91 protein-coding genes (1 of these 91 cut by a window edge) are annotated in these 92,508 nt (G+C 35.3%); 33 read left to right on the top strand and 58 right to left on the bottom strand.

From position 1 onward, the window contains the following. Positions 1–542: 542 nt before the first annotated feature. The 4 genes from C237_RS0102110 to C237_RS0102095 all read right to left on the bottom strand — a co-directional run bounded on the left by C237_RS0102110 (position 543) and on the right by C237_RS0102095 (position 7,529). The gene (locus C237_RS0102110; protein WP_018674837.1) at positions 543–2,513 is read right to left on the bottom strand and encodes a heavy metal translocating P-type ATPase; all 1,971 of its coding nucleotides are present in this window, start codon (positions 2,511–2,513) and stop codon (positions 543–545) included. 45 nt (positions 2,514–2,558) lie between these two features. Beyond that, positions 2,559–3,803 carry a copper resistance protein NlpE gene (locus C237_RS13805; protein WP_018674836.1) on the bottom strand — a complete coding sequence of 415 codons (1,245 nt, stop codon included), beginning with the start codon at positions 3,801–3,803 and terminating at the stop codon, positions 2,559–2,561. Between the two features lie 57 nt (positions 3,804–3,860). Beyond that, positions 3,861–5,195, bottom strand: a complete 1,335-nt coding sequence (locus tag C237_RS0102100) for a dihydroorotase (RefSeq protein ID WP_018674835.1) — start codon at positions 5,193–5,195, stop codon at positions 3,861–3,863. Positions 5,196–5,306: 111 nt separating this feature from the next. Further along, positions 5,307–7,529, bottom strand: coding sequence for an outer membrane beta-barrel family protein (locus tag C237_RS0102095; protein WP_018674834.1), 2,223 nt, complete (start codon positions 7,527–7,529; stop codon positions 5,307–5,309). 391 nt (positions 7,530–7,920) lie between these two features. Here C237_RS0102095 and C237_RS0102090 point away from each other — a divergent pair, with 391 nt between their 5' ends. The 5 genes from C237_RS0102090 to C237_RS0102070 all read left to right on the top strand — a co-directional run bounded on the left by C237_RS0102090 (position 7,921) and on the right by C237_RS0102070 (position 11,900). Continuing rightward, positions 7,921–8,415: an RNA polymerase sigma factor gene (locus C237_RS0102090; protein ID WP_018674833.1), complete on the top strand. Its 495-nt coding sequence runs from the start codon at positions 7,921–7,923 to the stop codon at positions 8,413–8,415. 6 nt (positions 8,416–8,421) lie between these two features. After that, positions 8,422–9,057 (top strand): hypothetical protein, encoded by a 636-nt coding sequence (locus C237_RS0102085; protein ID WP_018674832.1) that lies wholly within the window; start codon positions 8,422–8,424, stop codon positions 9,055–9,057. Positions 9,058–9,090: 33 nt separating this feature from the next. Beyond that, positions 9,091–9,924 (top strand): GLPGLI family protein, encoded by an 834-nt coding sequence (locus C237_RS0102080; RefSeq protein ID WP_018674831.1) that lies wholly within the window; start codon positions 9,091–9,093, stop codon positions 9,922–9,924. Positions 9,925–10,001: 77 nt separating this feature from the next. Further along, the gene (gene eno, locus C237_RS0102075) at positions 10,002–11,294 is read left to right on the top strand and encodes a phosphopyruvate hydratase (RefSeq protein WP_018674830.1); all 1,293 of its coding nucleotides are present in this window, start codon (positions 10,002–10,004) and stop codon (positions 11,292–11,294) included. Between the two features lie 393 nt (positions 11,295–11,687). Beyond that, positions 11,688–11,900 carry a hypothetical protein gene (locus tag C237_RS0102070; RefSeq protein ID WP_018674829.1) on the top strand — a complete coding sequence of 71 codons (213 nt, stop codon included), beginning with the start codon at positions 11,688–11,690 and terminating at the stop codon, positions 11,898–11,900. Between the two features lie 42 nt (positions 11,901–11,942). On the opposite strand, the gene C237_RS0102065 is transcribed toward C237_RS0102070, so the two are convergent. Then, complete coding sequence (locus tag C237_RS0102065) at positions 11,943–13,505, bottom strand: hypothetical protein (RefSeq protein WP_018674828.1); 1,563 nt, start codon at positions 13,503–13,505, stop codon at positions 11,943–11,945. Positions 13,506–14,065: 560 nt separating this feature from the next. On the opposite strand from C237_RS0102065, the gene C237_RS0102060 reads away from it, so the two are divergent. Together C237_RS0102060 and C237_RS0102055 are read left to right on the top strand one after the other, a co-directional pair. Then, entirely contained in the window at positions 14,066–15,352 is a 1,287-nt protein-coding gene (locus tag C237_RS0102060; RefSeq protein WP_018674827.1) for a citrate synthase, read from the top strand. A 75-nt stretch (positions 15,353–15,427) separates the two neighbouring features. Beyond that, complete coding sequence (locus tag C237_RS0102055) at positions 15,428–16,342, top strand: dimethylarginine dimethylaminohydrolase family protein (RefSeq protein ID WP_026315438.1); 915 nt, start codon at positions 15,428–15,430, stop codon at positions 16,340–16,342. A 69-nt stretch (positions 16,343–16,411) separates the two neighbouring features. On the opposite strand, the gene C237_RS0102050 is transcribed toward C237_RS0102055, so the two are convergent. The 6 genes from C237_RS0102050 to C237_RS0102020 form a co-directional block, all read right to left on the bottom strand. Further along, positions 16,412–16,930 (bottom strand): hypothetical protein, encoded by a 519-nt coding sequence (locus C237_RS0102050; RefSeq protein WP_018674825.1) that lies wholly within the window; start codon positions 16,928–16,930, stop codon positions 16,412–16,414. A 107-nt stretch (positions 16,931–17,037) separates the two neighbouring features. After that, positions 17,038–17,556, bottom strand: coding sequence for a hypothetical protein (locus tag C237_RS0102045; protein ID WP_018674824.1), 519 nt, complete (start codon positions 17,554–17,556; stop codon positions 17,038–17,040). A gap of 675 nt (positions 17,557–18,231) precedes the next feature. Then, complete coding sequence (locus C237_RS0102030; protein ID WP_018674821.1) at positions 18,232–18,576, bottom strand: hypothetical protein; 345 nt, start codon at positions 18,574–18,576, stop codon at positions 18,232–18,234. Beyond that, complete coding sequence (locus tag C237_RS0102025; protein WP_018674820.1) at positions 18,564–20,444, bottom strand: hypothetical protein; 1,881 nt, start codon at positions 20,442–20,444, stop codon at positions 18,564–18,566. The genes C237_RS0102030 and C237_RS0102025 overlap by 13 nt, the downstream gene beginning before the upstream one ends. A 2-nt stretch (positions 20,445–20,446) precedes the next feature. Continuing rightward, a complete protein-coding gene (locus tag C237_RS14440) occupies positions 20,447–20,653 on the bottom strand; it encodes a hypothetical protein (protein WP_156809696.1) in 207 nt (68 codons plus the stop codon). 117 nt (positions 20,654–20,770) lie between these two features. After that, on the bottom strand, positions 20,771–21,271 hold the full coding sequence (locus C237_RS0102020; protein WP_018674819.1) for a hypothetical protein: 501 nt from the start codon (positions 21,269–21,271) through the stop codon (positions 20,771–20,773). Positions 21,272–21,416: 145 nt separating this feature from the next. Between C237_RS0102020 and mnmA the strand changes: the two genes are divergently transcribed. Together mnmA and hflX are read left to right on the top strand one after the other, a co-directional pair. Beyond that, complete coding sequence (gene mnmA / locus C237_RS0102015; RefSeq protein ID WP_018674818.1) at positions 21,417–22,604, top strand: tRNA 2-thiouridine(34) synthase MnmA; 1,188 nt, start codon at positions 21,417–21,419, stop codon at positions 22,602–22,604. 471 nt (positions 22,605–23,075) lie between these two features. Beyond that, on the top strand, positions 23,076–24,290 hold the full coding sequence (gene hflX / locus C237_RS0102010; RefSeq protein ID WP_018674817.1) for a GTPase HflX: 1,215 nt from the start codon (positions 23,076–23,078) through the stop codon (positions 24,288–24,290). A gap of 368 nt (positions 24,291–24,658) precedes the next feature. On the opposite strand, the gene C237_RS0102005 is transcribed toward hflX, so the two are convergent. Further along, positions 24,659–25,426 (bottom strand): rhomboid family intramembrane serine protease, encoded by a 768-nt coding sequence (locus C237_RS0102005; RefSeq protein ID WP_018674816.1) that lies wholly within the window; start codon positions 25,424–25,426, stop codon positions 24,659–24,661. Positions 25,427–25,546: 120 nt separating this feature from the next. Between C237_RS0102005 and C237_RS0102000 the strand changes: the two genes are divergently transcribed. From C237_RS0102000 to rnpA, 4 genes are read left to right on the top strand one after another with little or no spacing between them, the layout of a single operon-like run. After that, positions 25,547–26,674: a DUF3078 domain-containing protein gene (locus C237_RS0102000; RefSeq protein WP_018674815.1), complete on the top strand. Its 1,128-nt coding sequence runs from the start codon at positions 25,547–25,549 to the stop codon at positions 26,672–26,674. 2 nt (positions 26,675–26,676) lie between these two features. After that, positions 26,677–27,300: a TatD family hydrolase gene (locus tag C237_RS0101995; RefSeq protein WP_018674814.1), complete on the top strand. Its 624-nt coding sequence runs from the start codon at positions 26,677–26,679 to the stop codon at positions 27,298–27,300. A gap of 2 nt (positions 27,301–27,302) precedes the next feature. Further along, a complete protein-coding gene (locus C237_RS0101990) occupies positions 27,303–28,025 on the top strand; it encodes a tRNA threonylcarbamoyladenosine dehydratase (RefSeq protein ID WP_018674813.1) in 723 nt (240 codons plus the stop codon). Next, on the top strand, positions 28,022–28,372 hold the full coding sequence (gene rnpA, locus C237_RS0101985) for a ribonuclease P protein component (protein WP_018674812.1): 351 nt from the start codon (positions 28,022–28,024) through the stop codon (positions 28,370–28,372). The genes C237_RS0101990 and rnpA overlap by 4 nt, the downstream gene beginning before the upstream one ends. Here rnpA and C237_RS0101980 read toward each other — a convergent pair. From C237_RS0101980 to C237_RS0101940, 9 genes are all read right to left on the bottom strand, one after another. Beyond that, on the bottom strand, positions 28,369–29,871 hold the full coding sequence (locus C237_RS0101980; RefSeq protein ID WP_018674811.1) for a hypothetical protein: 1,503 nt from the start codon (positions 29,869–29,871) through the stop codon (positions 28,369–28,371). The two genes, rnpA and C237_RS0101980, sit on opposite strands and share 4 nt — an antisense overlap. 3 nt (positions 29,872–29,874) lie before the next feature. Continuing rightward, complete coding sequence (lptE, locus tag C237_RS0101975) at positions 29,875–30,399, bottom strand: LPS assembly lipoprotein LptE (protein WP_018674810.1); 525 nt, start codon at positions 30,397–30,399, stop codon at positions 29,875–29,877. Positions 30,400–30,433: 34 nt separating this feature from the next. Then, positions 30,434–31,093 (bottom strand): hypothetical protein, encoded by a 660-nt coding sequence (locus C237_RS0101970; protein WP_018674809.1) that lies wholly within the window; start codon positions 31,091–31,093, stop codon positions 30,434–30,436. Between the two features lie 35 nt (positions 31,094–31,128). Further along, complete coding sequence (locus C237_RS0101965) at positions 31,129–32,400, bottom strand: sigma-54 interaction domain-containing protein (RefSeq protein ID WP_018674808.1); 1,272 nt, start codon at positions 32,398–32,400, stop codon at positions 31,129–31,131. Between the two features lies 1 nt (position 32,401). Continuing rightward, on the bottom strand, positions 32,402–33,208 hold the full coding sequence (locus tag C237_RS0101960; RefSeq protein ID WP_018674807.1) for a KilA-N domain-containing protein: 807 nt from the start codon (positions 33,206–33,208) through the stop codon (positions 32,402–32,404). Between the two features lie 20 nt (positions 33,209–33,228). After that, complete coding sequence (miaB, locus tag C237_RS0101955) at positions 33,229–34,671, bottom strand: tRNA (N6-isopentenyl adenosine(37)-C2)-methylthiotransferase MiaB (protein WP_026315437.1); 1,443 nt, start codon at positions 34,669–34,671, stop codon at positions 33,229–33,231. Between the two features lie 174 nt (positions 34,672–34,845). Next, on the bottom strand, positions 34,846–36,117 hold the full coding sequence (gene serS / locus C237_RS0101950) for a serine--tRNA ligase (protein ID WP_018674805.1): 1,272 nt from the start codon (positions 36,115–36,117) through the stop codon (positions 34,846–34,848). 39 nt (positions 36,118–36,156) lie between these two features. Then, a complete protein-coding gene (locus C237_RS0101945; protein WP_018674804.1) occupies positions 36,157–36,660 on the bottom strand; it encodes a hypothetical protein in 504 nt (167 codons plus the stop codon). Between the two features lie 74 nt (positions 36,661–36,734). Continuing rightward, positions 36,735–37,925 carry an oligosaccharide flippase family protein gene (locus tag C237_RS0101940; protein WP_156809694.1) on the bottom strand — a complete coding sequence of 397 codons (1,191 nt, stop codon included), beginning with the start codon at positions 37,923–37,925 and terminating at the stop codon, positions 36,735–36,737. A 111-nt stretch (positions 37,926–38,036) separates the two neighbouring features. Here C237_RS0101940 and C237_RS0101935 point away from each other — a divergent pair, with 111 nt between their 5' ends. Beyond that, positions 38,037–38,546: a hypothetical protein gene (locus tag C237_RS0101935; protein WP_026315436.1), complete on the top strand. Its 510-nt coding sequence runs from the start codon at positions 38,037–38,039 to the stop codon at positions 38,544–38,546. Beyond that, positions 38,515–39,405, top strand: a complete 891-nt coding sequence (locus C237_RS13575) for a hypothetical protein (RefSeq protein WP_018674800.1) — start codon at positions 38,515–38,517, stop codon at positions 39,403–39,405. Before C237_RS0101935 ends, C237_RS13575 begins: the two co-directional genes overlap by 32 nt. Here C237_RS13575 and C237_RS0101925 read toward each other — a convergent pair. The 6 genes from C237_RS0101925 to uvrC all read right to left on the bottom strand — a co-directional run bounded on the left by C237_RS0101925 (position 39,367) and on the right by uvrC (position 47,125). Then, the gene (locus C237_RS0101925; protein WP_018674799.1) at positions 39,367–39,861 is read right to left on the bottom strand and encodes a hypothetical protein; all 495 of its coding nucleotides are present in this window, start codon (positions 39,859–39,861) and stop codon (positions 39,367–39,369) included. The genes C237_RS13575 and C237_RS0101925 overlap by 39 nt on opposite strands. Before the next feature lie 16 nt (positions 39,862–39,877). After that, positions 39,878–40,663 (bottom strand): (Fe-S)-binding protein, encoded by a 786-nt coding sequence (locus tag C237_RS0101920; protein WP_026315435.1) that lies wholly within the window; start codon positions 40,661–40,663, stop codon positions 39,878–39,880. A gap of 56 nt (positions 40,664–40,719) precedes the next feature. Beyond that, positions 40,720–42,057: a 4Fe-4S dicluster domain-containing protein gene (locus C237_RS0101915; protein WP_026315434.1), complete on the bottom strand. Its 1,338-nt coding sequence runs from the start codon at positions 42,055–42,057 to the stop codon at positions 40,720–40,722. A gap of 6 nt (positions 42,058–42,063) precedes the next feature. Next, on the bottom strand, positions 42,064–43,002 hold the full coding sequence (locus C237_RS0101910; RefSeq protein WP_018674796.1) for an MlaD family protein: 939 nt from the start codon (positions 43,000–43,002) through the stop codon (positions 42,064–42,066). Between the two features lie 102 nt (positions 43,003–43,104). Further along, positions 43,105–45,228: a peptidylprolyl isomerase gene (locus C237_RS0101905; protein ID WP_018674795.1), complete on the bottom strand. Its 2,124-nt coding sequence runs from the start codon at positions 45,226–45,228 to the stop codon at positions 43,105–43,107. A 100-nt stretch (positions 45,229–45,328) separates the two neighbouring features. Beyond that, entirely contained in the window at positions 45,329–47,125 is a 1,797-nt protein-coding gene (gene uvrC / locus C237_RS0101900; protein WP_018674794.1) for an excinuclease ABC subunit UvrC, read from the bottom strand. A gap of 118 nt (positions 47,126–47,243) precedes the next feature. Between uvrC and C237_RS0101895 the strand changes: the two genes are divergently transcribed. From C237_RS0101895 to C237_RS0101865, 7 genes are all read left to right on the top strand, one after another. Beyond that, positions 47,244–48,761, top strand: coding sequence for a GH3 auxin-responsive promoter family protein (locus C237_RS0101895; RefSeq protein ID WP_018674793.1), 1,518 nt, complete (start codon positions 47,244–47,246; stop codon positions 48,759–48,761). Positions 48,762–48,979: 218 nt separating this feature from the next. Next, positions 48,980–49,471 (top strand): hypothetical protein, encoded by a 492-nt coding sequence (locus C237_RS0101890; RefSeq protein ID WP_018674792.1) that lies wholly within the window; start codon positions 48,980–48,982, stop codon positions 49,469–49,471. 361 nt (positions 49,472–49,832) lie between these two features. Next, on the top strand, positions 49,833–51,140 hold the full coding sequence (locus tag C237_RS0101885) for a hypothetical protein (RefSeq protein ID WP_018674791.1): 1,308 nt from the start codon (positions 49,833–49,835) through the stop codon (positions 51,138–51,140). Between the two features lie 18 nt (positions 51,141–51,158). Beyond that, positions 51,159–51,725 (top strand): DUF6705 family protein, encoded by a 567-nt coding sequence (locus C237_RS0101880; protein WP_018674790.1) that lies wholly within the window; start codon positions 51,159–51,161, stop codon positions 51,723–51,725. A gap of 42 nt (positions 51,726–51,767) precedes the next feature. Then, positions 51,768–52,202, top strand: a complete 435-nt coding sequence (locus C237_RS0101875) for a hypothetical protein (protein ID WP_156809693.1) — start codon at positions 51,768–51,770, stop codon at positions 52,200–52,202. A 47-nt stretch (positions 52,203–52,249) separates the two neighbouring features. After that, complete coding sequence (locus C237_RS0101870; RefSeq protein WP_018674788.1) at positions 52,250–52,687, top strand: hypothetical protein; 438 nt, start codon at positions 52,250–52,252, stop codon at positions 52,685–52,687. 47 nt (positions 52,688–52,734) lie between these two features. Continuing rightward, positions 52,735–53,169, top strand: coding sequence for a hypothetical protein (locus C237_RS0101865; RefSeq protein WP_018674787.1), 435 nt, complete (start codon positions 52,735–52,737; stop codon positions 53,167–53,169). A 55-nt stretch (positions 53,170–53,224) separates the two neighbouring features. Here the strand turns inward: C237_RS0101865 and hemE are convergent, their stop codons facing one another. From hemE to hemA, 4 genes are read right to left on the bottom strand one after another with little or no spacing between them, the layout of a single operon-like run. After that, positions 53,225–54,250, bottom strand: coding sequence for a uroporphyrinogen decarboxylase (gene hemE / locus C237_RS0101860; protein ID WP_018674786.1), 1,026 nt, complete (start codon positions 54,248–54,250; stop codon positions 53,225–53,227). A gap of 20 nt (positions 54,251–54,270) precedes the next feature. After that, positions 54,271–54,945 (bottom strand): uroporphyrinogen-III synthase, encoded by a 675-nt coding sequence (locus C237_RS0101855; protein ID WP_018674785.1) that lies wholly within the window; start codon positions 54,943–54,945, stop codon positions 54,271–54,273. Then, a complete protein-coding gene (gene hemC, locus C237_RS0101850; RefSeq protein ID WP_018674784.1) occupies positions 54,945–55,859 on the bottom strand; it encodes a hydroxymethylbilane synthase in 915 nt (304 codons plus the stop codon). The genes C237_RS0101855 and hemC overlap by 1 nt, the downstream gene beginning before the upstream one ends. Beyond that, positions 55,843–57,117, bottom strand: a complete 1,275-nt coding sequence (gene hemA / locus C237_RS0101845; RefSeq protein WP_018674783.1) for a glutamyl-tRNA reductase — start codon at positions 57,115–57,117, stop codon at positions 55,843–55,845. The genes hemC and hemA overlap by 17 nt, the downstream gene beginning before the upstream one ends. A gap of 212 nt (positions 57,118–57,329) precedes the next feature. Here hemA and C237_RS0101840 point away from each other — a divergent pair, with 212 nt between their 5' ends. From C237_RS0101840 to C237_RS0101825, 4 genes are all read left to right on the top strand, one after another. Continuing rightward, positions 57,330–58,223: a GLPGLI family protein gene (locus C237_RS0101840; protein WP_018674782.1), complete on the top strand. Its 894-nt coding sequence runs from the start codon at positions 57,330–57,332 to the stop codon at positions 58,221–58,223. A 76-nt stretch (positions 58,224–58,299) separates the two neighbouring features. Beyond that, positions 58,300–58,944, top strand: coding sequence for a 50S ribosomal protein L21 (gene rplU, locus C237_RS0101835; protein ID WP_018674781.1), 645 nt, complete (start codon positions 58,300–58,302; stop codon positions 58,942–58,944). Between the two features lie 31 nt (positions 58,945–58,975). Next, entirely contained in the window at positions 58,976–59,233 is a 258-nt protein-coding gene (gene rpmA, locus C237_RS0101830; protein WP_018674780.1) for a 50S ribosomal protein L27, read from the top strand. Positions 59,234–59,331: 98 nt separating this feature from the next. Further along, positions 59,332–60,195: a GLPGLI family protein gene (locus C237_RS0101825; RefSeq protein WP_018674779.1), complete on the top strand. Its 864-nt coding sequence runs from the start codon at positions 59,332–59,334 to the stop codon at positions 60,193–60,195. Positions 60,196–60,254: 59 nt separating this feature from the next. Here C237_RS0101825 and C237_RS12650 read toward each other — a convergent pair whose 3' ends face one another. The 4 genes from C237_RS12650 to pepT form a co-directional block, all read right to left on the bottom strand. Beyond that, positions 60,255–61,094, bottom strand: a complete 840-nt coding sequence (locus C237_RS12650; RefSeq protein ID WP_026315433.1) for a GLPGLI family protein — start codon at positions 61,092–61,094, stop codon at positions 60,255–60,257. After that, complete coding sequence (locus tag C237_RS13800) at positions 61,078–61,827, bottom strand: GLPGLI family protein (RefSeq protein ID WP_018674777.1); 750 nt, start codon at positions 61,825–61,827, stop codon at positions 61,078–61,080. Before C237_RS13800 ends, C237_RS12650 begins: the two co-directional genes overlap by 17 nt. A 75-nt stretch (positions 61,828–61,902) precedes the next feature. Next, the gene (locus tag C237_RS0101810) at positions 61,903–62,157 is read right to left on the bottom strand and encodes a hypothetical protein (RefSeq protein ID WP_018674776.1); all 255 of its coding nucleotides are present in this window, start codon (positions 62,155–62,157) and stop codon (positions 61,903–61,905) included. A gap of 131 nt (positions 62,158–62,288) precedes the next feature. Continuing rightward, a complete protein-coding gene (pepT, locus tag C237_RS0101805; RefSeq protein WP_018674775.1) occupies positions 62,289–63,548 on the bottom strand; it encodes a peptidase T in 1,260 nt (419 codons plus the stop codon). Between the two features lie 129 nt (positions 63,549–63,677). On the opposite strand from pepT, the gene C237_RS0101800 reads away from it, so the two are divergent. Then, a complete protein-coding gene (locus C237_RS0101800; RefSeq protein ID WP_018674774.1) occupies positions 63,678–64,526 on the top strand; it encodes a hydroxymethylglutaryl-CoA lyase in 849 nt (282 codons plus the stop codon). Between the two features lie 2 nt (positions 64,527–64,528). Here C237_RS0101800 and C237_RS0101795 read toward each other — a convergent pair whose 3' ends face one another. The 4 genes from C237_RS0101795 to rpiB all read right to left on the bottom strand — a co-directional run bounded on the left by C237_RS0101795 (position 64,529) and on the right by rpiB (position 67,514). After that, entirely contained in the window at positions 64,529–64,855 is a 327-nt protein-coding gene (locus C237_RS0101795; protein ID WP_018674773.1) for an SUF system Fe-S cluster assembly protein, read from the bottom strand. Positions 64,856–64,942: 87 nt separating this feature from the next. Then, positions 64,943–65,641, bottom strand: a complete 699-nt coding sequence (locus tag C237_RS0101790; RefSeq protein ID WP_018674772.1) for a 3'-5' exonuclease — start codon at positions 65,639–65,641, stop codon at positions 64,943–64,945. A 14-nt stretch (positions 65,642–65,655) separates the two neighbouring features. Continuing rightward, positions 65,656–67,059, bottom strand: coding sequence for a nucleoside recognition domain-containing protein (locus C237_RS0101785; protein WP_018674771.1), 1,404 nt, complete (start codon positions 67,057–67,059; stop codon positions 65,656–65,658). Between the two features lie 23 nt (positions 67,060–67,082). Then, positions 67,083–67,514 (bottom strand): ribose 5-phosphate isomerase B, encoded by a 432-nt coding sequence (rpiB, locus tag C237_RS0101780; RefSeq protein WP_018674770.1) that lies wholly within the window; start codon positions 67,512–67,514, stop codon positions 67,083–67,085. Positions 67,515–67,682: 168 nt separating this feature from the next. Between rpiB and lepA the strand changes: the two genes are divergently transcribed. The 3 genes from lepA (at position 67,683) to lon (ending at position 72,383) form a co-directional block, all read left to right on the top strand. Further along, complete coding sequence (lepA, locus tag C237_RS0101775; protein ID WP_018674769.1) at positions 67,683–69,479, top strand: translation elongation factor 4; 1,797 nt, start codon at positions 67,683–67,685, stop codon at positions 69,477–69,479. 44 nt (positions 69,480–69,523) lie between these two features. Continuing rightward, positions 69,524–69,853 carry a hypothetical protein gene (locus C237_RS0101770; protein WP_018674768.1) on the top strand — a complete coding sequence of 110 codons (330 nt, stop codon included), beginning with the start codon at positions 69,524–69,526 and terminating at the stop codon, positions 69,851–69,853. 142 nt (positions 69,854–69,995) lie between these two features. Next, positions 69,996–72,383 (top strand): endopeptidase La, encoded by a 2,388-nt coding sequence (gene lon, locus C237_RS0101765; RefSeq protein ID WP_018674767.1) that lies wholly within the window; start codon positions 69,996–69,998, stop codon positions 72,381–72,383. A 73-nt stretch (positions 72,384–72,456) separates the two neighbouring features. Here the strand turns inward: lon and C237_RS0101760 are convergent, their stop codons facing one another. Together C237_RS0101760 and C237_RS0101755 are read right to left on the bottom strand one after the other, a co-directional pair. Beyond that, the gene (locus C237_RS0101760) at positions 72,457–73,332 is read right to left on the bottom strand and encodes a mechanosensitive ion channel family protein (protein ID WP_018674766.1); all 876 of its coding nucleotides are present in this window, start codon (positions 73,330–73,332) and stop codon (positions 72,457–72,459) included. Between the two features lie 14 nt (positions 73,333–73,346). Then, positions 73,347–75,470, bottom strand: a complete 2,124-nt coding sequence (locus tag C237_RS0101755; RefSeq protein WP_026315432.1) for a carboxy terminal-processing peptidase — start codon at positions 75,468–75,470, stop codon at positions 73,347–73,349. A gap of 113 nt (positions 75,471–75,583) precedes the next feature. Between C237_RS0101755 and surE the strand changes: the two genes are divergently transcribed. After that, positions 75,584–76,354, top strand: coding sequence for a 5'/3'-nucleotidase SurE (gene surE / locus C237_RS0101750; protein ID WP_018674764.1), 771 nt, complete (start codon positions 75,584–75,586; stop codon positions 76,352–76,354). Positions 76,355–76,415: 61 nt separating this feature from the next. On the opposite strand, the gene fabG is transcribed toward surE, so the two are convergent. After that, complete coding sequence (fabG, locus tag C237_RS0101745) at positions 76,416–77,159, bottom strand: 3-oxoacyl-[acyl-carrier-protein] reductase (RefSeq protein ID WP_018674763.1); 744 nt, start codon at positions 77,157–77,159, stop codon at positions 76,416–76,418. Positions 77,160–77,231: 72 nt separating this feature from the next. After that, a complete protein-coding gene (locus C237_RS0101740; protein ID WP_018674762.1) occupies positions 77,232–77,636 on the bottom strand; it encodes a helix-turn-helix domain-containing protein in 405 nt (134 codons plus the stop codon). A gap of 83 nt (positions 77,637–77,719) precedes the next feature. Here C237_RS0101740 and C237_RS0101735 point away from each other — a divergent pair, with 83 nt between their 5' ends. Together C237_RS0101735 and C237_RS0101730 are read left to right on the top strand one after the other, a co-directional pair. Continuing rightward, positions 77,720–78,181 (top strand): hypothetical protein, encoded by a 462-nt coding sequence (locus tag C237_RS0101735; protein WP_018674761.1) that lies wholly within the window; start codon positions 77,720–77,722, stop codon positions 78,179–78,181. 53 nt (positions 78,182–78,234) lie between these two features. Then, positions 78,235–78,669 (top strand): hypothetical protein, encoded by a 435-nt coding sequence (locus C237_RS0101730; protein WP_018674760.1) that lies wholly within the window; start codon positions 78,235–78,237, stop codon positions 78,667–78,669. Between the two features lie 355 nt (positions 78,670–79,024). On the opposite strand, the gene rsmI is transcribed toward C237_RS0101730, so the two are convergent. The 15 genes from rsmI to C237_RS14880 all read right to left on the bottom strand — a co-directional run. After that, positions 79,025–79,696, bottom strand: coding sequence for a 16S rRNA (cytidine(1402)-2'-O)-methyltransferase (rsmI, locus tag C237_RS0101725; protein ID WP_018674759.1), 672 nt, complete (start codon positions 79,694–79,696; stop codon positions 79,025–79,027). Between the two features lie 91 nt (positions 79,697–79,787). Beyond that, entirely contained in the window at positions 79,788–81,392 is a 1,605-nt protein-coding gene (locus C237_RS0101720; RefSeq protein ID WP_018674758.1) for a SulP family inorganic anion transporter, read from the bottom strand. A gap of 153 nt (positions 81,393–81,545) precedes the next feature. Continuing rightward, complete coding sequence (locus tag C237_RS0101715) at positions 81,546–81,848, bottom strand: hypothetical protein (RefSeq protein WP_245539689.1); 303 nt, start codon at positions 81,846–81,848, stop codon at positions 81,546–81,548. Between the two features lie 7 nt (positions 81,849–81,855). Continuing rightward, positions 81,856–82,530, bottom strand: coding sequence for a carbonic anhydrase (locus tag C237_RS0101710; RefSeq protein WP_018674756.1), 675 nt, complete (start codon positions 82,528–82,530; stop codon positions 81,856–81,858). A 123-nt stretch (positions 82,531–82,653) separates the two neighbouring features. Beyond that, on the bottom strand, positions 82,654–83,205 hold the full coding sequence (locus C237_RS0101705) for a serine O-acetyltransferase (RefSeq protein ID WP_018674755.1): 552 nt from the start codon (positions 83,203–83,205) through the stop codon (positions 82,654–82,656). Between the two features lie 10 nt (positions 83,206–83,215). After that, on the bottom strand, positions 83,216–84,331 hold the full coding sequence (locus C237_RS0101700) for a glycosyltransferase (RefSeq protein ID WP_051081501.1): 1,116 nt from the start codon (positions 84,329–84,331) through the stop codon (positions 83,216–83,218). A gap of 28 nt (positions 84,332–84,359) precedes the next feature. Continuing rightward, the gene (locus C237_RS0101695; protein ID WP_018674753.1) at positions 84,360–85,295 is read right to left on the bottom strand and encodes a hypothetical protein; all 936 of its coding nucleotides are present in this window, start codon (positions 85,293–85,295) and stop codon (positions 84,360–84,362) included. Between the two features lie 5 nt (positions 85,296–85,300). Next, positions 85,301–86,746 carry an MBOAT family O-acyltransferase gene (locus tag C237_RS0101690; RefSeq protein WP_018674752.1) on the bottom strand — a complete coding sequence of 482 codons (1,446 nt, stop codon included), beginning with the start codon at positions 86,744–86,746 and terminating at the stop codon, positions 85,301–85,303. A gap of 2 nt (positions 86,747–86,748) precedes the next feature. Then, positions 86,749–87,669, bottom strand: a complete 921-nt coding sequence (locus C237_RS0101685; RefSeq protein ID WP_018674751.1) for a glycosyltransferase family A protein — start codon at positions 87,667–87,669, stop codon at positions 86,749–86,751. Positions 87,670–87,674: 5 nt separating this feature from the next. After that, a complete protein-coding gene (locus C237_RS0101680; RefSeq protein ID WP_026315428.1) occupies positions 87,675–88,832 on the bottom strand; it encodes a glycosyltransferase in 1,158 nt (385 codons plus the stop codon). Beyond that, complete coding sequence (locus C237_RS0101675) at positions 88,822–89,838, bottom strand: glycosyltransferase (RefSeq protein ID WP_026315427.1); 1,017 nt, start codon at positions 89,836–89,838, stop codon at positions 88,822–88,824. Before C237_RS0101675 ends, C237_RS0101680 begins: the two co-directional genes overlap by 11 nt. Continuing rightward, entirely contained in the window at positions 89,823–90,713 is an 891-nt protein-coding gene (locus tag C237_RS13795) for a glycosyltransferase family 2 protein (protein WP_018674748.1), read from the bottom strand. The genes C237_RS0101675 and C237_RS13795 overlap by 16 nt, the downstream gene beginning before the upstream one ends. 43 nt (positions 90,714–90,756) lie before the next feature. Beyond that, a complete protein-coding gene (locus tag C237_RS13570) occupies positions 90,757–91,353 on the bottom strand; it encodes an acetyltransferase (RefSeq protein WP_051081500.1) in 597 nt (198 codons plus the stop codon). Beyond that, a complete protein-coding gene (locus C237_RS0101660; protein WP_018674747.1) occupies positions 91,347–92,420 on the bottom strand; it encodes a DegT/DnrJ/EryC1/StrS family aminotransferase in 1,074 nt (357 codons plus the stop codon). The genes C237_RS13570 and C237_RS0101660 overlap by 7 nt, the downstream gene beginning before the upstream one ends. After that, positions 92,404–92,508 carry the 3' portion of a hypothetical protein gene (locus C237_RS14880; protein ID WP_245539688.1) on the bottom strand. It continues 60 nt past the right edge of the window, so 105 of the gene's 165 nt are visible here — the last part of the coding sequence; the start codon falls outside the window, past its right edge — the gene reads right to left on this strand; its stop codon occupies positions 92,404–92,406. The genes C237_RS0101660 and C237_RS14880 overlap by 17 nt, the downstream gene beginning before the upstream one ends.

Raw genomic sequence — 92,508 nt, 5'->3', positions numbered from 1 at the left:
TTTAGCCTGCGGCATATAGCCGTCAAAAAACTAAGTTCTAAGCTCTCACCTCTAATCTCTTTTTTCGAAAAAAAGTTGTATAATACGCGCGTTACGCGGGATTTAACTTGTGTGTGTGTGTGTGTGTGTGTGTGTGTGTGTGTGTGTTACACTTTTTTCTGAAACTACCAAATTATTGGGGTAGTTTTTTTGAGAAATTTTTAATATGCTGGTTTCTTGTAACATAATGGCAACAAAGGTACAATAATTTTTTTATTGTGCAAGAAAATTTAGAAATTAGAGGCTAGAAATTAGATTTTAGAAGAATTATAAATGAAGAATTATAGATTATAGATGAGGGTTAAGTTAGAAGTTTTGAGTTTTGAATATGGAATGAATTATAGATTATGAATTTTAAATTATAAATGGAATGGTTGAGAACTGAGTTAAAAGTTTTGAATTTTGAATGTTTATATTTTATACATAGTTACATTGATACACTAAAATACTTTTTACATCTGTACATTATACATCGATACATCATTACATTGATACATTCACCCCTAAAACCTCATCTTCTGAATTCTTACCGCATTCAAAATCGCCAATAATGCCACACCTACATCGGCAAATACGGCTTCCCACATCGTAGCATAGCCCATAGCCCCCAAAGTAAGGACAATTCCTTTTGCCAAAAATGCAAAGGCAATATTTTGGAATACCACGCGTTTGGTTTGTTGACTAATCTTAATCACCATCGGAATTTTGCTCGGTTGATCGTCTTGAATCACCACATCGGCACTCTCAATAGCGGCATCACTTCCCAAACCACCCATCGCCATACCTACATCGCTTATGGCAATCACTGGGGCATCATTGATGCCATCTCCTACAAAAGCCACCGAACCATCGATTGCTTTGATTTCTTTTACTTGATTTACTTTATCCTCTGGCAACAAACCTCCAAAGGCGGTCGCAACCCCCAATTGTTCTGCAACTTTCTGCACAATCGTTTCTTTATCTCCACTTAACATAACAGGACGAACGCCCATCTGTTTCAATTTTTCTATCGTTATCCTTGCATCGGATTTGATATGGTCGGCAATGGTAATATACCCTGCAAACACTTGATCATAAGCAATGGCTATCACCGTTTGTACAATCGCATCAGTATCAACCGTATGTTGAATACCAAAGCGTTCCATCAACTTAAAATTTCCAACCAATAACGGTTTACCATCAACAGTGGCTTTGAGTCCGTGTCCTGAAATTTCTTCTACATCTGTCAATTCGATGGTGGGGTCTATTTCCCCCACATATGCTGCAATGGCACTGGCAATCGGGTGGGTACTTTTATGCTCCAACGCATTGACCATGGCTAATAATCGTTTGCGCTCAATGGCTGTTGTGCTGAGTTGCACTTCTTCAACCTTAAAAACACCCTCCGTCATCGTTCCAGTTTTATCCATCACCACATTTTTGATGTTTGCCAACGCATCTAAATATTGTCCGCCTTTTATCAAAATACCATTTCTACTCGCCGCACCAATTCCACCAAAATACCCCAACGGAATCGAAATTACCAACGCACATGGACAAGAAATCACCAAGAAAATCAATGCACGATAGAGCCAATCTCTAAATTCGTATGTAGGCACAAAAAAGTACGGCAACAAACAAATCGCTAATGCCAACACCACCACGGCAGGAGTATAAATCTTTGCAAATTTTCTGATAAATAATTCGGTGGGTGCCTTTTGTGTCGAGGCATTTTGTACCAACTCTAAAATCTTGCTCAATTTACTATCCTCGTACAATGCGGTCACTTTCACTTGAGCCACCGTTTGTAAATTAATCATTCCTGCCAAAACAGTTTCGCCCTTTTGCTTGGTATCGGGTTTGCTTTCTCCTGTAAGTGCTGCGGTATTAAAACTACTACTTTCTGAGAGTAAAATACCATCTAATCCCAACTTTTCCCCTGGTTTTAATTGGACAATATCACCTATTTTTGCCTCGGCGGCTTTGATGATTTTAGTCGTATTCCCCTCTACAATCGTGACTTCATCTGGTCGCTGATCTAGCAAGTTTTTGATATTAGCCTTGGCATTTCTCACCGCCAGTCCTTGGAATGCTTCCCCAACAGAATAAAAGAGCATCACGGCTACACCTTCGGGATATTCCCCAATCGCAAAAGCCCCAACGGTAGCAATGGCCATCAACAAAAATTCAGAAAAAATCTCTTTATTCAGCATGCTTTCATACGCCTCTTTGAGCACCGGAAAACCTACGGGAATATAGGCAACCAAATACCAAATGGTACGCACCCAACCCTCAAACCAAGAGGGTTGCCAAAAGTGATCCAATCCTAAGCCTACCAAAAGTAGGAACAAAGAAATAATGGCTGGACGGAATAACTTAAAATAACCACTTGGTGTAGTCTCCACCGTACTGCACCCATGGTCGTGACCACAACAACCCACTTCTTGTGCTTCGTGATGATGATCGTGCTCGTGTGTATGATGTGAATGTGACATGCTTTGTTTTATGGGCAAAGTTAATTATTTTTTTGATTTTCCTCATTATAGATTCCACCAAAGAATAAATTCATCTATTGGGGCGTTGTTGGGGATTTTATTAGGGTCGATTGTTTTTGTATGTTCATTCCACCAACCTTTCATCAGGTGTTTTTTATGAATGCTAAAATCAGCACCAAGTTCTTTTACAGAAATCACGATGTGTTCTTCCGTTGGCACTATACTCGAAATCGCATAGGCTTTTTGGATATCACCAAAAGTAGATTGTGTACTAATTCCTTTTACCGTTTTAAATATTGGGCTTACTACTTTTACTCGATTGATTTTTTGGTTGGTATCTCCTTTTTCTTTTGGTGTAACCATAAACAAAGGTTGACCATATTGGTTCAAAATAGTATAGTCATCATAAGTATCATCAGCAAACTCACCTTGACCTTCGGTTTTCTCAATTTGTGCAAAGGGAATCGTTTGTAATACTTCGGCAATAGTTGTATTCGCATTAAAAATACTGAATTGATTCGCCGCAATAGTGGTTTTTAAATAATTTCCAGCCAAAGACCCACCACCTGAACAATAATACATCAATTGAAAACGATTCTCAAAGTTTTTTGTAAATACCTCTACCCCCAGTTGGTCGTGGGTTGGAGCAATTGCCATAGGAATAGTTTTACCTCCACTTTTCATATCCACAAATAAAGTATCACTTTTTATAGTGCCATAATCTGAAAATCGGCATGCTTCTTTTCCATTTACCTCAGATGCAGTGAAACTCACTAAATAACCCTTAACTTCTTTTTTTATAGAAAGTTTTTGCCAATAAGCCCCTTTTTCTTTAGATGAATTAATAGCGTACTCTCCTTCATAATTAAATTTAGAAGTGTCCACTTTGTTGAGGATATAAAACGGTGCCAACTCCCCCTCTACTGGCTTTTTATCTTGATTCAACCATTTTAAATGTTTGTCAGTTACTGAAAAATAAAGGGTTTCATTGGGTAGTTTGAGTGTTAAAATATCACCCTCAATCTGATAAGTTCCCATAATCGTAGATGTACCATCCAAATGATCAATATAACTCGTCTTATAAATGGCTTTGTTATGGTCGACAAGTGTTAGACTGGTTTCTATTCCTGCACAATCGGCACAGGGCAAAGTGCCTTTATAAACACCTTGAAATTTGTTTTCTGATATCTCTTGGCTGGAATCTACTTTAGTTCCAACAGTTGTTTCATTTTTCTTGCATCCTGCAAATAATGTCAACGCTACGATAGGTATAACTATTTTTTTTAACATTTTGATTTGTATTTATCCATGCAATAGCATTAACTATGCCAGAAAAATTAGCATTTTTTACCTCTCAAACCTTAATCGTTCGGCATGTTTTTCCTCTGAAAATCGACCTTTATGATACGCCAAATGTCCATTAACAAAAGTATGGGTAATTTTAGAATGGAAAGTGGTGCCTTCTAATGGACTCCAACCACATTGATAGAGAATATTGTCTTTGGCTACGGTTTCCTGCTGTTCCATATCCACCAACACCAAGTCTGCCTTGTAACCTTCTTTTATAAATCCTCTTTTTTCGATTTGAAATAAAATGGCAGGGTTATGGCACATTTTTTCTACCATTTTTTCAATAGAAAGTTTACTTTGTTTTACCATTTCCAACATCGCAGGTAAGGCATGTTGTACTAGCGGTGCTCCCGACGGACATTTTAGATAAGGATGTTGCTTTTCCTCCCAAGTATGTGGTGCGTGGTCGGTAGCGATCACATCGATTCGGTCATCCAGTAATGCTTTCCAAAGTCCTTCTCGGTCGGCAGGGGTTTTTACCGCAGGATTCCATTTGATTAAACTACCTTTGGTATCATAATCTTCATTACTGAACCATAAATGATGTACACAAACCTCCGCGGTAATTTTTTTATCTTTTAATGGTAGGCTGTTATCAAACAGTTCGGTTTCTTTAGCCGTAGAAACATGGTAAATATGTAACCTCGCGCCCGTTTTTTTGGCTAATTCTATGGCTTTGGAACTGGATTTATAACACGCCGCTTCGTTCCTTATTAAATGATGAAATTTTACAGGAATATCCTCGCCGTATTTCGCTTGATAAGTTGCTGTGTTTTCTCGGATGGTAGCTTCGTCTTCGCAATGGACGCAGATGGGCATTTTAACTTGAGAAAAAATATGTTCCAAAGTATCAGGGTCGTCCACCAACATATTTCCTGTAGAAGAACCTAAAAATAATTTAATCGCGGCTACATTTTTAGGATTGGTTTTTAGAATTTCTTCTAAGTTATCATTAGTGCCACCCATAGAAAAGGAATAGTTGGCAAAGGAAGTTTGAGCCGCTATTTGGTATTTTTCTTCCAACAGCTCTTGGGTTACAGCATTGGGAGCGGTATTGGGTTGCTCTATAAAACTGGTGATGCCCCCCGCTATTGCCGCCCGACTTTCCGATGCAATCGTGGCTTTATGCGTTAAGCCTGGCTCTCTAAAATGCACTTGGTCGTCTATCACACCGGGTAAAAGATACTGCCCCGCAGCATCTATAATCTGTTCGGCTTCGCTCTCGTCTATATGAGTTCCGATTTGCTGAATGGTATCTCCTATGATAAGGACATCTCCTTTAATGATTTGATTTTTGTTGACGATTTGTGCATTTTTAATGAGTGTTTTCATAGAAATTTTAGCGTTTGTTTGAGCAGTAAAGTTATTTATATTTTGACAGCCTACCAAAAAAATAGAGGTTAAAAAACTTAACCCCTATCGTGATGATCCATTAATTGGATATTATTTTCCCATACGGCTTTGGATATCGCTATTAGCACTTTCCACTTGCTGAACTTTTTTCAGTTTTTTGTTTCCGAAATTATAGGTTACCGAAACATTAAATGTTCTATTATAGTTTCTTTGGAATATATTGTTATAGTAGCCATTATCCTGAGTATTAAAAATATTAATATCCCCCGTAGTATTAAATACATCTCCTACATTAAACTTAAAAGTCCAATCGTTCCAGTTCTTTTTAAGTCCTAAATCCAGCTTTTGCATATTTGAAAGCTCTCCTAGCTCTAGTTTTTGCTTAGAAAGCCAGAAATAATCCACATCTAACCACCATGTTCTATTTTTATCCAATGCTATTTGGTTATTTGTCTGTATTCCCACAAAATTTGTTTTAAAATCCACATGATAAGCAGGGAATTGCTCTTGGGTTAATGGGTCTCTATCTACCATACCCGAGAACTGATTCCAAATAGACATTGCTGTAAGACTATTAATCCAGTACCCTTTAAAGAATGCTTTTTGCATTCCTAAACTTATAGAAAACTGTTGCTTATCACCATAATTGGTACGGATATAGCGGATTTGGGTAATATTCCCTACCGTTTTTTGTAGAGGAATTTGTACAGAAGCATCTTTTATTTTTAAATAATCCAAGTTTACAAAATAAGCATTCTTTAGCATATACATCAATTGCTGTTGGTAGATGGTAGAAGCTTTCATAAAAGGATTATTTTGTACAAAATTATGCTCAGTAGTATAATTTCTTACAGGATTCAGCTCCCAAAATGATGGGCGTTTCACACGGCTAGTGAAGGAATATCTTAGCATATTATTTTGATTAATCTGATAAGATAAATTCGCAAATGGTAAAAGGTTGTTATAATCTTTTTTAAAGTGATAATAAGGGTCGTCCTTTCCTTCAATATCTCCTTTGGTAGCCGTCATTTCGTAGCGAAGTCCTAATTTTGCTGAAACTTTATCGCCAAAAGTACGCTCGTAGTTGGCATATACTGCCCCTATATTTTCCTTATAAATAAAATGATTGCTTAAATCTTTATTTTCAGTAAAAACCAAATTGGCATCCCCAAACTTAGACGAAGTATCGTTATCCGTTTCCGTAGTGTTATAATTTCCACCGAAAGCCATTGTAGAGCCATCTTTTAACTTCCAAATATAATCCGCCATCGCAGAAATATTTTCTATATCCTGCGGCGTATTCTGATAAATTGCACCATAGAGAATTTCCTTTTTTTGCGTTCCAACTAAATTATATAAATAATTTGTTTTTTCGTCAACACGATTATATTTCATATAGGCAGCGTTCAGCTTCAACATACTGCCTTGTTCATCGGTTTTCCAATCGTAGTTAAGCCCAGCCGAATAGTTTTTAGAAGTATCTTCCCCAAGTGTTTTGTTGAGTTTAGTCTCCACCAATTGACCATTTACAAAATTTTTCACCAAAGACTCATCGGTTTCATTTTTTCCAACCGACCAATAAGTATTAAAGTTTAAATTCAAATGGCTGTTATCATTCAGTTCGTAGTCTAATATAAGGTTAAGATTGGGATTATGGTTGGGGGAAGTATGTTTAGAGTGGGTCATCGTTTCATTTTTACCATCCCCGTTGATTAATGTAAACTCTGAATAATAATTAGCATCCCCATACCCCACATTGGCATTCACTCCTAAACGATCTTTACGATAATTAAGGTTTAAGTTCGCTGATTGACTATTATAATAGGCTTGCTCATTATCCATTTTTAGCGTTCCATTAAAGCCATCGGTTCTTTTCTTTTTAAGCACTATATTAATGATGCCCACATCGCCTTCTACTTGATATTCACTTCCTGGTGATGAAATCACTTCCACTTTGGCTAAGTTTTCAGATGGTGTAGATTTTAACAATTGAAGTAAAGCTTCTGCATTCATATTGGATTTTCTACCATTGATGTAAATCACCGCAGAGGATTTCCCCATAATTTTAAATTCTTTGCCATCCGTAGTATTAACCGTAGGTGTTTTTTTAAGGACTTCAAACGCCGTATTTCCTTTTGCCACTGGCGAAACCGATACATTATATACCATACGATCTGCTTTCTGCTGGATGTATTTTTTGCTGATGGTAACCGCTTCAATCTTATTAGTTTTAGTACTGTCAGACGATTTTTGTTCTTGTGCCAAAGTTAATCCAAAGGCTAATGTTCCGATTAAAATGCTAATTTTTTTCATAGGGTTAATGTTTTTTAAATAAAAAAGAGCCGAAAGCCATTAGGTTATTAGCTTTGTATAATAGTTTTTTGTTCTTTTGAATATTTAGCATTCGACACTTTTTACATAGTTATTAATTTTTAATACTAAAAGTAATTGTCTATGGTTATTAATTTCTGATGCAAAGATATATAAATATTTTACTATTTTGCAATACAAAGTAATGATTATTTTTAATAAATATAGATAATTAACTGATTATCAATGTTAAAAATTTTAACATAAAATTTAACCTTTACCATAAAGACGACAAATTTTAAAAATGGTTGCCTGAGATAGAAAAAAAATTTTAGCCATTCAAGTTTAATTTCCCAATTTTGTAACGAATCCAAATTCCAACAACTAATAGGATATGAATACTCGGTTAGAAAAAGAATTCGTACAACGCCTACAAGACCACCAAAGATTGGTGCATAAGGTGTGTAGAATCTATACCGACCATCCAGAAGATCACGAGGATTTGTTTCAAGATATTGTGATGCAGCTATGGCGCGCCTATCCTAGCTTTCGTGCGGAATCTAAGTTTTCTACATGGGCGTATCGCGTCGCCTTGAATACAGCGATGACACTCCACAGAAAACGCCACTGCCAGCCGCAAGTAGACCAAGAAAAGGAACTCCACCATTTATTGATAAAGGCAGAACAAAGCGATGCCGAAAACGAAAAAGTGGAAGCCTTATACAAAGCCATTCATCTGCTTTCGGATGTAGAAAAGGCTTTGGTAATGCTCTATCTGGAAGACAAATCCTACCGAGAAATGGGCGAAATCCTTGGAATTTCCGAAGGCAACGCCCGTATAAAAATGATGAGAACACGAGAAAAATTAAAATCGCTCATTAAAACTTAACCCACTATGGACGAATTAGATTTATTAAAAAAGAATTGGAACCAACCACAATCTTATAAAAAATATACCGATAATGAACTCTTTAAAATGCTAAAGGGCAAATCCATTTCTATCGCGAAATGGGTACTAATTATTGGGATTATAGAAATTACTGTGACTACCCTGCTTGGTTATGGGTTAAATTATATTACAGAAGATAACTCTAATGAAAGTAATTTATCAAGGTTTGATACCTTTTTCAATGTTTTAGATTATATCTCTAATATAATTCCTTTGGCATTTCTGGCGTTGTTACTTTACCTTAACTTTAAAATCCGAAATGAAGAACAATCCAAAAAACTTATGGAGCGAATTTTACTCACACGTAAAGTGATAGAGTGGTATATTAACCTGTTTTTAATAAAAATTACACTCATTTTTATTTTAGCAATAGGATTTATAGGAAATGATATTTTTTATAACCAACCGAAACTGGATGAAGATATCATGCTTTTTATGATTATGAGTGCAGTATTTTTTATTGGGATTCTTTGGGCAATCTTTTTCTTTATTTTTAAATATATTTACCAAAAACTCATTTATGGTAAAATGCTTAAACAACTAAAAACGAATTATCAAGAGTTAAGCGAGATGGATTATTAAAAATTTTGTACTTTTACCTGCAAAAGATTTATTATGAAACACTTCATTCATTTAGCCCTATGTCTTATATCAAGTTTAGTTTTTTCGCAAACCCATCGCTTTATTTATGAGTTTCAGCATAAGGTAGACTCTACTTCGGATGATAAAGAAACCGAAATGATGACTTTAGATATCAATCCTAAAGAAATTAAATTCTACTCTTACGAATATGCAAAAAATGATTCCATCAATAAAGTGAGAAATTACACCTCCTACAGTTGGGACGAACGCCTTCCTGCGATAAAACGCAAGATCAATTCTGATGAACATATCAATTATGTAATGCTAAACGATTACTTCGCTTATAAAAGCCAAGACAAAATGAATTGGCACTTATCCGATGAAACTAAAACCGAAAACGGGTATCTGCTTCAAAAAGCCACTACCCAATTTGGTGGTAGACATTGGACGGCTTGGTTTGCTAAGGATATTAACCTCATCGAGGGACCTTATAAATTCAGAGGTTTGCCAGGCTTAATTTTTGAAGTCTATGATGATAAAGACAATTTTTCTTTTAAACTTTTAAAAAGTTGGAAACTTCCTCAAACTTATGATACTTCCGATTTTCTAGAACACTTTGCTGGTAAAAAACCTATCGTAACTTCATTAAAAATGATTCAAAAAAAGCAATTAGAATTTTACGAAAATCCATTAAGGGAAATGCGAGAACAATTTAATCCTAATATGAATGGTGAATTACGAGTTATGGGCGTTAAAATTATTAAAAAAGAACAGTTTGACGAACTGACGAAAAAAGCGCAGGAGTATATGCGAAAAGAGTACAACCCTATTGAAATCAGTAATGCCGTGCGATATCCTCAACCCTAAAAATCCTGTTTAAAAATCATTTAATTTTTAACGGATAAATCATTAACTTTGTGGAATAAAATAAAAAAATTACAATAATGAGTTACATTTCTTACATTGAAGCAAGACAAATTTTAGACTCTCGCGGTAACCCAACCGTAGAGGTAGATGTATTTACTGAAAGTGGGGCTATGGGTAGAGCCGCAGTGCCTTCTGGTGCATCCACTGGGGAGCACGAAGCCGTAGAACTAAGAGACGGCGGTAGCGACTACCTCGGCAAAGGGGTATTAAAAGCCGTAGAAAATGTAAGAGACATCATCGCACCCGAATTGATTGGACTTCCTGTGTTTGAACAAAACTTCATCGACCAAATCATGATTGATTTAGACGGAACGCCCAACAAAGGTAAATTAGGTGCTAATGCTATTCTTGGCGTATCTTTGGCGGTAGCTAAGGCAGCAGCTAAAGAGCTCAGACTTCCGCTTTATAAATATGTAGGCGGCGTGAATGCCAACACTTTACCCGTGCCGATGATGAATGTCATCAATGGAGGTTCCCATTCCGATGCTCCTATCGCATTCCAAGAGTTTATGATTATGCCTGTAAAAGCAGATTCATTCTCTCATGCATTGAGAAAAGGAACAGAGATTTTCCATAATCTTAAATCCATTTTGAAAGGTCGCGGACTTTCTACTGCCGTAGGGGACGAAGGTGGTTTTGCTCCTACTTTCAAAGGGACTGAAGATGCTTTAGACACATTGCTACAGGCTATAGAAAAAGCGGGATACAAGCCTGGTGATGATGTAATGCTTGCCTTAGACTGTGCTTCTTCCGAATTTTATGTAGATGGCACTTACGATTATAGAAAATTTGAAGGAGACAAAGGCGCTCACCGCAGTAGAGAGGAACAAGTTTCTTATTTGGCAGAGCTTACAGAAAAATATCCTATCATCTCTATAGAAGATGGTATGCACGAAGACGACTGGGAAGGTTGGAAAATGCTGACCGACAAAATAGGCGACAGAGTACAATTGGTAGGGGATGATTTATTTGTAACCAATGTAGAGCGCCTTTCCAGAGGGATAAAAGAAGGAGTAGCAAACTCTATTTTGGTTAAAGTCAACCAAATTGGCTCCTTATCCGAAACGATGGCGGCAGTACAGATGGCGCAGCACAACAAATACACTTCGGTAATGTCCCACCGTTCGGGCGAAACTGAGGATTCCACCATTGCAGACCTTGCCGTAGCGATGAACTGCGGACAGATAAAAACTGGTTCAGCCTCTCGTTCAGATAGAATGGCAAAATACAATCAACTCCTTAGAATAGAAGAAGCCTTAGGCGAAACCGCTATTTTCCCAGGAATGGATGCCTTTAAAGTGAAGAGATAGTTAAACCTTTACGATACAAACAATAAAGCAATAGCATTTATCCCCAAAAAGATAAATGCTATTTTTGGCTTAAATGGAGACTAATCCATTTTCTATTGTATCTTTATCCAAAAGTTTTGATAAAATAATAGTCCTTATTTGATTTTAAAAAAAAACTTAAATAGATTATTGGTATAATACTTAAAGATAACAAACTAACACTATTATACCATGAGTACTAAATTATTTATCGCATTAGGAGTTATTTTATTCCTTTATACTAATGCATGGGTTAATAATCTGTAATATACAAAAATCTAACTTTGCTACAGTGGCTACTATAGAGTAAAGCACCATTCAATCCGTACTTAGTCAATTAGACAAATCTAAAATACAAAACAGGATTGCTATTAGATGGCTGCTATAGAATTTGTCGATCTTGAAAAATATAACGACAAGCTTACAGATAGCTCTTTTATAAGTGCCAAAATCATAGGAGATATTTACAATATCATTGTAATGAACAAAATCTCCCTTAATAAGGGCACCCTTAAACCTTCCGCTGATTTCCAAGATGAGTGGTTTAATGCTCAGGTGATCGGTTATTTCAACAATAGCTATCTCTAAAAAAGAAATAGCTATTGTTAGTAAATATATTTTTGTTTTATTTTATCTGTCTGAAACACAGCGAATAGACATTCCTCGTGCTCTCACTCCACCTCCGCTAAATCCTGCTCCTGTTGTATAGTTTGTATTATAAAAATCAGATGTTCTACCTTTATATAACTCGCTATCTGTTGCTGCTCCTACTCCATCAGTTGATGTACTAGTCCAGTAGAAGCCTACCCCTGAGCCAGCTATATTACCATTTGTTTCCATTGAAAATCCAGATAATTGAAGTGTACCATTTATCTTATTATCCATTAACAGATTTTCTTTTTCATTTTTGGTAGGTATATGGAAACTTCCAGGACAAGGATTATTAGCTCCATTCTCTGTCCAGAGGTCACGAGGGTCTGATTCGTTTACCGTAGGAATAACCCAAGATCTAAGATTTTTGTTATTAGTTGATGCATTACTATTATTATTAGTTATAAATGTGTTAACTCCAGCATTTGTCCAATCTGAAGACAGTGTACTACTAACTGGGGTATTTACTCTAGTAAAAGAGCTAGCACTGGTCCATTTAATTTTTTGGTGTCCATCAGCTTTTCTTTGCCACTGGAACATATGTCCAAACGCTTTAAAGTCTTTAGCAGTCTTTTGAGTAGTCTTTGCAGGGTTAAAGTAAGGAGAAGTCATATCCGCATACTCTGCCCCAAGATCTAAATTAAATGCAACCTTAGAAATAGATGTATTTTCAGCATTTATAGGAATATATGCCAGTTTATTTGCCGCATCTACTACAGCAGGCATTACTCTTATTTTCAAAGGAATGGTTGGACTACTCGATAATCTAACCGTAAAATTAGCCACATTTAATCCTTTTTTATCCGCACCTAACCCTTTATTCAAATCCAATTTTTTAAACATGATAGGAGTAGATGCTGTAAGTGTCCCTTCAATAATATCTGTACCTGTAGCTACATTATTTTTGGCGGGGATAGAGAATGTAATTTGGTTTCCGCTTCCGTTTTCTAAATACTTGCTGTCTATCGTAATTGTACTGTTATATGCCTCCCAATTACATGGACCATTAACACAATTATACTTTAAAAGTATAGTTTTACTGACTCCACCTAGGGCATCTGTACCAAGACCACCTTGAAAATCAATTAATTTTTCAGATGTTCCATCCATATTAGAAACATCTATTGAAGCAACATCTGTTTGCTCTTTAAATGGTAGGTAGTCATCATCATATACAGATACGAAAAATGCATTTAGTTCATCAGAAAGCCCATCAATATCTGTTAATGTTAGTTGGAATGTAGTTGTAGGAGGTTCTGGCTCTGGCGCAGATGTGGAACCTCCGTTTGTGCATATCCAGCTGGAAGAATTCCAATACTCTAGGCATTTAGTAGAGGTATTGAAGATGGTAGTTCCTTCAGTAACATTTTCCATTGAATTTCTTTCCTCTGTTGTTAGACTAGGAAAAATGATACCATTAACGGATAATTTTTGATTCTTTACCACATCTAATGTAGCTCTTGGAGAATCGGTGTTTACTCCTACTTGTGCATAACCTAAGGATGAAGTAAGGAGCAGGCAATAAATAATATTCTTTCTCATAAAATTTTAAATTTACGCAAATATATATAAAATTTAATTTTATTCACATTTTTTTTTGATTTTTTTTTTGAATTGTTTTTATTTAAATGAAATTATGTGTGCAAATAATTTATTAATAATTAGTATTGTGGCTTTTTTAATTTAAATTTAGTCTTATTAGTTTTAATGAAATTATGATTGTTATAAAACTTATATTCAATAAAAAAACAAATTTTTATGTTTCGCTAAAACATATGCACAATATTATGAGTAGTCCGCAAAGTATAAACCGAATAAAAACTCCGTGAGCAAAACAGGGCATGCCAAAAATGTAGCCACTGTAATTTATATTCTTATAACTAATAAAGTCAATTCTTATCTACCAAAACAATATGATAGCCCCCTAATGAGTAAATTTTTTTGGTAACAATCAGGCATCACCCAACCCCAAATTAAAATCCCAATCGTCAAAATAAACCATCATAGAAAACATCAATAGCACTAATCGTTTGTTATTAATGCTATTTTTTTTGTACCTTTATCGCAAATTTTTTCTAACCCTTAAAAAAACACATACGATTATGTCAGATAATAAAGTATTTTTGAAATACGATGGAAAAGAATATGAATATCCTATCGTAGAAAGCACCTTAGGAGATAGAGGTATAGATATTTCCAAATTAAGAAACGAAACCGGCTTAATCACCTTAGATAAAGGGTATAAGAATACAGGAGCCACTATCAGTGAGATTACTTTCCTTGATGGAGATAAAGGTGAATTGTTTTATAGAGGTTATCCGATAGAGCAGATTGCAGAAAAATCTAATTTTACAGAAGTGATGTATTTACTCTTAAACGGAGAATTACCAACAGAAGCACAATTCAAAAAATTTGAGAACAATATTAAAGAATACAACTGGGTAGCTGAGGAAATGAAGAAACTCATCGATGCATTCCCTCGTTCTGCACACCCTATGGGCGTTCTCTCTTCGCTGACTTCTGCACTTACAGCCTTCAATCCTAAATCAGTAGATGTTAAATCCAAAGAAGATTTAGACCACGCCGCAGAAATGCTCATTGCTAAATTTGCGCACTTAGCCGCTTGGACTTATAGAAAAAAACAAGGACTACCACTCAACCACGGCGATAACAAGCTTAACTATGTAGAAAATTTCTACAAAATGTGCTTCCGTATGCCAAACCAAGATTTTGAAATGGATTCAGTGGTGGTAGATGCTTTGGATAAACTCTTAATCCTCCATGCAGACCACGAGCAAAACTGTTCTACCTCTACAGTAAGAATGGTTGGCTCTGCACATACAGGACTTTTCGCTTCTATTTCTGCGGGGGTTTCTGCACTTTGGGGACCTCTCCATGGCGGTGCAAACCAAGCCGTAATCGAAATGCTTGAAATGATTCAAAAAGATGGTGGCGATGTAGAAAAATATGTGAAAAAAGCTAAGGATAAAGACGATAGTTTCCGCCTTATGGGATTCGGTCATAGAGTGTATAAAAACTTCGATCCAAGAGCTAAAATCATTAAAAAAGCTGCCGACGATATCTTGAATCAATTAGGTATCCACGACGACGCTCTAGATATCGCAATGAAGCTAGAAAAAGTTGCTTTAGAGGACGACTACTTCGTAGAAAGAAAACTTTATCCAAATGTAGACTTCTATTCTGGTATCATCTACAGAGCATTAGGCATCCCTACTGAAATGTTTACCGTGATGTTCGCCTTAGGAAGACTACCAGGGTGGATTTCTCAATGGAAAGAAATGCGTCTAATGGGTGACCCTATTGGAAGACCTCGTCAAGTATACCAAGGCGCTACTAAGAGAGATTATGTACCTATGAATGAAAGATAATCTAAGGATATGCAAATTAAAAAGTTCTTTCCAAACCAATGGGGAGAACTTTTTATTATTTTAAAATCCGTCAATATGAAACTCAATATTAATAACGAAACTGGAACACTTAAATCGGTAGTACTTGGGCAACCTATTTCCAACGGTAAAAATCCAACGCTAGAGGAATGTTATGATGCTAAATCTTACCATAGTACACAAAATAATATCTACCCAACGGAAGAAAACATTACACATGAAATGACCGCCTTTGAGCAAGTGCTAAAAAAACATAATGTAGAAGTATTTCGTCCCGATGTGTTAAAAGATTGCAACCAAGTCTTTGCAAGAGATGTCGCCTTCGTGATTGAAGATAAAATGATTCTTTCTAATCTTATCCCAGACCGTGAGGACGAGCAAGAGGCATACAGCAAAATATTTGAGCAACTAGAATGGCGAAAAATCATCAACCTGCCAGAAACAGCACATGTAGAGGGCGGCGATGTAATTGTTTGGAACGATTTCCTCTTCGTAGGAACTTGTTTTAGCGAAGATTATAGAAACTTTAAAACCGCTAGAACCAACGAAAATGCCATCGCTTTACTAAAAGAATTTTTCCCAGAAAAAAGAATTTTAGACTTCGATTTAAAAAAGAACGATACCGACCCTTATAAGGGGATACTACACTTAGATTGTACTTTTAATCCCGTAGGTAAAGACAAATGCATCATTTATAAAGATGGCTTTGTGTACGAAAACGATTATCAACTGATTAAAAGTATTTTTGGTGAAGACAACTGCTTTGAAGTGACCGAAGAAGAAATGTTTACGATGAACCCGAATATTTTTTCTATCTCACCAGAAGTAGTGGTATCGGATAGCTCTTTTACGCGAATGAACCGCCACCTAAGAGAGGAATGGGGCATGACTGTAGAAGAAATCCCTTACCGAGAAATCTCAAAAATGGGAGGACTACTTAGATGCTCAACTATGCCACTAGTTAGAGAATAGAATGTACTAAGCAATAATAAAAGCCGCTTCAATAATATTGAAACGGCTTCTTTTTTATATTGCTACAGCCTATATCCCAACCACAATCCCTGTGTAAGGAATAAAACCATTACTAAAGTGGCTCTTATCCGGATTATATAAGACATTATACATAGCCCCAACTTGGAAATATACCCCATTCCCCAGTCTTTGCATATAGCCTGCACCTAAATAAAGCGCAGATTCTTGTGTATTTAATTTATAATTATGGTCTTTAATATTGATAAAATACTGCTGAAACATACCTGTTAAAAAGAAACTTCTACCCATATAATAATTGGCATAAGGTCCCACTCCGTACATAGAATTTGAATAACCGTTGTAATTCCGCCAGCTTAGATTTCCGGCTAGCCCCAACACCAAATCTGGATTGACCTTATACCCCACTCTTGGAGAAATATATATAGAAGTTCCACCAGAGCCACCGCCAAAACCTGCATAGCCCCCATAAGTCCATTTATTAGATGCTACTGACTCCTGATTAGGCTGTATTTGTGCAAAACTAAATATGGATATAAAAAATACACTTGATAGTAATAATTTTCTCATTGTTAAATATTTGATACAAAAATAGTATAATTCTTTCAATAAAAACACAAAAAAAAGCCCTCATCTCTAAACCAGATGAGGGCAATCCTATTAAACTAAGAACAATCTTAAAAACTATAGCCTATTCTTAAATGTAAATCTATTTCACCAAAATTACTATGATTAAACTCGTGGCGGAAACCTAAACCTGCTCCTACTTCATAATTAAAATGATTGCCTAAATTACGACGCATTCCCCATTTTGGCACGATAGAAATACTATTATAATCAACATAACTGCCACCTAAGGATTTCTCAGGTCTATAGGATACTCCCAAAGTAAGAAAGTTAGCCGCATTGGAATGCGTATCTTTTCCTTTTTCGGCTCTTTTTTTGATATTATAATAATATCTTGGCTCTACGGAAGCGTCCAAAAACCACCCCGTACCATTTCCTACATACCATTTAGGCATTACACCTAATTCTGCTCGCAAAGCAAATTGGTCTGCCAAACCAATTTCTGTATTGAACCATGCCCCAGCAAAACCTGCTTGCACATTATATAGAGAACTCTCTACCTTACCTTTTTCTTGCCCAAAACAAAGAGCTGATAATAACCCTAGGGTTAAAAATGCTAATTTTTTCATTGTATTTTTAATCAATTATTATCCTAAATATATGGTCTGCAGGATATAGTTTATAGTAATTCCCCCCTATTTTCTTTACTATTATATAAACCTGCCTCCTATCTGCATTATCATTTTTAATAATTTTTGACAAACAAGTTCTATTTATAATTTTTTTTGTTGAATTTTTTAACTGTTTTTACATTATAGATACCATACTGAAAATGAATTTTCTTTGTATTATTTACATCTATTTCAAAATAATTTATCTTGTTTTTATACTCAAAATGCTTATCCTTCGTATTATCAAATTCTATATAAACTGTATCATTTACCTTGCTTTGAGAAGAAAAAAGCATAGGCATAAAACCTATAATTATAATTATCAACCGCTCTTTCACTTTTCTTATATTTAAGGACAGCTTCGTGATGCTGAGTTATACCAATTATTATATGTATTCTGAACATTGAGCTGATTTGTAGCTCCAAGATTGTTCCAAGCAGTTGTTCCCTGCAAACCTACCCAAGCAATTGTCTCTGCTTGTGAATCTGTGAAAGAATTTATCAATTTATATAGATCCAACACCATTTAAAACAATTATTTCCATTTATTACGTACAAATTCTCATTTTTATTATCACATTTAAGACCCATATATTTTTATTTCCTTATCTTAAAAAACCATATTATAAGGTCTTAATTTATTGGAGTTCCTAAATTTACATAATATTTTTTATCAATTAAAAAATAGCCTCCACCATATCTTAAACCTTCATGTTTACTAAACATTTCTCCTTTTTCTTTAGGTATTTTCTGATAATCTCTAATCTTATATATTTTGTTATTAATTCTAGGATTGTGGTACACTCTTTTAACCATGTATACATATATATTATTATCTATATTTACTTTCAAATAGAAAGTTGATTTATTATTTGTTAAGCAGAGAATATCTTTTCTATCTATTTTTATTATTTGTGATTTAAGCCCTTGAATACTAAAAATTAGCATAACACTTATATAAGTTATTATTTTTCCCATAACCAATAATTTTTATTCCATGTTGTTTCATATAGATCCCTATCAGATTTTGGTAATAAATTCCAAGCTCTCGTATCTTTCAATCCCATCCAAACAACTGTCTTATATTCAATATCAGAATATTTATTTCCATAAACTTGCTTTAAGAAGTTAACCATTATTTCTACATAATGCTTTGCCATCATATTATGCTGAGCAGCTGCATCATCTTTTGTATACCTTACATAATAATCAAAAAGTCCAGGATAATTATGATGAAGCAAATCAGATGTTATTTTATTTATGTCAATATTACCATGAGTTGAGCCAAGGGATAATAATTTACGATAAATTTCTGCATGAATCATTTCGTGCAGAAATGTATCTAAAATAACTATCTTAGGAATATTCGCCCAATCTTTATCTTTATTAAAAATTATTTTTATCCAATAGTTTGAAGGTGGTTCAGTTTCTGCAAGATGATTAGAATTACTTACTGAACTTACATCAAACATTAAGTGTGCCACAGAAGCATCTGGAATAAATTTTTTCAAATATTGTTGAAAATTTGTAGCAGTTTTTGCTTGATTATAAATACTGTTTAATTTGATATTGTTTTTAAATTTTAAAGTAGGTTTAACAATATTAGGGTTATTCCAATCATTAAACAGTTCAGAAATGATTGAATGGTTTGTGTCTTCGTATGGTAAAAAAATATTTTGAAAATCAAACCATGTAGTTGTAGGATTTATTTCAAATAATTTACCATAAAATGAGTTAAATTTATTAATAAGTATATTAGAATTCGGCTTAGGGTCTTTATACCATATTTCTCTTAAAAAATTATAAAAGAATACTGCTTTGTAACCATTATTATTCTCTAGATTTTCCAAAATAGAATTAGTTACATCTGGATGAGACTGCATATAGTCCATATGTTCCTTTTGAAGAACTATACCATAATCAGTCATCTCTTTAAAAACAGCTCTTGGAAAAGTACTATAGGAGTAAATATTTATATTAGGATTCATTAGATACCAAGGTGTGTTATTAGAGATTCCGCTTCCTCCACTATCTCCACTCCCTGGTTTACCTCCGTCTCCACTTCCATCTCCGTCTCCGCCTCCACTAGAAGCTCCTCCTCCAACATATATGTAAAAACATTTTGTAGATGTAATAGTTCCATGGCAAGAGCAATTAGGATCATCCGTTTCATAAACTAAACACATAAGTTCCAACATACTATTAGGGGATATATTTTTATCTGAATCATCTTCTACTAACTTTATTGTTTTTGTGGTTTTAGTAGAATCCAAAGGAATATCTGAAAACAAGTCGCTAGGAACATTAATAAACTTTTTAAAACCAAAAGCTCTATTATTGATAAAAATAATATTTGCCATTATATTCTCTCTAATGTCTTTTGAAATAGATTTATTATAAACTATTTCGTACAATTTCTTATTATCTATATTTTCTAAATAAGTAATTTTATTGTTTTCATTTATAGTAGCAACTATATAGGATGACATAAAAATACCATCTTTTGTAAGTGGTATAATAATTCTTTGTTTAGAGCTTATAATATTATTTAAGGCATCGGACTTTTCTAAATTTAAATTCTCAGGAGCTGTACTTATTATTACTTTATCCCAAACTGGAATACCTTCAGTATCTTTTAATTTTGCAACAAAATCTCTTCTCTTATCTTCCTCTTTCAAAATTTTAAGCCACTTTTCACCCTCTTTTATATTATTAAGTTTATCCTCAGCATTTTCAAAAAAATTAGACTTTTGTTCTATATTTTCAACATCATAAATTGTTAATTCCTGTCTACATGAATTAATTATAAGAATTATAATTAGAAATAATATACTTCTTCCTTTCATTTTTACATTTTTATATTATTGTCTACTCTATAAGATTTTCGGTTTCCTCTTTTATAATAACTCCTCTTCGGATAGGGGTTGTTAAGTTTTATTTTAATATCCACAGGGTCTATTTTAGTCCCTATAGACTCAAGTTTAATGGTTGTAGGGTCAAATTTACACCTTATAGGGTCTGTTTTACTGGTTGTAGGGTCTATTCTAAACCTCAATAGGGTCAAAGTTAAGGGTTGCAGGGTTAAATTTACACCCTATAAGCAGCTATTTTAACCCTATCAGTACCCCTTTGCAACCCATTGCTAGTTGTACAATACATTGGCCATACTTATTTAGTCCTTACCTCCATCATTAGATACCTCAGGGGAAGCATCTGCTGCACTTCTTGACTGATAATGGCTTCTAAGGTCTTTATAAATACTGGTAGTCCCCGCCTCATTTTGGGAAGCCAAGAATTTTACATAGCGATAATAAGACACTGCTGCTGTATAATTATCATAGTCCAAAAGCGTTTTCGTATCGGTAATCATCTCTACTGCCCTACCGAGTTTTTTTAGAGGGGCTTCTAGCTGTGTTCTTGCTAAGTAGTCCTTATCAAACTCTGTTTTATCTATTGTAGGGGGTACTGTGGCAGGGTCTTGCTCCATATAGAGTTTGCACTTATCCACTAGTATCTTATTTTTATCTGCTATACGCCCATACTGGCGTCTTTCTTCTGGGCTTAGGTTAATCGCTTTTGATTTGATAACTCCTACAATGCTATTAATAGCATCATCTATTGTCTTTAGTTCTTCTGCGGAAAACTCCACCGAAATCAAATTGTCTATTGCCATTGTTTTTCGTTTTTAGGTTATAAATAATTAAAATAAAATCACATACAGAGCAAATATAATAAAAATTTTAATTAGTTGTAACATATCTTTGAAAATTAATTTAATCGAGGATAAAACCGTAAATTTGCATTTTAGAATAGAAATTATGAAAATAGTAGTCGGATTATCTGGTGGAGTGGATAGTAGTGTAGCCGCCTATCTTCTGCAGCAGCAGGGGCACGAGGTTATCGCCCTATTTATGAGGAATTGGAATGATGCTTCCGTCACTTTGGAAGATGAGTGTCCGTGGGTAGAAGATAGCAATGATGCTCTGTTGGTAGCGCAGAAGTTAGGTATTCCCTTTCAGGTGATTGATATGAGTGAACTCTACAAAGAGCGCATTGTAGATTATATGTTCTCGGAATACGAAAAAGGGCGTACGCCAAATCCTGATGTCCTCTGTAACCGCGAAGTAAAATTCGATGTGTTTATGCAAACCGCACTATCGCTCGGTGCAGATAAAGTCGCCACAGGACACTACGCCAGACTAGACACTACAAAAAATGCAGACGGTACAGAAACTTATCATTTGTTAGCAGGAAAAGACCATAACAAAGACCAAAGTTACTTCCTCTGCCAGCTAAGCCAAGAGCAATTGTCTAAAGCTTTATTTCCCATCGGGGAACTTACCAAACCCGAAGTAAGAGCTATAGCACAAGAAATTGGACTTGTTACTGCGAACAAAAAAGATTCGCAGGGTTTATGTTTTATCGGTAAGGTAAGTTTGCCACAATTTCTTCAGCAACAATTAGAACCTAAAGAAGGGGATATTGTGGAAATATTTAAAGACTTTGAAGCCTACCACCAACCCATGCCAGATTTTAAAACCAAGCACGAGGAACTCCAGTATCTATCCAAAAAAATAGACTATAAAAAATCTGATGGTAAAGTAATTGGCAAGCACCAAGGCGCTCAATTTTTTACCATTGGGCAAAGCAAAGGTTTAGGCATTGGCGGGCATAAAGAAAGTTGTTTTATCATTTCGAGAGATGTAGAACAAAATTTAATTTTCGTAGGCGAAGGAAAACATTTCCCTGGATTATTTCAAAAAGTGATTAAAATATTACCTTCGGAAACCCATTGGGTAAGACCAGATTTAAAACTCAACCACGGTGAAACTTTAGAAGTGATGGCAAGAATCCGTTACCGACAGCCATTAGAACCTGCCACACTCCACCAGTACGAAGATGGCTTGTATCTCGAATTTCAACACCCACAGTCTGCCGTAGCCGAAGGGCAATTTGCCGCTTGGTATATCGGTGATGAACTGATAGGCAGTGGCGTTATTGGTTGATTTGGACATTAATAAATATATGTATATACTCGCGAAGTAAAAATATAAATAAACTAATATTACGAAAAAATTCCTTTTATGTAGCATTTTAGCTCTAAGTCTCAGTAGTTGTAGAAGTGATATGAATAATGTGAAAAGTAATGAAAATTGTTAAATTGAATAAATAATGAAACATTATTATAAAGTATTAATTTTGTGGATTTACACTATCGCATTTTTAGTATTTAACTATTGGATTTATCACACCTTATATATTAAAGCAAAGCTCAATCAAGGGGATAAATTTCTTGCTCTATATATTGGTAGTCTATTCATAAATATGGCATTGTCGCTAAGTATTTTACCCCCCCCTCTTAAGTAAGAGTAAGAAGATGCTAAAGAAATAGATGCTATGTAAGTAATAATTATACTCCGAGAGATAAGTGCATTCTCTCGGAGTTTTGTATTTTTGTAACGCTTATAATCGCACTTATGTTAGAAAAAAAAGACCATTTATATGAAAAAGCCGTTTTAGTGGGCTTAATCACCAAAGACCAAGATGAAGACAAACTCACGGAATACCTAGACGAGTTAGAATTTCTCGCCTATACTGCAGGGGCAACCACAGAGCAACGCTTTACCCAAAAACTATCTCAACCCGACTCTAGAACTTTTGTAGGGAAAGGTAAAATGGAAGAGATAAGAGATTTTGTAAAGGAACACGACATCAACACAGTGATTTTTGATGATGAACTTTCGCCTTCTCAATTGAAAAATTTGGAACGCGAAATGAAAGAGGTTAAAATCTTAGACCGTACCAACCTCATCTTGGATATTTTTGCACAGCGAGCACAGACTTCCTATGCAAGAACCCAAGTAGAATTGGCTCAATACGAATACCTACTTCCAAGACTTACCCGAATGTGGACCCACTTAGAGCGTCAGCGTGGGGGGATCGGGATGCGTGGACCTGGGGAAACTGAAATTGAAACCGACCGAAGAATCATCCGTGATAGAATTTCCTCATTAAAAGAGAAACTGAAAACCATAGACAAACAGATGGCGACCCAAAGAAATAACCGTGGAAAGATGGTGCGTACCGCTTTAGTGGGCTACACCAATGTGGGGAAATCTACACTGATGAATGCCATTTCTAAATCGGATGTGTTCGCGGAAAATAAATTATTTGCGACTTTAGATACTACCGTAAGAAAAGTGGTGATTGGAAACTTGCCATTCCTTTTGACCGACACCGTAGGGTTTATCCGAAAATTACCCACTCAATTGGTAGAAAGTTTTAAGTCCACTCTTGATGAAGTGCGTGAAGCCGACCTACTGATCCATGTGGTAGATATTTCTCATGAAAGTTTTGAAGACCATATAGAATCAGTCAATCAGATTTTACAAGAAATTGATGCACATCAGAAGCCAACCATTATGGTATTCAACAAAATTGATGATTTTTCATACGAGAAAAAAGCAGAGGACGACCTTACCCCAAGTTCTAAAAAGAATATTTCTCTCGAAGAATGGAAAAACACTTGGATGGCAAAATCTAAAAACCCAACGGTATTTATTTCTGCCCTAACCAAAGAAAATTTCCCAGAAATGAAGAAACTCATCTACGATGTGGTTCACGATATCCATATCTCTAGATTCCCTTACAATGATTTCTTATTTCAATATTATGAGGATGAAGAAGCTTAGAAATTATAAATGAAGTTTAAAGAGCTGAGTTAAGAGGGTTGAGTGGCTTACTGCTTATATCCTACTCTACCTATGCAATTTAAAATGCTAAATTATAGATTATGATGATGTCACCCTGAACTTGTTTCAGGGTCTTCAGATTGGGCAAACATAAAACCTAATTCGTGAGATGCTGAAATTGAAAATTCACGAATCCATAGTTATATAATAAAATCAAATGAGTAAATAAATTCAGCATGACAGCATTGAGCGTGTCGCCTACGGCAAATTTTGAGGGATGAGTGACTCACTACTTAAAGCCTATTCCTTTAGCAATTTAAAAAGTTTTGAGTGGTGAGGAATGATACCTTTTGCTTATGGTTTGTAGCCTATTTATCCCTTAACTCATCTAAATAATCCCAAACACTGGGCTTTTTAAGTTGAGGGAGTTCTTCAAAGTCTTCGGGATGTTCAGCTTTGTATTGTTGCCAGAGTTTATCGTCTTTCTCACTATAATAGTTGGGGTATTGCCAGATGAATTTTCGTTTATTTTCATTACCTTGTTCCCTATACATAAATGCCAAAATCACACCCACCACAGCTCCTACCAAATGGGATTGCCACGATACACGACTCGGCTGTTCCAACTGACTAAAAAATTCCTCTGGGAAAATGCCCCATATCAAACTGCCATAGTATAACGCTACGACAAGAGAAACGGTTAGCAATTTCATATCCCACCTAAAAACGCCGCTAAAAAACAGAAAAAATGCCAGCATATAAACCACGCCACTAGCTCCCACAATACAAGTGTATACCGTGGCACCAGTCATTAAATCAATCTGAGGCATCAGCCATACCAAAAGTCCCGTGGACAACCATCCCAAACCAAAAATAACATGCGCAATTTTAGGATAAAACTGATACAGTAAAAATAATAATACACCCATAGGAACAGAATTGCTCCAAATATGCTCCAGCCCACTATGTAATAAAGGCGAAAAGAAAATCCCTTTAAGTCCCTCGGGAGCTAAAGGAATTAATGCCAACTGGCAATGCTGGATGATGCCCCACGATTGTAACATAAAGACACTCCACATCGCACTGAGCATCAGTAGAGGTGGCACCAAAGGGCGAAAAGATAATTGTTTTAACATAACTCTTTTATTCTCACAAATGTTCTGCCATTATCATCGATAAGGTAATTTATGGCAATTCATTTTCAAAAGTAGAAATTCTGTCCTATTTTTGCAATTGATTATATAATTATGAACCTGATGAAACACTATATATTAATTGGTCTATCTCTGCTGATAAGCACCATGATAAACGCTCAAAACATTCAATCTAAAAAAGTGATTGATTCCACTATGCAGCAACAATGGCAGCAACATACCCTTACAGTAGATAGTCTAGACCATCTCAATTTAAAGGCGCTCAATACTTATCCCGTAGACACTATTTTGTCACCTAGCCTCCTGACCGTAGAAGTAAATCAAGAGGACACACCCGTAACACCTTATCATTTCCTAAAAATGAACTCCCCTAAAAAATGGTTTTTCTGGGGACAGAATGAATTGGTATTTAACCAATCTAGCTTTTCTAATTGGAATGCAGGGGGCAATAATAGTATTGGGGTAATTACCAAAGTCAATTATAATATCAGCTATAAAAAAGACAGACACTTTTGGGAAAATGTCATCAGAATGGGCTATGGACTGGTTTCCTCGGAAGGACAATCAACGAGAAAAACCGAAGATTACCTTAACATTACTAGTAACTACGGCTATGATATTGGCAAAAATTATTACCTCTCTATTGGCGTACAGCTATTAACCCAATTTATGCCAGGCTATAATTATAAAGCCACGCCAGACCCAACCATTGAGGATAGAGTATCTCGATTTATGGCACCGGGTTATTTTAATGCTGGTATTGGTATTTCATATAATCCCAATGAAAACTTCCAAGCCGTCTTTCGCCCCTTAAATGCTAAAGTGACCATTGTTTTAGACGAACAACTTCAAAAAGCGGGTAGATATGGTTTGGAGCGTGATGGGCAAAGCGTAAGAGCAGAGCTTGGTGCTATGGGAAGCCTACTCTATCGTTTTAATATCATTAAAAATGTACAGTTTATCAATCAATTAAGTTTATTTAGCAGTTATTTAAATCGTTTTAAATGGATTGATTTTAACTACAATGGTGCACTAAATTTTAAACTCAACAAGTTTATTTCAACTAATGTTAATGTCAATCTTTTATACGACCACGACCAAATTGATAAATTGCAAATGAAACAAACCCTCGGGATAGGATTTTCTTATCATATTGGGACGAATGAAAAGAAAAAAGATTCTAAAAGTGGAAAAATTATTAAACCTTTTGTTTTAGAGAAATATAAATAACTGTGTATTTTAATGCCCACCATCATCAGACATCATTTTGGGGAATTTATAATTTAGAGTTAAAAGAAGGTACGCCTAACTCCTACTTTTCGGTCGGTTTACACCCAGCGGAAGTAACCCCCAATTTCCAAAAGGATTTAGCAGCACTCCAATCCTTAGCACAAAATCCTTTATGCCTTGCCATTGGCGAGTGTGGTTTAGATGGGTTGATCTCCGTAGATGAAACTTTACAAACAGAAGCATTTAAGGCTCAAATCAAATTAGCAGAAGAACTAAACAAACCTTTGATAATCCATTGTGTGAGGCGATATTATGAAATTGCTAAACTTTGTGAAAAAGTTTCAATTCCTGTTATATTCCATGGGTATAATAAAAATGAAACGATTGCCAAAATGCTCATCGAGAAAGGATTTTATCTTTCATTTGGACACGCACTCCTGAATCGTGTATCTTTGCAAGCGGTATTCAAAAATTTGCATTTAGATAGATTATTGCTAGAAACCGACGATGCAGATATCGACATTAAAACTATATATCAAAAAGCGGCAACTCTTAAAGCAATGAGTTTAGAACTACTGACACAGCAAATTATAGACAATAGTCGCAGGATTTTTAAGATGAAATAAGTATGGAACATTGGCAAGAGCGTACGGAATTATTATTAAAGGAAAAAGGCATAGAACGACTTAAACAAGCAACGGTTTTGGTGGTTGGCTTAGGTGGTGTGGGTTCTTTTGCGGCAGAGTTTCTCGCCCGTGCTGGTGTGGGAACCATGATTATTGTAGATGGTGATACGGTAGACACCACCAATATCAATCGTCAGTTGCCTGCCCTACATTCCACCATCGGAAAGGCTAAAGTAGAAGTCGTTGCCGAACGCTTATTGGATATTAATCCCCAACTCAATCTAAAGCCCATCCATGAGTTTCTAACCCCCGATAGAATGGCAGAAGTCATTACTGCTGAGCCTATCCATTATATTTTGGATTGTATAGATAGCGTAACGCCAAAAATTGAACTGATAAAGGCCGCTAAAAGGAAAAAGATTAAAATCATTAGTGCCATGGGGGCTGGAGGCAAAACCGACCCAAAGCAGGTGGTGGTAAAAGACCTTAGCAAAACCATTAATTGTTTTTTGGCAAAGCAAGTGCGAAAACGATTGCGAAAAGAACGCATCAACAAAGGGGTAAAGTGTGTATTTTCCACCGAACTGCAACAAGAAGATAGCCTAAAACTAACCGACGGCACAGGCTACAAACGCTCTTTCTATGGTACGGTAAGCTTTATGCCTGCTTTATTTGGGCTGTATGCCGCTGCGGAAGTCATCAACTATTTATCTAAACAAAAATGACCAATCAAAAATACACGAAGCAAGAACGCCTAAAATCTAAAAAAAATATCGGTTTACTTTTTGAAAAAGGTAAGTGGCAGTCGTGTGGTAACCTAAGAGCCATTACCGTAAAAGCAGATACAGAAATTCCTCAAGTTGGCGTTTCGGTATCAAAGAAATATTTTAAACACGCTACGGATAGAAACCGCATCAAAAGGCTATTGCGAGAATGCTATCGTCTTAATAAAAAAGCCTACCTCAATAAATTTGAAGCAGGCTCTTATACTATGTTTTTTTGGGTCTCTAAATCGCTACCGGAAAATTTAAACGAAGTAGAAAAAGATTTCCTAAAACTCTGCGAACATTAATAGCTCTTCCCTGCCTTTAAGGCTTTTACTTCTTCTATCTTCTCTTCAAAATAAGATGCTTTTTCTGGATATTTTCCTTTAAGAATTTCGTAGGCTTCTATCCCTTTAGCAAATAAATGTTGCTCCACATAGAGGTTTGCCAATGTTTCCGTCATCAAGTGGGAAATATCATCGCCCTTATCTTTTACTGAAAATTCTTTTTCTTCTTTTATAATAGGGCTATGTTTCTCAACTTTGCTAATGGATGGACTGGTTTCGATAAACTTCTCAATAATTTGAGATTTATTATCCTCTTGTACTTCTTCCTCTACGGGTGTTGTTTGGCTTTCCTTTTCAATCGGCTCAGCTCTATCGACTTTAAGCCAGTTTTGCCAAGTGTTGATAAAGGTTTGCACATTGCTTTCCCCATCATTACCCGATGGTTCTACCTCAGAAACCTCTTCTTTAGACACTTTAGTTTCTGGTAAGATATCTACTTTCGGCTCTATCGTTGTAGACTTCACTTCTGCTATTGGTTCTTCAACTAAAGGCTTTGGTGCATCTGTTGTCTTAGGCGGTTCCTCTTTTTTAACTATAACCTTCGGCTCTACCACAGGCGTTGGCTTCCCAATTAAAGCATCTGGCGTTCTGGCTTCGAGTTGCATTGGTTGCCACGCTACCTCTTCATTTACAACAGATTCCTCTTGCACTACTTCCACTTCAGGTTCTAAACTTAAATCCGATTGAGGTTCAGTAACCATAGGCTGTACTTCTTGCTGAGTCGCCGAGGCTTCATCTTTCGGTATTTTAAATTTAACCTGAGGTAAAAAAGCTTCCATCTGTTGGAAACTCAAACCTTCCGAAACCTCTTCTTTCTCTTCGATTTCAGTATCCGTAGCATCCTCTACCACAATAGTATCCTCATAAGAAGCTTCTATTTCTGGCTGTTCCTCCTCTATGGGTTTAGTTTCTTTTTCTAAAGGGCTTTCAATAGGATTGGATTCTATTTCAGATGTCGAAAGTTCATTTAAGTCTTCATGATAAGACTCTACCACCTCATCAAAATTACTAACATTCAGTTCTTCCTCCTCTAGCACAATGCCCATAGAATCTTGTGGTGCTTCTTTAACCTCTGTGGCTTCAAAAATTGGCAGATTAGAATCTTCAACAGTATCTTTCGTTTCATTTAATAGTCTATCGCTTGGCTTTTCCTCTATATCGATAGTTTCTTTTTCCACTTCAATAGTTTCCTCTAAACTTTCTTGAGCCTTTATCTGATTTCCAGACTTGGATGTTCCAAAAATTAATTGATACAGAATCTTTTTGTCCGTAGTATAGGCGGCTGTTTCGGAAAGTATAGTTGGGTATAATTCTGGTTGGTATTGATGAACACCCATTAGTTTTAAAGCCCTTAAAGATTGAAGATAAGGCTGACTATTTAGAGCTTTTGTGATGACCTCCAAATCCTCAGGAAGCATTTGCTGTGGTTGCTTTATCAATTCTAATATTCGTGCATTCATAATCTACCAATTAGCGACAATATCGTTAAAAATTTTATTGATGATTCTTTCATTAACCAATTTCACTTGCGAGGCTTCTATTTGTGTAATATCCAAATCGCTGCTGTAAGTTGCCTCGTCAGTATAAGTACGGTCAAAACTTAGTTTGGGGTCTATCGCATTTTCGTAGTGGACTTTAACACTGATAACCAATTTATTTTGAGCCGCTTGTATTACGCCATCCTGAGCCTCTACCCCACTAGAAATTGTGGTGGGTTCATTTAAGCGGTAATCTACAATTTCGCCCTCTATTAATAAATCTGGATTTTGGTTAGAGCCCTTAAGCGTGGTACGCTGCAAAAATCTATTTTGCAGTTCTATGGTAAATTGCTGACTTAAATCTGGATTGACCAATGCGGCATTATTAGGAAAATTTTTGATTTGAATAGTTTTCATTTCTGGTGTCAAAGAATTTCCCGTAAAACTATAACATCCGCCTAGTGTACACAATGCGACCAACGAAAAAATATACCCCAATACTGTTTTCATACTTAGTGATTAAAGACTTTCTATCTCTGGTGTATTATTTTGTTTGGATTTGGTCTAAACCATGTTCATAAGCAACATATTGGATAACATACGCCAATGGCAATGTAAAGAGAATACCTACTAAACACGCTATAAATCCAAGTTGTCCTATTATACCAACAACTATTGAAAAACCTATGATTACCAACATATTTCCCTTAGTCATGACTTTAGACATATTCCAAGCCTCTTTAATGGAATCAACTCCTTCTAACGCCATTAATGGAATCATATAATACATTTTTATAGTAAAGTAAATTATAGGAACTGTAATAAAAATCAAATACAGCATTGCAAACATCGGCAAAATAGTACTATCATTTTCACGCATACCTCCTACCAAAGCGAAATATGGTATTTCTAAAACTAATACTCCTAAAAATACAATTAAAAGCAATTTGAAGAATTTTTTAAAGTCGGTAAAATCAAAAACATCTCCTGCGCTGGCTTGCTCTCCACGATTTAGCTTGCGGCAAATTTTTAAAAAATTACCTATTGCTAAATAAGCAAAAATTGGAATAATAGAAAATACCATAACAGCTAAAAAAGACAGGATAAATGTTCCCATATTAGCCTTAAATAATTCATAACCTTTGCTAATGTATTCTGAAAGGTTGAACTCTACTGGTTTTGGTGTTAATCGATAGGTTTTCATAATTAAAATTGTTTTAAGTTAAAAAATATCTAAAGTCAATCTTCTAGATTATATTGTTTTATTTTTCTATATAAAGTTCTCTGTGAAATCCCTAAAGCGTCTGCCGCTTTATTCCGTCTGCCTTTATATTTATCCAACGCTTTAATGATTAAATCCTTTTCATTATCTTGCAGAGATAGCGATTCTGGTTCAGCTTCTTCTGCTTCTATATCTTCTGCTTCTACCTCCTCATTTACCGGTTCTACATGGCTGGGCTCCACAGGATGGCTAGGATTTTCAAAATATAATAGCGAGTTGGGATTACTCGGAACACTTTCAGTATAGATTCTATTAATTAAGTTTTTTTCTTGATTGCTAAAATCATGATTACCCCTATTTTTTATCAGTTCCGAAGTTAAGGATTTTAAATCATTTATATCGTTTCTCATGTCAAAAAGTATTTTGTACATGATTTCTCGCTCGGTATTAAATTCGGTATTGCTTACACCACCACCTTTGTGAGCCACTACCGCAGGCAAATTCGGCTGTATAGGAATGTACTCCGCCAGTCTGGTGGCATTGATTTCTCGCTTCTGTTCCACTACCGTTAGTTGCTCCACTAAATTTCTCAATTGACGCACATTCCCTGGGAAAGAATAGCTCTCTAAATATTTTACGCCATCTTCTGTTAGATGGATTTCTGGCATTCGGTATTTTTCTGCAAAATCAATAGCAAATTTTCTAAATAATAGATGGATGTCGCCTTTTCGCTCTCGCAATGGGGGCATATCAATTTGTACCGTATTCAAACGATAATACAAATCTTCTCTAAATCGACCGTCTTGGATGGCATTTAGCATATTGACATTGGTTGCCGCTACAATTCTTACATTAGTTTTTTGGATTTGAGAAGACCCCACTTTCATAAATTCCCCACTTTCCAATACCCTTAATAGTCGGACTTGGGTTTGTAATGGTAACTCCCCTACCTCATCTAAAAATATAGTTCCGCCATCTGCTACTTCAAAATAGCCTTTTCGCGTAGAGGTAGCTCCTGTAAACGCACCTTTTTCGTGCCCGAACAATTCAGAATCTATGGTGCCTTCTGGAATCGCTCCACAATTAACCACAATATAAGGCTGATGTTTTCTTCTAGATTCAGCATGGATAATTTTTGGAATATGCTCTTTCCCAACCCCACTTTCGCCAATGACCAGTACAGAAATATCCGTAGGTGCCACCTGAATTGCCTTTTCAATAGCACGGTTAAGGGCTGGATAATTCCCGATAATCCCGAAACGATTTTTTATATTTTGTAATTCTGTCATATTATTTTAATCTATTCCCAATATTGCTAAGTATTTTCATCTGTTCAATTGCGATATGATTTAATTTGATTAACCTTTCAGTTTGTGATAAACCTTCTTTGATGAACAATGCATTCAAATTTTCTAAGTTACTTAAACATATTAATTGATTTACAGACGCATAATCTCTAATATTACCTTTTAAATTAGAGTTTAAATTTCTCCATTCTTTTGCTGTCATTCCAAATAAAGCCATATTTAAAATATCAGCCTCTTTAGCATAGATATTTGAAATCTGCTTTGTTGTTAAAGTTTTTGGAATAAGGTTTTCCTTTATAGAATTTGTATGAATTTGATAATTTATTTTTGTTAATTCTCTCTTTGCACTCCAACCTAATTGATCGGTTTCCTTTTTCTTTAGCCTTTGATATTCATTAATCAAGTAAATTTTAAATGATACACTGATAGCAGAACCAAATTCAAAAGCTATATCCTTATGTGCATAAGTACCTCCATACCTTCCTTTTTTAACAATAATTCCTATGGCATTTGTTTTTTCAATCCACTCAGAAACGCTTACAGTAAAACTCGGGAGACCTGCTTGCATTTTAAAGTAGTCAGATTCGACCACTTTAAAATCAGGATTGTGAATTTGTTCCCAAACACTAAGGTATTCAAGTGTAAATCTCGTTCGTAACCAATTTTTAATAATATCAGCAGCACGGCTTTCACTTTCCTTTGCGTTAGCCATATCGGTTAGTGAAATATAATCCTCTTGTTGAAAAGAAATTATATTTACTTCTTGATGCACTACTTTTATTTTCGCCATTATTAAAAAATTCTATATTATTACTGCTGACTTACCGTCCTACCCAAAAGCGTCCCTTGCGTACAATCTTCTACAAAAACATTCACAAAATCACCCACTTTTTGCCCTTCTTTTTTATCAAAAACACAAACGGCATTTTGTGAATTTCTCCCTTTCCATTGGTTTTTATTTTTCTTGGATTCGCCCTCTATGAGGACTTCGTAAGTGTTACCAACATAAGACTTCATACGCTTACGAGATAACTCTCCTTGTAAATCTATAATTTCTTGCAAACGGCGTTTTTTAACCTCTGCGGGCACATCATCTGCCATTTTTTTGTGAGCTGGCGTTCCAGGTCTTTCGGAATAGGCAAACATATAGCCATAGTCGTACTCCACTTCTTTCATCAGCGATAAAGTATCTTGATGGTCTTGCTCCGTTTCCCCACAGAAACCTGCTATCATATCTTGAGAAAACGCAATTTCTGGCACTATCTTTTTGGCTTCTCGTATCAACTCCAAATACTCTTCACGCGTGTGCTGTCGGTTCATCGCTTTTAGCATCGCATTACTTCCACTCTGAACTGGCAAGTGTACATATTTGCAAATATTAGGGTATTTCGCCATCATTCTAAAGACATCTAAACTCATATCTTGAGGGTTTGAAGTCGCAAAGCGAATTCTCATTTTTGGCAATTCACGCGCTACCATTCCCAATAACTGAGCAAAGTGAACCGCAGTGGCTTTTTGCATTTCTGTCGCTTTATGGAAATCCTTCTTGGGACCACCGCCATACCAAAGATACGAATCTACATTCTGCCCCAAAAGTGTAATTTCTTTATAGCCATTATTCCAAAGTTCCTTGCACTCTTCTATAATCGAATGTGGATCTCGGCTACGCTCACGCCCTCTAGTAAAAGGCACAACACAGAAAGTACACATATTATCGCAACCTCTGGTAATGGTAACAAACGCTGTGACGCCATTACCGCCCAATCGCACGGGACTAATATCGGCATAGGTTTCTTCCTTAGAAAGAATCACATTAATCGCATCTTTACCGCCTTCGGTTTCTTTAAGCAAATTAGGTAAATCTCGATAGGCATCCGGACCCACCACTAAATCTACCAAATGTTCTTCCTCTAAAAATTTAGTCTTTAGACGCTCTGCCATACAACCCAATACCCCTACGGTAAGGTTTGGCTTTTCATTTTTAAGATTTTTAAACTGAGACAAACGCATACGCACCGTTTGCTCTGCCTTTTCTCTAATAGAACAAGTGTTGAGCAAAATTAAATCTGCCTCCTCTACATTTAGCGTAGTGTTGTAACCTTGTTCATTAAGAATGGACGCTACGATTTCGCTATCAGAAAAATTCATCTGACAGCCGTAACTTTCTAGAAAAAGTTTTTTATCATTTCCGGGTCTTTCGGCAATAGCATACGCTTCGCCCTGCTTAGTTTCGTCTATATATTTTTCTTGCACAGTACTGATATTCTTTAAGATAAATCTAAAATCCCACACCTTAAGTATAGGTTTTAATATGCAAATATACTAAAATTAATGTCAAAATGGCAGAATGAAATATTTTTTGATTTGGATAAAAAAATAAAGTGCCTCATTATGTAGGCACTTTATTATATAATTATTATTGAAGTCTTATTTAATCTCATCAAATCGAGTGTAAGCCCTTAATTTTTCTGGAATACGGATGCTATTTTCGGTTTGATTGTTTTCTAGCAATGCAGCCATAATTCTTGGCAATGCCATGGCAGAACCGTTTAGCGTATGTACCAACTGAGGTTTTTGGTCACCAGATTTATATCGACATTTCAAACGATTGGCTTGGAAATTTTCAAAATTAGAAACTGAAGAAACTTCTAGCCACTTTTGCTGTGCTGCACTCCAAACTTCAAAATCGTAAGTTAATGCCGAAGTAAAGCCCATATCACCACCACACAAACGAAGAATTCTAAACGGCAATTCTAAATCTTCTAGAATAGACTTTACATGTGCTACCATTTCATCTAATGCCGCATAAGAATGCTCTGGTTTTTCTAGGCGTACAATTTCCACCTTTTCAAATTGATGCAATCTATTTAAACCTCTTACATGTGCGCCATAGCTCCCTGCTTCTCTACGATAGCACTGAGAAAACGCCGTGTTTTTAATTGGTAAATCTTTATCTTCTAAAATGGTACCTCTATAAATATTAGTCACAGGCACCTCCGCCGTAGGAATTAGATACAAATTATCTTCATTAATAAAATACATTTGTCCCTCCTTATCTGGCAATTGTCCCGTACCATATCCTGATGCTTCATTAACCACATGAGGTGGATTTACTTCTAAGTAACCTGCATCGGTATTTTTATCTAAGAAAAACTGAACCAACGCACGCTGCAATCTTGCTCCCTTACCCAAATAAACTGGGAAACCAGCACCTGCAATCTTTACACCTAATTCAAAATCAATGAGGTTGTAGTCTTTTGCCAATTCCCAGTGTGGCTTTGCTGAGTCATCCATCGCAAACTCCTCTTGAGACTGGTACACCACTTCATTATCTTCCGCAGCAACACCAGCTTTTACCAAATCGCAAGGGATATTAGGAATTTGATATAATATCTGAGCCAGTTGCTCCTCTTTATCCTTTAATTGTTGCTGAAGCTCTTGAGATTTTTGCTTATAAGTCCCAGTTTGAGCTTTTGCTTGCTCGGCTTCTTCTTTTTTACCTTGCTTCATCAACTGTCCAATTTCCTTGGAAATTTTATTCATCTGTGCCAAATTCTCATCCAGTTCATACTGAATTTTCTTGCGTTCGTCATCGGCGGTGATGGCTTCTTCCACGAGGTGGCTCTCTTTAAAATTTCTTTTGGCGAGCCCTTCCAGCACACGCTGTTTTTGGTCTCTTAAAAATTGAACTTGTAACATAAGTAGCGTTGATTAATTTTATTTTTACAAAGTTAGTGATTATTTTACGATTGTAACAGTATTATCTTTACCTTGTTGTTTTTCAAATACTTTCGTTTTATTTACAAAAACCTCTTGTATTGCAAAGCGTTCTGGTTTCCATTGGTATAAGATATTCAGCGTATCCGTAGTACTTTGGGTTACACTATCATTTACCTTTTTATTCCAAGTGATAGAGATATCAGAGGTATAATATTTTAAATCTGGACTGATGGAATCTTTAAGGTTTCTAGTAGCTCCGGCAATGTACTGAATATAATAGATAGAATCCTTATTCACCATCGTGGTATATCCCGAACGGATTGGCACTTTGCTGTATTGCCCACCCAAGTCATCAATGGTATAACTAAAGAAATAATTGGATGTTTTAGGGTGGAGTAAATCTTCGCCCGCAGAATTTTTTACAAAAATCTGAAGCGTTTGGTCTATTTCCTGTATCGTATCCTCATTACCTCGGCAAGCACACAGACATAAAATTAAAAGTAAGGCAATCCATTGTTTCATTCTACAAATTTACGAATTTTCAATATAGTGTTGATACCAAATTTCAAACGGAAGTTGTCCATCAATAATCTATCTTATTTTTTCATTTTAAAAAGATAATATAAAAATATAGAAGCGTGTAGAATCCCTGATACTAAAGTGGCTAATGCTTGTGCATAGGCGCCACCTTCTAGTCCATATTTAGGTGCAATAATCCATATTAACACCCCAAGCAATAGTACCGATAATAATGATATCAATAAGTGGGCTTTGGTTTTAGCAATAGCAAATAAAAAATTGCTAAATGGCGTTCTAATGAGCATTCCTACAATAGCAGATACTAAGAAAATATTAAATAAAGGCGTCGCATTTCTATATTTATCACCAAAAATGCTCATAATATAATCCGAAAAATAAATCCCCCCCAACAGAATGACAATAGCAATCGGAATAAAAAGCATTAAAAAGCGTTTAATATATTGGGTTATATACTTTCGATTATGATGATTTTTACATAACTGTGCATAGTCTGTTTGGATAAATAAAATAGATAAAAAAATCATATTAAAAGGAATCAACGATGCAGTTTTATATTCTGCCAATTGATTTTCGGAAAATAAAATACTGATTAAAAAAATATCTGTTAAAACAAACAATTGGTGAAGTAAACTAGCCGCAGCTGTTGGTATATTAAACTTCCATAACTGCTTTAAGGGCAAGGCGGTTAATTTTATTTGAGGGTTAATCGTCTTTATCCCAAAAAACAAAATACTAAATGGTGCTATGCACATCGCCGCAATATATCCCGATACACCCCAAATATTAACAAATATCAAGACTAAAATAAGGCTGGCTAAACTTACGACAATATCCTGTATGGCAAAGGATTTATTTTGAAACCTCGCTCTTGAAGATGCCTTATAAATTTCTACTAAATACAACCCAAACAGCCGTATTGAAAACCAAGCAATCATTTGAAATAAAGCCATCTCATGACGGAATAACGCAAATGAAAATAAAAACAATACTATATTAATAAAAAATTGTCCCAGAATACCTCTGTAAAATGAGTAATCTTCTAAATTTTCAAATGCTTTTTTATCGGATAATGCACTCCCAAACTTGAGTAAGCCCTGATAAGTTCCCAATCCCACAAAAGGAATAAAAAAGCCAATAACATTCTGAGCCCTAAAAATAAGCCCTAAATCTTCTTTGCTTAAAAAACGAGCGATAAAAATATTAATGGCAAAAAAACTCAATTTAGAAATTGCAAGTGCAAGAGCCATCCAAAACCCTTGATTTTGGAAAAATGAGTAGAGAAATTGAAAATTCTCACGGTATAGTTTCTTTATTGGCAAATTTTATTTACTTTTACAAAGACAAATTTAAGTTTTTCTATGAACTTTCTACAAAAAACCCAGCGAAAATCGCCTAAGTTATTTGTATTCTTTTGCGTTTTCATCGTCATTACATTACTCACGCATGTATTTAGAGTAGCTAGTACGCCATTTTTTATATATACCATGTACTCGGCAAAAGTCCCTATCCAAGATGATTTTTCATTTTACATCATCAAGAAAAACGATAATCAATTGTTTAATCATCCTGAACTATGGAATCATCATAAAAGAATTGGTATTTTTTATTCAAGCAGAGCCAGAGAAGTATTTTCAGAACAACTCCACCGCTCGCATTCGGTAGAAAACACCAGTTTTTATGGTAAAATTTACCCTCTTAATTCTAATCATTTCATCACGGAATATCCTAAATGGCTATTGAGATATGTAGAACAAATAGAGCACCAGCCTCTGGATAGCATTAGTTTTTATAAAGTAACCGTTCATTACAACGAACATAACCAAATGACTTTAAAACATGTTAAAAAAATATTTTCCGTCTCAAAGTAATCCTATTCGAAATTTAGCACTTTACCAATCTTTTATCAAAAGAACGGTATTATTGTTTTTTCTAGGATCTTTATTATTTAGATTTTACTCTTCTACTTTGAGTTTCCAGATGATGAACCCTAGTTTTCAAATCTCTGCTAATGATATCGTTCTTGAACTTTATAACCAATTAGGGCTTAATACCATTGTATTCGAAAATTACACTTATAGCATTATTTTTAATGTTCTTTTATTTCTGTTTTTAGTATTAAGTTTTATTTGGGTTAAAAAGAGAGTTTTTTCGGTCATTTTTTACCTTTTATTTTGTGTATATGCGATTGGGTTTAATTCTAATATTGGTTTCCCTTCAAGCTATTTAAAAGGACTTATTATTGTAGGATTTATCTTTTTTGTTAAGAAACCAATCAATTTCAACCTTATGTGGGAAGGGCTAAGATATTACGCATGCTGGGTTTACTTTTCCGCCTTTCTATGGAAAATTTTTCACCGCTCTATGTTTATGCCAAGGTTTGGGGAAATGGTATTTAAAGACAACCAATCTTGGTTTATTTATACTAATCCTGATAGTGTTTTAACGCAATGCTATCTTTTCTTTATAGACCATCCTTGGATTTTAAATATCGGTGATAAACTGGTGTTTTTATTTGAAGGTTTATACTTTATAGGATTTTTAACAAAAAAATACGATGCCTTTTTAGGTTGGGGCATCGTAGGATTACATTTATTGTTATATTTTTTCTCAGATACGCTATTTGTAGAAATTTGGGTACTCGCCTTATTATTTATTTCTGCAAGACAGTGGAAACGCTTCGCCAAGAGACTAGGCATCCACATAGATGCCAGCCCAACTTCTCTTTAGTGGCAGTAAAAAATCAGAAAGATACGCAACATAAGTAGATTTAGAAAAATCAAATACTTCAATATCGTGAGATAATCTTCCTTCTTTTAAAGCAGAGCGGAAATCTTGCAAGGTCATTGTTTTTAGCTCCCCTTGTTCTATAAAACACGCTTTCATCCTGTCAAATAAACCCAGATTATATTCCGCATCTATCTCTCTCATTACTGCGTTTAGTGCATCAATAGAACATCCCGAAGCCACCTCTTTTTCCTCATCAATAGTAATGACAATAAACTGGTTTTTATCAATTTTAAAAGATGAAGACAATGGTTTCCCATGGGCAGCCCAAGTGGATAAAAAATCAAATAATTTTTCGGTAATCGCCTTACTTTCTTTTGGGGTAAATGGTCTAGAGGCTGGATATATCAACACTCTATAATCATTGGTTTCCACTACCTCTGAGGATTCTATTTTCATTGGATTAATTTTTAGGTTATAAATCTTCTGCTTCTGCTAAAAGTTCTACAATATCTTTTACCGCAACTTCGGTATTTTTATTAAAATATTTTACCCCATCGGTCATCATCGTATTACAAAATGGACAACCCGTAGCGATAATTTCCGGATTTTTAGCCAACGCTTCTTCGGTTCTTTCGATGTTAATATCTTTCTTGCCTTTCTCTGGTTCTTTAAACATTTGTGCCCCACCTGCACCACAGCATAAGCCATTTTGTTTACAACGCTTCATTTCTACCAACTCAGCGTCTAACTTTTCTAATAATTCTCTTGGCGCTTCATATTCATCATTGGCTCTACCAAGATAGCAAGGGTCGTGGAATGTGATTTTTTTACCTAAAAACTTCCCTCCTTCTACTTTAAGTTTACCACTTTCCATCAGCTGGTGTAAAAACTGGGTATGGTGTAGCACTTCATAATGTCCTCCAAGATTTGGATATTCGTTTTTAAGCGTATTAAAACAATGTGGACATGCCGTTACAATTTTTTTTACCTCGTAAGCATTTAATATTTCAATATTGGTCATGGCCATCATTTGGAACACGAACTCATTGCCTGCTCGCTTTGCAGGGTCGCCAGTACAACTTTCCTCCTGACCTAATACGGCAAACTCTACCCCAATATGGTTTAAAATTTTACAAAAAGCTCGGGTAATTTTTTTTGCTCTATCGTCGAAACTCCCCGCACAGCCCACCCAAAATAAAACTTCGGGGGCTTTACCTTCTGCGGCATAGTCTGCCATTGTTTTTATAGTGAAATCCATAATGTTCTTTTTTAAAGAATTTAGTGTTGATGGCTTCTGAAAAGCCTATCCATAAATTACGATTCTGATGCCCAGTTCAACCTATCTGCCTGATTATACTGCCAAGGTGCGGCATTATTTTCTACATTGGTCATCATCAAGTTTAATTCTTGCGGTGCCGCCGATTGCTCCATCACTAAGAATCTTCTCATCTCAAAAATAATGGACAGTGGGTCTATCAATACTGGACAAGCTTCCACACACGCATTACAAGTAGTACACGCCCAAATTTCTTCTCGGGAAATATGGTCATCTAGCAATTTTTTGCCATCATCTACAAATTTTCCATTTTTATTGATGTTTCTTCCCACTTCCTCTAGCCTGTCACGCGTTGCCATCATAATTCTACGCGGTGATAATTTTTTCCCTGTAATATTTGCTGGGCAGTTAGCGGTACAACGCCCACACTCGGTACAAGTATAAGCATTCAGCAACTGAACTTGGTTTAAGTCAAAAACATCTTCTGCACCAAATTTTGCTGGTGGCTCCGTTCCTTCCGCAGGTACGGCATAAGGGTCAGCATTAGGATCCATCATCAACTTGATTTCGTTGGTTACTGCTTGTAAATTATTAAACTCTCCTTTAGGTTTAAGATTTGCAAACCATGTATTTGGGAAGGCTAATAAAATATGCAAGTGCTTAGAATAATAAAGGTAATTCATAAAGAATAAAACCCCGATAATGTGGAACCACCATGCCCCTCTTTCCATAAAAACAAGGAAACCATTATTAAAACTAAACACTTCAAAGAAAGGTGCTATAAAATTTTCGCTGATTGGGAAATAACCATGATGGTGATAGCCTTCCGCCCCTCGAGTTTGTAAAATAAAATCCGAAGCATTCATGGTAAAAAATGCCAACATTAATACAAATTCTATCACGAGAATCCAATTGGCATCTTCTTTCGGCCAGCCAAACATTTCCTTCATATCAAATCTGCGGATATGCATCGCATTTCTACGGATAAAAAAGGCCACTACGGCGAAGACTACCAATAGTGCCATAACCTCTAGCGTAGCTGTAAAACCTTGGTATAAAGTTTCACCTATTATACTTGCTAGAAAACGATGCGTTCCAAACAAACCATCCACTACAATTTCTATCATTTCTAGATTGATGATGACAAACCCTACATACACCAATATATGAAGAAACCCTGCAATAGGACGCTTCGTCATTTTGCTTTGTCCTAATGCCACTTGAGCCATGGTTGCCCAACGCTGCTTTGGATGATCCGTTCTATCAATAGGTTGCCCTAATTTAATGTTTCTATAAATCTCTTTTAAACTTTTGGCAAATAGCCCAAAGCCTATAATAAGACATATCAGAAAAAAAATGTTATCTAAATATTGCATCATTTTTTACTTACCGAACACAGAAATGTTAAGGTATTTTTTAGGATTATGTTTTATATCTTCAATCAAACTATTCAAGTTTTCAGAAGTCTGGTTAAGGTTTTTATAAAGCTGCTCGTCTTTAGTAATTTTACCTAACGAACCTTCCCCTCTTTCGATACCAGAAATGATATGATTCAATTTATCCGAGGTTGCCCCCAATTTATTAATCGTACGATTGAGTTCGTCTACATCTACACGATCTGCCACATTACCATATTTATCCAAAGTAGTTCTGGCACTTATTGTCGCAAGATTCGCATTATCCAACATTTGTTGAATTTTTGGGTCATTATTTGCCAACAATCGGTTGGTTTGGGCAGAGGTTTCTTTAAATGCACTCACGGTAGAATTTAAATTGGCCAGTAGCAATTTTATTTCTCTACGATTTTGCTCATCCACAATTTTGTTAGTACTCACTAAAGTAGAATCCAATCGGCTAAGCACAACAGACAGTTTATCTTTTACTGGTCTAGCCTCGGACGACAATGTATTAAATAGAGAAGGCTCCAAAGATCCCTCCAATGTATCACCATTTTTAGCAAGACTACCGTCATATACTAGATTAAGTTTCGCCTCTTTTCCAGACATCAATCCAGGTTCAAATATCTCTACTGTGGTTTTTTTGGAAAATTCAAACTCATCGTCCACTGTAATTTTTACTAAAAAGTGAAGACGCCCATCTTTAGCTTTTAAGGGTTCTATTTTTTCTACCTGACCTACTTTAAGCCCGTTGATAGATACTGGACTCGAAGCTGCTAAACCTTGTACATTATCGTATTTTACATAGTAAACATTGTCCGTAGAAAATATATTTTTCCCTTTCATAAATTGATAGAGAAATACAAATCCTACAATGGCTAATATGGCGATAAGTCCCGCTTTTAATTCTTTTGAAAACTTCATTTTAATTAATTAGTGATAGCAAAGATAGTATTTTTAATTTTTAACATCAAAAAAGCGACCATAAAGTCGCTTTTCAATAAAATTTATACTAATTCTAAATTATTAGTCTTGGGTTTGAGTTTTATTATATACTTCAATTCTATAATCTTGTATGTCTGCATTGTCTTCCAAACTACGCATCAAACTTTGACTGAACTGTTGTTTGTTTTGCTGTTCTAGCATTTGGGTAATTTGGGCAGCATCTCCAGGTTGTTTATTTTCCACCACTTTCTTCTTCACTAAAACATAAACTCCTGTATTACCTTCTATCGGCTGAGATACTTTATTAGCCTTGATACCAAATGCCGCACCAGCCACTTTTGGTTCCATTGCCATGTCAATATTAGGATTCAGTAAATTTACTTGCCCTGATTGTTTAGTCGTACCAAATTGTTTCGCCACTTGGTCTAGGCTCGCGTTAGATTTAATTTTTTCAGCAATTTTTTTGCCTAACAATTCATTTCTAACAATCATTTCAATTTGCTCTCTTACCGATTCTGGGTCGGCTAAACCTTTATCTTGTTTACCATTTAAGTAAGCCACAATATAGTCGCCGTTACTAGTGGTAAAAATATTGGTTTCACCTTTTTCTGTTTTCTTACCAAATGCCCATGCAAGTACCTCTTCATCTTTATCCGTTCCTAGACCTTGGATTTGACCTTGGAAACGCCCAACTGTTTTAGGATTATAGAATTGATAGCCTCCTTTTTTAGCCAAGTTAGCAAAATCATTAAACGATTTTCCTTGAACATTTTGGATAAAGGTATTGGCTTGGGTATAGACTTTACTTTGAGTTTCTTTAGACGCTCTAATGTCTTTCGCCAGGTTTGCAATTTTATATACTGGCATTTTGTTTTCATTTACAATCACATGATAGCCAAATGGTGTTTCCACCACGCCCACAGCACCTTTAGGATTGTTCTCTACCCAGTCTGCAAAGGGCTTTACAAATCCACTTTGCCCTGGCAATACCCACTGAAGCATACCGCCTTGTTGCGCTGAACCTGGATCAGAAGATAGGTTAACATATTGATTGAAATTTGCCGCGTTAGCTCTTACTTGTGTAGCGATGCTATCTGCTAATTTCTTCGCTTGCTCTTTAGTTCTTTTAATGGTTGGGTCTTGCTTCGCCACATCTGTACCTACATAAGAAATTAAAATATGCTTAGGCAATGTCGCTTCCGTTTTTCCTTTTAGTTTGGTAACATAGTATTTCCCCTCAGACTTATAAGGTCCAAATACGGCATTCGCACCTGCTGATTTTACAAACTCTCTAGCCTCTTGAGGCACTTCCTGCTCAGACACATAACCATATTTCACTGGAGACTCAGAATTGATTTCCACATACATAGAGTCGTTCTGAGTATTTAAGAAGTTCTCTGCATTGTCCTTATACAATTTGTTTAGTTCTTTTAAGGCTAAACTATCATCCATCGCACTAGGTGCCGCAGGGAAATATACCACTCCAATATTTCTAGTCGCTGGCGATTTAAAAGCTACGGGATGTTTTTTGATAAAGTCGGCTAAATCCTGAGTGGTTACTTTAATAGGATTTTTCTTAGCATACTCGTTATAATCAATTTTCACAAAATCAATATCGGCAACTTGGTCTCTATTTTTCATGAGTTCCGCCACCTCTTTTTTATTAACCGTCAATCCATTAGTAAAACTTCCAAATACTTGGCGTGCCATCATTCTGTATTCAATGGTCTTTTTAATATTGAGCCACTGGTTGTATTGCTCTGCTTGTCCACTTTCTCTAAGTCCTTCAATTTTCTTTCTGATTTCGTTGGCTTTAAAATTGCCTTTCGCATCAAAATTATTTGGGTCTTGGGCGAACATTGGGTCGTACTGTAATTGGTTCCAGAAAAACTCATCGGTCATTTCTAGTCCCATTTTTTCAAACTGTTGTTTGATGAGTTTTGACTGTACTAAAGTTTGCCACGCCTGCTCTTCCAAACCTGCGGTAGGCTGTCCTTGACCTTCGGCTTGGTTACGCATAATCAACAATTGCTCGTTGAACTCGTCGCGTGTAATTTCTTCGCCATTCACTTTACCAAGGATATTAGGGTCTTTCCCAAATACTTTGTCCAAACTATCTGGATTCACCAAAAATGCCAATAATGCAATAGCGATGCCCCCTATTAAAATCCATGGTCGTTTTCTAATTTCTCCTAAAATTGCCATTTATAAATTATTTTTATCAATTTGCGAAAATACACATTTTTAGATTAATATGAAATTTTAAATTTTATTTTTAAAAATTTATTGCAAAAATCTGTTACCATTAAGATTCATTATGGAAATACTCCCAAACGGTAGACCCTTTAGAAACGCCTAATATTTCCTCTAAGGTTTCTCGGGAAGCCTCTTTTACCCGCTTTACCGATTTTAGATGCTTCAATAATTCCTCTACGGTTTTTGGTCCCACCCCAGGAATTTCTTCCAATTCCGACTTAATGGTGGTATTTTTCCTACGAATACGATGGTGTTTTACGCCAAAGCGGTGCGACTCATCTCGAACGCGCTGCAAGACTTTTAAAGTTTCGGAAGATTTATCTAAATACAAAGGAATAGGGTCTTCTGGGAAAAATAATTCTTCTAGCCTTTTCGCAATCCCTATAATCGTAATTTTACCATATAAGCCTAAGGTTTTTAAACTCTTAACCGCCGAACTCAACTGCCCTTTTCCTCCATCTATCAAAATCAATTGAGGCAATGGTTCCCCTTCATCTAAAAGCCTACGATAGCGGCGATAAATCACTTCCTCCATCGATGCAAAATCGTTTGGTCCTTCCACTGTTTTTACATGAAAAATACGATAGTCCTTTTTACTCGGTTTCCCATCTTTAAAGACCACGCAAGCCGACACCGGATTTGTTCCTTGGATATTAGAATTATCAAACCCTTCGATGTGTCTAGGTTCTACGGGCATCCTGAGGTTTTTCTTCATCTCTGCCATAATACGATTGGTATGGCGGTCGGGGTCTACAATTTGGATTTGCTTTAATTTTTCCAGACGGTACTCTTTTGCATTCTTTTCGGATAATTCTACAATGCGCTTTTTATCCCCTACCTTTGGAACGATGAGCTTGACCTCTGGGATATCTACGGGCAAGTGAAAAGGCAACAGCACTTCCTTGGAAGACGATTCAAATCGGCGACGCATCTCTACTACCGCTTCTTCCAAAATTTCCTCATCGCTTTCCTCTAGTTTTTTTCTAAACTCCGAAGTATAACTTTGGACGATATTCCCATTTCGGATTTTAAAATAATTCACATACGCCGCCGACTCATCACTGGTCATACCAAACACATCTACATCATCTATTTTGGGGTTCACCACCGTATGCTTTACTTGGTAATCTTCTAGATAATCCAAGCGCTCCTTCATGGTTTGGGCATTTTCAAACTCCAAGTTTGAAGCAAAACGCATCATTTCGTGTTCTAGATGCTCGCGTGCGATACGGAAATCACCTTTTATCATGGCGCGTACCGCTTCAATTTTTTTATCGTATGCTTCTTGTGTTTCTAAACCTTCGCAAGGACCATCACAGTTTTTGATATGATATTCTAAGCAGACTTTATACTTGCCTTTTTCTATCTTCTGAGGGGATAAATCCAAGGCACAAGTCCTGATTTTATAAATATTTTTAATGGTCTCCAACAGTACCCTAGCAGGACGCACTTTGGCATAAGGTCCATAATATTCCGAGCCATCTTCTATCCGCTTTCGCGTTAAAAACACCCTTGGAAAGTCTTCATTTTTAATACAAATCCATGGGAAAGATTTATCATCTTTCATCATCACATTATAGAACGGCTGATGTTCTTTAATGAGGTTGTTTTCCAGCAATAGCGCATCATATTCACTCGGCACTACGGTAGTTTCCAAACGATGGATTTTCCTTATCATAATCCGTGTTCGGTAGCCCGATAGATTTTTATTAAAATAAGACATCACCCGATGTTTCAGGTTTTTAGCCTTGCCTACATAGAGCAAATTATCGTCCTTATCATAATAACGATAGACCCCAGGCTCAGAGGGTAATGTTTTAAGTTGAAGTTCTAGATTGGTATTCACCCCGCAAAAATACAAATAAAACACTACTTAGGCAGATTTTCTATAACTATAAAAAGGACGAATATTTTTTAGAAAAAAGACCTCTATAAGATAAAAAAATGATTATATTTGCTCAATTATGGCAACAAAAATGCTTTTCAATACAGTGGTTAATTGGTTTATTCGTCAGCGGATAGACCAAATTCAGAATTTCATCAAACATCCCATCGAAACCCAGAAAGGTATTTTATTTTCTCAATTGTACGCTTCCGAACATACTTTATATGGTAAGCAGTACGGGTTTAAAGACATTTCCAACTATCGGGATTTTTGCAATCAAGTCCCTATCGTTACCTATGAAGATTTTGAACCTTATATTGAACGCGCCAGACGCGGCGAAAAAGATATCATCTGGCGAGGGGCAATTCGAAAATTTGCCAAATCCTCTGGAACGACCAATGCTAAAAGCAAATTTATCCCCATCTCTGACGAAAGTTTAGAGGACTGCCATTATAAAGCAGGTAAAGATTTAGTGTCTATCTACACCAATAATCACCCAGACAACTCTTTATTTCAATATAAAAACCTTAGACTGGGGGGCAGTTCCGAACTCTATGAAGATTTCAACACTAAGTTTGGCGACCTTTCTGCGATTTTGATTGAAAACCTCCCTTTTTGGGTTGAAATCACCACTACACCGAGTAAAAAAACCTCACTGATGTCCGAATGGGAAACAAAACTTAAGGCCATTGTAGCAGAAGTTACCCAAGAAGATGTCAGTAGTTTAACGGGTGTCCCAAGTTGGATGATGGTACTTCTACAAAGAATCTTAAAAGACACGGGACACGCCTGCATTTCGGAACTTTGGCCTAATTTAGAAGTCTTTTTCCATGGCGGTATTAGCTTTAAACCTTATCGTGAGCAATACCAAAACCTCATCGGAAAAAACATTAACTATTATGAAATTTATAATGCTTCGGAAGGCTTTTTCGGTATCCAAGATCGTTCGGATAGTGATGAAATGCTACTGATGCTTGATTATGGTATTTTCTATGAATTTATTTCTATGGAGGATTTTAACGAAAATAAAATGAATGCAATCCCGCTAGAAGAAGTAGAAATTGGTAAAAACTATGCGGTAGTCATTACTACCAATGGCGGACTATGGCGCTATTTAATTGGCGACACTGTAAGATTTACAAGTAAAGATCCGTTCCGCATCAAAATATCTGGGCGTACGAAACATTATATCAATTCCTTTGGCGAAGAACTGATGATTGACAATGCTGAAGCGGCACTTGAAAAAGCCTGCATGGCTACCCACGCCAAAATCGCCGACTACACCGCCGCCCCTATCTACATGACAGGTAACGAAAGCGGTGCCCACGAGTGGCTCATTGAGTTTAACCAAACGCCCCATGATATGGAAACTTTTATCCGTATTTTTGATGACCATCTTAAAAGCATCAACTCCGACTACGAAGCCAAACGCTACAATGATATGACGCTAAAAACACCCGTAGTCCACCAAGCCCAACCTCAGCTCTTCTACCGATGGATGGCAACCAGAGGAAAACTCGGTGGGCAAAATAAAGTCCCTAGACTAAGCAACAACCGCGAGTTTCTAGACCCGCTGTTGGAGATGAATCAACAATAGTCCCCTCATCATCAACTGATAACAAATAATTTCCATTATCAAAAGAGGACTATTCCTCTATCTATTATTTTTTTTCATTTAGCTATTGCCCATATTATAAATTATTTATAATTTCAAACCGTCTGTAAAATGTATGTTAGTTAATCCCCTAAAACATTAACAAACCCTCATCAATACAGACCAATTAACATAATTCTAATTTTTTAAAAAGTAAAACAATGGCAAATGAAAACATGATTTCTGTCAATTTCAGCACAGAAGAAGTTCAACAAATGAAAACTGCAATCAATACTATTGCAGGTATCCTCAATGGAAAAGTAAAAAGCTTAACACCCACCGAACGAAAAGGTTTCGGGAGAGTGAAGTACGAAAAGGAAGTTTGGATAGACCGTGTGAAAATACAAATGGACGCCAACCCTACTAAAATCCCAAGTTATGTGGATAAAACTGAGTTTGATAAAGACTATACCGCTCACAAGCAACTTAATGAACTCATTAGCCTTTTAGACCAGCAACTCCAACAAATGAAGGACACCAACCTGCTTCTAGGTTATGATTTAGACGGTACCGCCCTAATGTTCTACCGTGCTATAAAAGTAGCAGCTAATAACAACGACCCTGGCTCTAATACCATCTATGCCGACCTAAAACAGCAATACCCTGGTAGTAGAGCTAAAAGAACCACACCTCCAGCACCAGACAACCAGTAACTAAGGGGTAACAACCCTGTTCTAAACACCCCACCAACCCCTTCCGAAGGGGTTAATAAGCCCTTCTAAAGGGGGTATCGACCCGTAGCGAAGGGATTAGTAAGGGCTTCATTAGGGGGCAACTACCCCTTCGGAACGGATTACTACCCACTAAACGAGGGGGCATCAGCCCCTTACAAAGGGGTAAGGTGACACTAATAAAGGGGTTACTGCTTGTTAAATAGAAAATAAAAACTCCATCTCTATCCGAAGGGAGATGATTTAATTACAATTTAATAAAACTAAAACGCTTATAAAGAAAATTTTAAAATGGTTATCCCTAGGTTGTCTATTAGTACTACTAGGTTGTAGAGCCGATGAAATGCTAAACCAAGCCCAGCAAAAAGACGAAATGGCAAAGAAGTTTAAAGTCTTTTTTAAAAATACCGATAACCAAGAAGTTAATTATGCAGAAGGTTTCAGGTATTTAACTCTGAGATACGATAGCCTCTATCAGACCAATATATCTGGTAGAGAGCCTATTGATAAATTATTAAAAAATACAACACTTTCGGAATTGAATACTGGTACTTTAGCTCAAACATCGTATATTGATTTTAACATTCGGTCTCAACTTATAACTCACGAAAATGGAAACAAGTGGATATTGTTTCCAAAAATCGTCAATAAAGAAGTTGTTGATTTAGCCGTAGCGATTCTTACTGAAAATGAAACAAGGTTTGGAATTTATATACTTGATTCCAATTCTAAGCTATACATGGATAATATTGATGCTTTTCGGAAAGCTTATAATCAACATTACAAAAGCCTTTCCAAAAAAAATCAATTTTTCCTAACCCCTATGAAAATATGTGGACAACCAGGAGATGAATGTGATATAGATGAGGTAATCATTATTGTACCTCCGCCTTCTAAGCCATTTCCTCCTATGGGATTTTTCCCTCCTGATTATGGCGGTGGATTTCCAGAATGTGGAACTTACGTCGACTGTATCCCTCCTTTTTATGGAGGCTCCATGCCTAGAAATCCTATAAATCCTCCTACAGACCCATGTGGAAAAGCTAAAACTCAAATTACAGGTAATCCAGAAGCTCAAAAAGCTGTTAAAAATCTAAAAGAGCATATCAAAAGTGGTGTAGGTGGTGAAAAGGGATGGCTATTTCCTAAGGATGGAGGCTCTATAAAACCTGCTGGTGAAACTAGTGCCCATAGTGTAAAAATAGGCATGCCAAATGAAATTATAGGAGCATATCATAACCATACAGGTAGCGGTGTTGATATATTTTCCGCCACAGATGTAGCCACTCTTATAGAGATAGCTAGATATAGAGGGATAGGCAATAGAGAAGATGCCTTTATGGGAGTAGTAGCACCAGGAAACATCCACTATTTAATACGCTTTACAGGTACAGATGATGAACTTCCCGCTTTAGATAGTTATTCTACCGAAATGCTTGAAAAACTCAAGAGTGAACAATGGTCTGACTATCAGAGGCTAATAGTGGATAAATCATTAACAAAAGAGCAAAGGTTAGAAATAATTTTATTTAATACTTTAAGTAAAATGGGATTAGAAAATAAAGTAACCTTACAGAGGATAGATAAGAATAACAATGTATCTACAATATCCCAAAACCAAAATGGCACAATAAATGTTACCCCATGTTAAATTAAAAAATAACTAAAAATGAAAAAAATATTTTTATTAATAATAGCACTATTATTACATACAAATTGTACAGCACAGAATATTTATCCACTAAATACTTCTGCCCTTAATAAGCCACAGGGTTCGTATTTTAAAGATATAAATAATGAACTAAATCCCTATATAGGTAAATGGAAAACAGCTATTGGGAATAAATTAATCATGATAAAAATATTCAAACGATATAAAGCACCTATTGAATTTTTAAGTAAAAATTACTATCAAGATATGATAGTAATTCAATATGAAATTAAAGATAAAAATGGTAATTTATTAGAAACCACTTTAAATAATCCCATAGAAAATAAAAGATCTCTTATATCTGGATTTACAATAGAAGAAGATACAGGCAGACTAATTTGTGTTTATTACGGTAAACAATGTAGTTTAGGAAATGGCTTTGTATATTTAAAGAAACAAGGTAATAATCAATTGTTGTGGAGTTATTATCCGCAAGCTATTCTTGTTACAAAAGAAAATGAAAATAAATGTAGTGGGGAAATCTATTTACCTGAAGGAGAGAATATTGTTTTTACTAGACAATAACATACTACTAAGCCCAGTTTCGGCTGGGCTTAGAAAAATAATATGAAATATATAGTTCTTACTTTAGGTTTAATGATGCACTTTTCTTGTGCGCAATCAGTTACAATGAATAAACTATCTGATGCTAAAAAAATAGAATTAAACAAAAAAGAGTTCATAGGTAAACCTTTAAAGTATTTATTATCTACTATTAAAGTGCCTATTAAGTCAATACAAGCCTTCCCTAATAAAAATAAAAATGAAATCAATAGTCTAACCATTAGGTATACTACTTATAGTGAATACCGTAAAACATGGGATAAAAAAATAGATGATAGACCAATTCAATTAAGAATAGAATTTAATCAAAATTGGGATAAGTTAGGCAACTTATGTTCGCCCAAAGAAAATCCCCAGTGTGCAGAATGGCTACCTGAAGATGAGAAAAATCTGGGAGATTTAATCATTTATGATATAGCAGTATTAGGAAAAAACTAAAACACTACTAAGCCCAGTTTAGGCTGGGCTTTTAATAAAAAAATAATATGAAATATATAATTCTTATTTTAGGTTTAATAATAAACTTTTCCTATGCACAAATAGTCACAATAGATAGATTATCTGATGTTAAAAAAATTGAAATTAATAAAGATAAGTTCATAGGAAAACCTTTGAGTTACTTATTAGCTACTATTAAAGTACCTATAAAATCAATACAAGCCATACCTAATAAAAATAGAAGTGAAATTAATACATTAACTTTTAGATACATCACTTATGATGAATATCATAGAGTATGGATTAAAAATAGTATTGAAGAAGGTCCCACTCAATTAGTTGTTAAATTTAATCAAAATTGGAATACATCAGGTAATTTATGTAGACCTAAAGAAAATCCCCAATGTGCAGAATGGTTACCAGAAGATGAGAAAAACTTAGGAGATTTAATTATTTATGATATAGTAGTACTAGGAAAAAACTAAAATAGTAGCAAGCCCAGTTTCGGCTGGGCTTTTAATAAAAAAATAATATGAAATATATAGTTCTTACTTTAGGTTTAATGATGCACTTTTCTTGTGCACAACAATTGAAAATAAATACACCTTCTGAAACAAGAAAAATAGAAGTCAATAAGAAAGATTTTATAGGGAAACCCTTAAATCAGCTCTTATCAAGTATTAAAGTTCCTATAAAGTCTGTTTTACCAATACCCAATAAAAATTCTTTAGAAGTTAATAGAATTTGCCTTAGGTATCTTGAGGAAAAAGAGTTTGGAAAAACTTTAGGTAAGGATATAAATAATCGACCTACTCAAATTTGCGTTACATTTAATCAAAATTGGGATTTACATGGAAAACGGTGTATTGTAAGTGAAGACCCAGATTGTTTTGAATGGACAAAGAAGGATGAAAAAAATTTAGGAAATTTAATTATCTATAATATTGAAGTTTTTGGAAAAAACTAAAATAGTAGCAAGCCCAGTTTCGGCTGGGCTTTTTTATTATAAAAAATTATAAAACTTACGCTTTCCACTCTACCACCGCACGAATAAAGGCTTCGGCGTTTTCTACGGGGATATTGGGTAGAATACCATGTCCTAAATTCACGATATAGCGGTCTTTCCCAAATCTTCTAATCATTGTATCTACCATTTTTTTTATGGTTTCAGGGGTAGAATGCAGTCGAGCAGGGTCAAAGTTACCTTGTAAAGTTACCGCATTGTTGGTGAGGCTTCGGGCTAATTCAGGCTTTATCGTCCAGTCTACCCCTAGCGCAGATACAGGGGCTTTTGCCATGTCTTCTAAAGCAAACCAACAGCCTTTACCAAAAACCACCACATGCGTTAATGGGCTAATAGCATCTATAATTTGCTTAATGTACTGCCAAGAAAACTCTTGATAATCTTCGGGTGATAACATACCGCCCCAAGAATCAAATATTTGAACTGCAGAAACACCTTTTTCCACTTTTCTTTTAAGGTAAGCAATGGTAGTATCGGTAATTTTTTGAAGCAATAGATGAGCAGCCTCTGTTTGCTGGAAACAAAATGATTTTGCCATATCAAAAGACTTGCTACCCTTACCTTCAATACAATAACAGAAAATAGTCCATGGACTTCCCGCAAAACCAATCAAAGGAATTTCATTATCTAACTTTTGAAGGGTCAACTCTATGGCATCAAATACATAACCTAAAGTATCGTCTACATTGGGAACTTCTATGGCTTCTACTTGTTCTTTAGTACGGATAGGTGTTTCCAGCCAAGGTCCTACGCCTTCTTTCATTTCAAAGTTAATACCCATCGCTTGTGGTAAGACCAAAATATCAGAAAACAAAATTGCGGCATCTAAAGGAAAGCGTTTAATCGGCATCAAAGTAATATCTGAGGCTAATTCTGGCGTTTGGCAACGCGTAAAAAAGTCGTATTGTTCCCTTAAAGCTCTAAATTCAGGAAGAAAACGCCCCGCTTGGCGCATCATCCATACGGGTGGACGCTCTACGGTTTCCCCTCTTAAGGCTTTTAGGTATAAATCATTCTTTATCATAATCTTGTGTTTTTCTTTTGTTAGTTTGTATTGATATAGTCTTGAATATCCATTAGCATAGATTCCAAAGTCTGTTGCGAACTTGTGATAATAGGCTGGTCAGTATATTGTTTCAAAGCCGCTGCAGTAGTGGTTCCAATAGCAAACAATCTGGCATTATCCAAAGTATTATTCGCCATAAAACTCTCTACGCCACTAGGACTAAAAAATGCGATGGCATCATAAGTTTTTGTCAATTGAGGTTTAAGCAATTCTGTTTCGTAAACTGTAGTCTTATGGTAATGATAACCTTTCGCCGACAATTTTTCTTCCAAAGTCGGTAAGACTTTATTACCACAAAAGTGAATCAGATTATCCGATTGAGATAGATTGTTTATAATATACTCAGCCAATGCTTCAGCATTTTTGGCGGTATGGTTTACCTTAAATCCGTTCTGAGAAAGCAACTGTTCTGTCTTAGAACCTACACAAAGGATAGGATTGCCACCAACATTAAAGTGATTTTGAATAAAACCTTTTGCTCCATTAATACTGGTAAAAATCAATAGGCTATTCTTTAAATCAATCGGTTGCATAGCAAGAATATTAACCTTTATCATTGGCTGAAAATCGCAAAGCAGGGTTGAAGGTAATACGGTCTTAACCTCTTGCTCAATTCCCATTTTGGTAAAAAGAATACGCACCTCTGGATTCATTAGAGTTGTTCTTTTATACTTTCCATAAGTTCTGCCCCTCCATTATCGAGCAACTGATGGGCAAAGGCAACACCATAATCTTCGCCGTTCTTGTATATAAAGGTTTCTTCTACTTCTAAACTCTCTTTTCCATCTAATGAAGTCAGTCGCCCACTAAAACTAATTTGATTATCACTAACGAACTGAGCATAAGCGCCAATTGGAGCAGTACACCCTCCTTCTAAAGTTTGCAAAAACTGTCGTTCTATTTCTACACAAATTTGCGTGGCTTTATGGTTAATTTTGTCCATAATCAGACCAATGCGTTCATCATCACTCCTTCCCGCTACGGCAACCACACCTTGTGAAGGTGCGGAAAGCATAAACGGAAGCATTTCATAAGCAATATCTAAGTCCATACGCTTAATTCCTGCTAAAGAAAATAGTGTAGCATCAGCTATACCATTTTCTAACTTTTGCAATCGGGTTTGTACATTTCCTCTGATATCAGAAAATTCGGTATTTTCAAATTCTTTTAACCAAAAGGCACGGCGTCTTAGGCTACTGGTAGCAACCTTTAAGTCTTTTAATGGTTTGTCTTTAGATTGGCTATTTCTTACCAAAACATCTTGAGGGTAATCTCTTTCCAGATATGCTAAAAGGCTTATGTTTTCTGGCAATTTTGTAGGAACATCTTTTAAAGAATGTACGGCGATATCTATTTCATTATTTAATAAAGCGATATCCAAATCCTTAGTAAAGACACCCGTAATCCCCATGGCGTAAAGCGGTTGGCTAAGGTTTTTATCTCCAGAAGATACAATAGGAATTATTTCGGTTTCGTATTGTTGCTGCTGAAGGGCACTAGCTACGGCTTCGGCTTGCCATAAGGCTAATGGTGAATTTCGTGTGCCAATTCTAACTATGTTTTTCATTAAATTCTTCTATCGGTTGTTTTACAAAAATATCTTCCATCAGTTTGGCTATTTCTTCGGCTTTCCTTGGATGGTCGATAATGTATTTGGCAAATCTATTGGTGATTTTTTGGATGAGTTTGTTGCTCAGTTCCATATCTTCAATACCGATATAGCGGTGCTTACGGTAGAAATTATGCATTTCGTGTTCCTCTATTCTTTGTAATGAAGATTTGAATTGATGGATTTTTGGGACAAACTTTCTCTTCTTTTCCCAGTCTATAAATTCCTTGCTCATTTCTTTGATGATAGCTTCTGCCTTTGGAATTTCTTTGCGGCGTTCATTAATAGTTGCTTGGATTTGTTGTGAAAGTTCGTCTACATCAATTAAAGTCGCATTTGGTAAGTCGGCAACATTTTTATCTACATTGTGTGGAATAGATAAGTCAATCACCAAAATGGCTTTATCTCGGGGTAAATCTTCTTTATTGATAATCGGTTGAGATGCCCCAGTCGCCACAATCAGGATATCAGCTTCTGTCAATTCATTTTTAAAATCGGCATAATCGCCATAAGGAAGTTGGAATTTTTCCGCCACTTCTTGAGCGGTGCTTAAGGTTCTATTGATAATTTTGATGTTAGGCTTGTAGAGGTGCTTCATTAAATTCTCCACCGTGTTTTGCCCAATTTCCCCCACACCAAATAGCAAAATATTCTTATCTTGAAGATGACTTTGATGATTGAGAATGTAATGAACCGCCGCATAAGATACCGAAGCCGCCCCATTACTAATGCCCGTTTCGGTTTTTATCTTTTTAGAAATTTGTATTGCCGAATTGATGGCTCTTTCTAAATAAGTATTGGTTTTTCTTTTATAAGTTTTAAATCTCGCAAAGGCTTTTTTAATCTGAGAGATAATTTCAAAATCCCCTAAAATCTGACTTTCTAATCCTGCAGCTACTCTAAACAAGTGATTGAGCGCGTCTTCGGCTTTCTTAACTTCACAATATTTAATAAAATCCACTAAGCTAACGCCCACCGTATTGCAAAATAACTGAGCCACAAACATATAATTATGTGTGGTGGTATAGATTTCTGTACGGTTGCAGGTAGAAACCACAAAAGCATCCCCCATATTTCTTTCGTGAATATGATTAACAAAGTCTTTGATGTGTTCATCAAAAAAAGTGAATTTCCCACGCGTATCGGCATCGGCTTTTTCAAAACTGATACTTAATACCGTAAAATTGGAAGTTTGGTATGGGCTATCTTTATGCATAAGGTTCAAGAGGGCAAATTTACGTTTTTTTTTGGTTTGATGAAAATTTCATCAACATCATTGATGGCATCAATTATAATACCAGATCACCCAACCCGATATTGGAATTTGCCATCCCAACACTTTGGTTATTAAATAAAAAAACAATTACTGTTTTTATAGTTATATAAATATTTTTTATATATTTGGCTAGTGATTAAAATTTAAAGCCTATGAGACACATCATTTTATTTTTAACATTAGTTCTTTCTCAAATACTATGGGCACAAAGACATCGCTTTACTTACGAATACCAATATACTTTGGATTCTACGAAAACCGACACGCTCAATAAAGCCTTTATGATTTTGGATATTACCCCAAATGAAAGTTCTTATTATTATGATATAAAGAAGTTTAAACAAGACTCTACTAATATTGAAAGTGTCATTAGGCAAAAAAGAGCGGGGTTGACGGATATTGTAATTAATGTTTCAGCTAAAATCATTAGTGATATAGTGAGAAAATCATATTCAGATTTTAAAATCCATTGGTTTACAACAATAGAACAAACTCTCTTAATGGTTGAAGAAAACTCTGATTTTAAATGGAATCTTTTGCCTGATACTAAAACTATTGAGGGATATCCTTGTCAAAAAGCAACAACCAAGTTTGGAGGAAGAAATTGGACAGCTTGGTTTACTATGGATATTCCATTTCCAGAAGGCCCTTACAAATTCCATGGTTTACCAGGGTTAATTGTAAAACTTGAAAATGAGAATCGAACTCATCAATTTTTATTAAAAGGTTCTAAAAAATTGACACCCGAAGATTTATCTTGGAATTATATCATCCAGCAAGAGAAAGAAGGCTATAATTTATCTGGCGATAGAATTTCTGTCAACAGAAAACAATTTAAAAAACTCTGGCAGGATTATTTACAAGATCCAATAAAAGAACTGAAAAAAGATTTGATGAATCCTAATTACAACATGACCGTAAATATGAACGGTAAAAAAATTACCGATAAAATGGCTATCATTAAATTTTATAGAGAAAGAGCCGAAGAAGAAATCAAACGCAAAAACAATCCTATAGAACTGGATTTGGTAGGGTTAGAAAAATAAATTTAGGGATAAATATTTGTAATTCAAAAAAAATCCTTATTTTTGCGGTCTTAATTAACCATAAATATTTATAACAATGTTTGCAATCGTAGAGATAGCAGGGCTTCAATACAAAGTTGAGCAAGACCAAAAATTGTTTGTAAACCGTCTTTCTGGTGAGAAAGGGGACAAAGTATCTTTTGATAAAGTTCTTCTTACCGTAAACGGTGCAACAACAGTTGGCGCCCCGGCTGTAAGTGGTATCGCTGTAGAAGCGGAAATTCTTGAGCATGTAAAAGCGGATAAAGTCATCGTTTTCAAAAAGAAAAGAAGAAAAGGCTATGCTAAGAAAAACGGACACAGACAATCTTTAACTCAAATTCAAATCGTATCTATTACAGGATTTGATGGCGCTAAGAAAAAAGCGGAAAAGTCTGAGAAAGCAGAAACTGCGAAACCAAAAACTACTGCAAAAAAAGCCACTAAAAAAGGAGATGACCTTACAGTAATTGAAGGTATCGGACCAAAAGTAGCTGAATTATTTGCAGAAGCAGGAATCAAATCATACGCTGATTTGGCTAAGAAAACTAAAGAAGAGCTAGAAGCAATTTTAGATCCTAATGGTGCAGTTTATGCAGCTATGGATCCTACAACTTGGCCTCAGCAAGCACAATTGGCTGCAGATGGCAAGTTTGATGAGTTAGAAACTCTTAAAGGACAACTTAAAGGCGGAAAAGCCTAATAATTTTTAACCTTTTAAAACCTAAAATAAAATGGCACACAAAAAAGGAGTTGGTAGTTCCAAGAACGGTAGAGATTCTCTATCCAAAAGATTAGGCGTTAAAATTTTCGGAGGACAGGAAGTTATCGCAGGTAATATCATCGTAAGACAAAGAGGTACAAAACACCACCCAGGAAACAATGTAGGAATGGGTAAAGACCATACTTTATTTGCTTTGGTAGACGGTAAAGTAGTCTTCAGAAAAAAAGCCGATAATAGATCTTATGTTTCTGTAGAACCAAACGCATAAACATATCATTTATTCAATGATAAAAATACCACATCTGAAATGTGGTATTTTTTTTGTAACATTTTTATGAATTGATATACTAATAAATAAAAACACCTATGAAAAAATTATTTGCTTTTACCCTATTACTTATCGCGGGATTGATTTCAGCACAAAATGTCAATCGTTTTTTCTACGAGATGACTTATCAAAAGAATAAAGATTCTGCCAATACAGAAACCGCTATGACTGTACTAGATATTTGGAAAGACCAATCCATTTATAGAGATTATCTTTCTGTATCCCAAGATTCCCTGATGGAAGCCTTTATGAAACAAGTCCAAAGAACTGGTAATATGTTCGACCAAGAAAAATTTGGGCTTAAGCAGGGTAAGTTTACCTATACCATTAAAAAGCCTTATCCTATCACGGATAAAATTAAATACGAAGATTTTATTTTAAATAAAAAATTTGTTTACGATGAAGAGGTAAAACTAGATTGGAAAGTACAACCCGAAACGGATACTATGGAAAACTACCCCGTGCAAAAAGCTACGACTACATTTGGTGGTAGAAATTGGACGGCATGGTTTACCACAGAACTGCCTTTTGCAGATGGCCCTTATAAATTCCATGGACTACCTGGCTTAATTGTAAAACTGGTAGATGACCAAAACCACTACCAATGGACTCTAAAAGGTAATAAAACCTTAACGGAGCAAGAAGCCACGCCTTATATAGATAAGATGATGAAAGATTTTGGCGCTAACCAAGCCATAGAAATTTCTAAAGCGAAGTTTGAAAAAGCTTATGCAGATTATAAAAAAGATCCATTCGCATCGCTTAGAACACAATTTAGCAACCCTGCTTTAAAGAATTATAAACTACCCGATGGCTCATCTTTTTTAGAAAAAATGAAAGAAGGTGAAGAGAAGTTGAAAAAATTCCTTAACGAGAATAACAACCCTATTGAGCTTAAATAACCGCAAATCCTTCGCCTAAAATTTAGACGAGGGATTTTTATAAGAATTATTTTTTAGAATTACTTGTACAAATTCAGTTCAATAAAATTATTATATTTTTTTATTCTTTCATTCTCAAGTTTCTCAGCATTTTTCATCATTTCTCTGGTATCGTAGGTCTTTCCTTCCCAATTAATACTAAAGCCTTTTCCAGAATTTAAAAGTAAAAAATTAGTATCTTTTGCAGGATCTTTAAGGTATTCTTTCCAGTAGGTTTTAAACTCTTTATTTGAAATAGACTTTACTTTTAGGTTCTGGGTATTAATAAAGTTTTGCTTGCCCCCAATCATTTTTTTAATACTCATAAAAGTAAATTGATGCTGATGTTTTTTATCTTCAATTTTTAAGATTAGACCCGGCAATCCATGGAATTTATAAGGACCATCAAATATACTGATATCAGATGTAAACCATGCTGTCCAATTTCTACCACCAAATTCCGTTTCTGCTTTTTGAATTGTAAAACCACTGAGGGTATCAATTTCATTTAGTATTTTCCAATTTAATGGAACCGAATCTTTTACAGCAAACTTGTTAATACTAATATTATTGTAAAGTGTAGTTTTAAAACTTGGATATTCTTTAGTTACAAAAAAATCAATTTGATTTGCAATAATACCACTTGGAGGTAGCATGTTTTTCTTGGTATTTATAGAATCACGATAAAACTTGGGAAAACTATAAAACACAGAACCTTTACTATCAATATCTAAAACCATAGCCTCGTGATTTTGTTCTTTGAGATTGGTAGAGTCCATTACAAACTTATAATTGTAAATTACCCTATAATTCTGTGAGAACAATTGAATACTTATTAAAAAACATATAATAAACCATTGAAATCTACTGTTCCCACTCATATTTTTTCTCAATTGATGTCCTTTCTATTTTATTTCTTGTAACTTTTACATCTTTAGGAATATTCTTCGTCATCTTTTTAAAATCCTCATCTTTTTTAGCTTGTTCGATATCTAAAAATGTTTTTAATGTAACTGCCTGTTGGGTATAATTAAAATCATCTAATCTTTTCTTTTCAGGATTAAATTGTAATTTAGTTGCTACCCAATGGTTAAAATTGTTGTCAGCTTCATAAACTTCTAAAATTAATCCATCCAAACCATAAAACTTATAGGGTCCAGTAGAATATTTTATTTTAGGCGTAAAATAGGCAATGATATCTGAGCCACGAAAAGTTCCTGTTGCTTTAATACATTCATAGCCTAAAATATTTTTTTTATCAGAAAATTTAATTTCCCAATTTATTTTTGGGAGTCTATCTGAGATAACATAAGGAATATCATCTAAATACTGCTTGATAATAACTTTATTATTCCTTTTTTTTATGATTACAGAGTGTATCTTATTATTAGTAAAGAATATTGCTTCATCTGGCGAATCAAATTTTGGACTTTTATCCATATTTTTAAGATTAACCGAATCTCTAATACTAACACTAACATCATTGTATATATACAAATCTTCTTTAAAATCCGAAAACTTTGTATAGTGGTTCAAGTACTCAACATGAATCTCTTGTCCTGTTACAACGCTATAAAAGAACAATAAAAATAGGTATAAAGCAAAATGTTTCATTTTATTATTTGTATTTAAGGATTAAAAAAATGGATTTAATATCAAATCCACTCTTTATATTGTCAAATTCAATAATTATGGGTTATTTAACTCTGCAAGTCTCGAAAGTCCCATCTGTAAACACTGGTTATAACTATCAGCATATCTAGTTTCAGTCCAAGAATACATTGCTTCTCCTTGACTATTATATGCTGTGAATGTCATTTTACATACACCTCGCACATATTCAATTTTTGAATCTACTGAAAGATTTGGTTTAACTGAGGAAAACTCATTGGCACTCATAAATCCTGCTACCAAAAGTGTAGCCATAAAAAATAATTTTTTCATAATGGTAAAAATTTTATTGTTAATGATAATGTAAATGTAATTAAATTTTTAATATCAAAAAAACATTTTATATTGATTATAAATTAATTAACGAATAAAAAACAGCCTCAATTATGAGGCTGTTTTTTATTCTATTTTTCAGCAACTAGCTGAGCAATATTTAAAATCACTTTCGTTGCTTTTTCCATACTTTCTAATGGAACATATTCATAAGGTCCGTGGAAGTTTAGCCCACCTGCAAAAATATTAGGACACGGCAACCCCATATAAGACAACTGAGCCCCATCTGTCCCTCCGCGAATGGCTTTTATATTAGGCTCTATCCCTGCGGCTTTCATGGCTTCTTCAGCAAAGTCGATGATGTGCATTTTGCCTTCAAACTGTTGCTTCATATTGCGGTATTGCTCTTTTATTTCTACTTCTGCTACGCCTTCGCCATAGGTTTCATTGAAGGCTTTTACGGTATTTTCCATCACGCGTTTTCTTTCTTCAAATTTTTCGGCATCATGGTCACGGATAATGTATTGAAGTTTTGCTTCAGAAACATCAGCCGTCACATCCAATAGGTGATAAAACCCTTCAAAACCTCTAGTGGTGGCTGGGGTTTCATTTTCAGGAAGTCGTTTAATAAAATCCGCAGCGAGTAATCCTGCATTTACCATTTTCCCATAAGAATAGCCTGGGTGTACGCTCAATCCATGTATTTTTACCACCGCACCAGCCGCATTAAAGTTTTCGTATTCTAATTCGCCCACTTCGCCTCCGTCCATCGTGTACGCCCATTCCGCGCCGAATTTTTCAACATTAAATAAATGTGCCCCTCTTCCGATTTCCTCATCTGGATTAAAACCTACAGAGATTCTTCCGTGCTTTATTTCTGGGTGTGCCAAAAGGTATTCCGCAGCGGTTACAATTTCGGCAATACCAGCCTTATCATCTGCGGATAGTAAAGTAGTCCCATCGGTAGTGATAAGCGTTTGTCCAACATAATCTTTTAAAGTTTCAAATTTTTTCGGGGATAAAGTAAAGCCCGTGTCTTTATTTAAAACCAAATCCTGACCATCATAATTTTCCCAAATTTGAGGGTTAACGCCTTTGCCATTAAAATCAGGCGTACTATCATAATGGGCAATAAACCCTACTTGAGACACTTCTTTACCTTCTAAATTAGATGGAATAAATCCAAATACATAGCCATGCTCATCTATGGAAACATCTTCTAAGCCTAAAGATTTTAACTCTTCAAATAAAAGATTCGCCATATCCCACTGCTGAGGGGTAGAAGGGGTGGATTCACTTTCTGGGTCGCTGGTAGAATAAATCTTCACATACGATATAAAACGGTTGAGTAGTTTGGTTTTCCACTCTTGATTAAAATCTATTGTTGTCATTTTAGTTTAATTTTTCTACAAAGTTAGGGCTTTTATACCGAAGTATAAAGGGAATGGCTATGGTTTTCCCAATTGATGTTTTTATTTCAATATTTTTATTATATTTGAAACCAATCTAAAAATGTAAAAATGTTTCTAACAGAATGCCCAAGAGATGCCATGCAAGGCTGGAGTGAATTTATCCCCACGGAAGTCAAAATCGACTATCTGAATAGCCTTATGGCGGTAGGATTTGATGTCCTAGATTGTGGTAGTTTTGTATCGCCCAAAGCCATTCCTCAAATGGCAGACTCTGGCGAAGTGGTAGATGCAATTGATAAATCTATTTCTGATACACAATTATCCGTTATCGTCGCTAATATCAAGGGAGCAGAACGGGCATTAAAACATAAGAGTGTGGATATTTTGGGGTTTCCATTTTCTATTTCTGAAACTTTTCAATTTAGGAATACCAATAAAAATCAGGAGGAAGCCTTTAATCAAATCAAGGAAATTTTATCCATGACCGATGCCGAGCAAAAAACCTTGAATGTTTATTTCTCTATGGCATTTGGCAATCCTTATGGCGAAGCTTGGAAATGGGAAGATGTAGACCATTGGGCAAAACGATTTTCGGATATTGGAATTAAAAACATCCTGCTTTCTGATACTACGGGCGTAGCTACACCAGAATCTATCGCCTTGTTGTTTGATAAAATCCCGCGCCAGTACCCAAAAATTAGTTTTGGGGCTCATTTTCACAATCGCTATGAAGATGCGTATAAAAAACTAAAAGCCGCCTATGATAGCGGCTGTAGAAGATTTGATTCTGCAATAAAAGGCATTGGAGGTTGCCCTATGGCTAAAGATGATTTAGTCGGAAATATGCCTACGGAACAAGTCTTTAATTTTATGAATATGGAAAAAATTCCTATTCAGCAGCATATGCTTAATTTTGAAAGCGCTTGGAACCGAGCCAAGTCCATTTTTCATTTTTAAAACTAAAGCATTCCCAATTCAAAACGGGCTTCTTCGCTCATCATGTCTTTCGTCCAAGTGGGTTCAAAAGTCAGTTCTAAATCCACTTCTTTTACGCCTTCTACTTCTGCCACTTTATCCTTTACTTCTTGCGGCAAGGATTCTGCCACAGGACAGTTGGGCGTAGTAAGCGTCATTACCACTTTTACAGCGCCTTCGTCTGAAATTTGTACATCGTAGACCAATCCTAGCTCGTAGATATCTACTGGGATTTCTGGGTCGTAAACTGTTTTTAAAGTTTTTATGATTTCTTCGCCTATATCGGCAATTTGTTTGTCTGTATATTTCATTTTTTTAATTTTGATAGATGTTAGAGCTTAGATGTTAGACTTTGGATTGTTGTGGCGTACATACATTTTACAATAATACTTCTTACATCACTCCTCTTCTCGCTCCAGTAATTCTTCTTGTCTTAGCCTTCTAAAAACATTTGCCAAAGTTAAAACATCTTTTTCACAATAGTTGACAATTCGAGGTAAATCTTTGTCTTTATAATATACTTCGGCGACCATAGAACCATCAATATCGTCTTTTGGGGTGGGAACTCCAAAGAGATGCGCCATCAGTTCTAAAGAAATAAAACTTTTATAATCGCCAAATTTCCATAGCTCCATCGTATCCAAATGAGGAATTTCCCAAGGTTTTTTCCCAAACATTTGAAACGGACTCGGAGGCATCATTCCATTAACCAAAAATCGGCGGGCAATCCATGGAAAATCAAATTCCTTACCATTATGTGCACAAAGAATGACTTGTTGCAGCCTTGGACTATTGAACAACTCACCAAATTGGGCTAATAACGCGGCTTCATCATCCCCTGCAAAACTTTTAATTTTGAGTTTTTCATTCTTACCCAACATTCCGATAGAGAGACAAATAATTTTCCCAAATTCTGCCATCACGCCAGCCCGCTGTGGATAGAAGTCTTCCGCAGAAATATCCTCTTTTCTTTGATACGCCGTCTTCTTTTCCCATAGCCGTTGTTCCGTTTCAGAAAGTTCGTTCCAATCTGAAACTAAAGGGACGGTTTCAATATCCAAAAACATGATGCGTTCTATGGGAATTTGTTGTATCATTAACTTAAATAAAATTATCCAAAAAATAAATACGCTAAAACAATAGAAGTGATAATGCCTACCAAATCGGCCAAAAGCATCGTTCCCACCGTATAACGGGTGTTTTTAACGCCTACTGCACCAAAATAAACAGCAATGACATAAAAAGTTGTATCTGAACTCCCTTGTAAAACCCCAGCCAATCTAGAAGGGAAAGAATCTGCCCCAAAGGTTGCCATAGTATCCACCATCATCCCTCTAGCCCCAGAGCCAGAAAGTGGTTTTATCAATGCCGTTGGAAGTCCATCAACAAATCTTGTGTCTAGACTTAGTGCATCTGCTGTCCATTTCATTCCATTGATAATCAAATCAAATACGCCGGAAGTTCTTAATAAAGAAATGGCAATTAACATCCCAACGAGGTAAGGAATAATTTTAACACAGACTTTAAAGCCTTCCTTCGCGCCATCTATAAACGCCTCGAAGATATTCAGTTTCTTGTATAAACCGCCTAAAATAATCGCAAAGAAAATCAATAAAATAATTCCATTGCTCAATACTTTACTAAAACTGTCCAATTCCTCTTTGCTCAATTGGACTAAAAATAAAACCAACCCTGCTATAATGGTTGAAATTCCTCCAATATAAGCAAGTACAATCGGTTGAAGTAAATTAATTTTTTGTTTAATGGACACCATAATCATTGCTGCCATAGTCGCACAAAAAGTAGCAATCATACAAGGCAGGAAAATATCCGTAGGGGTTTGCGACCCCATAGACGCTCTAATAGCAATGATAGATACTGGGATAAGGGTAAGCCCACTGGCATGCAAACAGAGAAACATTATTTGTGCATTGCTGGCACGGTCTTTATCTGGGTTAAGGGTTTGTAAACTTTCCATGGCTTTAAGCCCAAAAGGAGTCGCTGCATTATCTAACCCTAGAAGGTTCGCCGAGAAATTCAACATCATATGCCCAAATGCGGGATGGTTTTTGGGTACTTCTGGGAAGAGTTTAGAAAAGAACGGTTGTATCATTCGGCTTAAAAGGTTGATGCCACCTGCTTTTTCAGCAATACTCATAAACCCCATAAATAAAGTCATGATTCCAATCAATCCTAAACAGATCTCTACCGCAGTCTGGCTGGTCCCAATTACGCCATCAGTTTCTTGGAGCCTATAAACCTTTACTTCTTGCGTAGTGGGTTCGTATTGGTAGTGGATATTATTTTGAATGTATACAGGGTTTTCCTGAAAGTTTTCAATAGCATTAGGATGGAAATCATTGATAGATTTAGTGGCAATAGCAATGGTATCGCCTCCTTTTCCTACCACCATATCATTATAAATCGCTTTATAATTATCCGAAAACAAATATTTTCCACTGGCTACCAAAATGGCAACAATAATAAAAGCACTCCAAATTCTACTTAGAACCATACGATTGATTTAGTTTTAAAACATTAGCAAGTCGCTATTTTTTCTACTCTTTTTAGATGTCTACCGCCTTCAAATTCCGTATCAAGAAAGGTTTTTACAATTTCTAACGCCAGTTCTTTAGCGATAAACCTTGCTGGAATCGCCACCATATTACAATTGTTATGCTGTCTGGCTAAAGCTCCTAGCTCTGGCATCCAGCACAGTGCACAACGAATTCCTTTATGTTTATTAGCCGTTAATTGAACGCCTTGCCCACTCCCACAAACTAAAATCCCCATTTCATTTTCGCCTTGCTCTACCGAGGCTGCTGCGGGATGTACAAAATCTGGATAATCTACGGACTCCGTCGTGTGTGTACCATAATCTGTAATATCATATTCTGCCGATAATTGGGCTTTTAAATATTCTTTGTACTCGTAGCCTGCATGGTCGCAAGCGATGGCTAATTTTTTCATGATTTAATCTTTATTTGACTTTTGTACAAAAATAAGAAAAATAAGATTAAAAATTATAAATGAAAGAAGTATAGCCTTTAATTACATTGGTATATTATTACATTGGTACATTTTATAGAAAATCAAACTAAAAAAACATTATCTTTGCACTTTACCGAGAATTTATCTATGAAGAATATACGAAACTTTTGCATTATTGCTCATATTGACCACGGCAAATCGACGCTTGCAGATCGTTTGCTAGAGTATACCAATACCGTTACCCAGCGCGAACTCCAATCGCAAACTTTGGACGATATGGATTTGGAAAAAGAGCGAGGCATTACCATTAAATCACACGCCATTCAAATGGACTACGAGTACAATGGTGAAAAATATGTACTCAACCTTATCGATACGCCAGGGCATGTGGATTTTTCTTACGAAGTATCTCGCTCTATCGCGGCGTGTGAAGGCGCATTACTGATTGTAGATGCCGCACAAAGTGTTCAGGCACAAACGATTTCCAACCTTTATTTGGCGTTGGAAAATGATTTAGAAATCATCCCCGTTCTTAATAAAATTGATTTACCTTCTGCAAATCCAGAAGAAGTAACCGACGAAATTATGAACCTCATCGGGTGTGATTATGATGATGTTTTGCGTGTTTCTGGGAAAACAGGCGAAGGCGTACACGAACTTTTAGAACAAATTGTAAAGCGTATTCCAGCGCCACAAGGCGACCCCAATGGTCCATTGCAAGCTCTAATTTTTGATTCCGTTTATAATCCTTTTAGAGGGATTGAAGCGTACTTTAAAGTCGTGAATGGAAAAATTTCCAAAGGAGAAAAGGTTAAGTTTATGGCAACCGATAAAACTTACGATGCCGATGAAGTAGGGACTTTAAAACTAAAACAACAGCCGAAGCAAGATATTAAATGTGGCGATGTAGGCTATATTATTTCTGGTATTAAAGATGCAAGAGAGGTAAAAGTAGGCGATACCATTACCAGCGTACAAAACCCTGCACCAGAACCCATTGAAGGTTTTGAAGAGGTAAAACCAATGGTATTTGCAGGAATCTATCCCGTTGTGAGTGAAGATTTTGAGGAACTAAGAACTTCATTAGAAAAATTAAGACTGAATGACGCTTCATTAGTTTTTGAACCCGAAAGTTCTGCGGCATTAGGTTTCGGTTTCCGATGCGGTTTCCTCGGTATGCTCCATATGGAAATTGTACAAGAGCGTTTGGATAGAGAATTCGGAATGAATGTGATTACCACCGTTCCCAATGTATCTTACCATGGTTACAGCAAAAAGGAGCCAGAATTACCGATTTTGATTAACAACCCTTCAGAAATGATGGATCCTACGGTGATGGATCGTGTGGAAGAGCCTTATATCAAAGCCTCCATCATTACCAAATCTGATTTTGTAGGTCCTGTAATGACGCTATGTATCGAGAAAAGAGGGGAAATTGTAAACCAAAGTTACCTTACTGCCGAGCGTGTGGAATTGATATTCAATATGCCGTTAGCCGAAGTGGTATTTGATTTCTATGATAGATTAAAATCAATTTCCAAAGGTTACGCTTCATTTGACTACCATCCCATTGGTTTCCGTGCTTCTAAATTGGTAAAAATGGATATTTTGATTAATGGTGATATGGTGGATGCTTTATCCTCATTAATCCACCAAGACAATGCATATAGCATCGGTAAAAAGATGTGTGAAAAACTGCGTGAGCTGATCCCAAGACAGCAGTTTGATATAGCAGTACAAGCTGCATTAGGAACTAAAGTTATCGCTAGAGAAACCATAAAAGCCCTTAGAAAAGATGTAACAGCAAAATGTTACGGTGGGGATATCTCGCGTAAACGAAAGCTCTTAGAAAAACAAAAAGAGGGGAAAAAGAAAATGAAACAAATTGGGCGTGTAGAAGTGCCACAATCTGCCTTTATGGCGGTGCTAAAACTGAACGATTAATCATCGTATCAGCCTTATCTTTGCATCTTTTCAAAATTAGAATTATGAACAAAACGGTATTGTACGGGCTAGGAGTAGGCATTTTAAGTTTTTTAGGCAATTATTTTTTGACCACTCAAATTTGGGAAGTGGCACTTTATTATGCGTTTGCCTTTGGCTTAGCTTGGGGAATGGCGTATTTTTTAGACCGTCCAGATTATAGTTTACCAAAAAAATTAGGAGTTTCTTTTTTGGGTATTCTTTTACTTTTAGTGATTGGTTTTGCTTGTTTCAACTTCGAAATCGCTGTGCCTTCTATCCTTAGATTTTCTACTGTTTTTGTCGCCTATTTTCTATTGGCTAGTTTTAGAAGCTCCAAAAGTTTAAGACGCTAAACATTGGCATAAGAGTTGGGACATATACGACTCAATTAAAAAGCCTTAGCTGCCATAGCAGTTGTAGACAATTTTTCCCCTTTTCGGTAAAGATTAGGTGACATATTGTCGCTTTATTGATAATTATTATAGAAATTTTATTATGATGGATTTTGACGAAATGTCGCTTGAAAGTTTATTAGATGATAACTTTAGTTTTGTAACTGAAGAAATACAACCCAAATCCGAAAAAGAAAATCAAAAACTTTTCCCTATCCTACCCGTAAGGGAAATGGTGATGTTTCCCCTGATTATTATGCCGATTACTGCGGGTAGAGCACAATCGATAAAACTATTGCAGGAAGCCCAGCAAAATAATGAAACCATAGGGGTAATATCTCAGAAAAATAGTAAAGCCCAAAACCCTACGGAAAAAGATTTATACCGTATTGGAACTACGGCCCAAATCTTGAAAATTGTAAAGTTGCCCGATGGAAACATCACTGCAATTATGAGAGGAACTGGGCGTTTTAAACTTAAACATATCGAAAGTTCTGAGCCTTATCTATTAGCGGAAATTGAAAAATTAAAAGACACCTCGGCAAGAAATAAAGAGGAGTACGAAGCATTAATAGAAAATATTAAAACCTTAGCCCTAAAAATCATTGAGCTAGACCCTCAGATTCCTAATTCTGCAAGGTTTGCAATTAATAATATCGACACCCAAGAAGAATTGCTGAATTTTATTTGTGCTAATGGTCGATTTGCAGTAGCCGATAAGCAAAGTTTATTGGAAACCAAAAGTTTTCTATCTAGAGCCAAAAAGTGCTATGAAATCATGCACGATGAATTTAGAAAACTGGAACTTAGAAATCATATCCACCAAAAAACTTCTAAGGAAATGGATAAGCACCAGCGTGAATATTTCCTTAACCAACAAATAAAAACCATACAAGAGGAGCTCGGCGGTGGTCCTGAAAACGATGCGGCAGAACTCCAAGAAAAGGCAAAGAAAATAAAATGGAATGATGAGGTGGAACAGCATTTCCAAAAGGAAATCAACCGACTGAACCGACAAAATCCGCATTCTCCAGATTATAATGTACAAAGAAATTATTTGGATTTCTTTACCGACTTACCTTGGGAGCGCTACTCTAAAGATATATTTAATATTCCAAAAGCCGAAACCGTGCTTAATAAAGCCCACTTTGGTATGGAAGACATTAAAAAGAGAATCTTAGAGCATATGGCGGTATTGAAACTCAAAAACGATATGAAATCGCCGATATTATGTTTGGTAGGCCCACCAGGGGTTGGGAAAACTTCATTGGGTAAATCCATCGCTGAGGCTTTGGGTAGAAAATACATTCGCCTATCTCTAGGAGGATTGCACGACGAAAGCGAAATCCGCGGACACCGAAAAACCTATATTGGTTCTATGGCAGGGCGTATCCTTCAATCCATAAAAAAAGCGGGTACATCTAACCCCGTAATTGTTTTAGACGAGATAGATAAAATTGCCCAAGGGGCTCATGGCGACCCATCCTCGGCTCTGTTAGAAGTCCTTGACCCTGAGCAAAATAATTCGTTCTACGACAACTTCTTAGAAATCGGTTATGATTTATCCAAAGTGATGTTTATAGCAACGGCAAACACCCTTAGCACCATTCAAAAACCTTTGCTCGACCGTATGGAAGTGATTCAGCTTTCTGGCTATACGCTAGAGGAAAAAGTAGAAATTGCAAAACAGCATCTTATAAAAAAACAATTGAAAGAAAATGGTCTAAAAGTTTCCCAACTTAAACTCAGCACCAGAGAACTAAAACATATCATAGAAGCACATACCCGAGAAAGCGGAGTAAGAAATCTGGAAAAATGTATTGCTAAAATTGCCCGCTGGGTAGCCCTACAAATCACGATGGAAAAAGAATATCAACCTAAAATTTCCATTGATACTATTGATGAGATTTTAGGTGTGCCGATTAAAAAAAATCTTTCCGAAATGATGGATGTTCCAGGTATCGTAACGGGCTTAGCATGGACAAGTGTTGGGGGCGATATTCTCTTTATTGAAAGTATTTTATCTAAAGGTAAAGGACAATTAACGATGACAGGAAACCTTGGAAATGTGATGAAAGAATCCGCTACCATTGCTTTGGAATACATAAAAGCCAAGCATGAGGAGCTAGGCATAGATGAAGAGGCGATAACTAAAAACAATGTACACCTCCATATTCCTGAAGGGGCTACTCCGAAAGATGGACCTTCCGCAGGGATTACAATGCTGACTTCTATGGTATCAAGCTTTACCAATAAAAAAGTGAAGCCTCACTTGGCTATGACGGGGGAAATTACCTTAAGAGGAAAAGTATTACCCGTAGGTGGAATCAAAGAAAAATTATTGGCTGCGGTAAGGGCTGGTATCAAAGAAGTGATTCTTTGTGAAGATAACCGCAGAGATGTATTGGATATCCAAGGCGATTACCTTAAAAAACTAAACATCCATTATGTTACAAAAATGAAAGAGGTGATTGATTTAGCATTGCTATAAAAAATATTTTCTTAACTAAAAAAGGCACGGTATCAAATGAATATCGTGTCTTTTTTATGATTTAGAATAATGATTATTCGATAGCCTGACCTTGTCCCCATTCCAAAGTTCGGATAGGATATGGAATGTTAATATGGTGCTCTCTAAACTTTCTTAGTAATTCTCGCCTGATTTCATTTTTTGTCTGGGGTGCTCTAAAAAGGTGAGTAGAGAAATAGAATAATTTTAAATCTAATGAACTAGATCCAAAATCTTCGAGCCTTACAAATGGAGCATAGGGTTTATTTTTTTGGACATAATCGTTAGAAAGCGCCGCTTGCACCAGAAGGTCGGTCGCCAAATCGATATCCGTACTATAGTGAACTCCAACACTGATTTCAAAACGAACAATATTATTATCGTGAGAAAAGTTGATAAGCTTTTCCTTTGTTAGTAAGGAATTGGGAAAAATCATACTTTTTTGGTCGCGTGTTAACACTGAAGTGGTTCTCATATGGATTTGTTCCACACGCCCCACAATACCCCCTACTTCTACTATATCACCTACTTTTATGGTTCTATCTACCAGAATGATAACCCCAGAAATAAAGTCTAAAAATAAATTCTGAAGTCCTAAACCCACCCCAACTAAGATGGCTCCAGAACCGACCAACAGAGGCGAAATATTAATGCCTAAAGACTTCATTACAATAAAAAATGTAATGATAAAAACTACATATTGAAGAATTTGAGAAAAAGCAAACTTTTTTCCTAAATCTAACCGCTCTGTTTTATAGATCAGCTTTTTTGCTGTTTTAGCCACTAATAGCCCAATTGCAATAATAATGATAGCAATAACAATCTCATAAACATTAAGGCTATATTTCCCAATTGAAAAAATCTCATATTCCAATATATTCTTTAGTGGTAGCCTCACATCTCCAGATAATTTATTTACATTTTCTTTCATTTAGAAGTTTAGTTTTATAACTTAATATCCGACACTACATTTACACTTTCTTGAAGATAGAGGTCACGCTTTAAATTTTTAAGCCACATTTTGCTTTTCTTTTCGAAAATCGTATCAGATTTTATACGCTGTTGCTCATCTGGATGTAGCGTAAACTTCAAGCCATTATTGTATTTTTCAATAGGTTTAAAAGTTTCAATTTCCTTTTTACGACGCGCCATTAAATCATCAAACTTGGTTTTATTTAATGTAATTTTTTCTTCCTTATCCAGTTTTTCTTTCCATTCTGCGGACTCCAATAGTAATTTGTAAGCCTTATTTTGGGACATACGCTCACGACTTCTTTGGATTAGATTTTCAAGGTTAAATAATTGTACGGGCTTAAAGTCTGTGGTTCCAATTTTATCCCATGGCAACGCATAGTCTTGATAGCGCTCACCAACTTCTGCATAAGAGAAAAAGTCTTTGAATACAATATCCGACGGTACGCCTTTCAATTGATTAGAAGACCCGTCAATCCCATAAAATTTCTGAACTGTCAGTTTCAACGCCCCAAAATCATCCGTTGTATTAAGGAATCTGTTGAGGTCTACCATCACTTGCACAGTACCTTTTCCATAAGACTGTGGCGCTCCAAAAATTACGGCTCTACCATAGGCTTTCATCGCTGCCGCTAAAATTTCCGATGCCGATGCCGAAGTCTCATTTTGCATAATCAATAAAGGACCGTCCCAAATTGGGGCATTGGTTTTATTTCTGTAAGTTTCGGTTTTGCCATTTCCATCCTTTACTTGTACCACAGGACCATTGTTCATAAACAATCCCATAATATCTACCACTTCGGACAAAGCACCACCACCATTATTTCTAATGTCTAAAATCAATCTTTGTGCCCCTTCTTTTTTAAGTTTAATGATTTCTGCTTTAATGTCATCCGACGCATTTCTACCTTTAGAATCGTTAAAGTCTACATTAAACCCTGGCAAATAGATATAACCTACTTTTTCGCCTTTTTCATTATTAATCATCAAACTTCGGGCGAAGGTATCTTCTATCTGCACCTCATCTCGTATTAAAGTGACATCTTTTATCGTACCATCGCGTTTCATTACGGTAAGGACTACAGGCACGCCTTTTTTACCACGGATGTATCTTACAATTTCGTCTACCAGCATGCCACTGGCATTAATGGGTTCCTCTTTTGGCGAAGGTTTTACTTTTAAAATTTTATCCCCAGGGTTAAGCTGCTTAGATTTCCAAGCTGGAGCTCCCACCGTTAAATCCCCAAGGTAGATACTTCCTTTTTTCTCTTGAATCACAGCACCAATCCCAATAAATTTTCCTTTGAATTGGGCGTCAAAATCTTCCTTATTCTTAGGCGAATAATAATTGGTATGAGGGTCGAAGACTTCGGTATAAGCATTCATATACACCGTGAACCAATCCATTTTCTTTCTTTTTTGAAAACGGCGGAACATATTTTTCATTAAATCTTTTACCTCTTGGGTAGCTTCTATTTTCTTTTGTTCTGGCGATGTAATTTTGAGCTGAATGGTATCAGGTAATTTATTAGCGATTAAAGAATCCTTCATTTCTTTACGCCTTTCCTCTCGGCTCTTCATAGTCTCTATTTCTTGTAGAATATTGTATTTAATATACTTTTTCCACTCGTTATAGAGTTCTTTTTTATCGGCAGGGTAGTCTTTAAGTTTAGGTTCTAAAATTAACTCTTCATTTTCTTCTAAGTTAATAGGCTTGCTCAAAATATCTTGGGTAATTTTATCTATATCTGCCACACGGTCGTACAAGCGGTCGATAGTCAGTTTATAAAATGTTAGATCCCCTTGCGTTAGATAGTTATCGAGCTGGTCTTTATGCTTTTCAAACTCCTGAATATCCGACTTCAAAAAATACCTTTTAATAGGATCTATTTTCTCCATATATTTTGCATAAACCTCTCTAGAATAGGCATCATTGATAGGTTTTGGGCTATAATGAAGATAGGATAATGTATTTTTTATACTAATCATAATCGTCTGCATTTTTTCGTCGTCATTCTTTGGCGAATTAAAACAAAAAATCAGCATAGTAAGCGGTATGAAAAGTAACAGTTTAGATAGTTTTAATTTCTTGAACATTAGAATATAATTAGTTAGTTTCAAAAGTAATGATATTTTTTACAAACGACAAATTTAACATTTATTTCTTATCGCTCTATTTTTTTTGACTATTTTTGTACAAATTAAAATTTATGGAACGCCCACTGATACTCGTAACCAATGACGATAGCATCACCGCCCCAGGCATCAGAAACTTAGTTTCTTTTATGAATGACCTTGGCGATGTAGTTGTTGTAGCGCCCAATTCGCCACAATCTGGCAAAGGTCATGCCATCACCATTAATTCTACTTTGACCTATGAAGAAATTTCTATGGACGGTCCTCAAAAGGACTATGCCCTTAGTGGAACGCCCGTAGATTGTGTAAAATTTGCTTTAGATAAAATATTGACCCGCCGCCCTGATATTGTAGTCTCTGGGATTAATCACGGCGCTAATTCTTCTATTAATGTGATTTATTCTGGGACAATGTCTGCCGCCGTAGAAGCAGGTGTAGAGGGTCTAAACGCTATCGGCTTTTCATTATTAGATTTTAGTTGGGACGCCGATTTTTCTCAAGCCAAAGATTATATCCAAACGATTGTGAGAACCACATTAGAAAACCCTTTACCTAAAGGCATGGTACTGAATGTCAATATTCCTAAACTTAAACATCAAGATATAAAAGGGATTAAAGTTTGCAAACAAGCCAATGCCAAATGGGAAGAAAATTTTGATGAGCGTACCAACCCCCATGGCAAAAAATACTATTGGCTAACAGGCTATTTTAATAATATGGACACTTCCCCTGACGCCGATGAAAACGCCCTTGCCGATGGCTACATCACCATAGTCCCCGTAAAATTTGACCTTACCGCCCACGAACATATTAAGACCTTGGGGGATTTGTATAATCAAGCTTAAGAAAACAAAGGCTGGTTTCCATAAGAAATCAGCCTTTTGTCTATTGTGTCAATCTATTTTTTTAAGTGAGCATCCCGCCATCTACATTAAGGACTTGTCCCGTAACATAACTTGATAATTCCGAACCTAAAAAGACGCATGCGTTCGCCACATCTTCTGGCTGTCCACCACGCTTTAAAGGAATGGCTTCCCTCCAGCCTTGTACGGTTTTTTCATCTAAGGCTGCCGTCATTTCTGTTTCTATAAACCCTGGTGCAATAGCATTGCAACGGATATTTCTAGAACCCAACTCTAAAGCAATCGACTTGGTAAATCCAATCACACCAGCTTTTGATGCCGCATAGTTGGCTTGTCCTGCATTACCTTTAATCCCTACCACCGAAGTCATATTGATGATAGAGCCACCTCGGGCTTTCATCATAGGTTTGATGACCGCTTTCGTTAAGTTGAATACCGAATCTAAATTGACTTTAATAATGGTGTCCCAATCTTCTTTAGACATCCTAAGCATTAAATTATCTTTGGTAATCCCTGCATTATTGATAAGGACATCTATTTTTCCAAATTCTTCCAGTACTTCCTCTACCAGTTTTTGGGAGGCTTCAAAATCCGAAGCATCACTTTGGTAGGCTTTGGCTTTGGTTGTTTTATTCAATTCTGTTTCTAAGGCTTTGGCTTTGTCTACGGAACCTGCATAAGTAAAAGCAACCTCTGCACCTTGAGCGGCAAAAGTCTCTGCAATTCCTTTTCCAATACCACGCGTAGCCCCTGTAATGAGTACCACTTTTCCTTCTAATAATTTCATAGTCTATTATTTTTTAGTGTTTCAAAAATAAGGATTTTTTTTCAGTCTTCCGCTGTTGTACTTGTAATAACCTTATTTACCTTGCTTTAGAAAGGCGATTTCCTTTTCTAGATGTGCAATCAAATCATCTTTTGCTTTGATAAGTTGCTCGGTAATTTCCTTATTTTCTTGATAAAAATTTTCAATTCTTTGGGAAAAGGCACTCTCGTTACTATAATTATTTTGTACAAAATGGTTTTTATCCAAGTCTAATAGCTCATCAATTGGCGCTTCTAAAATATTTGAAATTCTAAACAACCGCTCTACGGTTAATTTGGTTTCCCCTGTTTCTATTTTTCTATATGCGGCGGGAGATAGTTCTAGCTCGTGTGCCATATTCTCGTAAGTGTAGCCTTTTTTATTGCGGTATTGTGCTATTTTATCCACAATCTTTTCCATTTCCATAACTAATTTTTTACCAAAAGCATAAAATTCCATACTTATAGTAAAATTAATTTAGTAAAAGTTTTATCTTTCAATCTAGTTTATGTTAATTTTGGTTTCAATAAAAACAAATTACGATGAAAAAATCTCTATTATTAGTTCCCATTGTAACTCTCACACTTAGTTCTTGTAGCTCTTGGGTAAGAATTGGCGACCTAACCGCAGTAAGCAACCGCAATATTGACGATAGTAAAAAATATACACTTATTAGCAGAGATGTAGAAGCGATTGCCAAAGCAGATTCCGATGCTATGGAACAAGCGGTAGATAACTTAACCAGAAAATACCAAGGAGAATTTGTACGCAATGTGAAAATCTATGTAAAAGATGATGGCAAACAAGTAAAAGTAATTGATGATGTGTGGGGACTTCAAAGTGTAGCCACGAATATTACTACAACAGCCAATGCTAATATTGAAATAAAAGTAGGAGATACCGTAGCCTTCCGAGATGGTAGTAAAATTATTGATGGAACTATCATCGGAATCAATGACAACAAACTAATTGTAGAATACGGTAGACGCAAAAAAACGCATTGAACTAAGATTTGACCAAGTAACTAAAACCCTTCAACCTAATAAATAATTTTACTATGAAAAAAATATTTTTATTCTCTCTATTCGCACTACTTTTTATAGCTGTATCATGTAGTCGTAACGAAAGTAGCACAGAAGAATTTTCGAGTAGCAGCTCTGAAACAAGAACAAAAACTTCGGTAAAGATTAATGTGATTGATAAAAACCAGATCCCTCAAAAAGGCATCGTGGTAATGATGTTTAAAAAAGAGGTAAATCCAGAAAAAGATTCAATGCTACCTGATATTGAAATGAAAGCAACTTCTGACGCCAATGGTTTAGCGTATTTCGATTTATCAAAATATCATGTGGATGATAATCAAACCTATTATTTTGCCGCATTTAGAAAAAATAATGAAGATTCCTATACCTTAATTAGTAACCAGCAACCAAGGTTTAAAATTAAAGAACATTCGGTACACACCACAACTATTGTGATAAAAACTAAATAAGACTAACCTTATAATACAATTTAGCTATGATAACCTGTTCTTAAAGGGTAACCACCCCCTAGAGAACGGGTTATTAAGTATTAAATAAGGGGGTATCGACCCGTTATTTAGGGGCTACCGACCCCTTCCGAAGGGGTCAATAGGTATTAAACTAGGGGTAAACCACCCGTTCCGAAGGGGTCGCTTACCCGTTCTAAAGGGGATAGCAAGTACTAACTAAGGGGGTAATACCCCCTATCGAAATGGATGATACCCCCTTTAAAAGAAGATAAGTGGTACTCAACAAATAGTGATATTTCGTATAAAGAGAAAAATATTATCCTAATTTAGACCGCACGCCTTACTTTTAATATCATTAAGGTTTAGAAATGATCAACACAATTTCCCCTTTAATGGTTTTACTTTTTGAAAAAGCGATAAGCTCGTCGATGCTGCCACGCTGGGTTTCTTCAAATTTTTTGGAAATTTCTCTACTCAAACTTACTTGGGTATCCACTCCAAAAAAAGTTTTGATTTGCTCCAAAGTTGTATTGATTTTATGCGGGCTTTCATATAGAACAAGGGTTCTCTTTTCCTCTGCTAATTGTTTGAGCTTGGTTTGTCGCCCTTTTTTAGCAGGGAGAAATCCCACAAACAAGAACTCATGGTTCGGCAACCCCGAAACTACCAAAGCTGGCACAAAAGCCGTAGCCCCTGGTAGGCAAATCATTTCTATATTATTGTCCGCACAGGCTTTAGCCAAAAGATAGCCCGGGTCGGATATCCCTGGTGTTCCCGCATCTGTAATAATGGCGATATTTTGACCCTCTTTTAGATGTTCAACGATTCTATCCGTAGTATGATGCTCATTGTGCAAATGATAAGATTTCAACGGTTTAGAGATTTCATAATGCTTTAGTAAAACGCCAGAAGTTCTGGTATCTTCGCATAAGATATAATCTACTCCCTTTAAAATCCTTACCGCTCTAAAGGTCATATCCTCTAAATTACCAATTGGGGTGGGAACAAAATATAGCGTGCCTGACATTCGGTTTTGTTTTTAGCAAAGATAGAGATTATTTTGGTTAGATTTAAAAGAAAAGCCCAACACATAAGGTTAGGCTTTCTTAGTTTCAATATTACATCGCGCGTCTATGTTTTATTTCGATATGCGAATGCTGATTTTCTGCATAATCTTTATAAGATGTTCTAAAGCCAAGTAACTTCACTTCAATGTCTTCTTCTTTGGCACGGACATTAGCAAAATCTTGTATCAATTCCACTACATCTACCGTAATATAGGAAGTTCCTCGGGCATCAATGGTAACTTTAGAGTTAGGTTTAATGTTTTTAAGCGTTTTTTTAATTGCCGCTTTATTTAAAAATGAAACCTCTTCGGATAGCTTGATGGTTACCTCATCAGCATCGTCTAATTCCTCTCGGCTGTAATAGTAAGCCCGCTTCATATTCCCTTGTAAAATGTAGAATACTGCAATAGCCAAACCAATACCAACGCCCGTGAGCAAATCTGTGGCTACTATAGCGACCACTGTAGCTACGAAAGGAATAAATTGGAATTTACCTTTCTTCCAAAAATGGACAAATTTAGATGGTTTTGCTAATTTATAACCAATCAATAGTAAAACCGCCGCTAAAGTAGCCAATGGAATTTTATTTAATAAAAATGGAATACTCAGCACACTAATGAGTAATAATACCCCATGAATAATTGCCGAAATCTTGGATGTAGCACCAGCATTGGCGTTGGCTGATGAACGCACCACTACGGAAGTCATAGGTAGCCCTCCAATAAATGCGCTTATTAAGTTTCCTATACCTTGAGCTTTAAGCTCTAAATTGGTATCTGTAATTCTTCTATGCTCATCCAAACGGTCGGCAGCTTCTATACAAAGTAAGGTTTCTATAGAAGCCACTATAGCAATAGTTGCCCCAAGAATCCAAACCTGAGAATTTAAAAAACCTGAAAAATCGGGCAATACTACCATCGCAGAAAAATCACTAAGTGATTGTGGAACAGGCAAACTCACTAAATGTTCTGGCTCAATAGCCAAAGCACTACCTGACTGTATAAAAAACTCATTGAGTAAAATCCCCGCTACTACAGCCACTAATGCTCCAGGTAACATTTTTATCTTTTTTAGAACGCCCACTTGTTCCCATGTCAATAGAATAACTAAAGATACTAAAGTAACAATAATGGCCCCCCAATGTATAGATTGCTCTAAATTAGAGAAATAATTCATTATAGAATCCATATTGTACCCTGAACTAAATAGAGTAAGATTTCCCTCATAATCATCATCGTAACCTAAGGCATGAGGAATTTGCTTAAGGAAAATAATGACTCCAATCCCTGCCAACATTCCCTCGATGACATTATTAGGGAAATAATTGGAAATACTCCCTGCCTTTACAAAGCCTAAAATAAGTTGGATAACTCCAGCAATAAGTCCCGCGCAAAGGAATAATTCAAAAGAACCTAAATCGGTAATGGCAGCCAATACAATGGCAGCAAGCCCTGTGGCAGGTCCCGATACCGAGATATGAGAATTACTCATCGAACCAATAACAATACCACCTACAATACCCGCAATAACTCCAGACAAAGGTGGCGCCCCAGAGGCTAAAGCAATACCTAAACAGAGTGGCAATGCTACTAAAAATACGACAAGTCCTGAAGGGAAATTCTCTTTAATCCCTCCTATAAAAGATGTTTTTTTCATTTCTTAATTTAATTTTTTTATACAAAAATGCACAAGTAGTTTTCTATAACATTGTTATAGAGCATTATTATTTTAATCGTTAAAATTGAATACGACAGAACTCATCATTGTTCCGACTGAATACGACAATGATTTTCTATAAATACGAATAAATTAAGAAATAAATTCTGGAGGAGGGGAAATAATATTAAGTACTGGAGACTTATGGAACTGTAGAACAAATACAATAATAGGCTGTTTATTTAATTTTAATTCTAAGAGTTTTAGAAAATCTCTTATGTCCAAAGTCTTTGGTAATGTTTTTTCCGAAAACAAAGTCGGAGCCGAATGGGTTTCTTCTTCTGAAACGGTGAGATTCATGGTAGGGATATCCCAATCCGCCAACTTAGCAATGCTAGGCAATGCCAGAAAGTTGAGAAATATCATTAATACCAATAGACTTCTTAGTTTCATCATAAAGTTTTTAACGGGTGTTCTTTTTTCTCCTCATTACCCAATCGGAGTCGGTAAGGTTGTAGATTTTTTGGATGTCTTTAAGTATTTTCTCAAAGTCGATTTCCAAATCTATCAATTTACCTGTTCTTAGGTCAAATACCCACCCGTGTACGATAGGAAATTCTTCTAAAATGTAGCGTTCTTGCACACAAGCCATTTTAATCACATTGATGCACTGCTCTTGGACATTTAGTTCTACTAAACGATCGTAGCGTTTACCTTCATCTTCAATAGCATCGAGTTCTGCTTGGTGTATTCTATACACATCTCTAATGTTACGCAACCAAGGGTTTAGCAGTCCTAAATCTTGAGCCGTCATCGCTGCCTTCACACCACCACAATTGTAGTGTCCACATACCACAATATGTTTTACTTTAAGATGCTCAACTGCGTACTGGATAACCGCGGTGGAACTCATGTCTAAAGCATTCACAATATTGGCTACATTTCTGTGTACAAAAACCTCACCTGGTTTCACACCCATTAATTCTTCTGCAGTGGCTCTACTGTCGGCACAGCCAATGTAAAGAAATTCTGGCGTTTGAGTTTTGGCGAGATTTTCAAAAAAATTTGCATCTTCTCCGAGTTTACTTTCAACCCACTTCTTGTTGTTCTCGAAAATTAAGTCATACGAATTACTCATAATATATAAAATTTAAAAATTAGTTTCGTCGTGCTTTATAATCTTCGATAAGACAATATTCTCTAATCAAGAATTGCACAAAAGTAATCTTTTATGCTTAAAAAAACGAAATATTAACAAACTTTATGATATGGCATTATTAATATAACCTTCCGTAGCGTAGTCTCTTGGTATAATTTGAGCAGGGTTGCCCATCACCACAGAATGGGCGGGCACATCAGCATTCAGATAAGTATTTGGAGCAATAAGAACATCATCTCCTATGGTAATATTACCGACTATCACCGCATTCGTACCTATCCATACGCCATTACCAATGGTAGGCACGCCTTGTTTTTTACCTCGGTTTTGCTGACCTATTGTAACGCCTTGGGCGATATTGCAATTTTTACCAATCACAGTTTTAGGATTAATGACCACCGCACCCCAATGTCCTAAGTAAAAACCCGCTCCAATTTTAGTTTCTGGGTAAATTTGGTAACCATATTTAATTTGATAATGCCTTAGCACCAACTTCCAAAATACACCTAATATTAGGGTATTTTTATATTGTTGGGCTTTTCTAAAACAGTAAATAAAATGTAGATTAGGACTAAAACACTTCTTCCAAATTTGGAAAAAAGAAAGGTAGCGTCCACATTCTCTGTAAAAATCTTGTTGTATAATGGTCGGCATAGGGATTATATTATAATTCGTCTATAATATCGGTAATTTTCTTCACCGAGTTTTCTAGGTTAAAGGGTGGATGGTAAGTTTTTAGTTTTTCTTGATACGCTTTAAAAGCATCTGGTTCTGTGAGTGCTTTTTTCATTCCATGATAGATACCTTCTTCTGTGTTTTCTACAATTAGCCCTAATTTTCCATCTAGTAACATTTCTTTTACTCCAGAGACATCTGTTGCGATAATGTTTTTCTTTAGTGTAATTGCTTCAAACAATACCGTAGGGAATCCTTCATAGCGGGAACTCAGCACATAATAGTCCGAATTTTTAAAATACGGATAAGGGTTGGGGATAAATCCTAGTATCTCTACGGTATCCTCTACTTCTAATGTAGATTTTAACTGATTGATATTATGAAAATCATAGCCATCACCAATAATTTTAATGTGATGTTTTAAGCCTTCATCCAGTAAGCGTTTATGAACTCGTAGAAGTCTATCAAAGCCTTTTTGAGGAAAAACGGTACCTACTGAAATGAATGTAGGTTCTTTATAAGAATTATTTTTGTCTAAAGGTATTTCACTTTTTGAGAGTATTTCATCTGTGTCTAAAGGATTATAGATTCTTATAATTTTATTTTTTTCGGTTTTATTTTTACATAGGCTTTCAAAGTCTTCTTGGATGTGCTGAGAAATCACCATAATTTTATCATAACCAAAAAACTTCCGAATTTCTTCATCGGTATAATTATGAAATTCTGTTTTTCTTAAATCGTTATGAATCCAAATTATTTTTTTTGAAGATTTAATTGGAGAGTTTAGTATTTCATCCCTAAAACCATGTATCGCAGCAAACTCAACATCATATGATTTGTTCTTTAAAATAAATTTATACAGCAGTTTAGGAAACCTTTTAAGTATCCCTTGGTAGATTACCCTAAATGCTTTCTTAGGAATATCTTGAGGACGATTGGTGGTAATCATTTCCCCTTTATTAAGATATAATATATTGACCCATTCTGGAATGTCCTTTAAATATTTTCCTGAATATAAATTCAATAGTAAATCAATCTCATATTGATTGGGGTCAAGGCTTTTAAGAAATGTAGCCAAAACCTTCTCTGCCCCGCCATGGCGCATAGAACCAATTCTTATGAGTATTTTTTTCTTAGTTTGCAAAGTTGATAGTTTTTAAGTAAGTTATAAACTTTTCATTAAATTTTACTACAGCATTCTGATTTAAATGATTACTATCATAAAAATCTATAGTATCATTTAATTTAATCTCTCCATAAAAATTTTTATATGTCCCAAGTTGGGCTAAAGTACTATCCACTTCTTTATTATTGGTCCTAGCATTATATAATTTCTGAGAAATTGGAGCTTGAACTAAAATATATGGAATATTCCTTTCTTTAATAAATTCAATATTTTCTTTTAATGCATTAATTTGCTTAGGGTTTAACTTCCATTCTTCAACTTTCTCACTTTCCAAAGGATTTTTTCTAAAATCACTTTGGACAAAACCACCTCCTAACACATAATGATTACCGCCTTGGTTGGGGTTCTCATAAAAGCCATCGTTAAGATTAAAAACCTGTCTAAACATACCGTATAATAAGGTGTTATAAGTTGTAATTTTATTAATTTCCAAAGTCATTTTAACAGAATTAATATTAATTTTATTATTACTTAGTAAATCTAATGAAGACTCTACGCCGTCTGAAGTTAGTGTTCCTGCATAAACCTCATAAACAATCATTTTAGGCTGTATCTTATCTAAATACTGATGCAGTAATACTTTTGTATTGATTGGCGTTTGTGCACTAGAGCCTAAATTAAATGAAGTTATTCCATGTTTTGAAAAAACGCGCGTATCAAAGCCTCTGTATGCATGAGAAGAACCTAAAAATAATATATCTGGATTTTTTACCTTTTCCGCATCTCTAACTCTTGAAAAGAGATGTCCATAGCAGCCTACACAATTGCGTACATTTTTAGCCATAAAGTTAGGCATCACAAAACACCATAAAGGAGTAACTATTATATAAAATAATAATATATAGCAAGTAAATAAAATAATATTTTTAATAAAATTTTTCATATTATCTAAAATTGAAAATAAATAAATGGCGTTTCATTTGTTTGCATAAAAAGTATAATGATCATTATTAAAAATGAGTAAAAGCTCCACCTTATGAGTCTGCTTTTTCTAAGCAAAAAATGTTCTAAGGCATAATTATTATCCCTACCAATCCACTCAATTACTAATAAGAAAGCAACTAATATTAAGGTTGCCAAAGCTGCTTTATTTAAGCTGGGAGTACTTAGTAGCGAAGGCTTAAATATTCCTAAAATATAGCTAAATGCCTGTGTAACGCTTTCCGCACGGAAGAAGATCCAAGCCAATACCATGAGAAAAAAAGTTAATAGAATATTTAAGGTATCTCTTAATGAAGGAATCAAACGGTTTAGTGCTACAACTTCTAGATTATTCCTATTTGTTTTTAGAATTATAGATGGCATAATAAACAAAGCATTCAGAAATCCCCAAACTATAAAAGTCCAATTAGCACCATGCCAAAAGCCACTAACTATAAAGATAATAAATGTGTTTCTAATTCTCATCCAATTGCCCCCTCTACTTCCTCCAAGTGGAATATATAAATAATCTCTAAACCAAGTAGAAAGCGAAATATGCCACCTTCTCCAAAATTCTGCTACATCTCTAGAAAAATATGGATAGGCAAAGTTTTTCATTAAATCAAACCCAAATAAACGAGAGCAACCAATTGCTATATCTGAATACCCAGAAAAGTCTCCATATATTTGAAAAGTAAAAAATATAGCCCCTAATAGCAATGTACTCCCTGAGGAAGTATCATAATGAGCGAAAATTTGATTGGCGTAAATAGCACAATTATCCGCAATTACCATTTTCTTAAAAAAGCCCCAAAGCATTTGGCGCAATCCATCTACTGCTAAATTGTAATCGAACTCTCTTTTTTTATAAAACTGCGGTAATAAATGACTCGCACGCTCAATAGGACCTGCTACTAATTGAGGAAAGAAACTCACAAATGCAGAGAACGCTATAAAATCTTTAGTAGGCTGCAATTTCTTTTTGTAAACATCTATCGTGTAGCTCAGGGTTTGAAAAGTATAAAAACTAATTCCAACGGGAAGTAAAATATTTAAAGTATGAATATTAGGTTTATGACCAAAAAAGGTAAATGCGGCAATAAAATTATCGATAAAAAAATTATAATATTTAAAAAATCCTAAAAACCCTAAATTAACAACAATACTTATTGTAATTAATAATTTACGCTTTTTTAAATTATCCTCATCGTCCAACAATCGCCCTAAAGTATAATCCAAAATAGTACTGAACAATATTAAAAATAAAAACCGCCAATCCCACCAACCATAAAAAATATAGCTTACAATAACTACAAAAAGATTCTGTAGTTTAAGATTTTTTCTAAATATAAACCAATATAATATAAATACTATTGGTAAAAATATTGCGAATTCTATGGAGTTGAAAAGCATACTTATTTCATTTTATGATAAACAAAACTTAGTGGCAATATAGCCCAACTTATTACTTTTATTACAGGATGCTTTATATCAGTCATAATTTCTGAAAGTTTATTTCCATTTTTAAATGAATAAAACTGATAACCAATGATATTTCTTAACAATGCCTTTGGATAGCTGAAAAGCTTTGAACCATAAGAGTTTAGAAATGAGATGTGTCCCTCACGAAGTCCAAAAACATTTTTACCTGTCCAACGGGTATTAGAAACAGAATCGTTATCGCCCTCGTCTTTATGATAGACTCTTGTAACTTTATTTATAAATCTAGTTTTTAAGCCTTTAGCATCATAATCATTAAAAATTACACTTTGAGGAATGTAACCTTTGGCTTCATACTTAGAATAATCTTTGTCTTGAAGATATTTTAAATAGTTATCAGAAAAGAAAATTCCAAACTTATCACCTCTCACACGATACTTATATCTCATATCAAGTATGCTGCCATCAAACCCTTTGTTTGGATATGAGTCTCCCACTATTTTGCCTTGCTCATCTACGGATAGTCCCATAATACCTATAAAAGAATTTTTATCTTCTAATTGCTCTGCTTCTTCATATAGTAACTCTAAGGATTTTTCTGGGTAAGAATCATCGGAGTCTACCACCATATGATAAGGCGTTTCTACCATTCTAATTCCTTCCAAAACGGTTAAAAACTTATGCCTATTAGGGTATTGATAATATTCAATTTCAAAAGGATTTTCTTGTTGAAAACTTTGTACCACATCCTTTGTGTTATCCGTAGAACCATCATCTAAAATAATCCATTTAAAGTCTTTAAAAGTTTGTTTTTTTAAAGACTCATAAACACGAGGCAATGTATGGGCTCGATTATATGTTGGGGTTAATATTGTTATTTTTAATGAATTTCCCATAAAAACTATATTTTTAGAACCTGCTCAAATACTTCGGTGACTTGCTCATAAATTTTTCTTTCATCAAATTTTTCATCTGCTTTTTGAGTGCCTTGTTTTATGTTTTCTACAAAATCAGGTTCGGTAAGGAATTTTTTCATTGCCTCAAAAATTTCGTCTTCATCATAGTTTACCAAAACTCCATCTACGCCATCATCTATCATTTCGGGAATACCTCCTACATTGGTAGATATAATAGGTTTGTGCAATCCCATTACTTCGCCTATGGTTAAAGGATAACTCTCTGAACGAGAGGGCAAAACAAAATAATCTGATGCCTGTATATAAGGCCAAGGATTTTTCTGACTATCTAATAGGAGAAATGTCTTCTCAATTCCTAATTCTTTGCACTGATTTTGTAAATTCTGCATTTCATTTCCCCCACCAATTACTGCTATAGAATGTATTAGCCCTTCGTCTAAAAGTCTTTTATGAACTTTTGCCAAAGTACTGTATCCTTTTCTGCTATGGAGTCTTCCCATTGAGGAAAAAACAGGCTTGGTATCATAATTTATAGGGAAAGCGTTTGCTTTTTCTCGGGCTTCGGAAAGTTTTATGACATTGTAAATCACGGAACTATTAGGGTAACTTACGCCGTATAAATCTTCTATAACTTGTCTGGTTTGTTTCGCTCCAAAAATCATCCAATCGAAGCGTTTCATTAGTTCTATCCGCTTTTGGACACGAGCCTTGTCTTTATCATAACTGACATCGGTATGAAACCAACCAACTTTTTTAGATTTTTTATTTGGTGAGCTTAGTACCATTTCAAACTCGGCGTACCCTGGTGAAACTTCAATATCGTATTGGTCTTTAACCTTAAAAGCATATAATATAGACGGAAATTTATCGTAAAATTCCAATTTTAATCTTCTAATTCCTAATTGAATTTTTTGTAAAATAGGATTAGATGACATCTGCTCTCTCCCTTTAGCAATAACAATTAGTTTAATATCTTTAGGGATTTCACTAGTCAATTCTCCTTGAAAAAGATTGAGCATCAAGGTAATATCAAATTTATCTTTTGGTAAATTTCTAAGTAAATCTAATACAACTCTCGGCACGCCGCCCATTTCTAATGAACGAAGCCGAAAAAGTATTTTTATTTTTTTGTTACTCGACATTGCATCCTAAATTTCTATATTGATTTTTAAACTGTTCTACCCAGTTTCTAAATTCTTTTTTATCTATTTTATCATCAAAGAAGGATTCGAAATATTCTATTGAAAAATCATTAGGGTAGTTTTGCATACTATCCAGCTTATCATTATACCAGGCTTCATTCATTAGATAATTAAAATAATTAACATCGAAATTATAGCCGTATTCGTGATAAGAATTAGTTGCCGAACTCTGAAAAGTAGTTTTCATCGCCTCTTGATTTAGTCTTGCAACAAAGTTAGGGTTTTTTCTACGCTTATGATAATATGCAGCGGCGTTTCTTAGTTGTTGTTTTTCATCTACTTTACCTTTGGCATCTTTCCATACTTCTAACCAATAGTCTTTTTTCCAAAATCCCATTAAAATAGAGTTGAGCACCCAATATTTTCTTTTGGTATAATTATCAAAGATACCTAACTTATATGCTATAGAAAAAAACTTATACTTATTATAAAAGAACAAATCCATTAGCCATTTTGAACCCGTGAAGAGGGTCTTGGGAATATTATTTTCAAGCTGCTGATCTATATTATTTATATGTATATATTGATCATCTTGTGTATTATGTAGCCAACCCACTTTAAGTAAAGATATGTTATGCTTTTTAGCCTTTTCTTGCAAAACATCAATATTAATTGGTTTCGTAAACCAAACGTCATCCTCTGTTATAATACAGTATTCTGAACCATTCTTTACAGCATTGAACCACAAATCCGTAGGAATAGTAAAACCGTCTATTGGCTTACCTGATAAAATATTCTCTTCTACCGATTTTATTTTTTCATCATATCTTTTTGATGTTTTAATACATATTGTTGGGTATTTTTGTTGTATTTTTTTAAGATATTTTTCAGGCGTACCATCATCTAGAACTACAATATTGTAGTCTCCATCTAACATTTTTAAAACGGAGCTAATGCATCTATCTAAATAATAGGGACGATTATAGGATTTTATGAAAATGTCCATCTAATTTTTTTAAAAATTATTTTTAATTTTCTTTTAATACTAAGTTTTTTAAATTCATCATTAATTAATAAACTTTTTATATCCATTTGGATAAAATGATATAAAAAATAATTCTCACTCTGAATCAATAAGCTTTTAGAAACATTTTCTGTATCATTAAAATGCTTTGCAAGAGAATAGTACAATTTAGATAATTTTTTATAGTTCCTTTTTTTACCATTCCAAACCCCCACATTCATTCTATATACTCCCATTTTTTCATTTAAACATTTTATTTTTCCATATTTAGAAATATTTAGAAATAAAAACAAATCGCCTAAAGGTGATTTAAGCATCCATTCTGGAAATTCAATAGGTATATTTCTAAAAAACGAACTTAGTGTCGGAATGAAATTTTTCTTTGTAAGATCAATAATATCGAAAGAATTATTCGTATCTATTTTATCTATAAAAGTAGTCTCAATAATATCATCTCCTAATTGTCCTTTGAAATTGTGACAGCATATAGCATATTCTGGATTTGCCTCCATAAAATCATATTGCTTTTGGAGTTTATATTCATCAATCCAATAATCATCCCCATCAAAATAAGCAATATATTTTCCTTTAGCTTGCTGTAATGCCCAGATAAAATTTCCCATCATACCTTTATTTTCCTCATGTTTAGTATATCTAACATGGATATGATCAGGAGATTTAGTTATCATATTCCTTACAACCTCATCTGTATTGTCTGGAGAATTATCATTAGCTATAATAAATTCTATAGGGAAATTTGTTTTCTGAATAAAAACCCCTTCAATGGCCTTAGATATATATTTTTCATGACCATATGTTATCATTACCACACTTACAGGAGCCACAGCATAATTCATAGGTTCTAAATATTTTATCAATAAATCCTAATATAGTCTCTTTTTAAATACAGCTGGTACACCAGCAACCAATGTATTCGCTTGAACCTGCCGCAATGACAGAATTATCTCCAATCTCAATACCAGGAAGTATCACAGAGCCCGTTCCTATAAAAACATTTTCACCGATATGGCATCTACCAGAGATACTAACATTTGGACATACTTCTACAAAATCTTTTATAACTGTATCATGTCCGATTGTACATCCCAAATTAATTAAAGTTCCTTTCCCTATTTTAACACTATTTGTAATTATACATCCAGAAGTAACCGTTACTCCTTCTTCAATGTGATTATCAAAACTTCCAACATCTGCATTGCTACTTATAAGAGAAACCATATTCCCGCCCAAAGTAATAAATTTTTCATACATCTTTTTTCTTAGAAAAGGATTTCCTATTCCTATAATAAAATTAAAATTTTCGCCTAATACATCTTTTACCGACTTCTCGTTTTTTAAAATTCTGAACTGATCAAATAAATAGTCTCCGATTTCCAAATTTATATCGTCATAAAAGTAAATATCTCTACTATATTCATTCTTATGATATATTTCTAACAATTCTTTTGCTAGCCCCTTCGCTCCTATAATTAACATGATTTTCTAATAATTTTGGTTATAATTTCTATATCTTGCAAGTCTATATCCGTTGATAAAGGTAAACATAGTATTCTTTTACAAATATCCTCTGAAACTGGCATTCTACTAGATGCTACATAATTTAATGTATTTAGACTCGGATAAAAATACCTTCTTGGAAAAATATTTTTATTATTCAAAGATTTTTGTACTGTCAATAAAATCTCCTCCGTTTCAAATATTACAGGAAAATAATGGTAATTCCATTCCGTTTCACTCCTAATTTTCAATAATTTAATATTTATATCTTTTAATAATTCTGTATAGAGTTCAACTGCTTTTTTTCTACTAGATAATATTTCTTCGAGATGATTAAATACTGCTAGTCCCATAGCAGCTTGTAACTCACTCATTTTTGCATTAATCCCCACTCCATCAAAAGTGACCGGTGTTTCATGTCCAAAATTATGCATTTTAAACAAACGTTGAGCTACCACTTCGTTGTTTGCTATCATACATCCTCCCTCTCCACAATGAAAAATTTTTGTTGCATGAAAACTACATGTACTTACATCACCATAGCTTAGCAGACTTCGTCCTTTGTAGTTGACTGCAAACGCATGTGCTGCATCATATATTACTTTTAGATTATGCTTTTTAGCAATTTTATCTATTGCTTCTACATCACATGGGTTACCAAATACATGTGTAGTTAATATTGCTGATGTTTTTGGTGTTATAGCCTTTTCTATTTTTTTTGGGTCTATAGTCAGATAGTCAGACTCAATATCTACAAATATCGGTTTACAGCCCTCCCAAACAATTGATGATGTAGTGGCAACATAACTAAATGGCGTCGTTATGACTTCTCCTTCTAAGCCCAATGCTTTTATTGCAATTTGTAAAGGAAGTGTTCCATTGGCTGTTAATATCAAGTTATTAATATCAAGATATTGTTTTAACTCTTTTTCAAGTTTTAAAACTAAATGCCCCCGATTAGTAAGCCAAACCCTATCATAAGCTTCTTGCAGATTTGCAATGTACTCTTCTATGGGAGGTAAATATGTTTTAGTTACATTTAACATTATGACGATTATTTATATCTAAAAGTTCTTGTTTGTTGATAATAATACTATTCGCTGGTACATCTTTATAGATAATACATCCCGCACC

It is taken from the genome of Riemerella columbina DSM 16469, from assembly GCF_000374405.1.
Lineage (GTDB): Bacteria > Bacteroidota > Bacteroidia > Flavobacteriales > Weeksellaceae > Riemerella > Riemerella columbina.
This window is presented reverse-complemented; position numbering and strand designations above follow the sequence as displayed.

Bases quoted from the DNA above. Each gene is read 5' to 3' on its own strand.
- C237_RS0101880 (WP_018674790.1), top strand. From the start codon at position 51,159: ATGAAAAAAATATTTTTATTAATAATAGCACTATTATTACATACAAAT.
- rplU (WP_018674781.1), top strand. From the start codon at position 58,300: ATGTTTGCAATCGTAGAGATAGCAGGGCTTCAATACAAAGTTGAGCAA.
- C237_RS0101715 (WP_245539689.1), bottom strand. From the start codon at position 81,848: ATGATGAAACTAAGAAGTCTATTGGTATTAATGATATTTCTCAACTTT.
- C237_RS0102060 (WP_018674827.1), top strand. From the start codon at position 14,066: ATGTCAGATAATAAAGTATTTTTGAAATACGATGGAAAAGAATATGAA.
- C237_RS0102000 (WP_018674815.1), top strand. From the start codon at position 25,547: ATGAAACACTATATATTAATTGGTCTATCTCTGCTGATAAGCACCATG.
- C237_RS0101920 (WP_026315435.1), bottom strand. From the start codon at position 40,663: ATGGATTTCACTATAAAAACAATGGCAGACTATGCCGCAGAAGGTAAA.
- C237_RS13795 (WP_018674748.1), bottom strand. From the start codon at position 90,713: ATGAATTATGCTGTGGCTCCTGTAAGTGTGGTAATGATAACATATGGT.
- C237_RS0101890 (WP_018674792.1), top strand. From the start codon at position 48,980: ATGGCAAATGAAAACATGATTTCTGTCAATTTCAGCACAGAAGAAGTT.
- pepT (WP_018674775.1), bottom strand. From the start codon at position 63,548: ATGACAACAATAGATTTTAATCAAGAGTGGAAAACCAAACTACTCAAC.
- C237_RS0102085 (WP_018674832.1), top strand. From the start codon at position 8,422: ATGGACGAATTAGATTTATTAAAAAAGAATTGGAACCAACCACAATCT.
- C237_RS0101915 (WP_026315434.1), bottom strand. From the start codon at position 42,057: ATGCAATATTTAGATAACATTTTTTTTCTGATATGTCTTATTATAGGC.
- C237_RS0101855 (WP_018674785.1), bottom strand. From the start codon at position 54,945: ATGAATCCAGAGGTGCGTATTCTTTTTACCAAAATGGGAATTGAGCAA.
- C237_RS0102080 (WP_018674831.1), top strand. From the start codon at position 9,091: ATGAAACACTTCATTCATTTAGCCCTATGTCTTATATCAAGTTTAGTT.
- C237_RS0102025 (WP_018674820.1), bottom strand. From the start codon at position 20,444: ATGAAAGGAAGAAGTATATTATTTCTAATTATAATTCTTATAATTAAT.
- hflX (WP_018674817.1), top strand. From the start codon at position 23,076: ATGTTAGAAAAAAAAGACCATTTATATGAAAAAGCCGTTTTAGTGGGC.
- C237_RS0101960 (WP_018674807.1), bottom strand. From the start codon at position 33,208: ATGGCGAAAATAAAAGTAGTGCATCAAGAAGTAAATATAATTTCTTTT.
- C237_RS0101720 (WP_018674758.1), bottom strand. From the start codon at position 81,392: ATGAAAAAAACATCTTTTATAGGAGGGATTAAAGAGAATTTCCCTTCA.
- C237_RS0102070 (WP_018674829.1), top strand. From the start codon at position 11,688: ATGGCTGCTATAGAATTTGTCGATCTTGAAAAATATAACGACAAGCTT.
- C237_RS0101735 (WP_018674761.1), top strand. From the start codon at position 77,720: ATGAAAAAATCTCTATTATTAGTTCCCATTGTAACTCTCACACTTAGT.
- C237_RS0101905 (WP_018674795.1), bottom strand. From the start codon at position 45,228: ATGGCAATTTTAGGAGAAATTAGAAAACGACCATGGATTTTAATAGGG.
- C237_RS0101785 (WP_018674771.1), bottom strand. From the start codon at position 67,059: ATGGTTCTAAGTAGAATTTGGAGTGCTTTTATTATTGTTGCCATTTTG.
- C237_RS0101695 (WP_018674753.1), bottom strand. From the start codon at position 85,295: ATGAAAAATTTTATTAAAAATATTATTTTATTTACTTGCTATATATTA.
- C237_RS0101895 (WP_018674793.1), top strand. From the start codon at position 47,244: ATGGCAACAAAAATGCTTTTCAATACAGTGGTTAATTGGTTTATTCGT.
- C237_RS0101965 (WP_018674808.1), bottom strand. From the start codon at position 32,400: ATGACAGAATTACAAAATATAAAAAATCGTTTCGGGATTATCGGGAAT.
- C237_RS0101760 (WP_018674766.1), bottom strand. From the start codon at position 73,332: ATGAAAGAAAATGTAAATAAATTATCTGGAGATGTGAGGCTACCACTA.
- C237_RS0101865 (WP_018674787.1), top strand. From the start codon at position 52,735: ATGAAATATATAGTTCTTACTTTAGGTTTAATGATGCACTTTTCTTGT.
- C237_RS0102005 (WP_018674816.1), bottom strand. From the start codon at position 25,426: ATGTTAAAACAATTATCTTTTCGCCCTTTGGTGCCACCTCTACTGATG.
- C237_RS0102090 (WP_018674833.1), top strand. From the start codon at position 7,921: ATGAATACTCGGTTAGAAAAAGAATTCGTACAACGCCTACAAGACCAC.
- C237_RS0102065 (WP_018674828.1), bottom strand. From the start codon at position 13,505: ATGAGAAAGAATATTATTTATTGCCTGCTCCTTACTTCATCCTTAGGT.
- C237_RS0101885 (WP_018674791.1), top strand. From the start codon at position 49,833: ATGCTAAACCAAGCCCAGCAAAAAGACGAAATGGCAAAGAAGTTTAAA.
- C237_RS0101680 (WP_026315428.1), bottom strand. From the start codon at position 88,832: ATGTCGAGTAACAAAAAAATAAAAATACTTTTTCGGCTTCGTTCATTA.
- C237_RS0101925 (WP_018674799.1), bottom strand. From the start codon at position 39,861: ATGAAAATAGAATCCTCAGAGGTAGTGGAAACCAATGATTATAGAGTG.
- C237_RS0101685 (WP_018674751.1), bottom strand. From the start codon at position 87,669: ATGGGAAATTCATTAAAAATAACAATATTAACCCCAACATATAATCGA.
- C237_RS0101910 (WP_018674796.1), bottom strand. From the start codon at position 43,002: ATGAAGTTTTCAAAAGAATTAAAAGCGGGACTTATCGCCATATTAGCC.
- C237_RS0101970 (WP_018674809.1), bottom strand. From the start codon at position 31,093: ATGAAAACCTATCGATTAACACCAAAACCAGTAGAGTTCAACCTTTCA.
- C237_RS13570 (WP_051081500.1), bottom strand. From the start codon at position 91,353: ATGTTAATTATAGGAGCGAAGGGGCTAGCAAAAGAATTGTTAGAAATA.
- lon (WP_018674767.1), top strand. From the start codon at position 69,996: ATGATGGATTTTGACGAAATGTCGCTTGAAAGTTTATTAGATGATAAC.
- C237_RS13800 (WP_018674777.1), bottom strand. From the start codon at position 61,827: ATGAAACATTTTGCTTTATACCTATTTTTATTGTTCTTTTATAGCGTT.
- C237_RS0102030 (WP_018674821.1), bottom strand. From the start codon at position 18,576: ATGGGAAAAATAATAACTTATATAAGTGTTATGCTAATTTTTAGTATT.
- C237_RS0101810 (WP_018674776.1), bottom strand. From the start codon at position 62,157: ATGAAAAAATTATTTTTTATGGCTACACTTTTGGTAGCAGGATTTATG.
- C237_RS0102095 (WP_018674834.1), bottom strand. From the start codon at position 7,529: ATGAAAAAAATTAGCATTTTAATCGGAACATTAGCCTTTGGATTAACT.
- C237_RS0101660 (WP_018674747.1), bottom strand. From the start codon at position 92,420: ATGTTAAATGTAACTAAAACATATTTACCTCCCATAGAAGAGTACATT.
- C237_RS0101690 (WP_018674752.1), bottom strand. From the start codon at position 86,746: ATGCTTTTCAACTCCATAGAATTCGCAATATTTTTACCAATAGTATTT.
- eno (WP_018674830.1), top strand. From the start codon at position 10,002: ATGAGTTACATTTCTTACATTGAAGCAAGACAAATTTTAGACTCTCGC.
- C237_RS0101800 (WP_018674774.1), top strand. From the start codon at position 63,678: ATGTTTCTAACAGAATGCCCAAGAGATGCCATGCAAGGCTGGAGTGAA.
- C237_RS0101840 (WP_018674782.1), top strand. From the start codon at position 57,330: ATGAGACACATCATTTTATTTTTAACATTAGTTCTTTCTCAAATACTA.
- C237_RS0101940 (WP_156809694.1), bottom strand. From the start codon at position 37,925: ATGGCTCTTGCACTTGCAATTTCTAAATTGAGTTTTTTTGCCATTAAT.
- C237_RS12650 (WP_026315433.1), bottom strand. From the start codon at position 61,094: ATGAGTGGGAACAGTAGATTTCAATGGTTTATTATATGTTTTTTAATA.
- hemE (WP_018674786.1), bottom strand. From the start codon at position 54,250: ATGATAAAGAATGATTTATACCTAAAAGCCTTAAGAGGGGAAACCGTA.
- C237_RS0102045 (WP_018674824.1), bottom strand. From the start codon at position 17,556: ATGAAAAAATTAGCATTTTTAACCCTAGGGTTATTATCAGCTCTTTGT.
- fabG (WP_018674763.1), bottom strand. From the start codon at position 77,159: ATGAAATTATTAGAAGGAAAAGTGGTACTCATTACAGGGGCTACGCGT.
- C237_RS0101705 (WP_018674755.1), bottom strand. From the start codon at position 83,205: ATGCCGACCATTATACAACAAGATTTTTACAGAGAATGTGGACGCTAC.
- lptE (WP_018674810.1), bottom strand. From the start codon at position 30,399: ATGAAAACAGTATTGGGGTATATTTTTTCGTTGGTCGCATTGTGTACA.
- C237_RS0101875 (WP_156809693.1), top strand. From the start codon at position 51,768: ATGAAATATATAGTTCTTACTTTAGGTTTAATGATGCACTTTTCTTGT.
- C237_RS0101990 (WP_018674813.1), top strand. From the start codon at position 27,303: ATGGAACATTGGCAAGAGCGTACGGAATTATTATTAAAGGAAAAAGGC.
- C237_RS0101935 (WP_026315436.1), top strand. From the start codon at position 38,037: ATGAACTTTCTACAAAAAACCCAGCGAAAATCGCCTAAGTTATTTGTA.
- C237_RS0101825 (WP_018674779.1), top strand. From the start codon at position 59,332: ATGAAAAAATTATTTGCTTTTACCCTATTACTTATCGCGGGATTGATT.
- mnmA (WP_018674818.1), top strand. From the start codon at position 21,417: ATGAAAATAGTAGTCGGATTATCTGGTGGAGTGGATAGTAGTGTAGCC.
- rpiB (WP_018674770.1), bottom strand. From the start codon at position 67,514: ATGAAAAAATTAGCCATCGCTTGCGACCATGCAGGCTACGAGTACAAA.
- rsmI (WP_018674759.1), bottom strand. From the start codon at position 79,696: ATGTCAGGCACGCTATATTTTGTTCCCACCCCAATTGGTAATTTAGAG.
- C237_RS13805 (WP_018674836.1), bottom strand. From the start codon at position 3,803: ATGTTAAAAAAAATAGTTATACCTATCGTAGCGTTGACATTATTTGCA.
- lepA (WP_018674769.1), top strand. From the start codon at position 67,683: ATGAAGAATATACGAAACTTTTGCATTATTGCTCATATTGACCACGGC.
- C237_RS0102110 (WP_018674837.1), bottom strand. From the start codon at position 2,513: ATGTCACATTCACATCATACACACGAGCACGATCATCATCACGAAGCA.
- serS (WP_018674805.1), bottom strand. From the start codon at position 36,117: ATGTTACAAGTTCAATTTTTAAGAGACCAAAAACAGCGTGTGCTGGAA.
- C237_RS0101730 (WP_018674760.1), top strand. From the start codon at position 78,235: ATGAAAAAAATATTTTTATTCTCTCTATTCGCACTACTTTTTATAGCT.
- C237_RS0101770 (WP_018674768.1), top strand. From the start codon at position 69,524: ATGAACAAAACGGTATTGTACGGGCTAGGAGTAGGCATTTTAAGTTTT.
- C237_RS0101710 (WP_018674756.1), bottom strand. From the start codon at position 82,530: ATGAGTAATTCGTATGACTTAATTTTCGAGAACAACAAGAAGTGGGTT.
- C237_RS0101675 (WP_026315427.1), bottom strand. From the start codon at position 89,838: ATGGACATTTTCATAAAATCCTATAATCGTCCCTATTATTTAGATAGA.
- hemC (WP_018674784.1), bottom strand. From the start codon at position 55,859: ATGAAAAACATAGTTAGAATTGGCACACGAAATTCACCATTAGCCTTA.
- C237_RS0101755 (WP_026315432.1), bottom strand. From the start codon at position 75,470: ATGTTCAAGAAATTAAAACTATCTAAACTGTTACTTTTCATACCGCTT.
- hemA (WP_018674783.1), bottom strand. From the start codon at position 57,117: ATGCATAAAGATAGCCCATACCAAACTTCCAATTTTACGGTATTAAGT.
- C237_RS0102050 (WP_018674825.1), bottom strand. From the start codon at position 16,930: ATGAGAAAATTATTACTATCAAGTGTATTTTTTATATCCATATTTAGT.
- C237_RS0101790 (WP_018674772.1), bottom strand. From the start codon at position 65,641: ATGATACAACAAATTCCCATAGAACGCATCATGTTTTTGGATATTGAA.
- C237_RS0101980 (WP_018674811.1), bottom strand. From the start codon at position 29,871: ATGAATGCACGAATATTAGAATTGATAAAGCAACCACAGCAAATGCTT.
- C237_RS0101945 (WP_018674804.1), bottom strand. From the start codon at position 36,660: ATGAAACAATGGATTGCCTTACTTTTAATTTTATGTCTGTGTGCTTGC.
- C237_RS0102020 (WP_018674819.1), bottom strand. From the start codon at position 21,271: ATGGCAATAGACAATTTGATTTCGGTGGAGTTTTCCGCAGAAGAACTA.
- C237_RS0101740 (WP_018674762.1), bottom strand. From the start codon at position 77,636: ATGGAATTTTATGCTTTTGGTAAAAAATTAGTTATGGAAATGGAAAAG.
- surE (WP_018674764.1), top strand. From the start codon at position 75,584: ATGGAACGCCCACTGATACTCGTAACCAATGACGATAGCATCACCGCC.
- rpmA (WP_018674780.1), top strand. From the start codon at position 58,976: ATGGCACACAAAAAAGGAGTTGGTAGTTCCAAGAACGGTAGAGATTCT.
- C237_RS0101700 (WP_051081501.1), bottom strand. From the start codon at position 84,331: ATGCGCCATGGCGGGGCAGAGAAGGTTTTGGCTACATTTCTTAAAAGC.
- C237_RS13575 (WP_018674800.1), top strand. From the start codon at position 38,515: ATGTTAAAAAAATATTTTCCGTCTCAAAGTAATCCTATTCGAAATTTA.
- C237_RS0102100 (WP_018674835.1), bottom strand. From the start codon at position 5,195: ATGAAAACACTCATTAAAAATGCACAAATCGTCAACAAAAATCAAATC.
- C237_RS0101795 (WP_018674773.1), bottom strand. From the start codon at position 64,855: ATGAAATATACAGACAAACAAATTGCCGATATAGGCGAAGAAATCATA.
- C237_RS0102055 (WP_026315438.1), top strand. From the start codon at position 15,428: ATGAAACTCAATATTAATAACGAAACTGGAACACTTAAATCGGTAGTA.
- rnpA (WP_018674812.1), top strand. From the start codon at position 28,022: ATGACCAATCAAAAATACACGAAGCAAGAACGCCTAAAATCTAAAAAA.
- C237_RS0101870 (WP_018674788.1), top strand. From the start codon at position 52,250: ATGAAATATATAATTCTTATTTTAGGTTTAATAATAAACTTTTCCTAT.